Source organism: Streptomyces cyaneochromogenes (genome assembly GCF_003963535.1).
GTDB classification, from domain to species: Bacteria; Actinomycetota; Actinomycetes; order Streptomycetales; family Streptomycetaceae; genus Streptomyces; species Streptomyces shaanxiensis.
Map to the genome: position 1 here is coordinate 5,981,319 of NZ_CP034539.1, position 111,961 is coordinate 6,093,279.

Genomic DNA, 111,961 nt, shown 5'->3' on the forward strand with positions numbered 1-111,961 from the left:
CGGCCGAGACGGCCGGATCGTGCCGCCGGGGCGGTGAAGCGGACTGCAGTGAGGGCGCACCATGGAAACGCGAGGGAACACCATGGACTCCCTGGCGCGCCGTCCGCGAACTCCCCGGCGCATGCGAGTGAGGAAAGCGATGTCTCGACTCAGCCGCGCGAAGAAGCGGGAACAGAAGCGCGCCGCGGCCTCGGCGGCCCCCGTGGTCGCGCCGATCGACGTCCACGTCCCCGCCGCCGGTCCGGGCGCGGGCGGCGCGTCGATCGGCGGCGTACCCGTCACCGCGGCCCCCGGCGAGGAGGTCCAGCACGCGGTCCTGACCTACCTCCAGCGCATCGCCCTCGCCGCCGGTCACTCCGTGCACGCCACGATCCACGACGAGCGCATCGGCTACGTCGTCCCGCTGCGGGTGGACGCGGACGGCTCCAGCCAGTTCACGGCGGAGCCGGTACCGACGGCTCCGCAGACGCAACAGCCCTCGTCACCCGTTCAGCCCGAGTCACCCGTTCAGGCTGCGTCGCCGGTCCACTCCGCGTCACCCGTTCCGCCCGCGTCGCCGGTTCCGCCCACTGCGGGTGCGGCGCCGTACAGGGACAAGCCCACGCATGTCCTACGACCCCTGCAGGGCCCGCCCGAGGACGCCTCACCCACGTTCCGGCTGCGCCCCCTGCCCGGGCCCGTGCAGGACGCGGTGCCCGGCACGGTCGCACCGCCGCTGGGGGAGTTCGGCCCACCGCCACTGATGGACGCGAGGCCGCTGCCGACGGACGTACCGCGGACCGACGTGCCGCAAGGGGCCCCGGCCCCGGCCGACGTACCGCAAGGGAGCCCGGCGCAGGCCCACGCGTCGCAAGCCGGCATGCCGATCCCCGGCCTGCCCAGGGCCGATCAGGCGCCGGATGGCTTGGGCGAACCCGCAACCCACCCCACCCCCATCCCCACCCCCGACCCCATCCTGGTGTCGGACCCGGACCCGGACCCGGAATTCACCCCACCCCGAGGCTTCGACGCCGTAGCCGAAGCCGTTCTCGGGGACGGGCAGCCCGCCACCACCGCGGACGCCTCCCCCTTCGCCGAGCAGGTGGCCCGGATCAACGAGGCCGTGAGGGACGGGCGGACCACGGAGGCGGCGGAGCTCGCGGAGCGGGCCGTGGCGGAGGCGTCCGCGGTGCTGGGACTGGAGCATGCCGAGGTGCTGCGGATGCGTGAACTCGCCGCCTACATCGCCTATTTGACGGGCGACCCGGTGCAAGCCTTCCGTCTCTCCCTCGACGTGTCCCGGACCCACCACCGCGCCCGGGACGCGGAGGCGGCGTACGGCAGCCTGCACGGCGCGGCCACGGCCTGGCGGGCCGTACGGGACCCGGCGCTGGGGCTCGAACTGGGCCGGGACCTGCTCGCTCTGTGGACCGAGCTCACGGCCGAGGGCGGTCCGGCCGCCGACGACATCGAGGAGCTCGAATCGGCCCACGCACGCATGGACCGCCTCGCCGCTCGTGCCGCCAAGTCGACCGAACCGCCCAGGAGCTGAGTCAGGGGATCAGCACGTCACTCCGACAGCTCCCACACCGCGTACGCGACCGCGTCGCTGTTCCGGTTGAGGGCGGTGTCGTTGATGTTGGACGTCGTGTCGCAGGACGAGTGGTAGCAGCGGTCGAAGGACTGCCCCGACGTACCGCCCCACTTGGCCACCTGAGCCGCCGTCTTCGTGCGGCTCGCCCCGGTGAACAGCCCGCCCACCGGCACGCCCGCGCTCTTGAACGGCGCGTGGTCGGAGCGGCCGTCGCCCTCGGTCTCGATCTCGGTCGCGACGCCGAGGCCGGCGTAGTAGTCCTTGAAGGTCTTCTCGATCGCGGGGTCGTCGTCGTAGACGAAGTAGCCCGGGTTGGGCGAGCCGATCATGTCGAAGTTCAGATAGCCGCTGATCTTCGCGCGGTTGGTGGAGGAGAGGTTGTTGACGTAGTAGCGGGAGCCGACGAGCCCCAGCTCCTCCGCGCCCCACCAGGCGAACCGCAGGTGCTTGGTGGGCTGGTAGCCGGCCCGTGACACGGCGAGCGCGGTCTCCAGGACGGCCGCCGAGCCGGAGCCGTTGTCGTTGATGCCGGGGCCGGAGGAGACGCTGTCGAGGTGCGAACCGGCCATGACGACCTGGTTGGTGTCGCCGCCGGGCCAGTCGGCGATCAGGTTGTAGCCGGTACGGCCGGAGGACGTGAACTGCTGGATGGTGGTGGTGTACCCGGCGGCGTCCAGCTTGGCCTTCACGTAGTCGAGCGAGGCCTTGTAGCCGGGGCGGCCGTGCGCGCGGTTGCCGCCGTTGGCGGTGGCTATGGACTGCAGCTGGGTGAGATGGGCCTTCACGTTCGCCACGGGGATGTCCGGTGCGGCGGCGGCCTCGACATCGGTCTTGGACGCCGCGCCGGCTATGGACCCGCTGGTCAGCAGCGTGGCGGTCGCGACTGCGGCGGCCGCCGACGCGCGCCAGGAGACGGAGAGTTTCATGGTGGGGGGCTCCGAATTCCTTGGGAATCACAGGGATTCCTCAGTGAATGGGGTGCCTGGATGGTCAGGGGGAGTCTGACTCTCCGTCAAGAGCGCTATTCGGACTCGGAGTTCGAAATAGGGAAAACCCTGCGTCCCTGATTCCTCGTGTCCGTGAATCCCTGTGTCCCTTAGCCCCCGGTGCCCCTGAGCCCCCTGTCCCCGAGTCCTTGCGTGTCGCTCACTGCACGCAGAACTCGTTCCCCTCCGGATCCGCCATCACCACCCACTCCCCGGCCGGCTCCTTGACCCGCCGCAGCACACTCGCTCCCAGCGCCTCCAGCCGCTCGACCTCACCCTCGCGCTCCCCGGCCGCCGCGTGCAGATCGAGATGCAGCCGGTTCTTCACGCTCTTCGCCTCGGGCACCCGCTGGAACAGCAGCCGCCTCCCCAATCCGGTGCCGCTGTCCGGGTCGTACGGATCGTCCGGATGCCGTACGGCCACCAGGTCCCGGAAGGCGAGCCGGGCATGGAACTCGACGACGGCCTCCCGCGGCACCGCGCCGAGTTCCAGCAGCCGCTCGATGAGGGCGTTGTTGTCCTCGACCTCGTAGTGCAGGGCGGCGGCCCAGAAGTCGGCCTGGGACTGGGGGTTGGCGCAGTCGATGACGAGCTTCCAGTGGAGGGGGGTCGGAGTGGTTCGGGGTGCCTCTGTTGGCTGTGTCATGCGACCACTCATAGGGGGTGGGGGAGTGGGGCCGCAATGGGAATCGCCGGTCGGTGTGACTCTCGATGCCGGTCCAGGTGCTTCAGCCGCCGGCTCGGGCGTCCACCGCAGCGGACTTCGGCCGATCAACCCTCGGCACGCTGAGCTCGGCCACCCTGTTCCTGCGCGCGGAGCGCCACGCGTCCGCCGTCAGCAACGTCAACGCCAGCCACACCAGCGCGAACCCGGCCCACCTCTCGGGCGGCATCGCCTCATGGAAGTACAGGACACCGAGCAGGAACTGGAAGACCGGCGCCAGGTACTGCAACAGCCCCAGTGTCGACAGCGGCACCCGTATCGCGGCCGCGCCGAAGCAGACGAGGGGCAGGGCGGTGACGACACCCGTGGCCGCGAGCAGGGCCACATGCCCGGGCCCCTCCGACGTGAACGTCGACTCCCCTTGCGCGGTCAGCCACGCCAGATACGCCACGGCGGGCAGGAACTGGATCGCGGTCTCGGCGGCCAGCGACTCGACGCCGCCGAGGTTGACCTTCTTCTTCACCAGCCCGTACGTCGCGAAGGAGAAGGCGAGGACGAGAGAGATCCACGGCGGCCGTCCGTATCCGATGGTCAGCACGATCACGGCCGCGAAGCCGACGCCGACGGCCGCCCACTGCACCGGCCGCAGCCGTTCCTTCAGCAGCAGCACGCCCATCGCGATGGTGACGAGCGGATTGATGAAGTACCCGAGCGACGCCTCGACGACATGGCCCGTGTTCACGGACCAGATGTAGAGGCCCCAGTTGACGGTGATCACGGCCGCGGCCAGGGCGATGAGCGCCAGCCGCCGAGGCTGCCGTATCAGCTCACCCGCCCAGGCCCAGCGCCGTACGAAGACCAGGGCGGCCGCCACGAAGACGAGGGACCAGGCCATCCGGTGGGCGAGGATCTCGATCGCCCCGGCGGGCTTCAGCAGGGGCCAGAAGAGGGGGACGAGCCCCCACATCCCGTACGCCGCGAAGCCGTTCAGCAGTCCTACGCGCCGCTCTCCCTGCGACTTCCCCGTCACGGCCCCTCCTTCGCGCACTCACCCGACCGCGCGAATGCGACGGCCTGCACGAAGGTAACGCCGAAGGCCCCCGGGTGTCATGCCCGTATCGCCATACGGTCATGACACCCGGGGGTGCGGCCCTCAAGGCGCGCTCGGCGCACGTGTCGGGGCGCTGATCAGCCCTTGACCGCGGCCGCGATCGCGTCGGTGAAGGGCGTGGTCGGACGGCCGGCCAGGCGGGACAGGTCCCCGCTGTCGACGACCAGCTCGCCCTTCTCGATGGAGGCGTCCACACCGGCCAGGATCGCCGCGAGCGGCTCGGGCACCCCGGCGCCGGTCAGGATGGAGCCGAGGGCCTCGACGGTAACGGCGTTGTTGGCGATCTCCCTGCCGGTCTGCCGGCTCAGCTCGGCGGCGTACTCGGCGAAGCTCCAGGAGGTGTCGCCGCCCAGCTCGTAGGTCTTGTTCTCGTGACCCTCGCCGGTCAGTACGGCGACGGCGGCGGCCGCGTAGTCGGCGCGGGAGGCGGAGGAGACGCGGCCCTCGCCGGCGGCGTGGGTGACGGCGTCGTACTGCAGGACCGGGGCGAGGTTCTCGGTGTAGTTCTCGTGGTACCAGCTGTTGCGCAGCAGGGCGTACGGCAGGCCGGACTCCAGGAGCGCCTTCTCGGTGCCCCGGTGGTCGTCGGCGAGCGCGGCCGTCAGGCTGCCGGGGGCGCTGGTGTAGGCGAGCAGGGCCACGCCGGCGGCCTTGGCGGAGTTGATGACGATCTGGTGCTGGCCGACACGGCCCTTGTCGAACTCGTTGCCGGATATGAGCAGGACCTTGTCGCCTGCCGCGAACAGTCCGTCGAAGGTCTCGGGGGTGTTGTAGTCGGCGACGGCGATCTTCACGCCGCGCTCGGCGAAGTCGGCGGCCTTCTCGGGGGTGCGGACGACGGCGGTGACCTGGTCGGCCGGAACCTTCTCCAGCAGCTGCTCCACGACGTGGCGGCCCAGGTGTCCGGTGGCTCCGGTGACGACGATGCTCATGATCAGAACTCCTTGTGGGATGCGTTGGCACTAACCCTAGGAGGTGCGCTAACTGAAAGAAAGTACCCACTTTGAAGTAAGGTACTGGCATGGCCGTAAGTAACGTGGCAGACGCAACGACGAGCAAGTACGACCACGGCGAGGCGATGTGCCCCTACCGCCTGGTCCTGGAACACCTCACCAGTCGCTGGGGCGTCCTCGTGCTGATCGAGCTCCGTGAACGCTCCTACCGGTTCAGCGAACTGCGCCGGGCGATCGGCCTGGTCAGCGAGAAGATGCTGACCCAGACCCTGCAGACCCTGGAGCGCGACGGCCTGGTCCACCGCGACGCGAAGCCGGTGATCCCGCCGAGGGTCGACTACTCCCTGACCGACCTGGGCCGCGAGGCGGCGGAACAGGTGCGCGGGCTGGCGCTGTGGACCGAGGAGCGGATGGCGGAGGTGCAGAAGGCGCGGGAGGTGTACGACGCGCGAAAGAGCGGCTCTGAGCAGGGGTGACGCCGGGTTCCGGGGCCTGTCCGAAGGTATGTCGACGGCGCCTGGGGGCACACATATGTCAGGGCGTTGGTCGACATGCGAGACACGTCCTTCCATGCGCCCCCTCTCCGCCTCCCGTGGTGCCATGAGTCGCCGGGCACGCTGGGTGCGGAGTGCAACGCCCACCGCGCACCCGCCCACGACCCGCCCTTCGGTGCGCGGCCACCGGATCCAGGGGGACTACTTGACATGGCCACACAGATTCCGGCCGCGCGGGCCAGCAGGATCGGCTCTGCGATAGCGGCGGGACTCGGCCAGATGCGTGCCTTCTTCGCCCGTGGCACGCGCCGCCGGCGCCAGGAGGACATCCTGCTGGACCTGCTCCGGCAGCTCACGCTGATGACCGAGGAGATTCATCGGGCGAACCTGATTCAGCAGTACCGGATCACCGTGGACCAGATGGATCGAACGATCGACGACCCTTCACTGGCCGACGCTTCGAGCACGCTGACCGGACTCTCCGAGGTGAAGCGCCGCCAGCTGCTCTTCGCGAACCGCGAGTACGGCGCGCTCCTGCTCGCCCATCGCGTAGGCGGGCTCGACTGGGACGAACTCCTCGGGCACCTGCGCATTCTCTGCCGCAACGCCATCTTCGCCGAGTACTGGGACCGTACGGCCGACCACCGCCGGAGCATCCCGAAAACGTCGGTCGAAGCACGGGTCGGCGCGGCCGTCGACGTCATGATGGAGGAACTGGTCGACGATCCGGACGAGTGGTGGATCGTGGGACCGTCCACCGCCGACTGACCGGGCCGCCCCGCGGGGCGGCGCCCAGCCGTCAGGCGTTGGGAATGTCCCGCTTGGCGCGGATAAGGGTCTCGCGACTCACCACGACGATACGCTCGTAGTCGGCACACGCCGCGTCGGCAGGCAGGAGGGGCTCCAGCGTGGCTGTGGCCTCGGTGCCGATGACGGCAAAGCTGCCGTCGCTCAGCTCGAAGACATCCGGGCAGCTCTCCGAGGTATGGCTGCCCCTCATTTTGGGTGGATCCCCGATACGACGGACCACGGTGACAGCAGGGAATTCGAGGGGCACTCGGAGCCTCTTCTACAACCGGAGACAATAGGGAACGATCTTGTACTGGCCGGCCCGCTAATACCAGACTCCCGCGCCGACGAATTGCCTCTATTTGAAGGGCGCCGAAGATCTTCCATTGACCACGCATCTGTGCGCCCCCTTTCCGCCTCCCGCGCTGACTTGCGCAGTTGGCACGCTGGGAGACGGGGTGGCTCGGCATGGACGTACCGAATCACGAAGATCTGTTGCGGGACCTCGTGTACGCGTTCACCCAGGTCGGCGAGGCCATGACCGCCGTGGCGGAGCAACTGCGGGGGGCCAACAAGATCCGGGTCCAAGCCCTCTTTGCCGGGCAGTTGGACCGGGCGATCGACGATCCCGTGCTGGCTGCGGGTTTGAGCACCCTGAGTGATCTCTCCGAGGACAAGCGCCGTCAGATGCTTCTGGCCAACAAGCACTATGGATTGCTTCTGCTGTCCTACGAGGTCGGAGTGACCAACCGGAACGAACTGCTCGGGCACCTGAAAGTGCTCAGCAAGAGCGCCGTCTTCACGGAGTACTGGGCGCGGACGTCCGAGCACCGGGCGCTGCTGCCGTCGGAGTCGCTGGAGGCCAGGATCGGGCGGGCCGTCGACGCCATCATGGACGAGAGGCCAGACGACCTGGAGGAGTGGTGGGTCGTCGGACCCGGGTCGGCGACGGCGCCCGATTGACGAGGGCCCGGATGTCGCACCGCACCCGGGCCCCACAGCTTGGTCAGCCGCCCGTCAGCCGACGACCGTCCAGGTGTCCCCACCCGCCAGCAGCGCGGCCAGATCCCCCTTGCCGTTCTGCTCGATCGCCAGGTCCAGTTGGTCGGACATCTGCGTGTCGTACACCGGCCGCTCCACGGACCGGAAGACGCCGATCGGCGTGTGGTGCAGGGTGTCGGGGTCGGCCAGGCGGGACAGGGCGAAGGCCGTGGTGGGGGAGTCCGAGTGGGCGTCGTGGATCAGGATCTGCGACTCGTTCTCCGGGGTCACCGTGACGACCTTCAGGTCACCCGTCTGTGCGTCCCGCACGACACCGCGCGAGCCGTCCGCGCCGAAGCGGATCGGCTGCCCGTGTTCGAGGCGGATCACCGCCTCCTCCGCCTGCTGCCTGTCCTTGAGGACCTCGAAGGCGCCGTCGTTGAAGATGTTGCAGTTCTGGTAGATCTCGATCAGCGCCGTGCCCTTGTGGGCGGACGCCTCGCGCAGGACCTGGGTCAGGTGCTTGCGGTCGGAGTCCACCGTGCGCGCCACGAAGGACGCCTCCGCGCCGATCGCGAGGGACACCGGGTTGAAGGGCGCGTCCAGCGAGCCCATCGGCGTCGACTTGGTGATCTTGCCGACCTCGGAGGTGGGCGAGTACTGGCCCTTCGTCAGACCGTAGATCCGGTTGTTGAACAGCAGGATCTTGAGGTTGACGTTGCGGCGCAGGGCATGGATCAGGTGGTTGCCGCCGATCGACAGCGCGTCGCCGTCGCCCGTGACCACCCACACCGACAGGTCCCGGCGCGACGTGGCCAGGCCCGTCGCGATCGCGGGGGCGCGGCCGTGGATGGAATGCATACCGTACGTGTTCATGTAGTACGGGAAGCGGGACGAACAACCGATGCCGGAGACGAAGACGATGTTCTCCTTGGCCAGGCCCAGCTCCGGCATGAAGCCCTGGACCGCGGCCAGGATCGCGTAGTCACCGCAGCCGGGGCACCAGCGCACTTCCTGATCGGACTTGAAGTCCTTCATGGACTGGCGGGCCTCGGCCTTGGGGACGAGCGAGAGCGCCTCGATCGTGCCCGTGCCTTCCGCGGACGTCTCAGGCATCGATGGCCTCCTTGAGAGCCTTGGCAAGCTGTTCCGCCTTGAACGGCATGCCGTTGACCTGGTTGTACGAGTGGGCGTCCACCAGGTACTTCGCCCGGACCAGGGTGGCGAGCTGGCCGAGGTTCATCTCGGGGATCACCACCTTCTCGTAGCTCCCGAGTACCACGCCCAGGTTGCGCGGGAACGGGTTCAGATGACGCAGATGCGCCTGCGCGATCGACTCGCCGGCGTTGCGCAGCCGGCGGACGGCCGCGGTGATCGGGCCGTACGTCGACCCCCAGCCCAGCACCAGCGTCTTCGCCTCGTGCGGGTCGTCGACCTCGAGGTCGGGCACCTCGATACCGTCGATCTTGGCCTGCCGGGTGCGGACCATGAAGTCGTGGTTGGCCGGGGCGTACGAGATGTTGCCCGTGCCGTCCTCCTTCTCGATGCCGCCGATCCGGTGCTCCAGGCCCGGGGTGCCCGGGATCGCCCACGGCCGGGCGAGGGTCTGCGGGTCGCGCTTGTACGGCCAGAAGACCTCGGTGCCGTCCTCAAGGGTGTGGTTCGGCCCCTGCGCGAACTGCACGGTCAGATCCGGCAGCTGGTCCAGCTCCGGGATGCGCCAGGGCTCCGAGCCGTTGGCCAGGTAGCCGTCGGAGAGGAGCATCACCGGTGTGCGGTAGGTCAGCGCGATCCGCGCCGCCTCCAGGGCCGCGTCGAAGCAGTCGGCCGGGGTGCACGGGGCGATGATCGGCACCGGCGCCTCGCCGTTGCGGCCGAACATCGCCTGCAGCAGGTCCGCCTGCTCGGTCTTGGTCGGCAGACCGGTCGAGGGCCCGCCACGCTGGATGTCGATCACCAGCAGGGGCAGCTCCAGCGACACCGCGAGACCGATGGTCTCGGACTTCAGGGCCACGCCCGGACCCGAGGTCGTGGTCACCGCGAGCGAGCCGCCGAAGGCCGCGCCCAGCGCCGCGCCGATGCCGGCGATCTCGTCCTCGGCCTGGAAGGTCCGTACGCCGAAGTTCTTGTGCTTGCTGAGCTCGTGCAGGATGTCCGAGGCCGGAGTGATCGGGTACGAGCCCAGGAACAGCGGCAGGTCCGCCTGCTGGGACGCGGCGACCAGTCCGTAGGACAGGGCGAGGTTTCCGGAGATGTTCCGGTAGGTGCCGACCGGGAAGGCCGTGGTGGCCGGGGCGATCTCGTAGGAGACGGCGAAGTCCTCGGTCGTCTCGCCGAAGTTCCAGCCCGCGCGGAAGGCGGCGATGTTGGCGGCCGCGATGTCGGGCTTCTTGGCGAACTTCGACTTCAGGAATCTCTCGGTGCCCTCGGTGGGGCGGTGGTACATCCAGCTCAGCAGGCCCAGCGCGAACATGTTCTTGCTGCGCTCGGCCTCCTTGCGCGTGAGGTCGAACTCCTTCAGCGCCTCGACGGTCAACGTCGTCAGCGGCACCGGATGGAGGCTGTAGCCGTCGAGCGAACCGTCGTCCAGAGGGCTGCTGTCGTAGCCCACCTTCTGCATCGCCCGCTTGGTGAACTCGTCCGTGTTGACGATGATCTCCGCCCCGCGCGGCAGATCACCGATGTTGGCCTTCAGGGCCGCCGGGTTCATCGCGACCAGCACGTTCGGCGCGTCGCCCGGGGTCAGGATGTCGTGGTCGGCGAAGTGCAGCTGGAAGGAGGACACGCCCGGCAGCGTTCCGGCGGGGGCGCGAATCTCGGCAGGGAAGTTCGGCAGCGTCGACAGGTCGTTGCCGAACGACGCCGTTTCCGAGGTGAAGCGGTCGCCGGTGAGCTGCATACCGTCGCCCGAGTCCCCCGCGAAACGAATGATCACCCGGTCCAGCCGGCGGACGTCCTTCGCCCCTGCCGGTTTGCGCTGCTCTCCCACGACGGCTTCGTCGGCCTGCTCCGCTGGGCTACTGACCTGGCTGGTCACTGAACTGGACCTCCTTCGAGGCGGCTGTGTGGGCATGGCCTTCCCGCAAGCCTTCCCAGGATCAACCCTACGTCCGCAAAGGTCGCCCTCCCTGGGGCATTCGCATGACGGACATGGATTTGAGACGGTTCGCCACCCTGACTTGTCATGGTTTACACGCCCCCCGGCGCTTCTTCTGAAGACGCTCGTTGTTCTCGCTTCGGTTGCCGTGTTCCTGTCCGCTCGGCGGGTTTCGAGCCTGCTCCACGGGTGCCCTGCGAGCGGGCACCCATTTGACTGACACGGCGTCGGACCGTCAGGAGTTCAGGTAGGTGAGCACCGCGAGAACGCGGCGGTGATCCCCGTCGCTCGGGGACAGCCCGAGCTTGAGAAAGATGTTGCTGACGTGCTTCTCGACGGCCCCGTCGCTCACCACCAGCTGCCGGGCGATCGCGGAGTTGGTCCGCCCCTCGGCCATCAGCCCCAGGACCTCCCGCTCCCGCGGGGTGAGCCCCGCGAGCACGTCCTGCTTGCGGCTGCGCCCCAGCAGCTGGGCGACGACCTCCGGGTCCAGGGCCGTACCCCCCTTGGCCACCCGCACGACCGCGTCCACGAACTCACGAACCTCGGCGACCCGGTCCTTGAGCAGATAGCCCACGCCGCGGCTGGAACCCGCCAGCAGTTCCGTGGCGTACCGCTCCTCCACGTACTGCGACAGCACGAGCACCCCGAGTCCCGGGTGCGCCTTGCGCAGCTGCACCGCCGCCCGCACCCCTTCGTCGGTATGCGTCGGCGGCATCCGCACATCCGCGACCACCACGTCCGGCAGCTCTCCCTGCCCGTCCAGCTCCGTGATGGTCTTGATCAGCGCGTCGCCGTCTCCCACCCCCGCCACGACGTCGTGCCCACGGTCGGTCAACAGCCGGGTCAGCCCCTCCCTGAGCAGCACCGAGTCCTCGGCGATGACCACCCGCACCCTGTCCTCCACGATCCTCGGCCCCCCGAGCCTTGGCATTCGGCCGAGCGTCCCCCGGCCCTGTCGTCCCTCGCGACCTCAGTATCCCGCGATCGGCTCTTGCGCACCGGGCCTGTGGATAACCCGTCCGCCCCAGTTCGGATCGGGTGTGCGCGCAGGGGGCGTCTTGGGGGGCGCGTGACCGGGGAGTGAGAGGGCAGTGGGTTGCGGAGGGCGTGGCGATGGGCTGGATGTGGACGAGGTCCGCATCCAGGCCCTGGCTTTGCCGAGCTACACGCTCCCTGCGCTGAGCTACACGTTTCTTGCGTCGAGCCAACCGGTCCTCGCGCCGAATCAGCCGGCCCTTACCTCGAGCCAACCGATCCTCGCGCCGACCAGCCGGTCCCTGCCTCGAACCAACCGGCAGCCCCTACACAGTCCGCCACGGAAGCTCCGCAGTGATCCGGGTAGGCCCCCCGACCGGCGAATCCACCACCAATATCCCGTCCACCGCGTCCAGCCGCTCCGCCAGTCCGGCGAGTCCCGAGCCCCCGGAGACATCGGCGCCACCGACCCCGTTGTCCACGACCTGCAGCATCAGCCTGTTCTCCACCTGCCACACATCCACGGCCGCCCAGGTGGCCCGGGAGTGCTTGCTGATGTTCTGGAGCAGTTCCGACACCGTGAAGTACGCGATCCCCTCGATCGCCGGAACCGGCCGCTCCGCCAGGTCGACCTCCACCTCCACCGGCACCGTGCACCGCGAGGCCACCGCCGACAACGCGGCGTCCAGCCCCCGGTCCGTCAGCACCGCCGGATGGATCCCGCGGGCCAGGTCACGCAGTTCCTGCAGCGCCGTCTTGACCTCGCCGTGCGCCTCGTCGACCATCCGGGCCGCGGCCTGCGGGTCCTCCGTGAGCTTCTCCTTCGCGAGGCCCAGCTCCATGGCCAGGGCCACCAGACGGGCCTGCGCGCCGTCGTGCAGGTCGCGTTCGATGCGCCGCAGGTCGGCGGCGGCCGTATCGACCACGACACCGCGGTCGGACTCCAGCTCCACCACGCGCGTGGCCAGCCGCGTCGGCCCGAGCAGGCCGTGCACCAGCACGCGGTCGACCGTCGTCAGCGCCCGGACGATCCACGGAGTCGCCAAGGTGAACAGCAGGCCCACCAGCGCGGTCACCGCGATCTCGAAGGGGTTGTCGAGGTAGATGCTGTGCGTCTCGTCGCCGTACAGCTGAAGGCCGTCCTGGCCCGCCCACACCGGGAACACCCAGAACCACAGCGGATACGTCAGCAGCGCCCAGCCGTACGCCCAGACGTTCAGGGCGACGACGAAGGAGAACACCGCCCACGGGAAGTGCAGGACCGCGTACAGCAGGGTCCGCCATGACGTCCCGCTCTTCAGAACGGCGCCGATCCAAGCCATGAAGCCGTGCCGCCGCATCCGCAGCGGCTCCGGGTCGGCCACCTCCAGGTCCAGCAGCGCACGCGCGCGTGCCCGCTCCAGCGCACCGAAGGCACGGCAGCCCGCCAGGGCCGCCGCCAGCACCGGGATCCCCAGGAACGTCACCAGCAGGCCCGCGCCCAGCGACACCATCGTGACGGCGTACACGAACAGCACGATGCTGATCGGCAGGCTCAGCAGCACGTACCCGAACTCGCGCCAGCTGCGCGCCTCGAACGGCGCCCGCAGCCCGGCCGGCAGCCGGTGCCGTCGCTCGTCACCGTGCTCGGGGAGGCCGCGCTCGGGGAGACCGAGCCCGTGCCCGTAACCCTGTCCGTACTCCGTGGCCATCGGCGTCGTCCGTTCTCCTCGTCCCGTCAGCCCCGCCGGGGCTGTGCCGTCGTACCTCCACCCTGCTGGACCGCGGGTCCGCGGAACATGGAGGCCGTCGGCGTCTTGAACGGGGGGTTTTCCCTACCCCTGGCGCTGCCCCTGCCCAGAGATCCCTGGCGCTGCCCCCTGCCCAGGGACCCCCAGGCAGGCTGCCCCGGCCCAGCGATCTCCCGCCCGGGATCCCCGGGCCGCTACCCCTCCCCGGGGACGCGGTCCCGCCAGGGCAGCTCCGCCGTCACCGTCGTAGGACCGCCCTGCGGTGACTCGATGACGAAGAGGCCGTCCACGGCGTCCAGCCGGTCGGCGAGCCCGCGCATGCCCGTACCGCCGTCGAGGCGCGCGCCTCCGCGCCCGTCGTCCCACACCTGGATGAGCAGCCGGTCGTCCGACCGCCACACATCGACCGACGCCGACTTCGCCGCGCTGTGCTTGCTGACGTTCTGCAGCAGCTCGGAGACGGTGAAGTAGGCGATGCCCTCGATGGCCGCGGCCGGTCTGGACAGCAGATCGGCGGTCACCTTCACCGGCACCGTGCAGCGCGAGGCGACCGCCGACAGGGCGGCGTCCAGGCCGCGGTCGGTCAGGACGGCCGGGTGGATGCCGCGCGCCAGATCGCGCAGTTCCTGCAGCGCGAGCTTCACCTCGCCGTGCGCCTCCTCGACCATCGCGGCCGCGGAGTCGGGGTCCTCCAGGAGCTTCTCCTTGGCCAGGCCCAGCCCCATGGCGAGGTTGACGAGGCGGGCCTGGGCGCCGTCGTGCAGGTCGCGCTCGATACGGCGCAGATCCGCGGCCGCCGTGTCCACCACGACCCCCCGGTCCGACTCCAGTTCGGCGATACGGCGCTCCAGCTCGTCGGAGGGCGACAGCAGACCGCGCACCATCGCCCGGTCCGCGTTCGCCAGGCCCCGCGCGATGAACGGCAGCACCGGCCACAACACGAACAGCGAGGTCAGCGTGATGGTGAAGGTGAGGATGCCCCAGGGCAGCCGGATGAAGTCGTACAGGATCGTCCGCCAGCCGACCGGGTCCTTCAGCGCCAGCCACAGCTGCGGGAAGAAGCCGTTGCGGCCGCCGCGCAACGGCAGCGGACTCGGCTCGTCCACCCGCACCCCGAGAAGCCCACGCGCGCGTGCCCGCTCCAGCTTGCCCAACTGCCGCGCGCCCATCAGGCCGGCCGCGAGGAGCGGGAACCCGATCACCGTCAGAGTCATCAAGGCACCGGTGAACAGCACCGTCGCGACGTAGACGAAACCGAACACCGACACCGGAAGGTTCGCCAGGAGGTGCGCGATCTCCTTCCAGGTGGTGCGGTCGTAGGCGAAACGGGCGGGTGGCAGCGGTGGCTGGTCGCTGTCGGGCCGCGCGACGGCGTCCCGCGACGGGCTGAGGCGTTCGGTCATATGGGCTAGCGTGCCGCGCGGTGAGCCGCCGCGCCATGAGGCGGACCGCCGCGATCTCCGGGGGAAATCCCCACCTTCGCGACCCGACCGGACAGCCGGCCTGCGCCCGTCGCCGCATCTCGACGAGATCTCAACGCGTGACGGGCCGCTTACGGTGTCTTTAGCAGGGCCTAGACTCCCGTGCGTACAGATCGTCGAACAGTGATGTTCATCGGGAACAGCGGTCTCTTCGGAAACAGCAATGTCTCCGGGAACAGCGGTGTCTTCGGGAACAGGGTGTTCACGCGATCACATATCGCAGGACACTGGTCCCAGGGCCTGTTTCCTGGGGCATCGGTCACGAGGTCAGGGAGCGAGGGGCGGACGTGTCGGAACAGACCGTCGTCGTCGCGGCGGATGTGCACTACGTCGTCGTCTCGGCGGACTACTTCCAGTCCTACTCGGTCGTCGGACTGCTAGCCGTCATCGGCGTGCTGTTCGTCGCCGTCGCCTTCGGGGCGGGCCGACTGCTGCGCCCCGTGGTCCCGACGCCCGAGAAGCTCCTGACGTACGAGTGCGGCGTCGACCCCGTCGGCGAGGGCTGGGCCCACACCCAGGTCCGCTACTACGTGTACGCCTTCCTGTACGTGATCTTCGCCATCGACTCGATCTTCCTCTTCCCCTGGGCCACGGTCTTCGCCGACCCCGGCTACGGCGCGACCACGCTCGTCGAGATGTTCGTCTTCCTCGGCTTCCTGGCCGTGGGCCTGCTCTACGCATACAAGAAGGGCGTCCTGGCATGGACGTGACGCCAGAAGTGAACTCGCCGGAGCGCGCTGAAGTGAACTCGCCGGAGCCCGTTCTGCTCCCGGAGCCGCAGCGGCTGGGCGCGCTGGCGCGCCTCGCGCCCGAGCCGATGAAGGTGATCCTCAACTGGGGCCGCCGCTATTCGCTCTGGGTCTTCAACTTCGGCCTCGCCTGCTGCGCGATCGAGTTCATCGCCGCGTCGATGGCCCGCCACGACTTCATCCGCCTCGGCGTGATCCCCTTCGCCCCGGGCCCCCGGCAGGCCGACCTGATGGTCGTCTCCGGCACGGTGACGGACAAGATGGCCCCGGCCGTGAAGCGCCTGTACGAACAGATGCCCGAACCGAAGTACGTCATCTCCTTCGGCGCCTGCTCGAACTGCGGCGGCCCGTACTGGGACTCCTACTCCGTCACCAAGGGCGTCGACCAGATCATCCCGGTGGACGTGTACGTCCCCGGCTGCCCGCCGCGCCCCGAGGCGCTGCTCCAGGGAATCCTGAAGCTCCAGGAGAAGATCGCGCGGGAGTCGCTGGGGGAGCGGTACGCGCGCGGGGCCGGGCGTCCGTCGACGGCGGCTCTGCAGAGCGGGCTGGTGCGGGGGCCGGGGGCGCCGGGTGCCGGTGGCGCTGCCGGAGCCGGTGGCGCTGCCGAGGTAGCTGGTGCTGCCGACGCCGGTGGCGATGGCGGGGCTGATGGTGGCGGCACGGGGGAGGCGGCCCGATGACCACGATCGGCTGGCTGCCCGCCCCCGTCGAGGACCTCTTCGGCCCGGAGGCCACGGCCGAGGAGTCGTACGAGGTCCTGACGGTCGACGTACCCCCGACCTCCTGGATCGCGGCGTTGCAGACGGCCCGTGACGAGCTGGGCTGCACCTACTTCGACTGGCTGAGCGCGGTCGACGAACCGGGCACGGGCTTCCGCGTCGCGGCCCACGTCGCCGCCCTCTCTCCGGTACGGCGCCTGCTGCTCCGTACGACGGTCCCGCACGAGTCGCCGACGCTGCCCTCGGCCATCGGCGTCTATGCGGGCGCGGCCTGGCACGAACGCGAGACGCACGAGATGTTCGGCGTACTGTTCGCCGACCATCCCGCCCTGGACCACTTGCTCCTCCCGGAGAACTTCGAGGGCCACCCCCTCCGCAAGGACTTCGTGCTGGCGGCCCGCGTGGCCAAGGCCTGGCCCGGCGCCAAGGAACCCGGAGAGTCCGAGCACGGCGGCCCCAAGCGCCGCCAGATGCTGCCCCCCGGCGTCCCCGACCCGAACGAATGGGGCCCGCTGAAGGGCCAACTCCCCCCTGCCCCGGCCCGCCCTGCCAGGGGCGCGGGGCGAGCCGCGGGGGAGCGCCCGGCACGGGCCGCGGGGGAGCGGCCGGTGCGGCGTACCCGTACCTCGGCGGAGGGTTCGGCGAGCCAGGCGGGGGAGTCCGCGGCCGACGCGCCGACCGGGGCATCGGCCGGGGGTGCGGTGCGGCGTGCGCGTACGGCAGCCGAGGGTTCGGCGAGCCAGACCGCCGCTGCGGGTACCGAGCCCGCGACGGAGACGGGCGCGTCTCGGGCGGGTGCCGGTACGGAGCCGATCACGTCCGGTACGGAGCCGACCACGTCCCGCGCGGCGTCGACCGCGTCTGGTACGGCTGCCTCGCCGCGCCGGGCGCGCAGTGCCGGCGAGGGTTCGGCGAGCCGGCGGGCCGAGGCGCCGGCGTCCCCGCCGTCCCCGACGACCGGGGCAGCGCAGGAGGACGTAGCGGGGGATGGCCAGGGGACGGCCGCGCCCAGCCCCACCTCACCGACCACGCCCAGCGCCTCGCCGACCCGCCGGTCGCGCACCGCGAGCGAAGGCTCGGCCTCACAGCGCCCTGGAACGAGCAGCACGCCGACCGGTCCCCGCCGGTCACGCAGCGCCTCGGAGGGCTCGGCGAGCCAGCAGGCCGCATCCGATACAGCCGCGTCCGATACAGCCGCGTCCGATAGGGCGGCGTCCGCTACGACGGCATCCGAAGCGGCGCCGACAGATGCGGCCGACGAAGCCACCCCACCCGCGACTCCCCCGGTCACTCCGAAGCCCCCCACGGCCCCCCGCAGCCCGGACGCCCCGTGGCACCACGCCCGCCCGGCCTTCGACAAGCCGGAGCCCGAGCGAGGGGCCGAGAGCGAGCCCGAGCCCGAGCCGGACACCGAGGCTGAGCCGGAGCCCCACGCCGAGGCTGAGCCGGAGCCGCAAGCCGAGGGCAAGCCTGAGCCGGACACCGAGGGCGAGTCGGTGCCGGAGACAAGCGCGAAGCCCTCCGCCGACCCCACCGCCGACCGCACTGCCCCCACCAACCCCACCGACTCCACCGACCCCGCAGGAGGCCCGCAGTGAACGACGCGCTCGACGTCACCCTGCGACTCCTGATCGTCTTCGTCGTCTTCCTCACCTTCCCCTTGATCATCGGCCAGACCGAGCACAAGGTGATGGCCCATATGCAGGGCCGCCTCGGCCCTATGTACGCCGGCGGCTTCCACGGCTGGGCCCAGCTCGTCGCCGACGGCGTGAAGTTCGCGCAGAAGGAGGACGTCGTCCCGGCGGGCGCGGACCGCCGTATCTTCCAGCTCGCCCCCGCAGTCGCCCTCCTCCCTTATCTGCTCGTCCTCCTCGCCATCCCGATCGGCCCCGGCGAGGGCGCGGTCGGCGAGGTCATCGACGCGGGCATCTTCTTCGTCCTGGCGGTCATGGGCGTAGGCGTCCTCGGCTCACTCATGGCCGGCTGGGCCTCCGCCAACAAGTTCTCCCTCCTCGGCGGCCTGCGCACCGCCGCCCAGCTGCTCGCCTACGAACTTCCGATGCTGCTGACCGCCGCGTCCGTGGCGATGGCGGCCGGCACCGTCTCCCTCCCCGGCATCGTCGACGCCTTCGAGTGGTGGTGGCTGCCCTGGCAGATCGTCGGCGCGATCGTCTTCTTCGTCGCCGGACTGGCCGAGCTGCAACGCCCGCCCTTCGACATGCCCGTCGCCGACTCGGAGATCATCTTCGGTGCCTACACCGAGTACACCGGCCTCCGTTTCGCGCTCTTCCTCCTCGCCGAGTACGCCGGAATCGTCGTCCTGTGCGGCCTGACCACCGTCCTCTTCCTGGGCGGCTGGCACGGCCCGTGGGGTGCCGAAGGCCTCGGCTGGGTCTGGACGCTGCTGAAGACGGCCGTCCTCGCCTTCATCGTGATCTGGCTCCGCGTCACCTACCCCCGCCTGCGCGAGGACCAGCTCCAGAAGCTCTCCTGGACCCTTCTCGTCCCTCTCTCCCTCGCTCAGATCGCTCTCACCGGCGTCGTAAAGGTGGTGATCCAGTAACCATGGCCCCCATTCCTGGCAGTGGCCTGGCCAAGGGCCTGGCCGTCACCCTCCGCACGATGACGAGGAAGTCCGTCACCGCGCAGTACCCGGACACCCAGCCCGACCTCCCGCCCCGCACCCGCGGCGTGATCGGCCTGTTCGAGGAGAACTGCACGGTCTGCATGCTGTGCGCTCGCGAGTGCCCGGACTGGTGCATCTACATCGACTCCCACAAGGAGACGGTCCCGGCGGCGACCCCGGGCGGTCGCGAACGCAGCCGCAACGTCCTCGACCGCTTCGCCATCGACTTCTCCCTGTGCATGTACTGCGGTATCTGCATTGAGGTCTGTCCTTTCGACGCCCTGTTCTGGTCCCCGGAGTTCGAATACGCCGAGACCGACATCCGCGAACTCACCCACGAACGCGACAAGCTCCGCGAGTGGATGTGGACCGTCCCGGCCCCGCCCGCCCTGGACCCCGGCGCGGAGGAGCCCAAGGAAATCGCCGCCGCCCACAAGACCGCCGAGAAGCTGGCGGCCGCGCAGGCCGCACAGGCCGAGCCGGTGGAACCAGTGGACCCGACGAAGCCGACCGACCCCGCGGATCCGCAGGGAGGGCAGTCGTGACCCTCGCCGCAGCCGCCGCGACAGCGCACGCCACGACCACCAGCGCAGCCGAAGCACACGGCTTCCTCTCGCCGACCGGCGTCGAGATCGCCTTCCTGCTCGTCGGCCTGGTCACCTTCGGCGCCGCCCTGGTCACCGTCACCACCCGGCAACTGGTGCACGCCGCCCTGTGGCTGGTGGTCACCCTCGGCGGGCTCGCCATCGAGTACCTCCTGCTCACCGCCGAGTTCATCGCCTGGGTGCAGGTCCTCATCTACGTGGGTTCCGTCGTCGTCCTCCTTCTCTTCGGTCTGATGCTCACCAAGGCCCCCATCGGCCGCTCCCCGGACGCCGACTCCGGCAACCGCTGGGCCGCCCTCACCGTGGCCGTCGCCGCCGCGGCCACTTTGATCTGGGTGGTCGTCGACGCCTTCCGCACGACCTGGATCGATCTCGACGGCCCCGCCGCCGGCTCCACCAAGGCCACCGGCGAGAGCCTCTTCCAGAACTGGGTCCTCCCCTTCGAAGGCCTCTCCGTCCTTCTCCTCGCCGCCCTGGTCGGCGCGATCGTCCTGTCCCGCCAGGCAAAGGCGACCGCCACCGAGCCCGGCGCCCCGAGCGAGAGGGAGCCGCGCTGATGCACCTCGCCTATCCCGCCGTACTCTCCGCCCTCCTCTTCTGCACCGGCCTGTACGGCGTCCTCGCCCGCCGCAACGCGATCCTGGTCCTGATGTCGGTCGAGCTGATGCTCAACGCCGTCAACCTCAACCTGGTCGCCTTCGACGTCTGGCTCAGCAGGACCGCCGAGGAGACCCTGCACTCCGGCCAGGCCCTGACCCTGTTCACCATCACCATCGCCGCCGCCGAGATCGGCATCGGCCTGGCGATCGTCCTCGCCGTCTACCGCAACCGCGGCACCTCGGACATCGACAGGCTCCGCGACACCGCCGAGAGCCACGACGCCGACGGCCCCGACCGCGACGCCTCCACGGCCCCGCCGGCCGAGAAGGCTGAGGCCACCGCGTGACCACGACCACCCTCGCCGTACTCGTCCCCCTCCTTCCCTTCCTGGGTGCCGCGGCCGGCCTGCTCCTGGGCCGCACGGCCCCCGGCTTCGTCCGCCCGCTCGCGATCCTGCCGACGCTCGCGTCCCTCGTGCTCGCCGCGGTGGTCGCCCTGCGCCAGGGCGGCGACCAGCCGATCAACGCCGCCACCGAGCTCACGCCCACCGGCTCGGTCCCGATCGAACTCGCGCTGTACATCGATGGCTTCGCCGCCCTCGTCGCCGTCCTGGTCGGCGTCGTCGCGACCTGTGTGCAGATCTACTCGACGGGCTACCTCCGCGAGGACCCGCGCTACCCCTCGTACGCCGCGCTCGTCTCCCTCTTCACCTCCGCGATGCTGCTCGTCGTCTACTCCGGCGATCTGATGGTGCTGCTGGTCGGCTGGGAGATCATGGGCATCTGCTCGTACTTCCTGGTCGGCCACTACTGGGAGACCCCGGAGGCCCGCGCCGCCTCCATCAAGGCCTTCCTGGTCACCAAGCTCGGTGACGTCCCCTTCCTCATCGGTCTGTTCGCGCTGGCCACCGACGCCGGGTCCTTCCGCATCACGAAGGTCCTCGGCACCGTCGCGAGCGGTGGACTCGACCACCCGACCCTGATCGCCCTGCTGCTTCTCGCGGGCGTGGCGGGCAAGTCGGCGCAGTTCCCGCTGCACACCTGGCTCCCCGACGCGATGGCGGGCCCGACGCCCGTCTCCGCGCTGATCCACGCCGCGACGATGGTCGCCGCCGGTGTCTACTTCGTCGCCCGTCTCCTCCCGGTCTTCGAGGCCTCCCAGGCCGCGATGATCGTCCTGGCCGTCATGGCCGCGGTGACGATGATCGGCTCGGGTCTCGCCGCGCTCGCCCAGGACGACATCAAGCGCGTCCTCGCCTACTCGACGATCGGCCAGCTCGGCTACATGACCGGCGCCCTCGCCGTCGCCGACCGCGGTGCCGCCGTCTTCCACCTCCTCTCCCACGGCGCCTTCAAGGCGCTGCTGTTCCTCGCGGCCGGCGTGATCATCCACGCCGCCGGCACCAACTCGCTGGCCGCGATGTCCCGCATGAAGGACCTGCGCGCCCGCGTCCCCGACGCCTACTGGACGATGACCGTGGCGCTCCTCGCGCTCGCCGCGATCCCGCCGTTCAGCGGCTTCTTCTCCAAGGAGTCCGTCCTCGGCGCCGCCGAGCACGTCGCCACCGGTCACGCCGAGCGCGTCCCGGGCGCCGCTGGCTGGGTCGTCCTCGGCGCCGGCCTGCTCACGGCCCTGCTCACCGCCGCCTACGCGATGCGCCTGTGGCTGCTCGCCTTCCGCGGCCGGGGCGCAGAGGCCCCCGACCACGGCAGGCAGCCGCTGACGATGACCGTGGTGCTGTGGGTACTCGCCGCCCCGTCGCTCGCCGTCGGCGCGCTCGCCTACCGCGTGCTCCCCGACTGGTTCGACGGCCGCGACCTCGCCCCGACCCTCACCACCTCCGTCCTCGGCACGGGAGTGGCCCTGGTCGGCGGCATCGTCACCTACGCTGCCTGGCGCCACACCGCGGCCGTGGCGGCGCGCGTTCCGCTGGGTGCGGTCGCGGCCCACCCCGAGGGCGACGCCGCCCAGGTCGAGGCAGAGGCCATCGCCAGCCACGCGCCCGTGTACGGGGGAGTGGCCTACGCACCCGACCCGGCGGACCCGGGCCGACTGCTGCTCGGCCCGCTGCACCGCCATGCCGCCGTCGGCTTCCACCTCGACGCCGTGTACCGGGCGTTGTTCGTCCGGCCGGTCCAGGGCGGCGCGAGTCTCGTCCGGTTCCTCGACCGCGAGGTCGTCGACACCTACGTACGCGGCGCGGGCGCCCTACCCCGCTGGCTCGGCATCGCCGTACGGCGCGCCCAGACCGGCAATGTGCAGACCTATGTGAGCGCGCTGCTCGCCGGCACCGTCGTCCTCGCGGTCGCCGCCGTCCTCGTCGCCACGGGAGCGTGAGCAGGCGTGATCGATATCAACGAGTCCGTGATGCAGTTCCTTCTGGCGTTCGTCGTCGTCGGCCCGCTTCTCGGCGCGGCCGCCGCTCTCCTGCCCGCCCCGCCCGGGCTGAAGGGGAAGTCACCCGGGCAGGCCGTGCTCCGGCACGGCGTCACCGTCACCGGCGTGGTCCTCATCGCCGCGATCGTCCTCGCGCTGGGCTTCGACCACGACCACCCGTCGAAGATGCAGGCCAGCACGGACATCAGCTGGATCCCCGCACTCGACGTGCGCATCCACCTCGGCATCGACGGCATCTCCCTCCCCCTTCTGGTCCTGACCGCGCTGCTGACCTTCCTCTGCGCGCTCTACTCGTACTTCAAGATGCCTGCGGGCCCGACCCCGAAGGCCTTCGTCGCACTGCTGCTCGTCCTGGAGTCCGGCACCCTCGCCACCTTCGCCGTCCTCGACCTGCTGCTCTTCTTCCTCGCCTTCGAGCTGGTCCTGATCCCGATGTACTTCCTCATCGCCCGCTGGGGCGGCGAGGGCCGGGCCGCGGCAGCCTGGAAGTTCATCCTCTTCACACTGCTCGGTTCCGTGGTCATGCTGCTCGGCCTGCTCCTGATCGGAATCGAGGCGGGCACATTCGACATGGTGGCACTCGCCACTGACAACGGCCGGTCGCTGACCACATCCGTGCAGGTCATCGCCGTTTTGTCGATCGGGATCGGGCTCGCGGTCAAGACGCCGATGTGGCCGCTGCACAGCTGGCTGCCCGACGCCCACACCGCCGCGCCGACCGTCGGCTCGGTCCTGCTGGCCGGCGTGCTCTTGAAGATGGGTACGTACGGTTTCGTTCGAATTCTGCTGCCGATCACCCCCGACGGATTCGCCGACTTCGCGCCGTACCTCGCAGCGTTCGCCGTCGTCGGGATCATCTACGGATCCCTGGCCTGCCTCGCCCTCGCCAAGCGGGGCGCGAAGGGCGACCTCAAGCGCCTCATCGCCTACTCCTCCGTCGGCCACATGGGCTTCGTCCTGCTCGGCATCGCCACGATGACCCCGACCGGCGTCAACGGCGCCCTGTTCGCCAACATCGCCCACGGCCTCATCACCGGCCTGCTCTTCTTCCTGGTCGGCGCGCTGAAGGACCGTACGGGCACGACCGACCTCGACGCGCTGGCGGAGCAGACCGGCGCCGCGCTGTACGGCAAGGCCCCGCGCTTCGGCGGCCTGCTCGCCTTCGCGGCGGTCGCCTCCCTCGGGCTGCCGGGCCTCGCCGGGTTCTGGGGCGAGATGCTCGCGCTGTTCGGCGCGTTCGAGCCAGCCGCCGAGCTCAGCCGCCCGGCCTTCCTCACCTTCATGGCGATCGGCGCCTTCGGCACCCTGCTCACGGCCGCGTACCTGCTCGTCGTGGTCCGCCGCGTCTGCATGGGCGCCGTGCCGCAGGACGCCCCGAAGCTCGCCGACGTCCAGACGTACGAGTACGCGGCCTGGACGCCGCTCGTCGCCCTCACCGTCGTCGCCGGACTCTGGCCGAAATCGCTCCTCGGCCTGACCGACCCGGCCGTGCAGCAGCTTCTCGCAGGAGGCACCCGATGAGCTCCCTGGCCCAGCCCCTGGCCGAGTCGCTGGTCCAGTCCGTCGACTGGCTCGCCATCGCACCGCCCACCCTCGCGGCGGTCGTCGCACTCGTGGTCCTCGTCGCCGACCTGTTCGTCGCGGAGACCAGGAAGGCCCTGCTCGGCTGGACCTCCGTGGCCGGCCTGGCCGCCTCCGCACTCCTGCTGCTGCCCCTCCTTGACGGCGACCGCTCCACCTTCTGCCTCATCGGCGACCCCGGCGTCTGCAGCTACACGGCCGACCGCTTCACGCTCGTCATCCAGTTCCTGGTCCTCGGCGGCGCTCTCCTCGCGGCCCTCCTGTCGGTCACCGCCCTCAAGGACGCGAACAAGGGGCTCCCCGAAGGGGAGTTCTGGTTCCTGCTGCTCTCCTCCGCCGCCGGAGCCGCCCTGCTGCCCGCCTCCCGGGACCTGGCGACCCTCATCGTCGCCCTGGAAGTCGCCTCTCTCCCCGCCTTCGCCCTGGTCGGCCTCCGCCACGGTGACCGCAAGTCCTCCGAGGCGGCCCTGAAGTTCTTCCTGTCCTCGGTCACCGCGACCGCGGTCAGCCTCATGGGCATCAGCTTCGTGTACGCCTCCACGGGCACCCTCTACCTCACCCAGATCGCCGAGCGGATCCAGAACGTCGACGGACAGCTCCAGGTCCTCACCCAGACCGGCGTCGTCCTCACCCTGGTCGGCTTCGCCTTCAAGACGGCCGCCGTGCCCTTCCACTTCTGGGTACCGGACACCTACGTAGGAGCGCCCCTGCCGGTCGCCGCCTACCTGTCGGTCGTCGGCAAGGCGGTCGGCTTCACCGGCCTGATCCTCGTCACGGTCGTCGCCCTCCCGTCCTACGCCGACGTCTGGGGCCCCGCCCTCGCCGCGCTCGCCGCCCTCACCATGACCGTCGGCAACGTCGCCGCCCTGCGGCAGCAGGCCACGCGCGCGTACAGCGCGGTACGCCTGCTCGCCTGGTCCTCCGTCGGCCAGGCCGGCTACCTCCTGGTGCCGATCGCCGCGGCCGCGTACTCCGACGACGCCGAGCGGTCCATCGGCTCCACCGTCGCCTACGCCCTGATGTACGCCGCCGTGAACCTGGGCGCCTTCGCGGTGGCCGCACTCGTCGGCCGTACGAAGCCCCTCAACCGCGTCAGCGACTATCGCGGCCTGTACGCGCGCAATCCGCTGTCCGCCCTGATCCTGGCCTTCTTCCTGCTCTGCCTCGCAGGACTCCCGCCGGGCATCATCGGCCTGTTCGCCAAGGTCACCGTCTTCTCCGCCGCCGTCGACGCGGGCCTCGGCTGGCTCGCCGTGATCATGGCCGTCAACGTCGTGATCGCGCTGTACTACTACCTCCAGTGGACGGCCCTGCTGTTCCGCGCCCCCGAGGGCGAGCCCGTCAAGCACCTCGTCCCCGCTCCCGTGACGGCCACGATGGCCCTCACCGGCGTCGTCGCCGTCGCCCTGTCCGGAGCGCCTCAGCTGATCCTGCGCTTCACCGACACCGGGCTCTTCTGAGCCAGAGCGCATCCCGCACGCGCTCGGCACGCCCACGCCCCCGCGCGCGTGCCGGCGCCCTCACCCGGACGGCCCACGCCCGCCGCCGTCCGCACCAGGGAACCCGTGGCCCTCGCCTGGCGTTGACCAGTACGGAAGGGTCCACTGGACGTGACACCACGGCACCAGTGGCATCGCAGAACGACCAGCAAAGGGTTCCCCTGCCGCACCACTTGGAGGGCGTACCGTGCACCGCCGGCACAACGGGCTCAGGACCGCAGTCCTCCTCGGGGGACTGTCCGCAATCATCATCCTCATCGGCAGCTTCTTCGGCCGTATGGGGCTCGTCATCGCGGTCCTGATCGCGCTGGGCACGAACGCGTATGCGTACTGGAACAGCGACAAGCTGGCGCTACGCGCGATGCGTGCCCGCCCGGTCAGCGAGTTCGAGGCCCCGAGGCTCTACCGCATGGTCCGTGAGCTCTCCACCCAGGCCCGCCAGCCCATGCCCCGCCTCTACATCTCCCCGACGGAGGCGCCCAACGCGTTCGCGACGGGCCGCAACCCGCGCAATGCCGCCGTGTGCTGTACCGAAGGCATCCTGCGCATACTCGACGAGCGCGAGCTGCGCGGCGTCATCGGCCACGAACTGAGCCATGTCTACAACCGTGACATCCTGATCTCATCGGTCGCCGGCGCCCTCGCCTCGGTGATCATGTTCCTGGTCAACTTCGCCTGGCTGATCCCGATCGGCCGCTCCGACGACGACGACGGCCCCGGCCTTCTCGGCATGTTGCTGATCATGATCCTGGGTCCGCTCGCCGCCACGCTCATCCAGCTGGCCATCAGCCGCTCCAGGGAGTACGAGGCCGACGTGTCCGGTGCCCAGCTCACCGGCGACCCACTCGCCCTCGCCAGCGCCCTGCGCAAACTCGAACTCGGCACCAAGCAGCTCCCGCTGCCCCCCGAGCCCCGCATCGAGACCGCCAGCCACATGATGATCGCGAACCCCTTCCGTCCGGGGCAGGGGTTCTCCAAGATGTTCTCAACCCACCCGCCGATGGCGGACCGAATCGCCCGGCTCGAAAAGATGGCAGGCCCCCCACAGTGAAGACCATCCTCAACGTCATCTGGCTCGTCCTGAGCGGCTTCTGGCTGTTCCTCGGCTACATGCTCGCGGGCCTCCTGCTCTGCATCACCATCATCGGCATCCCGTTCGGCATCGCGGCCTTCCGTATCGGCGTCTACGCCCTGTGGCCCTTCGGGTACACCACGATCGAGCGCCGCGACGCCGGAGCGCCGTCCTGCATAGGCAACGTCCTGTGGCTGGTCCTCGCGGGCTGGTGGCTGGCCATCGGCCACATCGTCACCGGCCTCGCGCTGTGCATCACGATCATCGGCATCCCGTTCGGCATCGCCAACTTCAAGCTGATTCCGGTGTCGCTGTTCCCGCTGGGCCGCGAAATCGTGTCGACGGACCAGCCGTTCTCGTCGCGCTGGTAGATCCGCGGGACCGGAGCCTTGACCACCGGGTTTTCCACAATCCGGTGGTTGTCCACAGGCCCGGCCGATTGTCAGTGGCGGCTTGCATCATGAACGCATGACCGAGAACGAGCAGTTGCTGACGAGGGTGGCGGACAAGGCCCGCAACACCCGCCCGTGGGGCTGGCCTTCACTTCCCGAGCCCGTGGACGCGGCCACCCTGGCCAGTGCCGAGGCCGCCCTCGGCTTCCGCCTCCCTCCACTGCTCGCCGACCTCTACCTGCGTATAGGAGACGGCGGATTCGGCCCGGAGTACGGCCTCTTGCCCCTGCTCGACAGCCCTCCGGCCGGCGAGCCCGCCGCCGTCACGCAGTACCTCGCCAACCGCGAGAGTGCCCGCAAGGATCCCGACTGGCCCTGGCCCGAAGGCATCCTGCCGATATCCCACTGGGGCTGCGCGATGTACGCATGCGTGGACTGCCGAAGCCCTGAGGCCACCGTCCTGCTCTTCGAGCCGAACGCCGCCGACGCCCACGAGGCCTGGTACGTGGACGCCCCGAGCCTCACGGACTGGCTGCGCGCCTGGCTCGACGGCACCGGCTGGTACGAGGAGATGAACGAGGAACTGGAGATGGCCCCTTGGGCCGACTTCCACATACGGACGGCGGCGCCTGGGGCGCCCTGAGGATTCACGAACCGGCGGTTGCCGACCGACCTGCCTGCGCTGAGCGGACGGCTCGTTGCCGAAGGCTGATTGCACCACTGCTCTGCGGGCGGCGTCCGGTGCGCCTGCCGCCCTGACGCCCCGCCTCTCTGCAGTCACCTCGCCATACCGCCCTGCCACGTCTCGGCCCTGCCACACGGCCATACCCGGAGCCCCCGCAATCAGCGGCCATCAGCTGTTACAGGCGACCCACGCCGACGACCCGTGCCCGCGCCCCACGCCTGCGACCCGCATGGGCGGCCCCCTACGCCGCCCTACCGCCCCGGCCCACCCGACCGCTCCACCACCCACCGCCGCACCCCGTACGCGACCACGCCCACCGCCAGCACCCCCGCACCGGCAACGACCGACAGCCCCGGAAGGGAGAACGCCAACACCACGCACCCGAGCAGCCCCAGCGCAGGCACGACCCGCGCGGTCGGCTTCGGGTCGAGAGTCCAGGCCGACGCGTTGGCCACCGCGTAGTAGGCCAGCACACCGAAGGAGGAGAACCCGATCGCGCCCCGTACGTCCACCGTGGCGGCCAGGACCGCGACCACCGCGCCGACGGCCAGCTCCGCCCGGTGCGGCACCTGGAAGCGCGGATGCACGGCCGCCAGGGCGCCGGGCAGATGCCGGTCACGGGCCATGGCCAGCGTCGTCCGCGAGACGCCCAGGATCAGGGCGAGCAGCGAGCCCAACGCGGCGACGGCCGCGCCCACCCGCACCACGGGCGCCAGCCCCGGCACCCCGGCCGCCCGGACCGCGTCGGCCAGCGGCGCGCTCGCGTCCCCGAGACCCGCCGAACCCAGCACGGAAAGGACAGCCACCGCCACACACGCGTACACCACCAGCGCGATGCCCAGGGCCAGTGGAATCGCCCGGGGGATGATGCGTGCGGGGTCCCGCACCTCCTCACCGAGGGTCGCGATCCGCGCGTACCCGGCGAACGCGAAGAACAGCAGCCCCGCCGCCTGCAGTACGCCGCCCACGCCGCCCGACGCCCCGATGTCCAAGCGGCCGGCATCGGACTCCCCTGACCCCAGACACACGACCACCACACAGGTCAGGACAGCCAGGACCACCGCGACGATCGCCCGCGTCAGCCAGGCGGACTTCTGCACACCGCCGTAGTTCACCGCGGTCAGCGCCACCACGGCCGCGACCGCCACCGCGTGCGCCTGCCCGGGCCAGACATACGCGCCCACGGTGAGCGCCATCGCCGCACAGGAGGCCGTTTTGCCGACGATGAAGGACCAGCCCGCGAGGTATCCCCAGAACTCCCCGAGCCGCTCGCGGCCGTACACATAGGTGCCGCCCGAGGCCGGATACAGGGCGGCCAGCCGAGCCGAGGACGTGGCGTTGCAGTAGGCGACCACGGCCGCGACCGCGAGCCCGAGCAGCAGCCCGGATCCGGCCGCGCGAGCGGCGGGCGCCAGTGCGGCGAAGATTCCGGCCCCGACCATGGAGCCGAGCCCGATGACCACGGCGTCCCCGACCCCCAGGGTGCGTCGTAGCTCGGAAGCTGAACTGGAGCCCGTCATGGCCGCACCCTACTGATCAGTGCAACCGAGGAGTGCCGCGATGACGTCCTCTTCATCAACAGAGCACGAACAGGCGCGCCACGAGCCGGACTCAGCGCTGAGCGGCGCGCAGCGCACACGTACATCGCGCCACGCACAACCTGTCCGCACGGAAGTCACACAGGTCGGACAGTGAAAGCACAGCGCGGAAGGGCAGGTTCAGGTCATGACCATCATCAGCTGGATCATCCTGGGGCTGTTGGCCGGGGCCATCGCGAAGTTCCTGCTGCCGGGCCGCGACCCGGGCGGCTTCATAGGCACGACGATCATCGGCGTCGCGGGCGCGTTCATCGGTGGCTGGATCTCGGCCCGCTGGCTCGACCATCCGATCACCAAGGACTTCTACGACGGCACCACCTGGGCCGCCGCGATCGGCGGCTCACTCGTGCTCCTGATCGCCTACCGCATCCTGTTCGGCCATTCGCGCAGCTGAGCGAGCAGCACACCCCCCGAACCGCGGCCAGCAGGCGAGAAGGGTGGGCACCGTCGGTGCCCACCCTTCCTCGTGTCGTGCTTCCGCGACCGTGAGTCAGTGGCTCACCGGTAGTTCACGAACTGCAGCGCGAAGTCGAAGTCCTTGCCCTTCAGCAGGGCGATCACGGCCTGCAGGTCGTCACGGCTCTTCGAGCTGACCCGCAGCTCGTCGCCCTGGACCTGGGCCTTGATGCCCTTCGGGCCCTCGTCGCGAATGATCTTCGCCACCTTCTTTGCGTTCTCCTGGGAGATGCCCTCCTCGATCGACGCGAAGATCTTGTACTCCTTGCCCGAGAGCTGGGGCTCGCCCGCGTCCAGGGCCTTCAACGAGATCCCGCGCTTGATCAGCTTGGACTGGAAGACGTCGAGGACAGCGTTCACCCGGTCCTCGGAGTTCGCCTCCATGAGGATCTTGTCACCGGACCACGAGATCGAGGCACCCACGCCCTTGAAGTCGTAGCGCTGGGAGATCTCCTTGGCGGCCTGGTTGAGGGCGTTGTCGACCTCCTGCCGCTCGACCTTCGAGACGATGTCGAAACTGGAGTCGGCCATGTCCTGTGGCTCCTTGTATCGGGGTGCGTGTGGGGTGCGTATCGGCGGGCGTGGGGTGGCCGCCGAGCCCGGGGAAGGCCCGGGCCGCATCCGGACCAGCCTAGCCACCCCAGGTCCTGCGGGAGGCGATCAATCGGGTGGCGAAGCACCCCTCCGCATCGGGTATTGTTTACGTCGTTGCCAGGGAGCACCGCCGAAAAGCGGTTCGACAGGCAGCAAACCCGGCGGTGTGCCCGAGCGGCCAAAGGGAGCAGACTGTAAATCTGCCGGCTCAGCCTTCCCAGGTTCGAATCCTGGCGCCGCCACGCTGAGAGAAACCCCCTCCGATCTGCGGAAACGCAGATCGGAGGGGGTTTCCGCGTTCGAGAGGCCCATTCCAGAGCCGGCCACGGCCGGGGCACACTGGCCCCATGAGCACGCGTCGCAGAAGCTGCCCCGAGTGCCGGCGGGAGATCGCCGTCGTCGCCGGTCGGTTCGCACGGCACGATCCGCCCGGCGCGCGGGAGAACGGGGAGCTCGTGTCGTGCCCCGGATCACGGCGGCAGGCACAACTCGGGGCCGCTCAGCCCGCCCTGGACGGGTACGTCGTGCCCGAGTTCCCCGGGCAGCTTCCGCTGTTCTGAGTGGTCGAAAGCCGACCGAGCCCACCTCGGGCCGGCGCCCTCAGCCCGCGCGTCTCGGTTCCCGGCCCGGTGCCCTCGGCCCGGCAACCACAGCCCCCGCGCCTCGGCTCCGCGCAGCAGCCCTCTCCGAGACCCGCAGCCCTTCACCTCAGCCCTCTCCGAGACCCGCAGCCCCTGACCGCAGCCCTCTCCACGACCCGACAGCCCCTCTCAGGCGCCCGCACCCTAGGTGCCCGCCCGCACATCCATCCGCGTCACCAGCCCGCTCCCGTCGAACCGGTACACATGCTCGACCGTCCCCTCCGCCCACCGCTCGCCCGAAGCGTCGCGCGTGCCGGGCCGTACGGTCGCCACGACCGCCTCGCCGTCCGTGTCCCGGCGCAGACCCTCCAGCCGTACGAGGGGATGACCGGCGGCGAACTGCCGCGCCCAGTACGCGCGTACCGCCTCGCGGCCGTGCAGCCGGACTCCGTCCAGGACGTTCGGCCAGTCCACGTCGGGCGCGAGGCACCGTTGCACGAAGGCTTCCCGTTCGTCCGTCGAGAAGACCTCGTACATGCGCCGCAACAGCGCTTCCTGCGCGGCGGGCACCCCCTCGGCGCCCAACTTCAATTTCCCGCCACCGACTTCACCGCCACCGACACCGGAGCCGAGCCGCTGATCAGTTCGAGCGTCAGGCCGGCCGTCGCCGGGGTGTCGAGCAACTCCGCGATTACGGCGGCCACGTCGTCGCGCGGGACGGGGCCGCGACCGGTGTGAACCTCCAGGCGTACCTGGCCGGTTCCGGCGTCGTTCGTCAGCATTCCGGGGCGCAGGATCGTCCAGTCCAGGGCGTCCAGGCCGCGGACGTACTCGTCGGCGGCGCCCTTCGCGCGCAGGTAGACGTCGAAGATCTCGCTGCCCTCGTGCTCGGGGTCCGCGCCCATCGACGACACGACCACGAAGCGCCGTACGCCCGCCCGGACCGCCGCGTCCGCGAAGAGGACCGCGGCCCCCTTGTCCACCGTGTCCTTGCGGGCCGAGCCGCTGCCGGGGCCCGCGCCGGCCGCGAAGACCGCCGCGTCGGCGCCGCGCAATCGTTCCGCGACCTCCTCGACCGAGGCCGACTCCAGGTCCAGCAGGACGGGTTCGGCGCCGGCCGCCCGCAGATCGTCGCTCTGTTCGGCCTTGCGGATGATCCCCGCGACCTCGTCCCCGCGCGCGGCGAGCAGCTTCTCCAGCCGCAGCGCGATCTGACCATGACCACCAGCGATGACAATGCGCATGCTTCCGACCGTACGCCCGGACGGCCGCATCCGCCGCACGACTTCAGCCAGGTCTCATGCGTCCAGGTGCATGGTCCCCGTCGAAGGGCGCACAGCTGCGTCCGCTGGGCGCACGCCTGTATGCGGGCGCTGGGCGCACAAACCCCGACGCCACCCCGCCCGGGACACCCGCACACCCCTCAGGACAGCTCTCCCCGCCCCTGCCGAGGCAACCCCAACTCCGCAGCCACAGCCGAGTTGCAGTACTCCCGCACCGCGCTCGTCCGCGCCACCACGCGCCCCCGATGCACCACGATGCGGCTGTACGCGAGCGACAGCGCCCCCGCCAGCCGGTCCCCGCGCACCGCCAGCAACTCGGCCGGGAATCCCGCCTCCACCCGCACCTCCGGCAGCCCCAACACCGCACGCGCCGACGCGCTCACGGCGTCGTAGGAGTCCTCGGGGCGCAGCCCGTGGCGGGAGGAGAGCAGGTAGGCGGCCTCCAGTGGGTCACCGCGCCCCACCGGGTTCGATACGTCCCTCAGAGCGCCGCTCCCGGCCGCGACCCGTACGCCGGCGGAGCGCAGCAGCCGAACGGGCGCCGTGGCCCGGCGTTCCACGCCCCCGCAGCCGCCCTGCGGCAGACACACCACCGTCACCCCGGCCGCAGCGAGCTGGTCGGCGGCACGGGATGCCACCTGAGCGGGCAGGCGCCCCAGGGCGCCGCACGGCCCGAGCGTCACGCCGGGGCGCAGCCCGCCGGCCATCGCGGCGAGGCGGGCCAGGCGGGCCGGGTCGGTGGCATCGGTGTGCAGGTCGACGGGGCAGCCCTGCTCCGAGGCGACCTCCAGGACCGCCTCCACGTAACCCGTCGGATCCGGGTCCAGGTCGGGACAGCCGCCGACCACCGAGGCACCCATCTTCACCGCGTCCCGCAGCATCGCGAGCCCGTCGGCGCCGGCCACGCCCGTCAGCAGCCGTGGCATCGCCACCGTCGTCAACTCGGTGAGCCCGCGCAGCGATCGCCGTGCCTGCAGTACGGCGGCCAGTGCGCCCAGACCCTGGACGTCGCCCACGCGCACGTGTGCCCGCAGCGCGGTCGCCCCGTGCCCGAGCTGGAGCAGGGCGGCCTCGGTGGCCCGGCGCTGCACGTCATGGGAGTCGTACGAGACCGGCCCGCCCGCGTCGGCGGAGAGAGCGGTGTCGCCGTGGGCGTGCGGTTCGGCCGGGGCCGGCAGAAGCAGATAGCCGCTGAGGTCCACCCGCGCGCCGCACGCGCGCGTGCCGTCCCCCGCCAGGCTCCCGGCCGTGCCGACCGCCTCGATGCGTCCGCCGACCAGCCGTACGTCCACGGTCCGGCCGTCGGTGAGCCGCGCCCCGCAGAGCAGGAGTGCGGCCGGGTCGGCCGGTCCGGACGAGCCCGACGAGGACGACGAGTGGGGTGGCTGGGGCTGGCTGTCGGGCATCGCGTTCCAGAGGCTCGGGGCTGCGTGCCGGGGCTGCGGCGGCCGGCGCCGGGGAACTGCGCCGGACCACGCAAGATCACGCAGAGTGAGACGAGCCTAGGGTGGCGATCCGGCCCTGGCGCGCAGGAGCGCAATAGTCGTACCGGTGTGGCCCGTCGCGGAGGAGCCCTCCTCGCGGTGCCGCAGTGGCCTGCGAGGCGTCTGTGCGGTCAGCTGATCAGCCGCAGAGAGGGGCCGGGAAACGGATTTGGGTGAACGGCAGCCGAGCGTGTAATGTCTTCATCGCTCGCCCCAATAGCTCAGTCGGCAGAGCGTCTCCATGGTAAGGAGAAGGTCTACGGTTCGATTCCGTATTGGGGCTCTGGTGTGAAGAGATCCCGTCGCGAGACGGGGTCCGATCACATCACAGCGGTGTAGCTCAGTCGGTAGAGCAAGCGGCTCATAATCGCTGTGTCACCGGTTCAAGTCCGGTCACCGCTACTGACAGTAGCCGATTGCGGGGTCGGTCCTTCGATCGGCTACTCTTTCTTGCGTTAAATCAATCTATCCGTTCGTCAAGGAGCACTCACGTGGCTGCCACCGACGTCCGCCCGAAGATCACGCTGGCCTGCGTGGAGTGCAAGGAGCGGAACTACATCACCAAGAAGAACCGGCGTAACAACCCGGACCGTCTTGAGATGAAGAAGCACTGCCCGCGTTGCAACGCGCACACCGCGCACCGCGAGACGCGATAAATCAGGCTCGTACGCGAGGCCGCCCCCCGATGACGGGGGCGGCCTCGCGTCGTTTCAGGCCCGGTTACCGGTCGGTTCCGGCCGACCGCGGGCCACTCAGAGCAGACATCAGGCAGACAGCAGGAGGTGCCGAGCCATGGCGCTCGACCAGTCCTTCGTGGGGCGGAGCTACCCGCCCACCGACCCTTACGAGGTGGGCCGGGAGAAGATCCGGGAGTTCGCGCAGGCGGTGGGGGACACCAACCCGGCGTACACGGACCCGGAGGCCGCCAAGGCGCTCGGCCACTCCGATGTGATCGCCCCGCCAACCTTCGTGTTCGCGATCACCTTCAAGGCCGCGGGACAGGTCACCACCGACCCCCAGCTGGGCCTGGACTACAGCCGAGTGGTGCACGGCGACCAGAAGTTCGCCTACACCCGCCCGGTGCGCGCCGGCGACCGGCTGACGGTCACCTCGACCATCGAGGCCATCAAGTCCATGGCGGGCAATGAGATCCTGGACATCCGCGGCGAGGTCCACGACGAGGCGGGGGAGCACGTTGTGACCGCCTGGACGAAGCTCGTCGCCCGTGGGGCGGACGCCGCCGAAGGGGAGGCCTGAGACCGATGACGGCGAAGATCGCGTACGGCGACATCGAGGTCGGCACCGAACTGCCCGCCCAGACCTTCCCCGTGACCCGCGCCACGCTCGTCCAGTACGCGGGCGCCTCCGGTGACTTCAATCCGATCCACTGGAACGAGAAGTTCGCCAAGGAGGTCGGGCTGCCGGACGTCATCGCGCACGGCATGTTCACCATGGCCGAGGCGATCCGTGTGGTCACGGACTGGACCGGCGACCCGGCCGCGGTCGTCGAGTACGGCGTCCGCTTCACCAAGCCCGTCGTCGTGCCGAACGACGACGAGGGCGCCACGATCGAGGTGAGCGGCAAGGTCGCGGCCAAGCTCGACGACAACCGGGTCCGCGTGGACCTGACCGTGAAGAGCGCCGGGCAGAAGGTGCTCGGGATGTCGCGGGCGGTCGTACGACTGGCGTGACCGGCACACGCGCGTGCCGCGAGGTAAGGGGCGTCCTCCATGGTGGGGCGCCCCTTACATGTTCCTGCTGCTCACATTCCCCCTGCCGGCCCTTGCCTAGTTAGTGATTGAGTACTAACTTAGTCCACATGGCCAGGATGAGCGCAGAAGAGAGGCGCGAGAGCGTCATCCGCGCGGCGACGACCGAGTTCGCCCGTGGCGGCTACTACGGCACATCGACCGAGGCGATCGCCAAGCGGGTCGGCGTCTCGCAGCCGTATCTCTTCCGGCTCTTCCCGGGCAAGAAGGCGATCTTTCTCGCGGCTGCCGAGCGCTGCGCGGAGGACACCATCCGGATGTTCGCGGAGGCCTCCGAGGGGCTGGAGGGCGAAGAGGCCCTGCATGCCATGGGCGACGCGTACCGGAAGGTCGTCTCTGAGCAGCCCGAGCGGCTGATGATGCAGATGCAGATGTACGTCGCCGTGGCGGCTGCCGAGCAGCAGGGTGATCACGAGTTCGGTGAGACGGTGCGCGCCGGCTGGACGCGGCTGTGGGACTCCGTTCACCTGTCACTGGGGGCGGACGTCGACGAGACGACGAGCTTCATGGCGTACGGCATGCTGATCAACTGCCTGGTGGCCATGGGCTTCCCGCCCGAGCACCGGGTCTGGGCGGGCATGAACTCGTCGGAGCGGACTGAAGAGCGGTCGTAGGGGTGGGGGAGACGGGTTCGCCCTGCCCTTTCATGACCACGAAAGTTAGTGATCGATAACTACTCAAAATTTCCGGAACGCATCACCCCTGGGGGAGCGATGTCACACCAGACCGAACAGAACGCGCGGACCGAACGCCGCGGCGGGGCCGGCTGGGCCCTCGTCATCACCAGCGTCGCCGGGTTCATGGCGGCACTCGACAACCTCGTCGTCACCACCGCACTGCCCTCCATCCGCGAGGACCTGGGCGGTGCGCTGCACGACCTGGAGTGGACGGTGAGTGCGTACACACTCACCTTCGCCGTCCTGCTGATGATCGGCGCGGCGCTCGGTGACCGCTTCGGCCGCCGCCGGCTCTTCCTCGTCGGCATCACGATCTTCACCGCCGCGTCCGCCGCCGCGGCCCTGGCGCCCGGCATCGACTCCCTCATCGCCGCCCGCGCGGTCCAGGGCGCCGGCGCCGCGATCATGATGCCGCTGACGCTGACCCTGCTGACGGCGGCGGTGCCGGCGGCCAAGCGCGGGATGGCGTACGGCATCTGGGGTGCCGTCAACGGGCTCGCGATCGCGTCCGGGCCGCTCATCGGCGGCAGTCTCACCGAGCACATCTCCTGGCAGTGGATCTTCTGGCTGAACGTTCCGCTCGGCCTCGCCCTGCTGCCGCTCGCGCGTCTGCGCCTCGCCGAGTCGTACGGCACCGGCGCCCCGCTCGACTTCCCGGGCACCCTGCTCGCCAGCGGCGGCCTGTTCGGGATCGTGTACGGCCTGGTGCGCGGGCCCGCCGACGGCTGGACCGGCCCTCTGGTCCTGACCGGCCTGTTCGCCGGAGGCGCGCTGCTCGTCGGGTTCGTCCTCTACAGCATCCGAGCCAAGAACCCGATGCTGCCGATGCGGCTGTTCCGCTCCCGGGCGTTCTCCGGGATCAACGCCGCGAGCACGCTGATGTTCCTCGGCATGTTCGGGTCGATCTTCCTGCTCAGCCAGTACATGCAGGGCGTGCTCGGCTACTCGCCCACCGAGGCGGGGCTGCGGATGCTGCCGTGGACCGGCATGCCGATGCTCGTCGCGCCGATCGCCGGGATCCTCGCCGACCGCATCGGCGGCCGGCCCGTCGTCGCCACCGGCCTGTTCCTCCAGGCCGCCGGCCTCGCCTACATGGCGTCCGTGGTCACCGTCGACGTCTCCTACGCCGCCCAGCTGCCGGGTCTGATCATCAGCGGTGTCGGCATGGCCCTGTTCTTCGCCCCGGCCGCCCATCTGGTCATGTCCAGCGTCCGCGCCTCGGAGCAGGGCATCGCCTCCGGCGCCAACAACGCCCTGCGTGAGGTCGGCGGCGCGCTCGGTATCGCCGTCATGGCGTCGATCTTCTCCGCGCAGGGCGGCTACGAGACCGGCCAGACCTTCGTCGACGGCCTGCGGCCCGCCCTGGTCACCGGCGCGGCGGTGGTGGCACTCGCCGGGGTCGCCGCCCTGCTGATCCCGCGCCGACGGCACGACAGCCAGGCCGCGCGGGCGACCGAGCAGCTGCCTGAGCCCGTGCTGGAAACGGCCTCCCACTGACCACCCCGACCCGTGAGGAGCAGTCATGCCCACTCTTCCCTGGACCGTGCCGAATCCTGCGCCGCAGGGCGCCGAGGTGCACGTCTTCGCCTCCCGCTTCGAGACCCGCAGCCTCTGGGGAGCGCTCCGCTTCCTCATCCGCACGCCGGGTGTGTGGCGGCAGGTGAGCCGGGCGCCCGGAGCGTACGGGGCCTCCCTGAAGGCCGAGCCGTTCAAGCGGACCTTCTGGACGCTGTCCGCCTGGGAGTCGCCCGCGGCCCTCAAGGACTTCGCCCGCTCGGGCACCCACGCCCCCACCTCGCAGGGTCTGTCCGCGCAGATGCGGGACGCGAAGTTCGCCACCTGGCAGGTGTCGAGTGACGACCTCCCGCTCGACTGGGCGGAGGCGTTCCGTCGGCTGACCTGAGCGGCACGCGCGCGTGGTGCGCGCCTCAGCCCCGGCACTCCGCATGGGTGCCGGGGCTGTCGGTGCCGTCTCGTAGTCTTGAGCGCGTGCAGGAACTCCACGACGCGCCCCTCGCCCCGTTCACCACCTTCCGGCTGGGCGGCCCCGCCACCCGCCTGGTCACCGCCACCACCGACGCCGAGGTGATCGACGTCGTGCGCGAGGCGGACGCCAGTGGGACCCCCCTGCTGCTCATCGGCGGCGGATCGAACCTGGTCATCGGCGACAAGGGCTTCGAGGGCACCGCCCTCGTCATCGCCACGAAGGGCTTCGAGCTGGACGGCACCACGCTCGAACTGGCCGCCGGCGAGGTGTGGACCGACGCCGTCGCCCGCACCGTCGAGGCCGGGCTCGCCGGGATCGAGTGCCTCGCCGGAATCCCCGGCTCCGCAGGCGCGACGCCCATCCAGAACGTCGGCGCCTACGGCCAGGAGGTCTCCTCCACGATCACCGAGGTGATCGCGTACGACCGCGAGTCGGGCCGGACCGTCGTCATCCCGAACGCCGACTGCGCCTTCTCCTACCGCCACAGCCGCTTCAAGGCCGACCCCGAGCGCTACGTCGTCCTGCGCGTCCGCTTCCGGCTGGAGGACGCCGACGGCCTGTCCGCCCCCATCAAGTACGCCGAGACGGCCCGCGCCCTCGGAGTCGAAGCCGGCGACCGCGTGCCCCTGGCCGCCGCTCGCGAGACCGTGCTGAAGCTGCGTAGCGGGAAAGGCATGGTCCTCGACCCCGAGGACCACGACACCTGGTCGGCCGGATCCTTCTTCACCAACCCGATCCTCACCGACGACCAGTTCAGCGCGTTCCACGCGCGCGTGCGCGAACACCTCGGCGACGGTGTGGAGCCGCCCGCCTACCCGGCGGGGGAGGGCCACACCAAGACCTCCGCGGCCTGGCTCATCGACAAGGCGGGCTTCACCAAGGGGTACGGCACCGGCCCCGCCCGCATCTCCACCAAGCACACCCTCGCCCTCACCAACCGTGGCGAGGCGTCCACCGAGGACCTCCTCGCGCTCGCCCGCGAGGTCGTCGCAGGCGTCCGCGAGACCTTCGGCATCACGCTGGTGAACGAGCCGGTGACGGTCGGCGTCAGCCTGTAGCGCGGAGCTCGGCAGGGCGCTCAGCAGGTCAGGGCGCTCAGTAGGCCACACCCACGCCCTGCTTAACCGTGGCCCGGTCGCCGAGCGCGGCCAGCATGGCGTGCGCCACGTCGGCGCGCCCCAGGAAGCGTCCCGCGCGCGGGAAGCCGCCCAGCACCTTCCGGTACGTCCCGGTGAGCGGCCTGTCCTGGAGGCGCGGCGGCCGTACGACCGTCCAGTCCGTGGCGCTGCGCGCCAGCTCGGCCTCCATCTCCCGCAAGTCGGTGTAGATGTCCTTCAGCACGGCCGAAACGATGCCGCGCACGGTGCGGTCGAGGAAACCGTCGCCCTCCGGTGCGGGACCGACCGGCGCCGCGCTCACCACGACCAGCCGCCGCACATCCTCGGACTCCACGGCGCCGAGCACCGTACGCGTCAGCCGCGCCGCGATCCCGGCGTCCTTGCGGCTGCGCGCCCCGAGCCCCGACAGCACGGCGTCCCGCCCGGCGACGGCGGGGCGCAGGGCCCGCGCGTCCGTCAGGTCAGCGCGGAACACCTCCAGCCGCTCGCCGGTCACGGTGAACCGCGCCGGATCCCGCACCACTGCCGTGACCTGGTGCCCCGCGTCCAGCGCCTGCCGGACGATCTCCTGACCGGTGCCTCCGGTGGCACCGAAGACGGTGAGTTTCATGAGGTCTCCCGTATCTCCCGTTGCAGGGAAGGAAGGTGGGTGAGTATTCACTCACCCCTCGTCTCCTCTAGAGTGAGTAAGTACTCACCCACCCGTCAAGGGCGATTGGACGTTCCATGGAAAACCGGCCCACCCGCGTTCGACTCCTCGACGCCGCGCACGAGCTGATGCGCACGGTCGGGCTGGCGCGGACCACGACGAAGGAGATCGCACGGGCGGCCGGGTGCTCCGAGGCGGCGCTGTACAAGCACTTCGACAGCAAGGAGGAGCTCTTCATCGAGGTGCTCACCGAGCGACTGCCACCGCTGCGCCCGCTGCTCAGCGGCCTCGCCGCCGAGCCGGGCCGGCACTCCCTGGAGGAGAACCTCACCGAGATCGCCCGCCAGGCGGCGTTGTTCTACGAGCAGAGCTTCCCGATCGCCGCGTCGCTGTACGCGCAGACCGAGCTCAAGCGGCGGCACGACGACGCCGTACGGCAGATGGGCGCGGGCCCGCACGTGCCGATCCAGGAGCTCGACACGTATCTGAGGGCCGAGCAGGAACTGGGCCGGGTCGGCACGGACGCGGACACGTTCGCGGCGGCGTCGCTGCTGATGGGTGCCTGCGCGCAGCGGGCGTTCGCCTATGACGCGACGAAGGAGGCCGTACGGCCGCCGGTGGACGAGTTCGCCGCCCGGCTGGCCCGCACGCTGCTGGCCGGTATCGCCGACTGATGCCGGCCGCCGACTAGGCGAGCCAGTCGTCCACCCCCGCCAGCAGCTTCGCCTTCATCTCCTCCGGCGCCGCCGACCCCCGCACCGACTGCCGGGCCAGTTCCGCCAGCTCCTCGTCCGTGAAGGCGTGGTGCCGGCGCGCGATGTCGTACTGGGCGGCGAGGCGCGAGCCGAAGAGCAGAGGGTCGTCGGCGCCGAGGGCCATCGGGACGCCCGCCTCGAAGAGCGTCCGCAGCGGGACGTCCTCGGGCTTCTCGTAGACGCCGAGGGCGACGTTCGACGCGGGACACACCTCGCAGGTCACGCCCCTGTCCGCGAGCCGCTTCAGCAGCCGCGGGTCCTCCGCCGCCCGCACCCCGTGGCCGATCCGGTTCGCGTCCAGGTCGTCCAGGCAGTCCCGGACCGAGGACGGGCCGGTCAGCTCGCCGCCGTGCGGTGCCGACAGCAGGCCGCCCTCGCTGGCGATGTGGAAGGCGCGGTCGAAGTCCCGCGCCATGCCCCGGCGTTCGTCGTTCGACAGCCCGAAGCCCACCACGCCCCGGTCGGCGTACCGCACCGCCAGCCGCGCCAGCGTGCGGGCGTCCAGGGGGTGCTTCATCCGGTTGGCGGCGACCAGGACGCGCATCCCGAGCCCCGTGTCCCGCGACGCCGTCTCCACCGCGTCCAGGATGATCTCCAGCGCCGGGATCAGACCGCCGAGCCGGGGCGCGTACGACGTCGGGTCGACCTGGATCTCCAGCCAGCCCGAGCCGTCCTTGATGTCCTCCTCCGCGGCCTCCCTGACCAGCCGCTGGATGTCCTCCGGCTGCCGCAGGCACGAGCGTGCCGAGTCGTACAGGCGCTGGAAGCGGAACCAGCCCCGCTCGTCCGTCGCCCGCAGCTTCGGCGGCTCCCCGCTGGTCAGCGCGTCGGTCAGCGCCTCGGGCAGGCGCACGCCGTACTTGTCGGCCAGTTCCAGCAGGGTCGCCGGCCGCATCGAGCCGGTGAAGTGCAGGTGCAGATGGGCTTTCGGCAGCTCAGAGACATCACGTACACGCTCCATTCCAGGATCCTGCCGTACGTCTGAGCCGTCCCGGTAGCGGTTTCCCCTTTAGTGGTCTTGCTCGCACAAACAAATGGGGCCGCCCCCGAGAATCCGGAGGCGGCCCATGGCAGAAGACGGACGTCAGTCCCTGGCCTCCGCCAGCAGCTTCTGGATCCGGCTCACGCCCTCGACGAGGTCCTCGTCGCCGAGCGCATACGACAGCCGCAGGTAGCCCGGCGTACCGAACGCCTCACCCGGGACGACCGCGACCTCGGCCTCCTCCAGGATCAACGCGGCCAGCTCGACGCTGTCCTGCGGGCGCTTGCCGCGGATCTCCTTGCCGATCAGCGCCTTCACCGACGGGTACGCGTAGAAGGCGCCCTCGGGCTCCGGGCAGACCACGCCGTCGATCTCGTTGAGCATCCGCACGATCGTCTTGCGACGGCGGTCGAAGGCCTCACGCATCTTCGCGACGGCGTCCAGGTCGCCGGAGACGGCGGCGAGGGCGGCCACCTGGGCCACGTTGGACACGTTCGAGGTGGCGTGCGACTGGAGGTTGGTCGCGGCCTTGACGACGTCCTTCGGGCCGATGATCCAGCCGACCCGCCAGCCCGTCATGGCGTACGTCTTGGCGACACCGTTGACCACGATGCACTTGTCGCGCAGCTCGGGGAGGATCGCGGGCAGCGAGGTGAACGTCGCGTCGCCGTAGACGAGGTGCTCGTAGATCTCGTCCGTCATGACCCACAGGCCGTGCTCGACGGCCCAGCGGCCGATCGCCTCGGCGTCCTCGGCGCTGTAGACCGCGCCGGTCGGGTTGGACGGGGAGACGAACAGGACGACCTTCGTCTTCTCGGTGCGGGCGGCTTCCAGCTGCTCGACCGAGACGCGGTAGCCGGTCGTCTCGTCGGCGACGACCTCGACCGGGACACCGCCGGCGAGACGGATCGACTCGGGGTACGTCGTCCAGTACGGCGCCGGGACGATGACCTCGTCGCCCGGGTCGAGGATCGCGGCGAAGGCTTCGTAGATGGCCTGCTTGCCGCCGTTGGTGACCAGGATCTGCGAGACCTCGGGCTCGTAGCCGGAGTCGCGCAGCGTCTTCGCGGCGATCGCGGCCTTCAGCTCGGGCAGGCCGCCGGCCGGGGTGTAGCGGTGGTACTTCGGGTTCTTGCACGCCTCGATGGCGGCCTCGACGATGTAGTCCGGGGTCGGGAAGTCGGGCTCACCGGCGCCGAAGCCGATCACCGGACGCCCGGCGGCCTTGAGGGCCTTGGCCTTCGCGTCCACGGCGAGGGTGGCGGACTCGGAGATCGCGCCGACTCGGGCGGAGACCCGGCGCTCGGTGGGTGGGGTTGCAGCGCTCATGGGACCCATCGTTTCAGACCGGAAACGCGGGCGGCACGCGGGTTTCACAGACTGAACATCGGCTGAACATCTGTCCGGATCGGCCCCTCGGCCAGGGCGATCTTGCGGTGGCGGACGGCCGAACTCCGGGCGATCTCCCGTCGTTCAAGTCCTCATCGGCCACTTTCTGTTCGACGAGGCGCCCGGGACCACGTACACTCTCACCTCGTTGGCCTTCAGCAGTCCGCGGTCGCAGGGTGCACAACGAGCACCCGGTCGGATGCGGTACGTTGGGGGACACCACAAAGGGTCGTAGCTCAATTGGTAGAGCACCGGTCTCCAAAACCGGCGGTTGGGGGTTCAAGTCCCTCCGGCCCTGCTACACACACCTTCGCCAGGATGTGTGCGCATGTACGTACAGCAATGCACCGCCGTGCGGCTCAGACCGGGCGCGGCACGGCCACGACCCGGAATCAGGTGAGGACGAGTGACGGACGCCGTGGGCTCCATCGACATGCCTGATGCCCAGGATGAGGCGCCGGAGTCCAAGAAGACCCGCAAGGGCGGCAAGCGCGGCAAGAAGGGCCCGCTGAAGCGACTCGCGCTCTTCTACCGCCAGATCGTCGCGGAACTCCGCAAGGTCGTCTGGCCTACGCGTAACCAGCTGACGACGTACACCACTGTGGTGATCATCTTCGTCGTCATCATGATCGGCCTGGTGACCGTGATTGACTATGGGCTCGACAACGCCGCCAAGTACGTCTTTGGCTGAGCCAAGAGCGAAGGGCGCCGTGGTTACCGGCGCCCCTTTCGCATGTTCCACCCCTATGTATCCAGGAAGAAGCAGCCACCGTGTCTGACCAGAACCTGAACGACGCCGTCGAGCCGCTCGGGCAGGAAGCCGAGTCCGTGGAAGACGAGCTCGACATCGTCGAGGGCGCGGACGAGGACCTGGACGAGGTCGAGGCTGCCGACGCCGAGGCGGGCGAGCCGGCCGAGGAGGCCGCGCTGCACGTGGAGGACGAGGAAGAGGCCGAGGCCGAGGAAGAGGCCGAGCCCGTCGACCCCATCGCCGCCCTGCGTGAGGAACTCCGCACGCTGCCCGGCGAGTGGTACGTCATCCACACCTATGCCGGTTACGAGAACCGCGTGAAGACCAACCTGGAGCAGCGCGCCGTCTCGCTGAACGTCGAGGACTACATCTTCCAGGCCGAGGTGCCGCAGGAAGAGGTCGTCCAGATCAAGAACGGCGACCGCAAGACGATCAAGCAGAACAAGCTCCCGGGTTACGTCCTGGTCCGTATGGACCTGACGAACGAGTCCTGGGGTGTCGTCCGCAACACCCCCGGCGTCACCGGCTTCGTGGGCAACGCCTACGACCCGTACCCGCTGACCCTGGACGAGATCGTCAAGATGCTCGCCCCGGAGGCCGAGGAGAAGGCCGCCCGCGAGGCCGCCGAGGCCGAGGGCAAGCCCGCTCCGCAGCGCAAGGTCGAGGTCCAGGTGCTGGACTTCGAGGTCGGCGACTCGGTCACCGTCACCGACGGCCCGTTCGCCACGCTGCAGGCCACCATCAACGAGATCAACGCCGACTCGAAGAAGGTCAAGGGTCTCGTGGAGATCTTCGGCCGCGAGACGCCGGTCGAGCTGTCCTTCGACCAGATCCAGAAGAACTGAGCCACTTGGCCGACATACGCGACGAGGACGCCCCGCCGGTGGATTCCGGTCCGGGGCGTCTTCGCCGTTTCCGCCTGCCCATGGTGTTCCTGCTGCTGGCAGCGGTGTTCGCGACCGGCCCGGCCTACCTCGGCGCGACCCAGTGGCAGCGGGTGGCGCAGGTTCAGGACGGTGTCCCCGCGGTCGGCACCTTCCATGCCGAGGGGTCCAACTGCTGGGGTCAGCGCTGCTGGGTCGAATTCGAGGCCGACGGCAAGCGGGTCGAGGCCGATCTGCCCGCCCTCACCCGTGTCAGCAAGCGCAAGGTCTCGCGGGACGGCAAGCCGATCACCGTCAGATACCTGGCCTCGGATCCCACGGTGGCGGCGGAGGAGGACGGCTTCGGCTACGTGGGCGCCGTCACCGCCATGTCCGCCCTGCCCGCCGTGATCCTGCTGATCTTCGGTGCCGGCACCCTCGCGGCCGTATTGCGCGGGCGGCCGCCCTTCTCGCCGTGGTCCTCCTGAGCTGCCGATTTCATGTCCCGCCGCCACAGCAGCTATCGTGGTGCGGTATGCCATCTGCCCGGTGATTCATCCGAATGACGCAGGTGGTACTCAACCTCTCAGTAAGGACCCGGAGAGAGCATGCCTCCCAAGAAGAAGAAGGTCACGGGGCTCATCAAGCTCCAGATCCAGGCCGGTGCGGCCAACCCGGCTCCGCCGGTCGGCCCGGCGCTGGGTCAGCACGGCGTCAACATCATGGAGTTCTGCAAGGCCTACAACGCCGCGACCGAGTCGCAGCGCGGTTGGGTCATCCCGGTGGAGATCACGGTCTACGAGGACCGCTCCTTCACCTTCATCACCAAGACCCCGCCGGCCGCGAAGATGATCCTCAAGGCCGCTGGTGTCGAGAAGGGCTCTGGCGAGCCGCACAAGACCAAGGTCGCCAAGATCACTGAGGCGCAGGTCCGCGAGATCGCCACCACCAAGATGCCCGACCTCAACGCCAATGACCTGGACGCCGCGTCCAAGATCATCGCCGGCACCGCCCGTTCCATGGGCATCACGGTCGAGGGCTGACCTCAACCCCCCAAGCAGAAGTCAGTGGCAGGGCCTGCTCGGCCCGGACCACAACTCCTAAGAAAACCCAGGAGCAGTAGTGAGCAAGCGCAGCAAGACTCTCCGCGCTGCGGACGCGAAGATCGACCGGGAGAAGCTCTACGCCCCGCTCGAGGCCGTCCGTCTCGCCAAGGAGACGTCCACGACCAAGTTCGACGGCACCGTCGAGGTCGCCTTCCGTCTGGGTGTCGACCCGCGTAAGGCCGACCAGATGGTCCGTGGCACCGTGAACCTTCCGCACGGCACCGGTAAGACCGCCCGGGTCCTGGTCTTCGCGACCGGTGACCGTGCTGCGGCCGCGGAAGCCGCGGGCGCCGACATCGTCGGCTCCGACGAACTGATCGACGAGGTCTCGAAGGGCCGTCTGGACTTCGACGCCGTCGTCGCCACCCCGGACCTCATGGGCAAGGTCGGCCGCCTCGGCCGCGTGCTCGGTCCGCGTGGTCTGATGCCGAACCCGAAGACCGGCACCGTCACCCCCGACGTGGCCAAGGCCGTCACCGACATCAAGGGCGGCAAGATCGAGTTCCGCGTCGACAAGCACTCGAACCTGCACTTCATCATCGGCAAGGTGTCCTTCGACGACACCAAGCTGGTGGAGAACTACGGCGCCGCGCTGGAGGAGATCCTTCGTCTGAAGCCGTCCGCCGCCAAGGGTCGTTACATCAAGAAGGCCGCGATCAGCACCACGATCGGCCCCGGCGTTCCGGTCGACCCGAACCGCACCCGCAACCTCCTCGTCGAGGAGGACCCGGCCGCGGTCTGAGCCAACGGCTCACCAGGCTCGAAGCGGGCCCCGCACCCTTCCCGGGTGCGGGGCCCGTCCCCTTGTCCGGCCGCGTTCTGTCAGTGCCCTGGGTTAACTTGCATCAACGGGGTTCGCACAGGGGGGACGAATGACGAGCACGAGGGCGCGCCGGTCGGCGTTCCGGTTCGCGCTGCTGACCGCGCTGACGGCCCTGGCCGCCGCCTGCACCTCCTCCGGCCGCCCCGACGCAGAGAACCGCGCCACCCCCTCCCAGGCCGTCATGGCAGCCCTGCGCACGGTGGAGCGGTCCACCGGCGAGGCCGAGTCCGCCCGGGTGCGGTCGACGACCACCATGGGCGCGGAGCTGTCCATGAAGTGCGACGGCACCCTCGCCTGGCGCGACGGCCTCACAGGCACCCTGACGATCACGTACACCGGCGGCACGACGGCCGAGACGATGCGCCGGCTGGGCACCACATCGATGGAGGCCCGCTATCTCCCCGACGCCTACTACGCCCGCATGGGCGAGAGGTTCGCGGAGAAGGCCGACGGCAAGCACTGGATCAAGTACGCCTACGACGACCTGGAGAGCCTCGCCGGCAGCTCCGGAGCGGCCCTCGCGGACCAGATGCGCGGCACCGCGCCGCACACGTCGGTGAAGCTGCTGCTGTCCTCCACGGACGTACGCAAGGTCGGCGAGGAGACGGTGAGGGGCGAGCGCACCGCGCACTACTCCGGCACCGTGTCCGCAAAGGGCGCCGGCTCGCAGACCGTCGACATATGGGTCGACGACCGCGATCTCCTGGTCAAGAAGGTCGAGAAGGGCCACACGGCCACGGGAGGGAAGCTCACCCAGACCGCGTTCTACAGCGACTACGGCGTGAGGACCACGGCCGAGAAGCCTCCGGCGGGGGACACGGTGGACCTCAAGGACCTGCTGGAGAAGAAGGGCGGCTGAGCACCGTAAGGGCCGATTTGCTTGACGGCGATGGCGTCCCGTACTCTCCTACAGAAGCCCAAGACCGCTGGTCGTTGCCGTGCACTCGCGAGAGAGCGCGGTGGCCGAAGGATCCGCTGAAATGCGGGCGACCCGCGCAGGTGACAGTGGAAGAACTCCCGGAGTGCGTGCGACAAGCATGTACGGCCGGTCGAGTCCGCCCCGTGCGCCTGCGCCGGGGCGTTTCGTTTTCCCCAGTCCTCCTTCGGGTCCGCGCGGTCCGAATCACCCGGAAGGAGGCCGAGGCTCATGGCGAGGCCCGACAAGGCTGCCGCGGTTGCCGAGTTGACGGAGCAGTTCCGCAACTCCAGCGCCGCTGTGCTGACCGAGTACCGCGGTCTCACCGTGGCGCAGCTCAAGACACTGCGCCGGTCGCTCGGTGAGAACGCCCAGTACGCCGTGGTGAAGAACACGCTGACCAAGATTGCGGCCAACGAGGCCGGGATCTCGACGCTCGACGACCTGTTCAACGGTCCGACGGCTGTCGCCTTCGTCACCGGTGACCCGGTGGAGTCGGCGAAGGGTCTCCGTGACTTCGCCAAGGACAACCCGAATCTCGTCATCAAGGGCGGTGTCCTTGACGGCAAGGCGCTCAGCGCCGACGAGATCAAGAAGCTTGCGGACCTCGAGTCCCGCGAGGTTCTGCTCGCCAAGCTGGCGGGCGCCCTGAAGGGCAAGCAGACGCAGGCTGCTCAGGTCTTCCAGGCGCTCCCGTCGAAGCTCGTCCGCACCGTGGACGCGCTTCGTGCCAAGCAGGACGAGCAGGGCGGTGCCGAGTAATTCGGCTCGCACGATGACCACCGCCGCCTGAGGCGGGGGTCGCAGCGGGCCAACGTACGCCCGCCAAACATGTACATCCGGCACCAGCCGAATTAGTGGAAGGAAAGCCATCGTGGCTCTCACCCAGGACGAACTGCTCGCCGAGTTCGAGGGCATGACCCTCATCCAGCTCTCCGAGTTCGTGAAGGCGTTCGAGGAGAAGTTCGACGTCACCGCCGCCGCCGCGGTCGCCGTTGCCGGCCCGGCCGGCCCGGCCGCCCCGGCCGAGGCTGCCGAGGAGAAGGACGAGTTCGACGTCATCCTCACCGGTGCCGGCGACAAGAAGATCCAGGTCATCAAGGTCGTGCGTGAGCTCACCTCCCTCGGCCTGAAGGAGGCCAAGGACCTGGTCGACGGTGCGCCGAAGCCGGTTCTGGAGAAGGTCAACAAGGAGGCCGCGGACAAGGCCAAGGAGTCCCTCGAGGGCGCCGGCGCCTCCGTCGAGGTCAAGTAAGACCTTCCCGGTCTTGCGGGTCGAGTTCGACCTTCGCGCATGCTGAAAACAGCCCGTCCAGGGCTGTAACGCAGTCGCACCGAAGAGCGATCATCCATTCGGGTGGTCGCTCTTCGGCGTTCCTGGGGGCGCGGCCATGGTTGCCTTGCGCCCGCTTCGGTGGGGGGTATGGTGATCTTCGTCGTGTCCCTGGGCGCCCCCGCGTTCGGGCATGGGGGCCTTGACGAACCGCACGCAGCGCGCAATTCTCAGGACGCGTCGCCACAAGGATCCGAATCCGAGGCATGGATCGGCGACGAAGAGGGCAGTATCAACGTGCATTGAGGGCAAGCATGCCGAGGGCGTTGAGAACAACGAGGGTCGCGAAAAACCCGCACTGGACATCAGTGTGCCAAGTGGCTACACTGACCCTTTGCGCTGCCTGTTAGCTGTCCCCTGCCCGTCACCAGGGGCATGCCCTCGCTTGAGCACCGATGACCGGACCGTACTTGACCTGGCCATTCTTTGGTCGGAGATGGAAACGCCTGTCTCTGTGCCCCGGTGAGGGGCCGGTACGCGCGTAGTGAGTCCGAGCCCTCGGAAGGACCCCCTCTTGGCCGCCTCGCGCACTGCCTCGACCGCGAATACGAACAACGGCGCCAGCACCGCCCCGCTGCGCATCTCCTTTGCAAAGATCAAGGAGCCCCTCGAGGTTCCCAACCTGCTCGCGCTGCAGACCGAGAGCTTTGACTGGCTGCTCGGCAACACCGCCTGGCAGAGTCGGGTCGAGGCGGCTCTGGAGTCCGGTCAGGATGTCCCCACCAAGTCCGGTCTGGAGGAGATCTTCGAGGAGATCTCCCCGATCGAGGACTTCTCCGGGTCGATGTCGCTGACGTTCCGCGACCACCGCTTCGAGCCGCCGAAGAACAGCATCGACGAGTGCAAGGAGCGCGACTTCACGTACGCCGCTCCGCTCTTCGTGACGGCTGAGTTCACCAACAACGAGACCGGCGAGATCAAGTCCCAGACGGTCTTCATGGGCGACTTCCCGCTCATGACGAACAAGGGCACGTTCGTCATCAACGGCACCGAGCGTGTCGTGGTGTCGCAGCTGGTCCGTTCGCCCGGTGTCTACTTCGACTCCAGCATCGACAAGACGTCCGACAAGGACATCTTCTCGGCCAAGATCATCCCGTCCCGGGGTGCCTGGCTGGAGATGGAGATCGACAAGCGCGACATGGTCGGTGTGCGCATCGACCGCAAGCGCAAGCAGTCCGTGACCGTTCTGCTCAAGGCTCTCGGTTGGACGACCGAGCAGATCCTGGAGGAGTTCGGCGAGTACGAGTCCATGCGCGCCACCCTGGAGAAGGACCACACCCAGGGCCAGGACGACGCGCTGCTCGACATCTACCGCAAGCTGCGTCCGGGCGAGCCCCCCACGCGTGAGGCCGCGCAGACGCTTCTGGAGAACCTGTACTTCAACCCGAAGCGCTACGACCTCGCCAAGGTCGGCCGCTACAAGGTCAACAAGAAGCTGGGTGCGGACGCTCCGCTGGACGCGGGCATCCTGACCGTCGAGGACGTCATCTCGACGATCAAGTACCTGGTGAAGCTGCACGCCGGTGAGACCGAGACGGCCGCGGACAACGGCCAGACGATCGTCGTCGAGACCGACGACATCGACCACTTCGGCAACCGTCGTCTGCGCAGCGTCGGCGAGCTCATCCAGAACCAGGTCCGTACGGGTCTGGCGCGTATGGAGCGTGTCGTCCGCGAGCGCATGACGACCCAGGACGTCGAGGCGATCACGCCGCAGACCCTGATCAACATCCGGCCGGTCGTCGCCTCCATCAAGGAGTTCTTCGGCACCAGCCAGCTGTCGCAGTTCATGGACCAGAACAACCCGCTGTCGGGTCTCACCCACAAGCGCCGCCTGTCGGCTCTTGGCCCGGGTGGTCTCTCCCGTGAGCGGGCCGGCTTCGAGGTCCGTGACGTGCACCCGTCGCACTACGGCCGTATGTGTCCGATCGAGACGCCCGAAGGCCCGAACATCGGTCTGATCGGCTCGCTGGCCTCCTACGGCCGGGTCAACGCGTTCGGCTTCGTCGAGACGCCGTACCGCAAGGTCGTCGACGGCCAGGTCACCGACGAGGTGGACTACCTGACCGCCGACGAGGAGGACCGCTTCGTCATCGCGCAGGCCAACGCCACGCTCAACGACGACCTGCGGTTCGCCGAGGCCCGCGTCCTGGTTCGCCGCCGTGGCGGCGAGGTCGACTACGTCGGCGGCGAGGACGTCGACTACATGGACGTCTCGCCGCGCCAGATGGTGTCGGTCGCGACCGCCATGATCCCGTTCCTCGAGCACGACGACGCCAACCGTGCCCTCATGGGCGCGAACATGATGCGCCAGGCCGTTCCGCTCATCAAGGCGGAGGCCCCGCTCGTCGGCACCGGCATGGAGTACCGCTCCGCAGTCGACGCCGGCGACGTCGTCAAGGCCGAGAAGGCCGGTGTGGTCCAGGAGGTCTCCGCGGACTACATCACCACCGCCAACGACGACGGCACGTACATCACGTACCGCCTGGCCAAGTTCGCCCGTTCCAACCAGGGCACCTCGGTCAACCAGAAGGTCATCGTCCTCGAGGGCGACCGCATCATCGAGGGCCAGGTCCTCGCCGACGGTCCGGCCACCGAGAACGGTGAGATGGCGCTGGGCAAGAACCTGCTCGTGGCGTTCATGCCGTGGGAGGGTCACAACTACGAGGACGCGATCATCCTGTCGCAGCGCCTCGTGCAGGACGACGTCCTCTCCTCGATCCACATCGAGGAGCACGAGGTCGACGCCCGTGACACCAAGCTCGGCCCCGAGGAGATCACCCGGGACATCCCGAACGTCTCCGAGGAGGTCCTCGCCGACCTCGACGAGCGCGGCATCATCCGCATCGGTGCCGAGGTCATCGCCGGTGACATCCTCGTCGGCAAGGTGACCCCGAAGGGTGAGACCGAGCTGACGCCGGAGGAGCGCCTGCTGCGCGCGATCTTCGGTGAGAAGGCCCGTGAGGTCCGTGACACCTCGCTGAAGGTGCCGCACGGCGAGACCGGCAAGGTCATCGGCGTCCGCGTCTTCGACCGCGAGGAGGGCGACGAGCTTCCCCCCGGTGTCAACCAGCTGGTGCGCGTGTACGTCGCGCAGAAGCGCAAGATCACCGACGGTGACAAGCTCGCCGGCCGTCACGGCAACAAGGGTGTCATCTCGAAGATCCTGCCCATCGAGGACATGCCGTTCCTCGAGGACGGAACTCCGGTCGACATCATCCTCAACCCGCTGGGTGTGCCGTCCCGAATGAACCCGGGACAGGTCCTGGAGATCCACCTCGGCTGGCTCGCCAGCCGCGGCTGGGACGTCTCCGGCCTCGCGGAGGAGTGGGCGCAGCGCCTCCAGGCGATCGGCGCCGACCAGGTCGACCCGGGCACGAACGTCGCGACCCCCGTCTTCGACGGTGCGCGCGAGGACGAGCTCGCGGGTCTGCTGCAGCACACCATCCCGAACCGGGACGGCGAGCGCATGGTGCTCCCGACCGGTAAGGCGCGGCTGTTCGACGGCCGTAGCGGTGAGCCGTTCCCGGACCCGATCTCGGTCGGCTACATGTACATCCTGAAGCTGCACCACCTGGTCGACGACAAGCTGCACGCCCGCTCGACCGGTCCGTACAGCATGATCACCCAGCAGCCGCTGGGTGGTAAGGCCCAGTTCGGTGGCCAGCGCTTCGGTGAGATGGAGGTGTGGGCGCTGGAGGCTTACGGCGCCGCGTACGCCCTCCAGGAGCTGCTGACCATCAAGTCCGACGACGTCACCGGCCGCGTGAAGGTCTACGAGGCCATCGTCAAGGGCGAGAACATCCCCGAGCCCGGCATCCCCGAGTCCTTCAAGGTGCTCATCAAGGAGATGCAGTCGCTCTGCCTGAACGTGGAGGTGCTGTCCAGCGACGGTATGTCCATCGAGATGCGTGACACCGACGAGGACGTCTTCCGCGCAGCGGAGGAGCTCGGCATCGACCTGTCCCGGCGCGAGCCGAGCAGCGTCGAAGAGGTCTGACGGGAGTCCGGCGGGGCCCTTACCCACAGGGCCCCGCCGACCCCCAGGCCCCCGTTTCAGACCCCAAGACTTACAACCCTGAGAGGGATTGACGCATAGTGCTCGACGTCAACTTCTTCGATGAGCTCCGGATCGGTCTGGCCACCGCTGACGACATCCGTCAGTGGAGCCACGGCGAGGTCAAGAAGCCCGAGACCATCAACTACCGCACCCTCAAGCCCGAAAAGGACGGACTCTTCTGCGAGAAGATCTTCGGTCCGACCCGGGACTGGGAGTGCTACTGCGGCAAGTACAAGCGTGTCCGCTTCAAGGGCATCATCTGTGAGCGCTGCGGCGTCGAGGTGACTCGCGCCAAGGTGCGTCGTGAGCGGATGGGCCACATCGAGCTGGCCGCGCCTGTCACGCACATCTGGTACTTCAAGGGTGTCCCCTCGCGCCTCGGCTACCTGCTGGACCTGGCGCCGAAGGACCTCGAGAAGGTCATCTACTTCGCGGCGTACATGATCACGTTCGTCGACGAGGAGCGCCGTACCCGCGACCTGCCCTCCCTGGAGGCGCACGTCTCGGTCGAGCGGCAGCAGATCGAGAACCGCCGGGACGCCGACCTGGAGGCCCGCGCCAAGAAGCTCGAGACCGACCTGGCCGAGCTGGAGGCCGAGGGCGCCAAGGCCGACGTGCGCCGCAAGGTGCGCGAGGGCGCCGAGCGTGAGATGAAGCAGCTGCGTGACCGTGCGCAGCGCGAGATCGACCGTCTCGACGAGGTGTGGACCCGGTTCAAGAACCTCAAGGTCCAGGACCTCGAGGGCGACGAGCTCCTCTACCGCGAGCTGCGGGACCGCTTCGGCACGTACTTCGACGGTTCGATGGGTGCCGCGGCGCTGCAGAAGCGCCTGGAGTCCTTCGACCTCGACGAGGAGGCCGAGAAGCTCCGCGAGATCATCCGCACCGGCAAGGGCCAGAAGAAGACCCGTGCGCTGAAGCGGCTGAAGGTCGTGTCTGCCTTCCTGCAGACCTCCAACAGCCCCAAGGGCATGGTCCTCGACTGCGTCCCGGTCATCCCGCCGGACCTTCGCCCGATGGTGCAGCTGGACGGTGGCCGCTTCGCGACCTCCGACCTGAACGACCTGTACCGCCGTGTGATCAACCGCAACAACCGTCTGAAGAGGCTCCTCGACCTCGGCGCGCCCGAGATCATCGTCAACAACGAGAAGCGCATGCTTCAGGAGGCTGTTGACGCCCTCTTCGACAACGGTCGTCGTGGTCGCCCGGTCACCGGTCCGGGTAACCGCCCGCTGAAGTCCCTCAGCGACATGCTGAAGGGTAAGCAGGGTCGATTCCGTCAGAACCTGCTCGGTAAGCGTGTGGACTACTCCGCGCGTTCCGTGATCGTCGTCGGTCCGCAGCTGAAGCTGCACCAGTGCGGTCTGCCCAAGGCGATGGCGCTGGAGCTCTTCAAGCCGTTCGTGATGAAGCGCCTGGTCGACCTGAACCACGCGCAGAACATCAAGAGCGCCAAGCGCATGGTGGAGCGCGGCCGTACGGTCGTGTACGACGTCCTCGAAGAGGTCATCGCCGAGCACCCGGTTCTGCTGAACCGTGCTCCCACCCTGCACCGCCTCGGCATCCAGGCCTTCGAGCCGCAGCTGGTCGAGGGCAAGGCCATCCAGATCCACCCGCTCGTCTGCACCGCGTTCAACGCGGACTTCGACGGTGACCAGATGGCCGTGCACCTGCCGCTGTCCGCGGAGGCGCAGGCCGAGGCCCGCATCCTGATGCTGTCCTCGAACAACATCCTCAAGCCCGCCGACGGCCGTCCGGTGACGATGCCGACCCAGGACATGGTCCTCGGTCTGTTCTTCCTCACCACGGACAGCGAGATGCGGGACGTGAAGGGCGTGGACCGCTCCTTCTCCTCCGTGGCCGAGGCGATCATGGCCTTCGACGCGGGCGAGCTCTCGCTCCAGTCGAAGATCGACATCCGCTTCCCGGTCGGCACCATCCCGCCGCGTGGCTGGACCCCGCCGGCGCAGGAGGAGGGCGAGCCGGAGTGGCAGCAGGGTGACTCGTTCCGTCTGCGGACGACCCTGGGCCGTGCGCTCTTCAACGAGCTGCTGCCCGAGGACTACCCGTTCGTCGACTACGAGGTCGGCAAGAAGCAGCTCTCCGAGATCGTCAACGACCTCGCCGAGCGCTACCCGAAGGTCATCGTGGCGGCGACGCTCGACAACCTGAAGGCGTCCGGCTTCTACTGGGCCACCCGTTCCGGCGTCACCGTCGCCATCTCCGACGTCGTCGTTCCCGAGGCGAAGAAGGAGATCGTCCGCGGTTACGAGGCGCAGGACGAGAAGGTCCAGAAGCAGTACGAGCGCGGTCTGATCACCAAGGACGAGCGTACGCAGGAGCTCATCGCGATCTGGACCAAGGCGACCAACGAGGTCGCCGAGGCGATGAACGAGAACTTCCCGAAGACCAACCCGATCTTCATGATGGTGAACTCGGGTGCACGAGGCAACATGATGCAGATGCGTCAGATTGCCGGTATGCGTGGTCTGGTGTCGAACGCGAAGAACGAGACCATCCCGCGTCCGATCAAGGCCTCGTTCCGTGAGGGTCTGTCCGTGCTGGAGTACTTCATCTCCACGCACGGTGCCCGTAAGGGTCTGGCGGACACCGCCCTGCGTACCGCCGACTCGGGTTACCTGACCCGTCGTCTGGTGGACGTGTCGCAGGACGTCATCATCCGCGAGGAGGACTGCGGCACCGAGCGCGGTCTGAAGCTGAAGATCGCCTACCGCGGTGCCGACGGCGTGCTGCGCAAGGCCGAGGACGTCGAGACCAGCGTCTACGCCCGCATGCTCGCCGAGGACGTCGTCATCGACGGCAAGGTGATCGCGCCGGCCAACGTGGACCTGGGCGACGTGCTCATCGACCAGCTGGTGCACCACGGTGTCGAGGAGGTCAAGACCCGCTCGATCCTGACCTGCGAGTCCCACGTCGGCACCTGCGCCATGTGCTACGGCCGTTCGCTGGCCACCGGCAAGCTGGTCGACATCGGTGAGGCGGTCGGCATCATCGCCGCCCAGTCCATCGGTGAGCCCGGTACCCAGCTGACGATGCGTACCTTCCACACCGGTGGTGTGGCCGGTGACGACATCACCCAGGGTCTGCCGCGTGTCGTCGAGCTCTTCGAGGCCCGTACCCCGAAGGGTGTCGCCCCGATCTCCGAGGCCACCGGCCGCGTGCGGATCGAGGAGACCGAGAAGACCAAGAAGATCGTCGTCACCCCGGACGACGGCAGCGACGAGACGGCGTACCCGATCTCGAAGCGTGCCCGACTCCTGGTCAGCGAGGGCGAGCACGTCGAGGTGGGCCAGAAGCTCACCGTGGGTGCCACCAACCCGCACGACGTGCTGCGCATCCTGGGCCAGCGTGCCGTCCAGGTCCACCTGGTCGGCGAGGTCCAGAAGGTCTACAACTCGCAGGGTGTGTCGATCCACGACAAGCACATCGAGATCATCATCCGGCAGATGCTCCGCCGAGTGACGATCATCGAGTCCGGCGACGCCGAGCTGCTGCCCGGCGAGCTGGTCGAGCGCTCGAAGTTCGAGACCGAGAACCGTCGTGTGGTCCAGGAGGGCGGTCACCCGGCCTCCGGTCGTCCGCAGCTCATGGGTATCACCAAGGCCTCGCTGGCGACCGAGTCGTGGCTCTCCGCGGCGTCCTTCCAGGAGACGACCAGGGTCCTCACGGACGCGGCGATCAACGCCAAGTCCGACTCCCTGATCGGCCTCAAGGAGAACGTCATCATCGGTAAGCTCATCCCTGCCGGTACGGGTCTGTCCCGCTACCGCAACATCCGGGTCGAGCCGACCGAGGAGGCGAAGGCCGCGATGTACTCGGCCGTCGGTTACGACGACATCGACTACTCGCCGTTCGGGACGGGGTCGGGTCAGGCTGTGCCGCTGGAGGACTACGACTACGGGCCGTACAACCAGTAGTCCAGTAACTCCGGTACGGAGTACGACTGTTGACGGGCGGCCACCCTTCGAGGGTGGTCGCCCGTCGGCGTGTTCGCTCACTATGCTCAGTCCCGGTTTGAGCGCCTTCTTCACGCTCGCCTACGGGAGCTATGCCATCGCCCCTTACGCGGACGAGGCACGTCCCTGGCTCGCGCTCGGCGCTACTGCCCTGCTGGCCTTTGGGACGCATCTCTGGTTCCGCTCAGCGAGTACGCCGGTCCTGGGATTCTCCATCACCTTGCCCCTGTCTGCGGGAACTCCGGCAGGCACGAAACGCCTTGGGGTAGCCGCCTTCGGTGCGGCGGTGCCGCTGTCGGTGTGGGCCGCCGGTGCGCCCGCAGCTGCCATGGGGGCTGACCTGCTGTCGAGTGACCGTACGGCTGTGTTCATGTCGGCCTTGCTCATGTCAGTGTTCGGCGGGGGGGATGCTGGCACGGGCTGCCACGGTTCCCGTGCGTCGGGAAATTGAGGCGCTGGAGGACAGCTCCGCCCGCGAGGCCGCCCGGGAGTTCATGAGCGGCGGTCCGGCCATCGGACTTCTGGAACGCGGACTGCTGTTTGCCTTTCTCGCGGCAGGGCAGCCGGAGGCAGCCGCCCTCGTGCTCGCGGCGAAGTCGTTGGCCCGCGTACCGACGGCGGACCACGGCAAGCACGCGTCCAAGTACTTCGCTCGGCTATTGGGCTGCCTGTCCTCTAGTAGACGCGGAGACTCCTTGGAACTGAGCGAGCATCCACTATTGCGTGAACTGTCCTCTCTCAATCTGCCGTCGACGGACTACGTGGTGGCGGGCAGCGGCCCACTGCTCGCGCATGGTCTACGGAGAGAAATCAGTGACCTCGACATCGTGGCCAGGGGCGAAGCGTGGCGCATCGCTCTGAAGGCGGCCGACCCCGTGGCGGCGCCGTCGGGCCACGGCCGCATGGTGTTGCTCTTCGAAGGGGGCATCGAGGTCTTCGACCGCTGGCTGCCGGGCTCGCGTGAGCCCGACGAGATGATCGAAGGCGCCGAGTGGGTGCAAGGATTTCCCTTCTGTCCGCTACGCGAGGTGCTGGCCTGGAAGAAGAGGCTCGGGCGGCAAAAGGATCAAGAAGACGTGAAGCTGATCCGCAACCATCTGCGGCACCCGGGTGTATGAGCCGGCACCCTGCAAAAGAGCATGGTGTGCATCAGGGCGGCCAGCCGCTCGGTTTCGCCTCGCCACCGACGATGTCACCGAGGTCGCGCGGGACGGGACGGGTTCGTAACCATTGGCTGCGAGGGTCGGGACCTTGGTCTAACCGTTCAGGAAGAGCAGCGCATGGCGGACGGCTCGCCCTGCGGGAACGGCACCCTGTCGTCGAAGCCGTCGTCGTCCCACACGCGTGAACCTGAAGGGGACGCGGAGGAAACCGGCGACAATCGGCCGCCGTGGCCGATGTGCTGCGAGGCGCTCACATCGGTCGCCGGTCGCCGGTCGCTGGTCGCCGGTCTTCCGGGTGGGCCCCTTGAGCGTCTCGGGGGGCGACTCCGGCCCCTGCTCGGGCCACACTCGGGGCCCGCCCGGGGGCACAAGCGGGGCAGACTCCGGGGCCGACTCGGGGATATTTCCGGGTGAGACCCCGATGCCACAAATCCTGGTTCGGCGGATGATGGAGGACATGGAGGGACTCCGACCAGTACGGGGGAGGTGCTCCATGACGTATCCGTCGTGGCAGCCCGGGCAGCCGTGGCAGGGAAAGGGTGCGCCGCATCCGTGGCAGGGGGGCGCCGCCCCGCAGCCATGGCCGGGCGGTGGTGCTCCGGCGCCGGTGCCCTGGGGTGGGCAGGGCGGTTCGCACATGCTTGCCTCGCATGCCGATCGTGAGCGGGCCGTGGATGTGCTGCGGGCGGGGTTCGGGGAGGGGCGGCTGGAGCAGCCCGAGTTCGAGAGGCGGGTCGCCCGGGCGTACGCGGCCCGTACGGTGGGTGAGCTGGCCCTGCTCGTCGCCGACCTGCCGCTCGGTCCCGTGCCGCAGCCGGCGCCCGTCACGCCCGTGCCGCGGACCTTCCTGCCGGTGTCGCGCCCGCGGACCAACGCGAAGGCGGTCGGCTCCGCCGTCTGCGGCGTGCTGTGTCTCGTGAGCTTCGGGCTGACCGGGATCCCGGCCGTGGTCCTTGGGCACGCGGCGCGTTCCGAGATACGCAGCACCGGGGAGGGCGGTGACGCGCTCGCGCTCACCGGGCTCGTGCTCGGGTGGCTGTCCACCGCGGGCTGGGCGGTGTTGCTGACGCTGATGATCGTGGCAACCGCCGTGTCCGCCTAGCCTCGTGGGGCGGGCGGTTCGAGGGGTGGCCGGAAGGGTGCGCGGATCGGGGTCTGACGTGGCCGGATCGGTGATTCGAAGATCAAACACGTTGTGTGGTCTTGACATCGGCCGTATGCCGATGCGGGCGGGGTCCATTTGTTTTGACCGCAGCGAATGAGGTAGGTACGCTCAGACCTTGTGCCTGGGGTGTGCCCTGGCTCTCGTGCGTGCCTTCAACCGCATAACGAGCTGTGAGCGGCCACCGTAATCTGTGCTCTTTTCGCCTCGCGGCGGAAGTCCGCCGGATTCGACACACCCGACCGCGTGGGTCGGCGACGTTCCAGGTTAGCTTCACCATTCGGCACACAGAAACCGGAGAAGTAGTGCCTACGATCCAGCAGCTGGTCCGTAAGGGCCGGCAGGACAAGGTCGAGAAGAACAAGACGCCCGCACTCGAGGGTTCCCCTCAGCGTCGTGGCGTCTGCACGCGTGTGTTCACGACCACCCCGAAGAAGCCGAACTCGGCCCTGCGTAAGGTCGCGCGTGTGCGTCTGACCAGCGGGATCGAGGTCACCGCTTACATTCCGGGTGAGGGACACAACCTGCAGGAGCACTCCATCGTGCTCGTGCGCGGCGGCCGTGTGAAGGACCTGCCGGGTGTTCGCTACAAGATCATCCGTGGTTCGCTTGACACCCAGGGTGTCAAGAACCGCAAGCAGGCCCGCAGCCGCTACGGCGCCAAGAAGGAGAAGTAAGAATGCCTCGTAAGGGCCCCGCCCCGAAGCGCCCGGTCATCATCGACCCGGTCTACGGTTCTCCTCTTGTCACGTCGCTCATCAACAAGGTGCTGCTGAACGGCAAGCGCTCCACCGCCGAGCGCATCGTCTACGGCGCCATGGAGGGCCTGCGCGAGAAGACCGGCAACGACCCGGTCATCACGCTGAAGCGCGCTCTCGAGAACATCAAGCCGACCCTCGAGGTCAAGTCCCGCCGTGTCGGTGGCGCCACCTACCAGGTCCCGGTCGAGGTCAAGCCCGGCCGTGCCAACACCCTGGCGCTGCGCTGGCTCGTGGGCTACTCCCGCGCCCGTCGCGAGAAGACCATGACCGAGCGTCTGCTCAACGAGCTCCTCGACGCCAGCAACGGCCTCGGTGCCGCTGTGAAGAAGCGTGAGGACACGCACAAGATGGCCGAGTCCAACAAGGCCTTCGCGCACTACCGCTGGTAGTCGCAGACCCCATCGAGACCGAGAGAAGACTGAAGCCTTATGGCTACCACTTCGCTTGACCTGGCCAGGGTCCGCAACATCGGGATCATGGCCCACATCGACGCGGGCAAGACGACCACCACCGAGCGGATCCTGTTCTACACCGGCGTTTCGTACAAGATCGGTGAAGTCCACGACGGCGCTGCCACCATGGACTGGATGGAGCAGGAGCAGGAGCGTGGCATCACGATCACGTCTGCTGCGACCACCTGTCACTGGCCGCTCGAGGACAACGACTACACCATCAACATCATCGACACCCCCGGGCACGTCGACTTCACCGTCGAGGTGGAGCGCTCCCTGCGCGTGCTCGACGGTGCCGTGACGGTGTTCGACGGTGTCGCCGGTGTCGAGCCGCAGTCCGAGACGGTGTGGCGTCAGGCCGACCGTTACGGCGTGCCGCGCATCTGCTTCGTCAACAAGCTGGACCGTACCGGCGCCGAGTTCCACCGCTGCGTGGACATGATCTCGGACCGCCTGGGCGCCCAGCCGCTCGTCATGCAGCTTCCGATCGGCGCCGAGGCCGACTTCAAGGGCGTCGTGGACCTGGTCCGCATGAAGGCGCTCGTGTGGTCCGCCGAGGCCGCCAAGGGCGAGATGTACGACGTCGTCGACATCCCGGCCACGCACACCGAGGCTGCCGAGGAGTGGCGCGGCAAGCTGCTCGAGGCCGTCGCGGAGAACGACGAAGAGATCATGGAGCTGTACCTGGAGGGCGAGGAGCCCTCCGAGGAGCAGCTGTACGCCGCGATCCGTCGCATCACCATCGCGTCCGGCAAGTCCAGCGACACCACGGTCACCCCGGTGTTCTGTGGCACCGCGTTCAAGAACAAGGGCGTCCAGCCCCTGCTCGACGCGGTCGTGCGCTACCTCCCCACCCCGCTTGACGTCGAGGCCATCGAGGGCCACGCCGTCAACGACCCGGAGGAGGTCGTCAAGCGCAAGCCGTCCGACGACGAGCCGCTGTCCGCGCTGGCGTTCAAGATCATGAGCGACCCGCACCTCGGCAAGCTCACCTTCGTCCGGGTCTACTCGGGCCGCCTGGAGTCCGGCACCGCGGTGCTGAACTCCGTCAAGGGCAAGAAGGAGCGCATCGGCAAGATCTACCGCATGCACGCGAACAAGCGTGAGGAGATCGACTCGGTGGGCGCCGGCGACATCGTCGCCGTCATGGGCCTGAAGCAGACCACCACGGGTGAGACGCTCGCCGACGACAAGCAGCCGGTGATCCTGGAGTCCATGGACTTCCCGGCGCCGGTCATCCAGGTCGCCATCGAGCCCAAGTCCAAGGGTGACCAGGAGAAGCTGGGTGTCGCCATCCAGCGTCTCGCGGAGGAGGACCCCTCCTTCCAGGTCCACTCGGACGAGGAGACCGGCCAGACCATCATCGGTGGTATGGGCGAGCTGCACCTCGAGGTGCTGGTCGACCGTATGCGCCGTGAGTTCAAGGTCGAGGCCAACGTCGGCAAGCCGCAGGTCGCCTACCGCGAGACGATCCGCAAGGCCGTCGAGCGCGTCGACTACACGCACAAGAAGCAGACTGGTGGAACCGGCCAGTTCGCCAAGGTGCAGATCGCGATCGAGCCGATCGAGGGCGGCGACGCCTCGTACGAGTTCGTGAACAAGGTGACCGGTGGTCGTATCCCGAAGGAGTACATCCCTTCGGTCGACGCCGGTGCGCAGGAGGCCATGCAGTTCGGCATCCTCGCCGGGTACGAGATGACGGGCGTCCGCGTCACGCTTCTCGACGGTGCCTACCACGAGGTCGACTCCTCCGAGCTCGCGTTCAAGATCGCCGGCTCGCAGGCCTTCAAGGAGGCCGCGCGCAAGGCCAGCCCCGTGCTGCTCGAGCCGATGATGGCCGTCGAGGTCACCACGCCCGAGGACTACATGGGTGAGGTCATCGGCGACATCAACTCCCGCCGTGGCCAGATCCAGGCCATGGAGGAGCGGGCCGGTGCCCGCGTCGTGAAGGGCCTCGTGCCCCTCTCGGAGATGTTCGGTTACGTCGGCGACCTGCGCAGCAAGACGTCCGGCCGGGCCAGCTACTCCATGCAGTTCGACTCCTACGCCGAGGTTCCGCGGAACGTCGCCGAGGAGATCATCGCGAAGGCCAAGGGCGAGTAACACACCGCGTTCAACGCGCTGCGTTCACACGCTTTAGGCTTGACTCCGGAGCCTGCAGGGGCATTCACCCGCATTCGTGGGGGAATGCCCTCGGGCCCGGGCTTTCCAGCAAAGATCACCTGGCGCCGATGAAGCAAGGCGTTCAGAACCACTCCACAGGAGGACCCCGTGGCGAAGGCGAAGTTCGAGCGGACTAAGCCCCACGTCAACATCGGCACCATCGGTCACATCGACCACGGTAAGACGACCCTCACGGCCGCCATTACCAAGGTGCTGCACGACGCGTACCCGGACCTGAACGAGGCCTCGGCCTTCGACCAGATCGACAAGGCTCCTGAGGAGCGCCAGCGCGGTATCACCATCTCCATCGCGCACGTCGAGTACCAGACCGAGACGCGTCACTACGCCCACGTCGACTGCCCCGGTCACGCGGACTACATCAAGAACATGATCACGGGTGCGGCGCAGATGGACGGCGCCATCCTCGTTGTCGCCGCCACCGACGGCCCGATGCCGCAGACCAAGGAGCACGTGCTCCTGGCCCGCCAGGTCGGCGTTCCGTACATCGTCGTCGCCCTGAACAAGGCCGACATGGTGGACGACGAGGAGATCCTGGAGCTCGTCGAGCTCGAGGTCCGTGAGCTTCTCTCCGAGTACGAGTTCCCGGGCGACGACCTGCCGGTCGTCAAGGTCTCGGCGCTCAAGGCCCTCGAGGGCGACAAGGAGTGGGGCAACACCGTCCTCGAGCTCATGAAGGCCGTGGACGAGAACATCCCGCAGCCCGAGCGTGACGTCGACAAGCCGTTCCTGATGCCGATCGAGGACGTCTTCACGATCACCGGTCGCGGTACGGTCGTCACCGGCCGTATCGAGCGTGGTGTCCTCAAGGTCAACGAGACCGTCGACATCGTGGGCATCAAGCAGGAGAAGACCACCACCACGGTCACCGGCATCGAGATGTTCCGCAAGCTGCTCGACGAGGGCCAGGCCGGTGAGAACGTCGGTCTGCTCCTCCGTGGCATCAAGCGCGAGGACGTCGAGCGCGGCCAGGTCATCATCAAGCCCGGTTCGGTCACGCCGCACACCGAGTTCGAGGCCCAGGCCTACATCCTGTCCAAGGACGAGGGTGGCCGCCACACGCCGTTCTTCAACAACTACCGTCCGCAGTTCTACTTCCGTACGACGGACGTGACCGGCGTTGTGACCCTCCCCGAGGGCACCGAGATGGTCATGCCGGGTGACAACACCGAGATGAAGGTGGAGCTCATCCAGCCCGTCGCCATGGAAGAGGGCCTGAAGTTCGCCATCCGTGAGGGTGGCCGGACGGTCGGCGCCGGCCAGGTCACCAAGATCAACAAGTAAGCTTGTTGGTTTGACCTGGTAGCTCCAGCGCGAGCTCCTGAAGGGGCCCGTACGACTTCGGTCGTGCGGGCCCTTTCGCGCGTGGGGCCCGGGAAGCCCCCACGCGCTGCCTGTCAGGTCGGTCCTGCACTACCGGCCTGAGTCGGTGTCAGGTGTTGGTGGTGGCGCCGTTGTCGCCGTTGTAGGGGGAGTCGATGACGCAGAAGTCGACGTGGCTGAGGTCGTAGTAGGTCTGCCCCTGGTTCATCGGGTTGATCGGAGCGTGGAGGACTTCGTCCGAGCCGATGCCCTCGGGCCGGTAGTCGTAGAAGTTGGCGTTCGGTCCGCCCTTGACGATGACGCCGATGGTGGCGAACTCGCCGTTGATTCTGAAGTTGAAGGTCGGCCCGGCTGCCGTGGGCACGAGCGTGATGGTGACCGACCCATTGAGCGGCGACGGGAAGTTGTGTGTCCCCGCAGTCACCGGCTCGACCTTGAACGGATCGAAGGAGCAGTTGAAGTCGCCGAAGCCCAGTTGCTCCAGGTCTTCGAAGGTCGGGTTGCCGCCGGGCACCTGTTCGGCGGTGATTTCGATCGGCTGCACTCCCGACGCGCTGGGAGCGCCCGCCTGGGCCGACGCGGGGCTGCTGGCGACGCCGACGGCCAGTGTTGCGGCGAGGCCGGCGCCGCCGACCCGCATGCCCCATCTCGACTTTCGAGACTGCGTAGCTACTCGCATAACGAGCAGTCCTCCTTGTTCTTCTGGGTACCAGGCCTCCGGTACCGGATCTCGCCCGCGCGGACTCTCGCCCCTTTTGTTGGCGATTCGAGTCCTGGCTTCCATCCGCCGTCGGGCAGTCTGATCTTTTGCATAATCAGACTGCGGACAGTCGCCGAAGAGCCTTCTGCCTAGGCCATCCGAGTCCCAGAGCACCGGAAAGGCGGAGTGCGCCCGTGAGCACTCCGCTCGACCGGTCAGCCGCATCTGGGTACAAAGCGTGTAAGTAGGACATACCTAAAAAGAGTTGATATAGGCTCACATGCGGCGCGTGAGCTGCTCCCATCTCTCCGAAGCGGCCGCGCCTTCGTCGTTGTCGGGTGCCGGGGCCACAGGGAGAACCATGCGGCAGTTCACCAGCGCGGTGTCGGGACGGGCCGTCCCTCTCGCACCGCAAAGGACGACTTCGCGCACAGGGCAGAGGGACGGGTGGTACGTACCGGTCGCGGTCGTGGCCGACTCGGCCGCGGTGGCAGTGCCGACGATGGCGGTGTTGTCCGCGATCGGGGAGGCCCATGCCGTGCACCGGGCCGCGGTGATCACCGTTGTCTGGGTGCTCGTTCGCCTCGCCGCCAGGCGCTACGCCCCCTGGACCTGGGACGAAGGTGTCCCCGTCGGGTCGGTCCTGCGGGACTGGCTGGTGCTGCTCGGCGCCCTGACCGCGCTGCGTGCCGTGTCGGGGATCGGGAGCCCGCCCGCGGCGGAGTTCGTCGCGCTGTGCCCGTCGTTGCTCGTGACCGTGGTCTGCCGCAAGGCGGTCCACCGGCGTCTGATGGCCGTACGACGACGTGCCCGGGCGCTCCGCCGGGTCCTGGTCGTCGGTGAGGCCGCGACGGTGGATGCCGTGGTCGGACAACTCGCCGAGCGCACCGAGCACGGGTACGTGGTGGTCGGGGTCTGTGTGGTGGGCGAGGGCGACGTCCCGTCCGGTGTGCCGGTGTTCACGCGGCTTCGGGCCGACGAGCCGACCGCCTTCGACGAGGATGCCGGGCTCGTGGCGGAAGCGGCCGAGGCGCTCGGGGCCGACCTGGTCTTCGCCGCCGCGGGCAGATACATGTCCGGTCACCGGCTCCGGCGGCTGTCCTGGGCCCTGCACGACCGTGGCTGCCCGCTCATGGTTCTGCCGGGCATCGTCGAGGTGGTCCGGCGCAGGGTCCGGCTCACCTCGGCGGCCGGGCTCACGCTGCTGGACATCTCGCCGCCGACGCGGCGCGGCCTGCCGATGATCCTGAAGGCCGTGACGGACCAGGTGGGCGCGCTCGTCCTGCTCGTCGCGCTGGCTCCGGTGTTCGGCCTTCTGGCGCTCGCGGTCCGCGTGGGTTCGGCCGGGCCCGTGATCTTCCGTCAGACACGTGTCGGCCGGAATGGCGAGCAGTTTCCCATGTGGAAGTTCCGGACCATGGTCGTGGGTGCCGACCGGATGAAAGGGGACCTGGCGACCGCGAACGAACACGACGGCCATATGTTCAAGCTGCGCCGGGATCCACGCATTACGCCGATCGGCCGCTTTCTGCGTCGCTATTCCCTGGACGAGCTTCCCCAGTTGGTCAATGTCCTGCTCGGCCATATGTCACTGGTGGGCCCCCGCCCGCCACTGCCCGAGGAAGTCGCCCGATACGACCGGGTGGAGATGCGCCGGCTGAGCGTCAAACCCGGCCTCACGGGACTGTGGCAGGTGAGCGGACGGTCCGATCTCTCCTGGCACGAGACGGTCTCGCTGGATCTGCAGTACGTGGACAACTGGTCATGGGGCTGGGACATGTCGGTCATGGCCCGCACGGTCCGTGCCGTACTGGACGGACGCGGAGCCTACTGACCCGTCGGCGACTCCATGCGGCCTAGTTTGCCGACAACACGCTTATATAAGCCCGTAGATATAAGCATTTCATGGAAACTCTCCTATAGATAAATATTTGTTCTCGCCGGGAGAGGTCGCCCGATGGCAGACACCGCAGCACCGCCCGCAGTGGAACGCTCCCTGCGGGGTTTCGTGGGAGCCGGCTACGACAAGGGGCGCCCCCTGCTCGTTCAGGCGGCCTGGTTCGCCGTACTCAATCTGGTCTTCGTCCAATGGTGGTTCCCGGCCAGATGGCGGCCGGCCCTGCTGCGCGCGTTCGGAGCGCGGATCGGCCACCGTGTACTGATCCGTCATCGTGTGCGCGTCCATTGGCCGTGGCGGCTCGAGATCGCCGACGACGTCTGGATCGGCGAGGGCGCCTGGCTGCTGAACCTGGAGCAGATCACGATCGGCAGCAACGTCTGCGTGTCCCAGGGCGCACTGCTGTGCACCGGGAGCCACCAACGCCGCCACCGCACCTTCGAGTTCGACAACGGGCCCATCCGGCTGGAGCCCGGTGCCTGGGTCGCGGCGCGGGCCGTCGTGCTGCGTGGTGTCACCGTCGGCCGTGGCGCGGTGGTGGGTGCCTCCGCGGTCGCCCACCGCGACGTCGGTCCCGGTGCGGTCGTCACGACCGGAGTCGCGGCATGAGACTCCTCCACGTGGTGACCCTCGTCAGCGACGACGGAGCGTACGGCGGCCCGACGAGCGTGGCGACGGGGCAGCTGGAGGAGTGCGCGGCGCGCGGCCACGAGGTCACGCTGCTGTCCCTGTGGCGCGGCAGATCCCCGGCACCGGAACGCGTCGGCTCGGTTCCGCTGCGTACGCGCCCGGCGCGCTCCCTGCTCCCGGGGCGGTTCACCGGCCTCATGCACCCCCTGCTCGTCAGGGACTTGTGGCGGGCCATGGGCAGCGCCGACGTGGTGCACATCCACGCGGGGCGCGACCTCGTCTCCCTGGCCGCGCTCGCGGTGGCCGCGCTGCGGCGCAAGAACTTCCTGGCGCAGACGCACGGCATGGTGGAGCCGCGGCGCAGGGCCGTTGTCAGGCTCTTCGACCGCCTGTACGTCCCTCTCCTGCGCCGGGCACGCGGCTGCCTGGTGCTCACCGAGCGGGAACGGCGTGCCGTGGCGGAGGTCATCGGCCCGGACGGTCCGCCCCTGCTGAAGCTGCCCAACGGGGTCCGCCCGGAGCGCGCCGACGGGGCGACGTCCTCCCGGCGCGCCCCCGAGGTGCTCTTCCTCGCCCGGCTGCACCCGCGCAAGCGCCCCGACGCATTCGTCGAGATGGCCGCGCTCGTCCACCGGAAGATGCCCGACGCACGGTTCAGTCTGTACGGGGCGGACGAGGGCGCGCTGCCGAGGGTCCGGCACCTCATCGCCGCACACGGACTCCAGGGGGTCGTCACCTACGGCGGCGCGCTGCAGCACTCCGATGCCGTACGGGCCTACGCGCGGGCGGCCGTGTACGTGCTGCCGAGCACCGACGAGCCGTTCGGGATGACCCTGATCGAAGCCATGTCCGCGGGCACCCCCGTGCTGTGCACCCAGAGCTGTGGCATCGCGGAGGAACTGGCGAGCCGGGGGGCGGCGGTCGTCACCGACGGCAGTCCGCGCGCCATGGCCGACGCGGTGTGCGACCTGCTGGCGGACGAGCACAAACGCGCCGCACTCGTGAAAGCGGGGCACCGTGCCGTCGAAGAGGTCTTCTCGATCCATACGGTGGCGGACAGGCTCGAAGGGATCTACCGGAATACCTGCTCTCCCAACAGCTCTCCGATCGGCTCGTCAATCAGCTCTTCAATCACCTGAACGGCTTCCCGTGTACGCGAAGGGGTTCACCACCGCCTCGGATACGTTGACGGCCATGGGAAGCGGGCAGACTGCATTGCGTATTCGTCAGCAGATGAAGCAGGTCATCAAGCACCAGGCGGTCGTTGCGAACAGAGTTCTCTCGCGTGCGGGAATTCTTGTGACTCCGCGTCACTACTATTCCTCCGCTCCGGATCTGCGCGGTCTCGCGGCCAGCCGTGAATTGTGGCGGGCTCCTTCCCGGCTCCCCGGTCTACGTATCGATCTCGACGAACAGATCGCGTGGCTCGAGGAAGCCTGCAAGCCGTTTCTCGACGAGTACCGGGGAGGCGCGGTCTTCGAGGGGGCGGGTCGGCTCGGGCCCGGCTACGGCTATGTCGAAGCGCAGGCCCTGCACGGCATCCTGCGCTCACTGGGCCCGCGCCGGTACCTCGAAGTCGGCAGCGGTGTCTCCACGCACATCGCGGTGGAGGCGCTCGCCCGCAACGGCCGGGACGGCCGGCCGGGAACGGTGACGTGCGTCGAACCGTATCCGCGCGCCTGGCTGACCTCCGACCCGCGCGTACACCTGCGGCGCACGCCGGTCCAGGCCGTGGACCTGGAGTTGTTCACCTCCCTCACGGCGGGCGATGTCCTGTTCGTCGACTCGTCGCACGTGGTCAAAGCCGGTTCGGATGTGAACTTCCTTGTCCTCGAGGTCTTCCCGCGCCTCGCGCCGGGCGTCGTCGTCCATGTGCACGACATCTACCTGCCGTACGACTACCAGTGCGACCTGCTGGACAGCGTGTTGCACTGGGCGGAGACCTCGCTCGTCCGGGCGTTCCTGACGCACAACGACCACGCGAGGATCCTCGCCTGTATGTCCCACCTCCACTACGAGCGGCCGGACGGGCTGCGTGTGGTGTTTCCGGACTATCGGCCGGCGCCCCATCGCGACGGTCTCCTCGCCGGGGACGGACACTTCCCGTCCTCGCTGTGGTTCGAAGTCTGCTGACGAGCCGCCTCCGCCTGCGCTGACAAGCCTCCAGACGGGCGTATCAGGCGACTTGGCATCCAGGTGCGCGTGGCATATCGGACGGATGTGGGCAAATCTGCCTAATCTACCGGTTGTGTCCCGCCGGCGCCGAGTTCGGCGGGGGCGTGAGCGGTCGCGCGCACCGGATCCCGGTTTCTGGAGGAGCTGCCATGAACATGCAGGTGGACGTCGTTGTTGCCGGAGGCGGCGGATTCATCGGCGGTCACCTCGCGGCAGACCTGCTGTCCAAGGGGCTGACGGTGCGGTGCGTCGACATCAAGCCGTACGACGAGTGGCAGCAACTGCACCACGCCGCGGAGAACGTCGTCGCCGACCTGTCGCTCCTGGCGAACGCCCGCGCGGCCGTACGGAACGCCGGCCAGGTGTACATGCTGGCCGCCGACATGGGCGGCATGGGTTTCATCGAGAACAACAAGGCCGCCTGCATGATGTCGGTGCTGACCAGCACCCACATGCTCCAGGCCGCGCACGAGGCCGGCGTGGAGCGCTACTTCTACTCCTCATCCGCCTGTGTCTACGCCGCGGGCAAGCAGACGGACCCCGGTGTCACCGCGCTGAAGGAGGCGGACGCCTATCCGGCGCAGCCCGAGGACGGCTACGGCTGGGAGAAGCTCTTCTCCGAGCGCATGTGCCGCCACTTCGAGGAGGACTTCGGGTCCACCTGCCGCATCGCCCGCTACCACAACGTGTACGGCCCCGAGGGCACCTGGACCGGAGGGCGCGAGAAGGCCCCGGCGGCCGTGTGCCGCAAGGTCGCCGAGGCGGTCATCTCCGGTGACCACAGGATCGAGATCTGGGGCGACGGCCAGCAGACGCGTTCCTTCATGTACATCGACGACTGTCTGCACGGCACCCAGATGATCATGAATGGGCCCAGCAGCGTCCCGGTCAACCTCGGCTCCTCCGAGCTGGTCTCCGTCAACCAACTGGTCGACATCGTCGAGGAGATCGCGGGCGTGCGCTGCGAGCGCGAGTACCGCCTGGACGCGCCGCAGGGAGTACGCGGCCGTAACTCCGACAACACGCTGATCCGGGAGCTCTACGGCTGGGAGCCGTCGATCGCACTGGCCGAGGGCCTGGAGAAGACCTACGGCTGGATCTACGACCAGGTGAAGCTCGCTCGCTCCTGATCCGCGACCGGCCGGAGGGCAGCCGATGAGGATCCTCGTCCACGACTACAGCGGCCACCCGTTCCAGGCCCAGCTCAGCCGTGAACTCGCGCACCGCGGCCACCAGGTCGTCCATTCGACGTGCGTGGCCTACATCTCCGGGAAGGGCAACCTGGCCGAGGAGCCGGCCGACGGACTGCGCTTCCTCACCATCGGCGACGACACCGTGCTGCAGAAGGACGCCTACGTCAACCGCCTCTTCCAGGAAACCTGGCTGGGCTTCGAGCTGGCCCGCCAGGTGCGGCGCGAGAAGCCGGACGTGGCGATGCTCGGGAACCTGCCGATCCCCACCCTGGTCGTGGCCGCGGCGGTGCTGAGGGCGCTGCGCATCCCGTGGGTGCTGTGGCATCAGGACGTCACCGCGATCGCGCTCAGGAGCTTCGCCGCCGCAGGCGTCTCCAAGCTGATGGGTGTCGCCGCCCGGGTCTTCGAGCAGGGCGAGAAGTGGTCGGCGCGACGCGCCTCGGCGATCGTGGTGATCGCCGACTCCTTCGTGCGGGTCCACCGGAAATGGGGTACCGCCGACAAGGTCACCGTCATCCCCAACTGGGCGCCGCTGGACGAGATCTGCCCCGTGGCCCGCGCCAACGCGTGGTCGGACGAGCACGGGCTCACCGGGGTCAGGACCCTGCTGTACTCGGGCACCCTCGGTCTCAAGCACAACCCCGCCCTGCTCGTGAAGTTGGCCGACCGGTTGCGGGCGCAGGGCGAACAGGTCCGGCTCGTCGTCATCAACGAGGGCCCGGCCGTCCCGGTCATCAAGGAGGGCGCCGCCGCGGCCGGCATCGACGTGACCCTGTTGCCCTTCCAGCCCTATGAGCGGCTGCCCGAGGTACTGGGCACGGGCGACGTGCTCGTCGTGCTCCTGGCGCCGGACGCCGGGGAGTTCTCGGTCCCCTCCAAGACACTGTCCTATCTGTGCGCCGGGCGCCCCGTGCTGGGCCTGATGCCGGCGGACAACCTGGCGGCGAACCTGCTCCGGGAGGCCGGCTCGGCGGTTTTCCCGCCGGAGGAGTCCTCGCTGGACAGCGCGGCCACATGGGTCCGCGAGATCCTCACCGACCCGGTGCACGCCGAGTCGCTGGGCAAGGAGAGCCGCACGCTGGCCGAGCGGGAGTTCGCCCTCGACGGCTGCGCCTCGCGATTCGAGGAGATTCTGCGGGCGGTGAGTGGTGCTGGTGCCTGATTGAGAGACGTGCCGGCGTCGCTGCGCGAGGTCATTCCGACATCGCTCCGTCCGAACACCCCCACCGGCTCGCCCGGTACATCAGGTGTGTGGGCTGCGAAGCCATCGACTCGGGTCCATTCCATTTGCTCACTCGATGAGGGGTGCAATGCGGGGCAGTCAAGAACGCGGCCTGGCCGCCGTATGCTGCTGGGCCGTCGTACTCATCGCCCTGCTGCCGGGGATGATCCTGCTGTCCGCCCACCCGCGGTTCGGGGCGGCACTCGCGGTGCAGTGCGTCGTCCTGGCACATTCCGGCGCGGCGCTCGCCCGGGTGCTCACCGCCACGTCGGTGCGGCTCATGGCACTCGGCTTCTGGCTGTTCACCTACGTGTGGCTCGGCCTCGCGCCCTTCGCCATGCTCGCCACCGACACCTACCCCCTCTCCTTCCGGACGGGCGAAGCCACGGCGTTCGCCGCCTCCGCCCTGATCGAACTCGGACTCATCGCCTACAGCGGCGGGGTGGCACTCGCCGCCGGACGCGGCAGCACCAGGCCGGTCGTCCTCGAACCGCTGCTGTCCCGCAGGCTCACCCCGGTACCCGTGCTCCTGCTGTGCGGCCTCGCGCTCGTGTTCGCGGTCGCGCTGATTCCCCAGCAGGGCGGGTGGGCCGCCTTCTTCACGAGCAGACAGGCCGTACGACAGACGGGCGCCGCCTCGGAGACGGCGCGGGCGATGAGCATCTGGGCGGTCGCCGTCCCCGCCTTCTGGGGACTGCTGGGCCTGCTGCACCTGCCCCTGCTGAAAAGGGGGGACCGGTGGTTGCGCAAGGTCCGCTGGATGCTCCTGCCGCTCATGCTCGCGCTGAACGTCGTCGTCAACAACCCCATCAGCAGGCCGCGCTTCTGGGCCGGAACCGTTCTTCTGACCCTGCTGTTCTCCTGGCGCCGGTTCGACAGCCCGCGGGTCTTCCGCGTCACCGCCGCCGCGCTCGCGGCCGTGGTGCTGCTCGTCTTCCCGTACAGCGACTACTTCCGTTACGACCAACGCGAAACCGTCCACGTGGTGCCCCTGTCCGAACAGCTCACCACGGGCATGGACTACGACTCCTATCAGCAGATGCAGACAGGCGTCGACTACGTGGCGGAGAACGGCTTCTCACCGTCGTCCGCGCTCGGTGTGCCCCTGTTCATGGTCCCGCGCTCCGCGTGGCCCGACAAACCGCAGGCCACCGGTGCCGAATTCGCCGACTACGCGGGATACGACTTCAAGAACCTTTCGGCACCGCTGTGGATCGAGGGCTTCCTGTGGGCGGGCGCGCCGTGTGTGGTCCTCGTCTTCCTGCTGCTGGGCGTGGCCTCACGCCGCATGGACGACATCCGGGAACGGCTGCGGGACAGCCGGTCCACGTTGGCGGTACTGCTGGTCCCGGCCTTCGCCTTCTACCAGCTCATCCTGCTGCGCGGCAGCCTCATCGCCATCGTGGGCCCACTGGTTCTGGTCCTGGTCGTCCCTCTGTTGATCACTACCCGCTCCGCCCGGTCGTCCCGGGTCCCTTCACCGGCGCTGCCGCCCCCCACCCCGGGCCATGCGCCGATTCCTGGAAAAGGAGGTATCCGTGACCACTCCCACCAGCCCGGATGACCGTTACGCCGAACCGGACCAGCTTCGCGACCAGGTGCGTCAACTGCTGAGATACCGCGCGGTCATCGCCCTGGGCATCGTCTTGGGGCTGCTCGGCGGACTATCGCTGGTGCTGTTCGGCGCAGGGACCTACACGGCGACGGCCGAGGTGCGTATCCGTTCGACCGCCGACCCGATCAACGCCTTCGGTGTGACCATCGACAACCAGGTGACCATGGGCACGGAGCGGCGGATCGCGCTCAGCAACACCGTCGTGGCCCGTGCGGCAAAGGCGCTCGGGGAACCGTCCCGTGCCGACGCGTTGCCGGCGGACCTGCGGGTCGCGAGCCCGCCGGACTCCCAGGTCCTCAGGTTCGAGTACACAGCGGGCTCCGCGAAGCGGGCGGCCCGGGTGACCAACGCGTTCGCCGCCGCCTACCTCGCCGATCGCGAGGCCAGGATCCATGCCATGGTCAAGCGGCTGACCGGTGGGCTGGAGCAGCAGATCGCCGTGCTGGCGAAGCGGAAGACCCCCAAGGGCGACGGGGCCGCGGCCGCCGGTCTGCGGGACCAGACCAGCGCACTGCACAAGCGGATCTCGGACATCAGAACCTACGACACCACCGCGGGCGAGGTGGTGCGCGGGGCCGAACCGCCGGACCGGCCCTCGGGCCCGGGCCCCGCCGCGCTCATCGGTTTCGGCCTGGTGGGTGGCCTGGTCCTCGGTACCTTTCTCGCCTGGCTGTGCGCCGCACTCGAACCGCGGGCACGCTCGATCGGCGATGTCCGAGGAGCCCTCGGCGCTCCGGTACTGGGCCTCCTCCCGCCGTCCGACCCGGACGGCGAACTGGTGCAGGTCGGCCGGGTCGGCGGCAGCCTCGCGGAGGCCTACCGGGCTCTCGCCTTCCGGCTCCGGCACGACGAGAACCTCACGGCCAAGGGAACTCTCCTGGTCGTGGCACCGAAGCAGGACCGGGCCGCCGAGGCCGCCGCGGTGAACCTCGCCGCCGCGTTCGCCGAGGCCGGTGAGGACGTGCTGCTGGTGGATGCGACGGCCGACAGTCCGGGTCTCTCGGCACGTCTGCAGACGGTGGCCGACGGTCCCGATGCCGGCGCCGGGACGGCCGGTCCCGAGGGCCGGGTCGTCGTCGACGCGGGCACGGCCGGGCGATTCACGCTCTTCCCGGACCGGAGCGCCGGCACCACGACCGACGAGGCCCTGGCGCCCTCCGCGGTGACGCGCGCGCTGCCGGACACCGACTCCGGAAGGTCGGCCGTCGTCGTCACTCGGCCCCTGCTCGAGCACACCGACGGGCTGGCGGTCGCCCAGCGTGTGGACGGTGTCCTCGTGGTCGGCGGCCTGGACCGCACCAGGCGCGACGACCTCAAGCAGGTGCGTGACCTGATCAGCTGCTCGGGCGGACACATCGTGGGCGCGGTGCTCGACACCGGCACACGGCGGAGCCGACTGCGCCGCGCCCTGGACGCCGTCCAAGCCCGTCGGCCGGCAGAGCTGCTGCGCCGGTTCACGGCATCGGCCGCGCCCGCCGCCGGGGCGGGGGACCGGCCCGCACCGCCGCGTCAGGCCGACGGCGGGCCGCAGAAGGAGAAGCTCGCCCCGTCGCGGCAGGACGCCTCCGCGCAGGACGACACGCTCACCGCCTCGCGATGAGCACCGCCGGAACGGTTGCTCCCGCCACCGTAGGGACGGCAGCCCGGTGCGGCGTCGCCGCCACCGCGCGAGGCGGGTGGTGGGGCTTCCTCGGTGCGGTGGTCAACGCCACCTTCGGGTACGTCCTGGTCGCCCTGGTCACGCGTGCCCTCGGCGCGCACGGATCGGGGGCCGTGTTCACGGGCGTCGCGGTCTTCACCATCCTCAGCAACACCTGCAAGCTCGGTGCCGACACGGGGCTGGTGCGCTTCGTGTCCCGCGACGTGGCCACCGGCGGCGGCCACCAGGTGAGTGCCCTGGTGCGCAGCGCCGTCGTACCGGGAGCCGCGGCGAGCACGGCGGCCGCGGCGCTGCTGTTCCTGTCGCCGTCGACCGCCACTTCGCTGCTGCCGAATCTCGCGCCGGAGGACGCGGTCACCCTGGTCCGGCTCTTCGCGCTGTTCCTCCCCCTGGCCACGGTGTCCCTGATCCTGCTCGGCGCCACCCAGGGCTACGGCACGGTGGTGCCGTTCGTGGGCGTCGAGCAGGTCGGCAAACCGGTCCTGCGCGTGCTGATCGCCGTGCCGGTCGCGTTCCTGACCCCGAGCGTGCTGAGCCTGGCATCCGCCTGGCTCATCCCCTCCATGGCCGGCGCCTTCGCCACCTGGTTCGCGCTGCGCCGGTGCCACCGCACGCACCGCAGAACTCCGGCCGGACCCGAAGTGGCCGCTGCCCGGCGGGGATTCTGGGCGTTCGCGGCACCCCGGGCGATCTCCTCGGTGTTCGACATCAGCGCCGTATGGGTGGGCGTCGTCCTGCTGTCGTCCCTGGCCACGAGTGAAGAGGCGGGCATCTACACGGCCGTCGGCCGCGTCATCGTCGCGGCGACCCTGCTCCAGCTCGCCATCCGGCTGGCCGTAGCTCCGGAGATCAGCCGCCTGCTCGCCGTGGACGAGATCGCACAGGCCTGCCACCTCCATCGCGTCTCGACGCGCTGGATCGTGCTGTTCTCCTGGCCGCTGCTCGTGCTCCTCACGAGCTTCCCCAAGACGGTGCTCTCGTTGTTCGGACCGGAGTTCGAACAGGGGGCGGTTGCCCTGGTGGTGCTCTGCGCGGCCTCGGCGATCAACGTCGGCGTGGGCAACGCGCAGACGGTGCTGCTCATGGCGGGCCGAAGCTCATGGCATCTCGTGGTCACCGGCGCCGCGTTCGCGGTGCAGTTGGCCGTGGGCATCCTCACCGTGCCCCGGTGGGGGGTCCTGGGAGCCGCCCTGTCCTGGGGAGCGGCGATCGTCGTGGAGAACCTCGTCTCCGCCGCCCTGGTGCGACGCCATCCGGGCTTCACGATCGTCGACCGCGGGTACCTCACGGCCGCCGTCGCCGGTCTCTGCCTCACGGGGGCTCTCGTGCTTCCCGTCAGGCTGCTGGCGGGCGACACGGCGGTCGGACTCGCCGCCGGAATCGCCCTGGGATTGTGCGCTTTCAGTATAAGTTTGTCCCGTTTTCGAGCCGCGTTGGGGCTGAGTGAACTGGTCGGCGTACTCCGTGAGCGCGCCTCGTAAAACCGCCGGAAACCGAATTCCCCGCAATTCCACCCTCCCGCCCTGCAATTCGCCCTCTCAACCCGCAATTCCGGCCTCCACCCGGTAATTCCACCCTCCGTATCCCTCATCTCCGGGACAGCTCATGCACCTCAGAAATCGCAGGACGAGGATCGGCACCGCGGCTTCCACGGCGGTCTTCCTCGCGGCCACGTCGCTCCTGTCCGCCGGTGCCGCGGCAGCCGACGGCGAGAAGACCATGACCGCCGATCCCTTGCAGACCTGGCAGACGGACGGCATCGTCTGGTCGCTCGAGTACGTACGTGGTGTCGTGTACGTCGGCGGCAGCTTCGGCAAGGTCCGCCCCCCTGGCGCGAAGCCCGGCGAGAAGGAGGTCACTCGCACCAACTTCGCCGCGTTCGACGCCGCCACCGGCGCGCTGCTGCCCTGCGCCCACTCGTTCACGGGAGGCGAGAACACCGTACGGGCGCTGAAGGCGTCGCGAGACGGCAAGGTGCTCTACGTCGGCGGCTCGTTCGGCAAGGTCGACGAGACCGGCGTGGGCAGCACGGCCGCGCTCAACACGGCCGACTGCTCGCTGCGCAAGGAGTTCCGTCCGATCGCCTCGGCGACCGTGCGGGCCATCGAGACCACGGACTCCGCGGTCTACCTGGGTGGAGACTTCACGCTGGTCAACAACCAGACCAGGAACAGCATCGCCGCGGTCCGGCCCGACGGCTCGCTCCTGCCGTTCAAGGCGGACATCGACCTGCCGGTCCGGGCCCTCGTGGCCGCACCCGAGCACGGGAAGATCCTGGTCGGCGGCGACTTCGTAGAGGTGAACGAGAACCTGATCCACGCGCTGGTCGCCCTGCACCCCTCGACCGGCGCGACGGTGTCCGAATTCCCGCTGTGGCTGCCGGCCAGATCGGTGGTGAAGGCACTGACCCGCGACGAGAACAACTTCTACGTGGCGGCGGAGGGCAGGGGGACCGGCGTCTTCGACGGCCGAATCGCCGGACGTCTGTCCGACAACGCGCTGCTGTGGAAGGACAACTGCCGGGGCGCCACCCAGGCCGTCGCCGTGCACAAGGGCGTCGTCTACAGCGGATCCCACGCCCACAACTGCGACCACACCCCCGGGGGCTTTCCCGAGCACGAGGGCGGAAACCGGCAGCACCTGCTGGCCCAGTCGGCCCGGGACATGCGCATCCAGCACTGGTTCCCCGACACCAACGGAGGAACCGGTGAGGGGCAGGGTCCCCGGGTGCTGGAAGTGGCCGGCGAGATCCTCTGGGCCGGTGGGGAATTCACCACCGTCAACGAAAAGCCGCAGCAGAGCCTGACCCGATTCGCGGCCGCCCCCGACACCGGAGCCCCCGAAGCGGCTCCCACGCTCACGGTCAAGGAGAACAAGGCCGGCAAGGTCACGCTCGGGTGGCGCACCGCCTGGGACCGGGACGACGCGGAGCTGACGTACCGGATCTACCGGGACGGCGTCCTCGTGGCCTCGCCGAAGCAGCGTTCCGTCTGGTGGAACCGCCCCGACATGACGTACACGGACACCGTCGCACCCGGCTCTCGCCACACCTACCGGATCGCCGTCACCGACGGCAGGAACACCTCGCCCAGGTCGGAACGGCTCAGCGTGACCGCTGCCGCCGGGGGGCAGTGATGGGGGAACGTCTCGGTTACGCGCCGGGCGTCTTCGACCTCTTCCACGTGGGCCATCTCAACATCCTGCGCCGGGCCCGGGAGCACTGCGACCGGCTCGTCGCGGGTGTCTGCTGCGACGATCTGGTCGTGCACCTGAAAGGCAGGCCGCCCGTCGTACCGCTCTCCGAGCGAATGGAGATCGTCCGCAGCATTCGCTACGTCGACGAGATCTATGTGGCGACGGTCAGCGACAAGATCGAGATTTGGAAGGAAGTCGGTTTCGACGTCATCTTCAAGGGTGACGACTGGCTCGGAACCGAGGTCTGGAAATCCCTCGAGACGGAATTCGCGAAGGTCGGTGTGGACGTCCTCTACTTCCCCTACACCGCCCACACCTCGAGCACTCTTCTGCGCCGCGCCCTCAACCTCCTGACCTTGGCGAACCGCACCGGTCCGCCTTCAGGCCAGTTCCCGGAACCACTTCACAAGAAAGGCGCCAGCGAACAGGAGGTGGGCTACGAGCAGGGCGCAGTAGACCCCGAGAAAGAGGTCCTGATCCGCCAGGAATAGGAAGCTGACACAGACCATGCCGTAGTCGACGGGAAGAAGGACCACGGCACGCAGCGTCGAGGGCGGCGCCGGCGCGGCCGCTCTTCCCGTCTGCCGCTTCAGCTTCTCGGTCAGGATCCCGCCGAAGAGGATGACGACGGCCGCCAGCTGGAAGGCCATGGGCACGACGAGGAAGGCGTCGCGGGGCAGGTCGAAGAAGCGGTAGAACGACACCAGCACGGCCATGTGAATGCCCATGATCTTGACGGTGTCGACCACGTGGTCCAGCCACTCGCCCCGGGCGCTCTCCGTGCTCCGGCTGCGTGCCAGCTGTCCGTCCGCCGCATCGAGGGCGAAGCCCGTCACCAGTGCCGCGAACACCATGACCGCCAGAACCGGCGAGGGCGGCAACAGCGCCACGGCCGCCAACGCCGGGAAGGTGAAGCAGGCGCCGAGGACGGTCACCTGGTTCGGGGTGATCTCGCTGCGGTATGCCATCGCCGCCAGCATGCGGCCGGCCGGTCGATTGACGAACCGGGTGTAGAGGGAGACCCCCTTGGAGGACTTCTGGGCTGCCGACAGGTGCCTGTACACGTCGAAGATTTCCGACATTCCGTCCTCTTTATTGCAGAGCGTAGAATATCGGTGATTGTCGCATGCGGGGATGCCCGTGCTGATCATTGAGGGCTTCCGTGCGGTCGACCGAAGAGGGGGGACGGGGCGGGTGGGCGAGGGCGCGCTGAGGGCCCGCGTTTGACCTGCGTCACTCCCGGGGTATCCTCTCCGGCTCGATTGGCCAGCCCCCTGCCCCGTATGGCAGACTAGCGGGGTTGCTCGGTCGAGTGTTGATGCTGCGCGCCTCCCGCCGGGAGGACTGGAAGCGAGTCCCACAGTACTCGTCGCCCTAACTGCCGTAAGGCAGCGCTGGGGCGGACGTACGGGAATCTTCCGGGAAGTGTCAGCGCAGCACCGGCCAGGCACCCGGTGGGCCTTCCGCCCCCGGCTTGCGGTTCCGGAAGGGCCGTGCTCCCAGGCAAGGGATGTTCGAACAAGGGGCATCTGTGTCAGCGGGAGCGCGACACGCCCGACCGCGTGGGTCGGAGGAGAGCAAGGGAACACCGGGTTCCGGAGCGTAAGAGAGACAGGACTACGGAGTAGCCATGGCGGGACAGAAGATCCGCATCCGGCTCAAGGCCTACGACCACGAGGTCATCGACTCCTCGGCGAAGAAGATCGTCGAGACGGTGACCCGCACTGGTGCGTCGGTCGCGGGCCCGGTGCCGCTGCCCACTGAGAAGAACGTGTACTGCGTCATCAAGTCGCCGCACAAGTACAAGGACTCGCGCGAGCACTTCGAGATGCGCACGCACAAGCGCCTGATCGACATCCTCGACCCGACGCCCAAGACCGTTGACTCTCTGATGCGACTCGACCTCCCGGCCGGTGTCGACATCGAGATCAAGCTCTGAGGGTCGGTGATCTGAGAATGGCTAAGCAGATCAAGGGCATCCTGGGCGAGAAGCTCGGCATGACGCAGGTGTGGGACGAGAACAACCGCGTTGTTCCGGTCACCGTCGTCAAGGCCGGCCCCAACGTCGTCACCCAGGTCCGTACGAACGACGCCGACGGCTACGAGTCCGTCCAGATCGCGTTCGGCGAGATCGACCCGCGCAAGGTGAACAAGCCCCTCAAGGGCCACTTCGCCAAGGCCGACGTCACTCCCCGCCGCCACCTCGTCGAGATCCGTACCGCTGACGCCAGCGAGTACACCCTCGGCCAGGAGATCACCGCCGAGGTGTTCGAGGCCGGCATCAAGGTCGACGTGACCGGCAAGAGCAAGGGCAAGGGCTTCGCCGGTGTCATGAAGCGTCACAACTTCAAGGGCCTCGGCGCCGGTCACGGCACCCAGCGCAAGCACCGCTCTCCCGGTTCCATCGGTGGCTGTGCCACCCCGGGCCGTGTGTTCAAGGGCCTCCGCATGGCGGGTCGCATGGGCAACGAGCGGGTCACCACCCAGAACCTGACCGTCCACGCCGTTGACGCGGAGAAGGGTCTGCTGCTCATCAAGGGCGCGGTTCCCGGTCCGAACGGCGGCCTCGTCCTGGTCCGCACCGCGGCCAAGGGGGCCTGAGGTAACCGATGAGCACTGTTGACATCCTTTCGCCGGCGGGCGACAAGGCCGGTTCCGTCGAGCTCCCCGCGGAGATCTTCGACGTAGAGAAGATCAGCGTTCCGCTGCTTCACCAGGTCGTCGTCGCGCAGCTGGCCGCGGCCCGTCAGGGCACGCACAAGACCAAGACGCGTGGCGAGGTCCGTGGTGGTGGCAAGAAGCCTTACCGCCAGAAGGGCACCGGTCGCGCCCGTCAGGGCTCGACCCGCGCGCCGCAGTTCGCCGGTGGTGGCGTCGTGCACGGTCCCGTGCCGCGCGACTACTCGCAGCGGACCCCGAAGAAGATGAAGGCCGCGGCCCTGCGCCACGCCCTCACCGACCGGGCCCGCAACAACCGCATCCACGTCGTCTCCGGCGTCATCGAGGGCGAGACCCCGTCCACGAAGGCCGCCAAGTCGCTGTTCGGCAAGATCTCGGAGCGCAAGAACCTGCTCCTGGTCGTCGAGCGCGCCGACGAGGCCGCGTGGCTGTCCGCCCGCAACCTGCCCCAGGTCCACATCCTGGAGCCGGGCCAGCTGAACACGTACGACGTTCTCGTCTCGGACGACGTGGTCTTCACCCAGGCCGCGTTCGAGTCCTTCGTGTCTGGCCCCAAGGCCGCTGACACCGAAGGGAGCGAGGCCTGATGGCTACGCGTCACCCGAGCATTGCCTCCAAGGCTGCGAAGGCCGCCAAGGCCGCGCGCGTCGCCAAGGCGCGTCGCCACGCCGCAGAGGGCAAGAACACCGTCGTCACCCCGGCCAGCAAGGCGTACACGGACCCCCGTGACGTGCTGCTGAAGCCGGTCGTGTCGGAGAAGAGCTACGCGCTCCTGGACGAGAACAAGTACACGTTCATCGTCGACCCGAACGCCAACAAGACCCAGATCAAGCAGGCCGTCCAGGCGGTCTTCTCGGTCAAGGTCACCGGGGTCAACACGATCAACCGCCAGGGCAAGCGCAAGCGGACCCGTACCGGCTTCGGCCAGCGTGCGGCGACCAAGCGCGCGATCGTGACCCTCGCCGAGGGCGACCGTATCGACATCTTCGGCGGTCCGACCGCCTAAGGGCGGTCCGGATCGTCCGATATCGGACGAGGACTGAGAAATGGGAATCCGCAAGTACAAGCCGACTACGCCGGGCCGTCGTGGTTCCAGCGTCGCCGACTTCGTCGAGGTCACGCGGTCCACGCCGGAGAAGTCGCTGGTCCGCCCCCTGCACAGCAAGGGCGGCCGTAACAACGCCGGTCGTGTGACCGTTCGCCACCAGGGTGGCGGACACAAGCGCGCCTACCGAGTGATCGACTTCCGTCGTCACGACAAGGACGGCGTGCCGGCGAAGGTCGCGCACATCGAGTACGACCCCAACCGCACCGCGCGCATCGCGCTGCTGCACTACGCCGACGGCGAGAAGCGCTACATCCTCGCCCCGCGCAACCTGCAGCAGGGTGACCGCGTCGAGAACGGTCCCGGGGCCGACATCAAGCCGGGCAACAACCTGGCGCTGCGCAACATCCCGGTCGGTACCACGATCCACGCGATCGAGCTCCGTCCCGGTGGCGGCGCCAAGTTCGCCCGCTCCGCCGGTGCCTCCGTGCAGCTGCTCGCGAAGGAGGGCCAGATGGCCCACCTGCGCATGCCCTCCGGTGAGATCCGCCTGGTCGACGTGCGCTGCCGCGCCACCGTCGGCGAGGTCGGCAACGCCGAGCAGAGCAACATCAACTGGGGTAAGGCCGGCCGCAAGCGCTGGCTGGGCGTCCGCCCGACCGTTCGCGGTGTGGCGATGAACCCGGTTGACCACCCCCACGGTGGTGGTGAGGGCAAGACCTCCGGTGGTCGCCACCCGGTCAGCCCCTGGGGTCAGAAGGAGGGTCGTACTCGTTCGCCGAAGAAGGCTTCGAACAAGTACATCGTCCGCCGCCGCAAGACGAACAAGAAGCGCTAGGAGCGGGTTTAGATGCCGCGCAGTCTCAAGAAGGGGCCCTTCGTCGACGAGCACCTCGCCAAGAAGGTGGATGCTCAGAACGAAGCCGGCACCAAGAACGTCATCAAGACCTGGTCCCGTCGCTCCATGATCGTGCCGGCCATGCTCGGCCACACGCTCGCGGTGCACAACGGCAAGACCCACATCCCGGTGTTCGTCACCGAGTCGATGGTCGGCCACAAGCTCGGCGAGTTCTCGCCGACGCGCACCTTCCGGGGCCACGTCAAGGACGACCGGAAGTCGAAGCGCCGCTAGTAGCGGATCGCATTCAGACACGTAAGTAACTGAGAGGGACAACCATGGAAGCCAGGGCCCAGGCGCGGTACATCCGCGTTACGCCCATGAAGGCCCGCCGCGTGGTGGACCTTATCCGTGGCATGGATGCCACGGAGGCTCAGGCTGTTCTGCGATTCGCTCCGCAGGCAGCCTCCGTGCCGGTCGGCAAGGTGCTCGACAGCGCCATTGCCAACGCCGCGCACAACTACGACCACACGGACGCCTCCTCGCTGGTCATCAGCGAGGCGTACGTCGACGAGGGCCCGACCCTGAAGCGGTTCCGTCCGCGTGCCCAGGGCCGTGCCTACCGGATCCGCAAGCGGACCAGCCACATCACCGTGGTCGTCAGCAGCAAGGAAGGAACCCGGTAATGGGCCAGAAGGTAAACCCGCATGGGTTCCGGCTCGGTGTCACGACCGACTTCAAGTCGCGTTGGTACGCCGACAAGCTGTACAAGGACTACGTCAAGGAAGACGTCGCCATCCGTCGGATGATGACGTCCGGCATGGAGCGCGCCGGTATCTCGAAGGTTGAGATCGAGCGCACCCGTGACCGTGTCCGCGTGGACATCCACACCGCGCGTCCGGGCATCGTCATCGGCCGCCGTGGCGCCGAGGCCGACCGCATCCGCGGTGACCTCGAGAAGCTCACGGGCAAGCAGGTCCAGCTGAACATCCTCGAGGTCAAGAACCCCGAGACCGACGCTCAGCTGGTTGCCCAGGCCGTTGCCGAGCAGCTCTCCTCCCGCGTCTCCTTCCGTCGGGCCATGCGCAAGAGCATGCAGTCCGCCATGAAGGCCGGCGCCAAGGGCATCAAGATCCAGTGCGGCGGCCGCCTCGGTGGCGCCGAGATGTCCCGCTCGGAGTTCTACCGCGAGGGCCGCGTGCCCCTGCACACGCTCCGCGCGAACGTGGACTACGGCTTCTTCGAGGCCAAGACGACCTTCGGCCGCATCGGTGTGAAGGTCTGGATCTACAAGGGCGATGTCAAGAACATCGCCGAGGTCCGCGCCGAGAACGCTGCGGCCCGTGCGGGTAACCGCCCGGCCCGTGGTGGTGCCGACCGCCCGGCCCGTGGTGGCCGTGGTGGCGAGCGGCGCGGTCGCAAGCCGCAGCAGGCTGCCGGCGCCGAGGCCCCCAAGGCCGAGGCTCCCGCGTCCGCTCCGGCTGAGAGCACCGGAACGGAGGCCTGACCGACATGCTGATCCCCCGTAGGGTCAAGCACCGCAAGCAGCACCACCCGAAGCGCCGTGGTCAGGCCAAGGGCGGTACGACGGTTGCGTTCGGCGAGTACGGCATCCAGGCCCTCACGCCGGCGTACGTGACCAACCGCCAGATCGAGGCGGCCCGTATCGCGATGACCCGCCACATCAAGCGTGGCGGCAAGGTCTGGATCAACATCTACCCGGACCGCCCGCTGACGAAGAAGCCTGCCGAGACCCGCATGGGTTCCGGTAAGGGTTCGCCGGAGTGGTGGATCGCGAACGTTCACCCGGGTCGGGTGATGTTCGAGCTGTCCTACCCGAACGAGAAGATTGCGCGTGAAGCTCTGACTCGTGCGGCCCACAAGCTGCCGATGAAGTGCCGGATCGTCAAGCGCGAGGCAGGTGAAGCGTGATGTCGGCCGGTACCAAGGCGTCCGAGCTGCGCGAGCTGGGCAACGAGGAGCTTCTGGCGAAGCTCCGCGAGGCCAAGGAAGAGCTGTTCAACCTCCGCTTCCAGGCGGCGACGGGTCAGCTCGAGAACCACGGTCGGCTCAAGGCCGTCCGTAAGGACATCGCGCGGATCTACACCCTGATGCGTGAGCGCGAGCTGGGCATCGAGACGGTGGAGAGCGCCTGATGAGTGAGAGCAACGTGACTGAGCAGACTGCAGAGGCCCGCGGCTTCCGCAAGACCCGTGAGGGTCTCGTCGTCAGCGACAAGATGGACAAGACCGTCGTCGTCGCTGTCGAGGACCGCGTCAAGCACGCGCTGTACGGCAAGGTCATCCGCCGTACCAACAAGCTCAAGGCGCACGACGAGCAGAACGCCGCGGGTGTCGGCGACCGTGTCCTCCTCGCGGAGACCCGGCCGCTGTCCGCGACGAAGCGCTGGCGCGTCGTCGAGATCCTCGAGAAGGCCAAGTAATTTCCTGCGGGGCCAATCCCGCAGGTCAGTTCCGCCAGGCTCGGCAGGGGCGCTCGTACTGAGGCCCCTGCCGGGAACCGGCAGACAAACAGGAGATAGACGTGATCCAGCAGGAGTCGCGACTGCGTGTCGCCGACAACACTGGTGCGAAGGAGATCCTTTGCATCCGTGTGCTCGGTGGCTCCGGTCGCCGCTACGCGGGCATCGGTGACGTCATCGTCGCCACCGTCAAGGACGCGATCCCCGGTGGCAACGTGAAGAAGGGTGACGTCGTCAAGGCGGTCATCGTTCGCACCGTCAAGGAGCGCCGCCGTCCGGACGGCTCGTACATCCGCTTCGACGAGAACGCCGCCGTCATTCTGAAGAACGACGGCGACCCTCGCGGCACCCGCATCTTCGGCCCGGTCGGCCGTGAGCTGCGCGAGAAGAAGTTCATGAAGATCATCTCGCTCGCGCCGGAGGTGCTGTAAGCATGAAGATCAAGAAGGGCGACCTGGTCCAGGTCATCACCGGCAAGGACAAGGGCAAGCAGGGCAAGGTCATTGCCGCTTACCCGCGCGACGAGCGCGTCCTGGTCGAGGGTGTCAACCGGGTCAAGAAGCACACCAAGGCCGGCCCGACCGCTCGCGGTTCCCAGGCCGGCGGCATCGTCACGACCGAGGCGCCGATCCACGTCTCCAACGTCCAGCTGGTCGTTGAGAAGGACGGCAACAAGGTCGTCACGCGTGTCGGTTACCGCTTCGACGACGAAGGCAACAAGATCCGCGTTGCCAAGCGGACGGGTGAGGACATCTGATGGCTACCACCACCACTCCGCGTCTGAAGACGAAGTACCGCGAGGAGATCGCGGGCAAGCTGCGTGACGAGTTCAGCTACGAGAACGTCATGCAGATCCCCGGCCTCGTCAAGATCGTGGTCAACATGGGTGTGGGCGACGCCGCCCGCGACTCCAAGCTGATCGAGGGCGCCATCCGCGACCTCACCACGATCACCGGTCAGAAGCCGGCCGTCACCAAGGCCCGCAAGTCCATCGCGCAGTTCAAGCTGCGTGAGGGCCAGCCGATCGGTGCCCACGTCACGCTCCGTGGCGACCGCATGTGGGAGTTCCTGGACCGCACCCTGTCGCTCGCGCTGCCGCGCATCCGCGACTTCCGTGGTCTGTCCCCCAAGCAGTTCGACGGCCGTGGCAACTACACCTTCGGTCTCACCGAGCAGGTCATGTTCCACGAGATCGACCAGGACAAGATCGACCGCACCCGGGGTATGGACATCACCGTGGTGACCACGGCGACCAACGACGCTGAGGGCCGCGCGCTCCTTCGTCACCTCGGCTTCCCCTTCAAGGAGGCGTGAGCGAGATGGCGAAGAAGGCTCTGATCGCGAAGGCTGCTCGCAAGCCCAAGTTCGGCGTGCGTGGCTACACGCGCTGCCAGCGTTGTGGCCGTCCCCACTCCGTGTACCGCAAGTTCGGCCTGTGCCGCGTGTGCCTTCGTGAGATGGCTCACCGTGGCGAGCTGCCGGGCGTGACCAAGAGCTCCTGGTAATCCCCTTATTTAGGGATTCCAGAGGCTCTCGGTAAGCACTGGGCGTGTCAGGTGCCCTCCTCTCCATGGCTTAGGCTTGGAGGGTTGGGCGCCTGACGGTCGCCCGTACGACTTACTACGCCGTAGGTCCACCGCGCCGCACCCGTCCCGTCTCGGATCGGGGAGAGGGATGGCGCACCAGGAAACCCCGGCGAGAGAGGCCGAAGGCCAATTCATGACCATGACTGATCCGATCGCAGACATGCTTACGCGTCTGCGGAACGCGAACTCGGCATACCACGACTCCGTGACGATGCCGGCATCGAAGATCAAGTCGCACATCGCGGAGATCCTCCAGCAGGAGGGCTTCATCACGGGCTGGAAGGTCGAGGACGCCGAGGTCGGCAAGAACCTCGTCCTGGAGCTGAAGTTTGGCCCCAACCGTGAGCGCTCCATCGCGGGCATCAAGCGGATCTCCAAGCCCGGTCTCCGGGTGTACGCGAAGTCCACCAACCTGCCGAAGGTGCTCGGCGGCCTCGGCGTGGCGATCATCTCCACGTCCCACGGGCTCCTCACCGACAAGCAGGCCGGCAAGAAGGGCGTGGGTGGGGAAGTCCTCGCCTACGTCTGGTAGCGGAAGGGAACGGAGGAAACAGCTATGTCGCGTATTGGCAAGCTCCCCATCACGGTTCCCGCCGGCGTGGACGTCACCATCGACGGCCGTACGGTCTCGGTCAAGGGCCCCAAGGGCACGCTGACCCACACCGTTGCCGCGCCGATCGACATCGCCAAGGGTGAGGACGGCGTCCTGAACGTCACCCGCCCCAACGACGAGCGTCAGAACAAGGCCCTGCACGGCCTGTCCCGCACGCTGGTGGCGAACATGATCACCGGCGTGACCCAGGGTTACGTGAAGAAGCTCGAGATCAGCGGTGTCGGTTACCGCGTGACGGCCAAGGGTTCGAACCTGGAGTTCGCTCTGGGCTACAGCCACCCGATCACCGTCGAGGCCCCCGAGGGCATCACCTTCAAGGTGGAGGCCCCCACCCGGTTCTCGGTCGAGGGCATCGACAAGCAGAAGGTCGGCGAGGTTGCGGCCAACATCCGCAAGCTGCGCAAGCCCGACCCGTACAAGGCCAAGGGCGTCAAGTACGAGGGCGAAGTCATCCGCCGCAAGGTCGGAAAGGCGGGTAAGTAAGCCATGGCATACGGACAGAAGATCCTCAAGGGCGACGCCTACAAGCGCGCCGCGATCAAGCGCCGTCACATCCGGATCCGCAAGCGGATCAACGGTACGGCGGAGCGTCCGCGTCTGGTCGTGACCCGTTCCAACCGCCACATCGTGGCCCAGGTGATCGACGACCTCAAGGGTCACACCCTTGCGTCGGCGTCCACCCTGGACACCTCGATCCGCGGTGGCGAGGGCGACAAGTCCGCGCAGGCCAAGCAGGTCGGCGCCCTGGTCGCCGAGCGTGCCAAGGCCGCGGGCGTCGAGGCTGTCGTATTCGACCGTGGTGGCAACCAGTACGCCGGGCGCATCGCCGCCCTGGCGGACGCCGCCCGCGAAGCCGGGCTCAAGTTCTGAGCCGCTTCCGTAGCTAGCGGAAAAAGAGAGAGGTAATTCCAATGGCTGGACCCCAGCGCCGCGGTGGCGGTGCCGGTGGCGGCGAGCGGCGGGACCGGAAGGGCCGTGACGGCGGCGCAGCTGCCGCCGAGAAGACCGCTTACGTTGAGCGCGTTGTCGCGATCAACCGTGTCGCCAAGGTTGTGAAGGGTGGTCGTCGCTTCAGCTTCACCGCGCTGGTCGTGGTGGGCGACGGTGACGGCACCGTGGGTGTCGGTTACGGCAAGGCCAAGGAGGTGCCGGCCGCCATCGCCAAGGGTGTTGAGGAGGCCAAGAAGCACTTCTTCAAGGTCCCCCGTATCCAGGGCACCATCCCGCACCCGATCCAGGGTGAGAAGGCTGCCGGCGTCGTGCTGCTCAAGCCCGCGTCGCCCGGTACCGGTGTTATCGCCGGTGGTCCGGTGCGTGCCGTGCTCGAGTGCGCCGGTATCCACGACATCCTGTCGAAGTCGCTCGGCTCCGACAACGCGATCAACATCGTGCACGCGACCGTGGAGGCCCTCAAGGGCCTGCAGCGTCCCGAGGAGGTCGCGGCCCGCCGTGGTCTGCCGCTCGAGGACGTCGCCCCCGCGGCTCTTCTCCGTGCGCGTGCCGGGGCGGGTGCGTAATCATGGCGCAGCTCAAGATTACGCAGGTCAAGTCCTACATCGGCAGCAAGCAGAACCACCGTGACACCCTGCGCTCCCTTGGTCTCAAGGGCATCAACACGCAGGTCGTCAAGGAGGACCGCCCCGAGTTCCGCGGCATGGTGCACACCGTCCGCCACCTCGTGACGGTCGAGGAGGTCGACTGATCATGGCGGAGCAGAACCCGCTCAAGATCCACAACCTCCGTCCCGCCCCGGGCGCCAAGACCGCCAAGACCCGTGTCGGTCGTGGTGAGGCGTCGAAGGGTAAGACGGCCGGTCGTGGTACCAAGGGTACGAAGGCTCGTTACCAGGTTCCGGAGCGCTTCGAGGGTGGCCAGATGCCCCTCCACATGCGTCTTCCGAAGCTGAAGGGCTTCAAGAACCCGTTCAAGACCGAGTTCCAGGTCGTGAACCTCGACAAGCTGGCCGCGCTGTACCCCGAGGGTGGCGAGGTCACCGTCGAGGGTCTCGTGGCCAAGGGTGCCGTTCGCAAGAACAGCCTCGTCAAGGTCCTCGGCCAGGGCGAGATCTCCGTGGCGCTGCAGGTGACGGTCGACGCCGTCTCCGGCTCCGCCAAGGAGAAGATCACCGCCGCCGGCGGCACCGTCACCGAGCTCGTCTGAACACATCAGGCGTCTCGATGACTTGAGCGATCCCGACCGGGGATACCCCACAAATGGGGTATCCCCGGTTGGTCGTTCCAAGGGGGGCAGTCTCGCCGGTATGGTGGCCTGCACTGCCCACTTTTACGGAGTGCTTCTTATGGGGCACTCTGAGCGGCAGTTGACCGTTAGCTAAGTCGTTCCTATTAGTCGAACCTCAAGACCGTCACCCTTGACGCAGTAGCGCGGGGGTCGCAGGAGGCACCGTGCTCACCGCGTTCGCCCGGGCGTTCAAGACGCCCGACCTGCGCAAGAAGCTGCTCTTCACGCTCGGCATCATCGTGATCTACCGGATCGGTACACACATCCCGATCCCCGGCGTCGACTACAGGGCCGTCCAGATCTGCATCGATCAGGCGAACGCCAACCAGGGCCTCTTCGGTCTGGTCAACATGTTCAGTGGCGGCGCTCTGCTTCAGATCACGATCTTCGCGCTCGGCATCATGCCGTACATCACGGCGAGCATCATCCTTCAGTTGCTGACCGTGGTGATCCCGCGCCTGGAAGCCCTCAAGAAGGAGGGTCAGGCCGGTACCGCGAAGATCACCCAGTACACCCGGTACCTGACCGTGGCGCTCGCCATCCTTCAGGGCACCGGCCTGGTGGCCACCGCCCGCAGCGGCGCGCTCTTCCAGAACTGCCAGGTCGCCAGCCAGATCGTGCCGGACCGCTCGATCTTCACCACCGTCGTGATGGTCATCACCATGACCGCCGGTACGGCCACCGTCATGTGGCTCGGTGAGCTCATCACCGACCGCGGCATCGGCAACGGCATGTCGATCCTGATGTTCATCTCGATCGCCGCGACCTTCCCGTCGGCCCTGTGGTCCATCAAGCAGCAGGGTGACCTGGCGGGCGGCTGGATCGAGTTCGGCACCGTCATCGCCGTCGGTCTGTTCATGGTCGGCCTGGTGGTCTTCGTCGAGCAGGCTCAGCGCCGTATTCCGGTCCAGTACGCGAAGCGCATGATCGGCCGCCGGTCCTATGGCGGCACGTCGACGTACATTCCGCTGAAGGTCAACCAGGCGGGCATCATCCCTGTGATCTTTGCCTCGTCGCTGCTCTACATCCCGGCACTGATCGCGCAGTTCGCCGGTGGAAACTCCGGCTGGAAGACCTGGATCGAGGCGAATCTCGCGCAGACGGACGCGCCGCTGCACATCGTCCTCTACTTCTTCCTGATCATCTTCTTCGCTTTCTTCTACGTGGCTATCTCGTTCAACCCCGAGGAAGTCGCGGACAACATGAAGAAGTATGGTGGCTTCATCCCGGGCATCCGGGCTGGCCGACCGACCGCTGAGTACCTTTCCTATGTGCTCAACCGGATCACTTGGCCGGGCTCGCTGTACTTGGGTCTGATCGCTCTCGTGCCGACGATGGCGTTGGCTGGTTTCGGGGCAAACCAGAACTTCCCGTTCGGCGGGACCAGCATCCTGATCATCGTGGGTGTCGGTCTCGAGACCGTGAAGCAGATCGAGAGCCAGCTCCAGCAGCGCAATTACGAAGGGTTCCTCCGCTGATGCGTATCGTCCTCGTCGGGCCGCCGGGTGCCGGTAAGGGAACGCAGGCCGCGTTCCTCGCCAAGAACCTGTCGATCCCGCACATCTCCACGGGCGACCTGTTCCGCGCCAACATCAGCCAGCAGACGGAGCTCGGGAAGCTCGCGAAGTCCTACATGGACGCGGGCAACCTGGTGCCGGACGAGGTCACCATCGGGATGGCCAAGGACCGCATGGAGAAGCCGGACGCCGAGGGTGGCTTCCTGCTGGACGGGTTTCCGCGCAATGTGTCCCAGGCCGAGGCGCTCGACGAGATGCTCCAGTCCGAGAACATGAAGCTGGACGCGGTGCTGGATCTCGAGGTCCCCGAGGAAGAGGTCGTCAAGCGGATCGCCGGGCGGCGCATTTGCCGCAAGGACTCCAGCCACGTCTTCCACGTCACGTACAGCCGGCCGAAGCAGGAGGGTGTCTGCGACGTCTGCGGCGGCGAGCTGTACCAGCGGGACGACGACTCCGAGGAGACCGTCCGCACGCGGCTGGAGGTCTACCACACGCAGACCGAGCCGATCATCGACTACTACAAGGCGCAGGGGCTGGTCGTCACCATCTCCGCGCTCGGCAAGGTCGAGGAGGTCACGGCGCGCGCCATGGAGGCGCTCAAGCGTGACGAGGACGGCAAGTAGGAGCTTTCTCAGCTCGTACGTAGCTCAGGCCGCGGTTCCCTGTGAGGGGGCCGCGGCTGCTGCGTGGGGTGGGGCGTGCCGGCTCCGCCCTTATGGTTGAAGCAGTCCCCTCTATCCAGCCCAAGAAAGGCCCCCGTCCCCATGGTGCAGATCAAGAGCCCCGAGCAGATCGCCAAGATGCGTGAGGCGGGGCTGGTCGTCGCCGCCATTCACGCGGCCACGCGCGAGGCCGCTGTGCCGGGGGCCAGCACCAAGGATCTGGACGAGGTCGCGCGGAAGGTGCTCGCCGAGCACGGGGCCAAGTCGAACTTCCTCGGCTACGGCGGGTTCCCGGCGACCATCTGCACCTCGGTGAACGACGTCGTGGTGCACGGCATCCCGTCCGAGGACGTCGTCCTCAAGGACGGCGACATCATCTCCATCGACTGCGGCGCGATCATCGACGGCTGGCACGGCGACGCCGCGTACACCGCCTTCGTGGGCTCCGGGCACGCTCCGGAGCTGATCGAGCTCTCCCGGGTGACCGAGGAGTCGATGTGGGCGGGCATCGCGGCGATGAAGCAGGGGAATCGCCTGGTCGACATCTCCCGCGCGATCGAGACGTACATCCGCCGGCAGCCGAAGCCCGGCGGTGGCAAGTACGGGATCATCGAGGACTACGGCGGCCACGGCATCGGCACCGAGATGCACATGGATCCGCATCTGCTGAACTACGTCGAGAAGCGGCGGGGGAAGGGGCCGAAGCTGGTTCCGGGCTTCTGCCTGGCGATCGAGCCGATGGTGTCCCTGGGTACCCCGAAGACGGAGGTCCTGTCGGACGACTGGACCGTGATCACGACGGACGGTACGTGGTCGTCGCACTGGGAGCACTCCGTCGCGCTGACCGCGGAGGGGCCGCTCGTGCTCACGGCTCCTGACGCGGGTAAGGCGAAGCTGGCGGAGTACGGGATCACTGCGGCGCCGGATCCGTTGGGCTGAGGCCCGCGCCCCTGCGCGGCGCTTAACGATCTGCCTGCTGGGGCAGACTTCCCCGATTCGTCTTTCCGGGGGCGCTGACGTAGACTGACTCGTCGGCTCTCGTGCACCCGCATGCCTGCATGCGCCCGTAAGGGACGCAAGGGAGTCGATCAAGGTAGTCGATTCCGAAGGGCGAAGCGTGGCCAAGAAGCAAGGTGCCATCGAGATCGAGGGCACTGTCGTCGAGTCTCTGCCGAACGCCATGTTCAAGGTCGAGCTCCAGAACGGCCACCAGGTCCTGGCACACATCAGCGGCAAGATGCGCATGCACTACATCCGCATCCTCCCTGACGACCGGGTCGTGGTGGAGTTGTCTCCGTACGACCTGACGCGTGGCCGGATCGTCTACCGGTACAAGTAGATCTTGCCCGCGCCCCGGGCCTCCCGGGGTGATGGCACTGACCCGGAGAACCTCACCCAATGAAGGTCAAGCCGAGCGTCAAGAAGATCTGCGACAAGTGCAGGGTGATCCGCCGTCACGGTCGGGTCATGGTCATTTGCGAGAACCCGCGCCACAAGCAGCGCCAGGGCTGACCGCACGACCGCCTTTCTGCATTCGCAGTACTTCGCGCGACGCGAGCTGAATATGTTCATACGCAGAACCCAGGCGCTTCGGTGTCTGACACCCCCGGTTCGGAGGCCGGGGACCCAGTTCGTACCTGGTACGGCGGCTGGGAGTCGGTTCTGCGGAAGACCTCCGAAGATCACCAGGAGCCATTGAATGGCACGCGTTTCCGGTGTTGACATCCCGCGCGACAAGCGCGTGGAGGTCGCCCTCACCTACGTGTTCGGCATCGGCCGGACCCTTTCGCAGAAGACGCTGGCCGAGACCGGCGTCGACCCGAACACCCGCGTTCGCGACCTCTCCGAGGAGCAGCTCGTCGCGATCCGCGAGTACGTGGACAACAACATCCGCACCGAGGGTGACCTCCGTCGCGAGATCCAGGCCGACATCCGCCGCAAGGTCGAGATCGGCTGCTACCAGGGTCTGCGCCACCGCCGTGGCCTGCCCGTCCGCGGTCAGCGCACCAGCACCAACGCCCGCACCCGCAAGGGCCCGCGTCGCGCCATCGCCGGCAAGAAGAAGCCGGGCAAGAAGTAGTCCACAGCGGACTTCGCCGTCCAGCGGTCTTCGCTGTAGGACCGACCACCTCCCGTAGGAGTACAGATGCCCCCCAAGGGTCGTCAGGGCGCTGCCAAGAAGGTGCGCCGCAAGGAAAAGAAGAACGTCGCTCACGGCCACGCGCACATCAAGAGCACGTTCAACAACACGATCGTCTCCATCACGGACCCGTCCGGCAACGTGATCTCCTGGGCCTCCGCCGGCCACGTCGGCTTCAAGGGCTCCCGGAAGTCCACGCCGTTCGCCGCGCAGATGGCCGCCGAGTCGGCTGCCCGCCGCGCCCAGGAGCACGGCATGCGCAAGGTCGACGTGTTCGTGAAGGGTCCGGGTTCGGGTCGTGAGACCGCGATCCGCTCCCTGCAGGCCACGGGCCTCGAGGTCGGCTCCATCCAGGACGTCACCCCGACCCCGCACAACGGCTGCCGTCCGCCGAAGCGTCGTCGCGTCTGACGTACGGCTGCTTCGCGCAGGCTTGGTTTCGGGCGGTACGGCTCTTCGGGGGCGTATCGCCCGTACCCTTGCAGTACCCGTCCCTTTTGCCGGGGGCGGTTCCGTCGGACGTCAAATAGCGGGCGTCCACGAAAGAAGGATCTGATCCACACATGCTGATCGCTCAGCGTCCCTCGTTGACCGAAGAGGTCGTCGACGAGTTCCGCTCCCGGTTCGTGATCGAGCCGCTGGAGCCGGGCTTCGGTTACACCCTCGGCAACTCCCTCCGCCGCACCCTCCTGTCGTCGATCCCCGGCGCTGCTGTCACCAGCATCCGCATCGACGGTGTCCTGCACGAGTTCACCACCGTGCCGGGCGTCAAGGAGGACGTCACCGACCTGATCCTCAACATCAAGCAGCTGGTCGTCTCCTCGGAGCACGACGAGCCGGTCGTGATGTACCTGCGCAAGCAGGGCCCGGGTCTGGTCACCGCCGCCGACATCGCGCCGCCGGCCGGTGTCGAGGTGCACAACCCCGACCTCGTCCTCGCCACGCTCAACGGCAAGGGCAAGCTGGAGATGGAGCTCACGGTCGAGCGTGGCCGTGGTTACGTCTCCGCCGTGCAGAACAAGCAGGTGGGCCAGGAGATCGGTCGTATCCCGGTCGACTCCATCTACTCGCCGGTTCTGAAGGTCACGTACAAGGTCGAGGCCACGCGTGTCGAGCAGCGCACCGACTTCGACAAGCTGATCGTCGACGTCGAGACCAAGCAGGCGATGCGTCCGCGTGACGCCATGGCCTCTGCCGGTAAGACGCTGGTCGAGCTGTTCGGGCTGGCCCGTGAGCTCAACATCGACGCCGAGGGCATCGACATGGGCCCGTCCCCCACGGACGCCGCCCTTGCCGCTGATCTGGCGCTGCCGATCGAGGAGCTGGAGCTCACCGTTCGGTCGTACAACTGCCTCAAGCGTGAGGGCATCCACTCGGTGGGTGAGCTCGTGGCGCGTTCCGAGGCCGACCTCCTCGACATTCGCAACTTCGGTGCGAAGTCCATCGACGAGGTCAAGGCGAAGCTGGCGGGTATGGGCCTGGCGCTCAAGGACTCCCCGCCCGGATTCGACCCGACCGCTGCGGCGGACGCGTTCGGCGCGGACGACGACGCGGACGCGGGCTTCGTGGAGACCGAGCAGTACTAAGCGCTCCGCGGGGAGGCCGTACTGCGTCTGCGGGCCGGTTGTGGCTGGTCGCGCAGTTCCCCGCGCCCCTTCCAGGCCCCTTCGGGGGCCTGGATCTCCGACGGGCGACCGCCCGCTCGGATACTGACCCCGGTACCTGACACGGCCGGGGCAGACACCTAGGAGAAACACCATGCCGAAGCCCGCCAAGGGTGCCCGTCTGGGCGGCAGCGCCGCGCACGAGAAGCTGCTCCTCGCGAACCTCGCGAAGTCGCTGTTCGAGCACGGCCGTATCACCACCACCGAGGCGAAGGCCCGCCGTCTGCGGCCGTACGCCGAGCGTCTGATCACCAAGGCGAAGAAGGGTGACCTTCACAACCGCCGTCAGGTGCTCCAGGTCATCACGGACAAGGGCGTCGTCCACACGCTCTTCACCGAGATCGGCCCGCGGTACGAGAACCGTCCGGGTGGCTACACCCGTATCACCAAGGTCGGCAACCGCCGTGGCGACAACGCGCCCATGGCCGTGATCGAGCTGGTCGAGGCGCTGACCGTCGCGCAGCAGGCGACCGGTGAGGCCGAGGCCGCGACGAAGCGTGCCGCCAAGGACGCCGAGGCGCCGGCCGTTGAGGCGACCGAGGTCGACGTCACGAAGGCCGACGAGGCCGAGGAGTCCAAGGACGCGTAAGCGTCTGCGGGGTCCTGAGTATTCGGCGACTGCGGCTTGATCGTGGTTGCTCGCGCAGTTCCCCGCGTCCCTTACGGGGCGCTCAGCGGGCCCGTTCCCTTTCGAGGGGCGGGCCCGCTTTCGTGTACCTGAGAGGATCTCTACGTGAGTGATGAAGCAGCACCCGGTTACGTCCGCATCCGCCTTGACCTGTCCTACGACGGCAGCGACTTCCACGGGTGGGCCAAGCAGGCCGGTGGGAAGCGGACCGTGCAGGGGGAGATCGAGGACGCGCTGCGGACCGTCACGCGGTCGGGGGGTACGACGTACGAACTGACCGTGGCGGGCCGTACCGATGCCGGTGTGCACGCGCGGGGGCAGGTGGCGCATGTCGATCTGCCGGAGGCGGTCTGGCGGGAGCACCACGAGAAGTTGCTCAAGCGGCTCGCCGGGCGGTTGCCCAAGGACGTGCGGGTGTGGGCGCTCAGGGAGGCGCCCAGTGGGTTCAACGCGCGGTTCTCGGCCGTCTGGCGGCGGTATGCCTACCGCGTCACCGACAACCCGGGCGGTGTCGATCCGCTGTTGCGCAATCACGTCCTCTGGCACGACTGGCCCCTCGACGTCGACGCCATGAACGAGGCGGCGCGGGCGCTGCTCGGGGAGCACGACTTCGCCGCTTACTGCAAGAAGCGGGAGGGCGCCACCACCATCCGTACGCTGCAGCAACTGAGCCTGGTGCGGGGGGACGACGGGATCATCACCGCCACCGTTCGGGCCGACGCCTTCTGCCACAACATGGTGCGGTCGCTCATCGGGGCGCTGCTGTTCGTGGGGGACGGGCACCGGCCCGCCGACTGGCCGGGCAAGGTGCTGGCCGCCGGTGTGAGGGACTCCGCCGTGCATGTCGTACGGCCCCACGGGCTGACTCTCGAACAGGTCGGGTATCCCGCCGACGAGTTGCTCGCCGCCCGGAGCAGGGAGGCGCGTAACAGGCGGTCCCTGCCCGGGACGTCCGGATGCGAAACCTGTTAGTTACCTGACATTTGAGGTCAGATAGTGCTCATGTCGGGACTTACCCGGCGTAAGTCTGCTTGATGCCCCTTACGGCCTTCTTACCTCTCGTATAGCCTTTCGTCGCTCGGGCGACAGTTCGAGCTGCTCGGCCATTGTTCGAGAAATCGACATGGGGACGGCCGAGTAGAGGGTGGGGGTATCGGGCCTTATCCAGGCCCGGGGGTGGATTTTTCATGAGTTCAGTTGGTCCTGCGCGGACCGGGGGGCGCCGCGCCGTGCGCCAGAACGGCGGCGGCGGACGTCGGAAGGCGGGACGGGGTGACGGTGCTCCGCTGGGGCTGCTGCCGTTGCCGCCGACGGACAAGGAGAAGTACAGCTACGCCAGACGGCATCTGTGGATCCTGACGGTCAGTTCGCTGGTCAGCTTCTGCTGCCTGGTGGTGAGCCAGTTCAAGCTGGCCCAGTCGACGCCGGTGCTGTGGATCTACACGCCGCTGCTGGTCTTCACGGTGCTCTACTACCTGGTGTCGCTGCGGGTGAACGGCTTCACCCGGGACTTCGACATCGCGCACCACAAGCGGCTGGTGCACAACTGGCGGCCCGAGGTGTACCCGACGGTCGATGTCTTCCTGCCGGTGTGCGGCGAGCCCATCGAGGTGCTGCACAACACCTGGCGGCATGTGCGGGAGATGGCCGACCGGTATCCGGGTGTGTGCGTGCCCTTTGTGCTCGACGACGGGGCCAGTCCTGAACTCGCCGCCATGGCCCGGGACTTCGGGTTCCGCTACGGCACCCGGGAGAACCGCGGCTGGTTCAAGAAGGCCGGCAACCTGCACTTCGGGTTCGGGCAGTCGGACGGGCAGTACATCCTGATCCTGGACGCCGACTTCACCCCGCGCTCCGACCTGCTCCAGGAGCTGCTGCCGTACATGGAGGCGGACCCGCGCATCGGGATCGTCCAGTCGCCGCAGTACTTCCGGGTGCTGGACTCGCAGAACTGGATCGAGCGCGGCGCGGGCGCGGTGCAGGAGCTGTTCTACCGGTCCGTCCAGGTGTCGAGGCAGGGCAGCGACGGCGCGATCTGCGTCGGCAGCTGTGCGGTGTACCGGCGGGCGGCCCTGGAGACCAACGGCGGTACGACGCTGATCGAGCACTCCGAGGACGTGCACACCGGGTTCGACCTGCGGGGCCTCGGCTGGGATCTGCGGTACGTGCCGGTCGCCGTGTCGACGGGGGTGTGCCCGGACAGTGCCGGCGCCTTCTTCAACCAGCAGTACCGCTGGTGCTCGGGCTCGATGAGCCTGCTCGGCAGCCGGAAGTTCTGGCAGGCGAAGATCAGGCTCTCCAGCCGCCTGTGCTACATGTCCGGCTTCTTCTACTACATCCACACGGCGCTGTTCACCTTCGCCGCCCCGGTCATCCCGATCGTGCTGCTGATCATGATGCCGGAGAAGCTCATGGTCGAGCACCTGGCCCTGGTGCTGCCCAGCATCATCTACACCACGATCATCTTCCCGATGTGGCACAAGGCGCCCTACCGCCTGGAGGCCTGGGCGGCCCGCATGATGTACGGCTGGGCCCACGTCTTCGCCATCTGGGACATCCTCCGCAAGAACCGCATGGGCTGGCAGCCCACCGGCTCCTCCGGCGCCAAGAAGAACAAGACCCGGCGCTTCTGGATCGGCATGTGGGTCTGGAGCGGCGGCACCGCGCTGATCTGGGTGCTGGGAGCGGTCTACCGGTCGTTCACCATGGACGCCCCGGACTTCGCCCTGATCCTGTCCTCCGGGCTCTTCTACGCCCTCGTCGTGGCCCGGGTCCTGGTGCAGCCCCGCGAGAAGGCGGTGGCTGCCTGATGAGGTCGTTCACCCGTGTCCGTACGGCTGTGGCGGCCTGTGCCCTCAGCGGTGTGCTCGCCCTCAGCGGCTGCTCGGTCCTCGGCGAGGAGTCGGGCGGCTCCGCCTCGGCCGGTGCCGGGGAGGCCGGGGCCGGCGTCGACGACGCGGCGAGCCCCGAGGCCGACGTGCCCTACGACGTCGTACCACTGCTGAAGCCGGACAAGAAATACTTCGGAGCCGCCGTCGAGGGCGCGCCGAACTCCACGAAGGGCCTCGACACGTACGCGGAGATGGTCGGCAAGCAGCCGAACCTCATCGAGTACTACGCCGCCTGGGGCGACGGCTTCGACGCCACCGGCGTGCGCAACGCCTGGCGTGAGGGCGCCATGACGCTGATGTCGTGGGAGCCCTTCGACACGCCGGTCGCCGACATCGCGGCCGGCAAGTCGGACACGTACATCGAGGAGTACGCGACGGCGGTCCGCAAGCTCAACCTGCCGGTCGTGATCTCCTTCGCCGACGAGTTCAACGGGCACTGGGAGAAGTGGGGCACGAAGAACGTGACCCCCGAGGACTACGTGGCCGCCTGGCGGCACATCCACGAGACCTTCATCGACGTCGGCGCCTCGAACGTCATCTGGGCCTGGTCGCCCAACATCGTCAACCCGGTCAAGAGCGTGAAGCTCGAGCCGTACTACCCGGGCGACGCCTACGTCGACTGGGTCGGCCTGATCGGCTACTGGACGATCGAGGAGGACGGCGCCTTCGACAGCGTCTTCGGGGCGACCCGGGACCAGGTCCGCACCTTCACCAAGAAGCCGATGATCCTGCTGGAGACCGCCGCGATGGCGGGTGAGCGGCGGCGTGCCGACATCCGCAACCTGTTCGCGGGCGTCACGGCGGACGACGACATGCTCGGTTTCGTCTGGTTCAACCACAAAAAGCGTGCCGACTGGCGACTGGAGGCGAGCCCGCTGGCGCTGAAGGAGTTCAAGCGCCTGGCCGCCGACGACAGCTTCGGCTTCGACGTACGGAAGCCGTGATGACCTCCCGACACGATCACTACACGCCTCAGCCCTACGATCCGTACGCCGACGACGACTTCACCTGGTTCAACTCCGACGGGCAGTCCGCCGCCGTCCCGCAGGGGCAGCAGGGGCAGCAGGGGCAGCAGGGGCAGCAGGGGTACGGGTACGACGAGCAGTACCACGCCTATCAGCAGCAGCACGAGCAGTACGCGGACGCCGTTCCGCAGCAGCCGGTGGGGCAGCACGAGGACCAGCCGACGTACGCGCTGCGTACGGTGCGGTACCAGCAGGTGCCGGACGAGCCGGAGTACCACATTCCGCAGACGCCGGACGCCGGGTGGGACGACCGGCCGAGTCGGCGCCGTGCCTGGGTCAGCCGCGGTGTCCTGGTGGTCCTCATGGCGATCCAGGCCGTGCTGTCGCTGCGGCTGTCCAACACGGCGTTCCAGGACGAGGCCCTGTACCTGGCGGCGGGGCACAACATCATCGACCACTGGACGAACAGCACCCCGCTGCACAGCGGTTACGAGTCGTACTTCTCCGGGTCGCCGATGCTGTACCCGGTCGCCGCCGCCCTCGTCGACGGGTACTTCGGGCTCTCCGGGGCCCGGCTGCTGAGCCTGCTGTGCATGCTGGGCGCGACCGGGCTGCTGTACTCGTTCACCCGGCGCATGTTCAACGAGCGGGTCGCGCTCGTGGCCGCCGCCATGTTCGCGGTGACGCAGCCGACGATCGTGCTCGGCTGGTTCGCCACCTACGACGCCCCGGCGATCTTCCTGCTGGCGCTGTCCGCGTGGATCGTCGTGCGCACCAACCGGGCGCCCGCGATCGCGGTGCTGCTCGCTGCGCCGGTGATGGTGCTGGCGGTCGCGGTGAAGTACGCGTCCGCGCTGTACGTCCCCACGCTCGTCGTGCTCGCCGCGCTGACCGCGTGGCACCACAAGGGCTGGCGCTGCCTGCTGCGGGCGTTCCTGCTGGGTCTCGGCACCGCCGCGCTGGTCGGGGTGGGCCTGATGTACACGGATGTGCTCGCCGGTGTGCAGCAGACGACCACCAACCGAGCGCACGGCACCGACAGCGCGGCGTCGCTGCTGCAGAAGTCCGCGGAGTGGGGCGGCCTGATGTTCGCCACCGCCGTCGCGGGCGCGGCCGCCTACGCGCTGCGCGGCCGGATGAACGAGTCCCCGCGCTCCTACGGCCTCAACGGCCCCGGTTGGCGCTGGCGAGTCCTGTTGGGCCTGGTGCTGACCGGCACCGCGGTGCTGGCGCCCGCATACCAGATCCACCTCAGCACCGCGGTCTCGCTCTACAAGCACCTCGACTTCGGTCTGCTCTTCGCCGCCCCGATGGCCGGCGTCGGCGTGATCCGGCTGGTCGGCAAACACTTCCGCTATCCGCAGCTGGGCATCCTGATCTGGGTCGCGGCCCTTTGCCTCGGCGTCTCGCAGTCCGAGTGGCGGTTCGGCCTGTGGCCCGACTCCACGCCGCTCGTCAAGGCGATCGAGCCGTACATGAAGCCCGAGGCGCGCTATCTCGGCGCGACCTACGAAGTGCCCGTCTACTACCTGCGCGACAAGACGAACCACTCGCAGTGGACTTCGACGTACGGCATCGGCTACTCGGACGAGAAGGGCAAGATCCACCACGGCCGGGAGGGGTACCGCCTGGCCATCGAGGCCGGCTACTTCGACCTCGTCGTGCTGGACGGCGTCGCGACGCCGGATCTCGACAAGTACCTCGAGCAGCAGGTGACCAAGAGCGGGCACTACCGCATGGTCGGCACGATCTCCTTCGAGCTCAGCGGGGGCGGCACCGGCTCGTACAAGATCTGGACGAAGACGTCCTGAGCCTCGCGCGCCCCTTCTCCACCCCCGTATCACGAAAGGCCGTACCCATGCGGCTCACCGTCATCGGCACCGGCTACCTCGGTGCCACCCACGCCGCCTGCATGGCGGAGCTCGGCCACGAGGTCCTCGGGGTCGACGTCGACCCGGACAAGGTCGCCGCGCTGCAGGCCGGCCGGGTGCCGTTCCACGAGCCCGGGCTGCCGGAGCTGATCGCCAGGCACACGGCGAGCGGGCGGCTGAGGTTCACGACCGACTACGCGGAGGCCGGGGCCTTCGGTGACGTGCACTTCGTGTGTGTCGGGACGCCCCAGCTCAAGGGCTCCGAGGGCGCGGATCTGACGTATGTCGACTCCGCCTTCGCGGCCGTCGCCGAGCACGCCGCTCCCGGTGCGCTGGTGGTCGGCAAGTCGACCGTGCCGGTGGGGACGGCAGGGCGGCTCGCGCGGGCGCACGGCCGGGTCGAGGTCGCCTGGAACCCGGAGTTCCTGCGGGAGGGCTTCGCGGTCGAGGACACGCTGCGGCCGGACCGGCTGGTGTTCGGGGTGCGGTCGGAGCGTGCTGAAACGATCCTGCGGGAGGTGTACGCCTCCGTCCTCGCCGCCGGGACCCCGCTCGTCGCCGCCGACTTCCCGACCGCCGAGCTGGTCAAGACGGCCGCCAACGCCTTCCTCGCCACCAAGATCTCCTTCATCAACGCGATGGCGGAGCTCTGCGAGGCCGCGGGCGGCGACGTCGGCGTGCTCGCCGAGGCGATCGGACACGACGACCGGATCGGCCGTAAGTTCCTGCGGGCCGGCGTCGGCTTCGGCGGGGGCTGTCTGCCCAAGGACATCCGTGCCTTCGCGCACCGCGCCGACGAGCTGGGGGTGTCCCTGGCGTTCCTGCGCGAGGTGGACGCGATCAACATGCGGCGCCGCGACAAGGTGGTCGAGCTGGCGCGGGAGCTGTGCGGGGGATCGGTGCTGGGGGCCCGGATCGCCGTACTCGGCGCCGCCTTCAAGCCGGACTCCGACGACATCCGTGACTCGCCGGCGCTCAACGTCGCCGCGCGGCTGCGTCTCGACGGTGCCGACGTCACGGTCTACGACCCCGAGGCGATGGACAACGCCCGCAAGGCGTTCCCGCTGCTCGGGTACGCGCTGTCGGCCGAGGAGGCGCTGGGGGGCGCCGATCTCGTGCTGCATCTGACCGAGTGGCCGCAGTTCCGGGAGATCGACCCGGAGCGGGCCCGGTCGCTGGTTTCCCGTCCGCGGATCGTGGACGGGCGGGGGGTGCTCGACGCGGACCGCTGGACCGCGGCGGGCTGGCGGTTTTGGGCGCTGGGCAGGCCCGCGCCCGTTGGGGAGGGGCCCCGGTAGGGGCTCCTAGGGGAGGGAAAGAGAAAGCCATGACGGAACTCGACGCCCACGACAGGCACACCGGCGTGCCCGTCACCGTGGTGATGCCGACGTACAACGAGGCCGCGAACCTGTCGCGGATGGCCGAGCTGGTGCTGGGCCTGCCGATCGACGGGCTGCACCTGAAGATCGTCGACGACTCCAGCCCGGACGGCACCGGGCGGCTCGCCGAGGAACTGGCCGAGAAGTACAACGCCGACCAGCCCGCCGGGCGGCGCCGGATGAGCGTGCTGCACCGCACCGAGAAGGACGGGCTGGGGCGGGCGTACGTCGCGGGCATGAGCGCCGCGCTGCGGGAGGGTGCCGCGTACGTCGTGCAGATGGACGCCGACGGCAGCCACCCGGCGGAGGCGGTGCCGCGGATGCTGGGGACCGCGGTGGCCTCCGGGGTGGGGCTGGTCGTCGGCAGCCGGTACGTCGAGGGGGGCTCGCTCGACGAGGACTGGGGCATGCACCGCGTCCTGCTCTCCCGGTTCGCCAACCGCTACGCCCGCACCGTGCTCGGCACGAAGATCCGGGACATCACGGCCGGCTTCAACCTGTGGTCGGCGGCGACCCTGCGGGACATCGACCTGGCCACCCTGGACAGCGCCGGCTACAGCTTCCAGGTCGAGCTGAAGTACAAGGCCGTGCGGGCCGGGCACAGCGCCGTGGAGATCCCGATCCGCTTCGAGGAGCGGACGGAGGGCGTGTCGAAGATGACGCTCAGGACCCAGCTGGAGTCGGCGGTGGTGCCCATCCGGCTGCGTCTCAAGCACCGATGAGGGTGGGGGAGTACGGATGAGCCGCGGCGGTGGTCGACTGCAGGTCGACCACCGCCGCGGCTCACCTGTTACGCGTGCTGCCGGTCGGTCCTACTCGTTGGCCGCCGCCGACGCCTGGGCCTCGCCCCGCCTGCGGATCTGGTTGAACGTGTAGTCCTTCAGGTTGTTGCTGGTCCGGTAGACCTCCGTGTCCTTGTTCGTCACGTCCTTGCCGCTGGTGAAGCCGGTGATGGTGAAGTAGGCGTAACGGCCGTAGGAGTTGGCGGTCATGAGGCAGACGGTGGAGTTGCAGAAGCCCTTGACGCCCTGGCCGGAGAGCGACCTGATGAAGTCCTTCTGGGGGTTCACCTTGCTCGCGGCCTTGGTGGCCTGCGCCTCGGTGTCGAAGACGGCCACGCCGACCGTCACCGCGGTGCCGCCGTCGAGGTAGGAGGCGCGCAGGAGACGGGTGCAGTCGTTGTCCGTGAGGATCTTCGGAAGCCCGCCCTTGGCCGCCGCGGAGCAGCTCTTCGTGTCGTCCGTCGGGCCCTTCTTGTAGACCGCCCCGCCTGCGGGCAGCTGCGTGCCCGGGAAGAGGATCTGCGCGCCGAGCGGGGCGGTGTCCTTGCTCTTGACGGAGATGAAGTCCTTCGGGTCCAGCGGCGGCGGGGCACTCGTCGGAGCGAACGACGGTGCCCGCGAGGTGGAGCCCGGCAGGGCCGCCCCGGACTGTCCCGAAGTCGGGCTGTTGTCGTCGGAGTTGCTGTTCGCCGACACCACGGCGACGGCGACCGCGGTACCGACCGCGACGGTCGCCAGCGCGCCGCCGCCGATGAACAGCAGCCGGCGGCGCTTGTTGCGCGACTCGGAGGCCTCGGCGAGCGCGGCCCAGTCCGGGGTTTCGTCGGCGCCGCTGTTCCACGGCTGCTGGGAGTGCGGTTTCCAGGGATCCCACTGGGACTGGGGTCCCCCCTGCTGCCCATAGCTCATGGGGCGCATCTTAGACGGGTCGCGGGTGTGCCGCTCCGCCCCAAGAGGCCCGTAGGCCCCTAGCGTTCAGTCGATGAGCGAGCACAAAAGCGACATCTCCGGGTGGTTGGTACGACGGGCGACGTGGCATCTGTGGGTGGTGCTCGGGGCCGTGCTGGCGGCACCTGTGGTGCGTACGGCCCGTGTGACCTCGGACGGAGGGATGGACAACGCCATCGTCGTGCGGGCGGCCCGGGTCTGGCTGGCCGGGGGCTCGCCGTATGACGACTCCCACTTCCTCTATTTGCCGAGTGCGGTGCTGGCGGCGGCTCCGCAGGCGCTGGTTCCGCGGGGTGTGCTGGACGTGCTGGTGCCGGTGGCGGTGACCGGGTGTCTCGTGGGCGGCTGGGTGTGCGCCCTGCGGCTGCATGGTGTCCCCCTGCGCAGTCGCTTCGCGGCGCTCGGTCTGATCGGGCTCGCGGTCGGGTTCGCGCCGTTCGCCCACCTCGTGCTGCTGGGGAACTGGACGGCTACGGCCGTCCTCGCGCTGCCGTTGGGGCTGTTGCTGGCGGGGCGGGGGCGGTGGGTGGCCGCGGGGGCGGTGATCGGGGCGGCGCTCGCGTTGAAGCCGTTGTTGGCGCCGGTGGGGCTGCTGTTCGTGTTCGCGCGGCGGTGGCGGGGGCTGGCGGTGCTGGTCGGGGTGCCGGTGGTGGCGTCGGCGTCGGCGGCACTGCTGCTGCCGGACCCCGTGGGGTTCTTCACTCGCACGCTGCCGTTCCTGGTGCGGGGCGGCGACGGGTTCGTGCGGATGTATGAGGCCTCGCCGGTCGCGGTGCTGCCGAGGGTGGGGGTGCCGGAGGTGGCGGCCGCGGGGGTTGCGTTGGTGGCGGCGGGGGTGGGTGTGGGGTGCGCGTATCGGCGGTGGCGGGGTGGGGGTGCGGGGGCGGGGCGCCCGGCGGAGACGGCGGCGATGCTGATGCTCTCGGCGTTCCTGGTGTCCCGGCCGTCGTACGACCACTATCTGCTGGTCGTCGTGCCGGTGCTGGTGGCGGGGGTGCCGGGGGAGGGGGCGGCGGTGGCGCGGGGGGCGTGGTTCTGGTTGGCGATGGTGCCGCAGGTTCCGGGGGTGAGCTGGCCCTATCTGGAGGCGGTACAGCGGCGGGCCTTCCTGGACGCGGTGACGTTGTGTGCTCTGGCAGCGACCGTGGCTGTGCGATGTGTCCGGTTCGGTGGGGTTTTCTCGCCCCCGCCGCCCCTACCCGTCCCTTCCTCCAGGGGCGCGGCCCCGTCGACCCCGTCAGGGGCTCCGCCCCTGAACCCCGCCGGCGGCTCCGCCCCCTGCCCCCCGGCCTCGCCCACCCGCCACCCGACTCGGTCGGCCAAGGGGCTGGACTCGGGGGCGTCGGGGACGGGCGGGGTGGGGGAGTGATGGGAGGTGTCGGCTCGGAGGGAGAGGGCGCGGGGGCCTGGTGATGACGCCGGTCCGGGCGGTCTCAGCCCGTCCGGTGATTGAGGACGAGGCCGCTTCCGGGCCTGGGCGTCTACGCTGGGGCGAGACAGCAGGGGTACCCGCAGGCAACCCGTTTTGACCCGGCCGTGGCGCCGCAGGTATCCTGCATGTTCGTTGTGTATTGGCTTGCTCATTCTCACGGGACGGGCCCTTACACCGGTCCACCGGGCCGATGACCAGCGACCCCACGTACGCGGTATGCGTCGCCGCAGTGCGGTCCAGGCTGTCGTGATCGTTTCGGTGACCTTGTCAGGACCATTCACTCGAAGCGAAGGCTACGAACCGTGCGTACGTACAGCCCCAAGCCCGGCGATGTGACGCGCCAGTGGCACGTCATTGACGCTCAGGACGTCGTCCTGGGCCGTCTCGCCAGCACCGCCGCCTCCATCCTGCGGGGCAAGCACAAGCCGATCTACGCCCCCCACGTCGACACCGGTGACTTCGTCATCATCATCAACGCCGACAAGGTGCACCTGTCCGGCAACAAGCGGACCCAGAAGATGGCGTACCGCCACTCCGGCTACCCGGGTGGTCTGCGCTCCGTCCGTTACGACGAGCTCCTCGACAAGAACCCCGAGAAGGCCATCGAGAAGGCCGTCAAGGGCATGCTCCCCAAGAACACGCTGGGCCGTCAGATGCTCTCGAAGCTGAAGGTCTACAAGGGTGACCAGCACCCGCACGGCGCGCAGCAGCCGCAGCCGTACGAGATCACCCAGGTCGCGCAGTAAGTCCGGCCACCCCCTAAGCCTGAAGAGAATCTGAGGAGAATCGTGGCCGAGACCACTGCCGAGCAGCCGCTCGAAGAGCTTGACATCGACAGCTACACCACCGAGTCCGAGGTTCCGGTGGAGGGTGAGTACACCTCCGAGTCCCTCGCCTCGCGCTTCGGTGAGCCCCAGCCCGCCGCCGGTCTGGGTCGTCGTAAGAACGCCATTGCCCGCGTCCGGATCGTTCCGGGCACCGGCAAGTGGAAGATCAACGGTCGCACCCTTGAGGACTACTTCCCCAACAAGGTGCACCAGCAGGAAGTCAACGAGCCGTTCAAGGTTCTCGAGCTCGAGGGCCGCTACGACGTCATCGCCCGCATCGCCGGTGGCGGTGTCTCCGGTCAGGCCGGTGCGCTCCGTCTCGGTGTCGCCCGCGCGCTGAACGAGGCCGACGTCGACAACAACCGCGGCGCCCTGAAGAAGGCCGGCTTCCTCCGCCGCGACGACCGTGCGGTCGAGCGCAAGAAGGCCGGTCTGAAGAAGGCCCGCAAGGCCCCGCAGTACAGCAAGCGCTAAGCGCGAGCTGCCTCTGCTGGTACTCCGGTACTCCGAACGCCCCGGCGGCACGCCACAGTGCCGCCGGGGCGTTCGTTTTATCCCTGGGCTCGGGCGTATAACGGCACAAGACGTTCAAAGGCTTGTGTGATCCGATGCCCAGGCATGGAATGCCTGGAAGCGGGAGCCCCCGGCGGCAGATCGCGCGCCGGCTCCGCTTCCGGAACTGATGTTTCCTCAGGAGGACAAGTGGGACGACTCTTCGGCACGGACGGCGTGCGCGGCGTCGCCAACGCGGATCTGACGGCCGAGATGGCGCTCGGTCTGTCCGTGGCGGCGGCTCACGTACTGGCCGAGGCGGGCACCTTCGAGGGCCACCGGCCGACGGCGGTGGTCGGGCGGGACCCGCGTGCGTCCGGGGAGTTCCTGGAGGCCGCCGTGGTCGCGGGCCTCGCGAGCGCCGGCGTGGACGTCCTGCGCGTCGGTGTGCTGCCGACGCCCGCGGTGGCGTTCCTCACCGGCTCGCTCGGCGCCGACCTCGGCGTCATGCTCTCCGCCAGCCACAACGCCATGCCCGACAACGGCATCAAGTTCTTCGCCCGCGGCGGCCACAAGCTCGCCGACGAGCTCGAGGACCGTATCGAGACCGTCTACGACGAGCACCGGCACGGTGAGCCGTGGGAGCGGCCGACGGGTGCTGCCGTCGGGCGGGTGCGGTCCTACGACCAGGGGTTCGAGGAGTACGTCGGTCACCTGCTCAGCGTCCTGCCCAACCGGCTGGACGGGGTGAAGATCGTCCTGGACGAGGCGCACGGTGCCGCGGCGGGCGTCTCGCCGGAGGCCTTCGCGCGGGCCGGGGCCGAGGTCGTCACCATCGGGGCCGAGCCGGACGGACTCAACATCAACGACGGCTGCGGGTCCACGCACATGGACAAGCTGAAGGCCGCCGTCGTCGAGCACGGGGCCGCGCTCGGTGTCGCGCACGACGGTGACGCCGACCGGTGCCTCGCCGTGGACCACACCGGCGAAGAGGTGGACGGCGACCAGATCCTGGCCGTACTCGCGCTGGCCATGCGGGAGCGGGGCGTGCTGCGGTCCGAGACCGTGGTGGCGACCGTGATGTCCAACCTCGGCTTCAAGCTGGCCATGGAGCGGGAGGGCATCGCGCTGGTGCAGACCGCGGTCGGGGACCGGTATGTGCTCGAGGAGATGAAGGAGCGCGGGTTCGCCCTGGGCGGCGAGCAGTCCGGGCACGTCATCGTCCTCGATCACGCCACGACCGGTGACGGTACGTTGACCGGGCTGCTGCTGGCGGCCCGTGTCGCGCAGACCGGTCGTACGCTCAAGGACCTCGCCTCGGTCATGGAGCGCCTGCCGCAGGTTCTGATCAATGTCCCGGACGTGGACAAGGGCCGGGTGAAGACCTCGGCCGACCTCGCCGCCGCTGTCGCCGAGGCGGAACGCGAACTGGGCTCGACGGGGCGGGTGTTGCTGCGGCCGTCGGGGACGGAACCGCTGGTGCGGGTGATGGTCGAGGCGGCCGACATCGATCAGGCCCGGTCCCTCGCGGGGCGCCTGGCCGACGCGGTGAAGTCCGCGCTGGGCTAGTCACCAACGGCCGTCACTCGACGTACGTAACAAAGGGTGCGTGTCTGATAACTGATTGTTTGACTTTGGTCGAGGGGGGCTCCGCCCGGCGCCGCCCGGGCGCCCTGCCTCGACGAAAGCGAGAGACACAGTATGAAGATCGTGAACACCACCCTGAAACGAGCGGTCGGTCCGGCCGTGGCCGCCGGTCTTCTCGTCACCGCGTTGGCCACCCCGGCCGCGGCCCAGACCCCCGGCTCCACCGTGTTCCGTCTCTTCGGCAGCGCCTACCTGAGCGCCCGTGCCGGCGTGGCGAACGAGGTGACGGCCACCGTCGACGGCGGCCGTCTGATCCTCACGGACACCAAGGGCCTCGCGGTGGGAGGGGGCTGCATCCGGCTGTCCCCCACCAGCGCCGACTGCGGCAGCGTCACCAGTACAGGCCGGCTCTCGGTCGGGCTGGGTGACGGGGACGACAGTTTCAAAGGGTCGACCATCTCGCTCCGCACCCTGGTCGATGCCGGCCTCGGCAAGGACAACGTAGCGACCGGCTCCGGCGGCGACACGGTCGGTGTGAGTGACGGCGTCGGCAACGACACGGTGGACTGTGGCGCCGGCTCCGACCTGGTGTTCCGCGATGCCGGTGACACCATCGTGAACTGCGAACAGCGGTACTAGCGGTCGCAGGTGCAGGAGCGGTACTAGACGCCGCTCGCCTTCGCCGTCCGCTCGCGCTGCCTGGCCCACAGCCACTTCTGGGCCAGTAGCGTGAGCGTACCCGCCAGCACGATGCCGAGCAGGTTGAGCAGGAGCTGTTCTGTGGAGCCCCAGGTCTGCTTGGTGTCGCCGTAGCTCAGGGCCACTGCCGCGTTGGCGGCGGCCGGGACCGTGGTCACGGAGATGGCCACGCCCACCAGGAGGCCGGACTTGGCGGATGTGAGGGAGAGGGTGCCGGCGATGCCGGCCAGGACCGCGACGATGAACGAGAACTCGTCGGGGGCGTAGACGAAGCCCGTGTTGGGGCGGTCGGCCGACAGGTCGGATTTGTGGAACAGGTCGAGCCAGTCCATGAACAGGCTGAAGCCGACCGTCACCGCCATGGCGATGGCGAAACCGGCGACGAGCGCGATCAGCGAGCGCAGGGCGAGCCGGGGAGCCCGCTGCACCAGGGCCGTGCTGAGCCCGGCCAGGGGGCCGAACTCCGGGCCGACGGCCATCGCGCCGACGATCAGGATCGCGTTGTCGAGCACGACACCGCAGGCCGCGATCATCGTGGCGAGCGTGATGAAGGCGACGTAGGTGACGGAGAGGGTCGACTCCTCGTGCGTGGCGTCCGCGAGGTGTTCCCACAGCACCGCGTCCGCGCCCTCGCCCGGGGCCTCCTCCTGGGCCTTGTCGGCCCGCTTCGAGAGGGACAGGTCGATGTTCTCGACGGCGATCGAGCCGGTCTCGTCCAGGTCCAACTGGCGTAGGGCGCCGATGAGTTCATCGCCCGCCTCGCGGGCCACGTCGCACAGGACGACGTCCCCGGAAGGGTTGCGGGCGGCGCCCGGCAGGACGACGAGGTGCGTGGCGCCGGTCGTCTTCTCGATCAGGCGGACCACGTCGTCCGTCCGGTGGGTGGGCGTGATCAGGCGCAGATGCAGCATGACGCCTTTCTAACAGGCCTGAGTTACGGCCCTACAGCTTGCGCAGGCTCAGCCGCTGCACCTTGTGGTCGGGGCCCTTGCGTACGACGAGGGTGGCTCGGCCGCGGGTGGGGGCGATGTTCTCCACCAGGTTGGGCTTGTTGATGGTGCGCCACATCGTGCGGGCGTAGTCGAGGGCCTCCTCCTCGGACACCTGGGTGTACTTGCGGAAGTACGAGGAGGGGTTCTGGAAGGCGGTCTCGCGCAGCCGCTTGAAGCGGTTGAGGTACCAGTGCTCGATGTCCTCGGTGCGGGCGTCGACGTACACGCTGAAGTCGAAGTAGTCGGCGAGGCCGACCCGGGTGCGGCCGTCCTTGCCGGGCAGGGCGGGCTGCAGGACGTTCAGGCCCTCGACGATCAGGATGTCGGGGCGGCGGACCGTGAGCTTCTTGTCCGGGACGATGTCGTAGATCAGGTGGGAGTAGACCGGGGCCGTGACCTCGTCCTTGCCCGCCTTGATGTCGGCCACGAAGCGGGTGAGCGCGCGGCGGTCGAACGACTCGGGGAAGCCCTTGCGCGACATCAGGCCCCTGGCCTCCAGCTCCTTGGTGGGCAGGAGGAAGCCGTCCGTGGTGACCAGCTCGACGCGCGGGTGCTCGGGCCAGCGGGAGAGCAGGGCCTGCAGGAGACGGGCGACCGTGGACTTTCCCACGGCAACGGACCCGGCGACTCCTATGACGAACGGGGTGCCGGACTGGGAGCCCTGTTCGCCGAGGAAGGTGTTCAGCGCGCCTCTGAGGCCGTCGGTGGCGCCGACGTAGAGGTTCAGGAGGCGGGAGAGCGGGAGGTAGATGTCGC

118 protein-coding genes, 4 tRNA genes and 1 pseudogene (1 of these 123 running past the window's edge) are annotated in these 111,961 nt (G+C 68.7%); 100 read left to right on the forward strand and 23 right to left on the reverse strand.

Annotated features, from left to right (window positions below; translation table 11 throughout):
• The first annotated feature begins 139 nt into the window (after positions 1–139).
• Positions 140–1,531 (forward strand): tetratricopeptide repeat protein, encoded by a 1,392-nt coding sequence (locus EJ357_RS27290; protein ID WP_126394205.1) that lies wholly within the window; start codon positions 140–142, stop codon positions 1,529–1,531.
• A 17-nt stretch (positions 1,532–1,548) separates the two neighbouring features.
• Here EJ357_RS27290 and EJ357_RS27295 read toward each other — a convergent pair whose 3' ends face one another.
• The 4 genes from EJ357_RS27295 to EJ357_RS27310 form a co-directional block, all read right to left on the reverse strand.
• Positions 1,549–2,499 (reverse strand): M28 family metallopeptidase, encoded by a 951-nt coding sequence (locus tag EJ357_RS27295; protein WP_126394206.1) that lies wholly within the window; start codon positions 2,497–2,499, stop codon positions 1,549–1,551.
• 220 nt (positions 2,500–2,719) lie between these two features.
• A complete protein-coding gene (locus EJ357_RS27300) occupies positions 2,720–3,205 on the reverse strand; it encodes a VOC family protein (protein ID WP_126394207.1) in 486 nt (161 codons plus the stop codon).
• 82 nt (positions 3,206–3,287) lie between these two features.
• Entirely contained in the window at positions 3,288–4,253 is a 966-nt protein-coding gene (gene rarD / locus EJ357_RS27305; RefSeq protein ID WP_126394208.1) for an EamA family transporter RarD, read from the reverse strand.
• A gap of 158 nt (positions 4,254–4,411) precedes the next feature.
• Positions 4,412–5,266, reverse strand: coding sequence for an SDR family oxidoreductase (locus tag EJ357_RS27310; protein WP_126394209.1), 855 nt, complete (start codon positions 5,264–5,266; stop codon positions 4,412–4,414).
• Positions 5,267–5,355: 89 nt separating this feature from the next.
• Here EJ357_RS27310 and EJ357_RS27315 point away from each other — a divergent pair, with 89 nt between their 5' ends.
• A complete protein-coding gene (locus EJ357_RS27315; protein WP_126394210.1) occupies positions 5,356–5,763 on the forward strand; it encodes a winged helix-turn-helix transcriptional regulator in 408 nt (135 codons plus the stop codon).
• Positions 5,764–5,991: 228 nt separating this feature from the next.
• A complete protein-coding gene (locus EJ357_RS27320) occupies positions 5,992–6,549 on the forward strand; it encodes a DUF6082 family protein (protein WP_126394211.1) in 558 nt (185 codons plus the stop codon).
• 31 nt (positions 6,550–6,580) lie between these two features.
• Here EJ357_RS27320 and EJ357_RS27325 read toward each other — a convergent pair whose 3' ends face one another.
• A complete protein-coding gene (locus tag EJ357_RS27325; protein WP_126394212.1) occupies positions 6,581–6,781 on the reverse strand; it encodes a hypothetical protein in 201 nt (66 codons plus the stop codon).
• Between the two features lie 257 nt (positions 6,782–7,038).
• Between EJ357_RS27325 and EJ357_RS27330 the strand changes: the two genes are divergently transcribed.
• A complete protein-coding gene (locus EJ357_RS27330) occupies positions 7,039–7,533 on the forward strand; it encodes a DUF6082 family protein (RefSeq protein ID WP_126394213.1) in 495 nt (164 codons plus the stop codon).
• A 54-nt stretch (positions 7,534–7,587) separates the two neighbouring features.
• On the opposite strand, the gene EJ357_RS27335 is transcribed toward EJ357_RS27330, so the two are convergent.
• The 5 genes from EJ357_RS27335 to EJ357_RS27355 form a co-directional block, all read right to left on the reverse strand.
• Entirely contained in the window at positions 7,588–8,667 is a 1,080-nt protein-coding gene (locus EJ357_RS27335) for a 2-oxoacid:ferredoxin oxidoreductase subunit beta (RefSeq protein ID WP_126394214.1), read from the reverse strand.
• A complete protein-coding gene (locus tag EJ357_RS27340; RefSeq protein ID WP_126394215.1) occupies positions 8,660–10,588 on the reverse strand; it encodes a 2-oxoacid:acceptor oxidoreductase subunit alpha in 1,929 nt (642 codons plus the stop codon). The genes EJ357_RS27335 and EJ357_RS27340 overlap by 8 nt, the downstream gene beginning before the upstream one ends.
• Before the next feature lie 295 nt (positions 10,589–10,883).
• Positions 10,884–11,582 carry a response regulator transcription factor gene (locus tag EJ357_RS27345; protein ID WP_323377641.1) on the reverse strand — a complete coding sequence of 233 codons (699 nt, stop codon included), beginning with the start codon at positions 11,580–11,582 and terminating at the stop codon, positions 10,884–10,886.
• Between the two features lie 370 nt (positions 11,583–11,952).
• Positions 11,953–13,317, reverse strand: a complete 1,365-nt coding sequence (locus tag EJ357_RS27350) for a sensor histidine kinase (protein WP_126394216.1) — start codon at positions 13,315–13,317, stop codon at positions 11,953–11,955.
• Between the two features lie 233 nt (positions 13,318–13,550).
• Positions 13,551–14,759 (reverse strand): sensor histidine kinase, encoded by a 1,209-nt coding sequence (locus EJ357_RS27355; RefSeq protein WP_126394217.1) that lies wholly within the window; start codon positions 14,757–14,759, stop codon positions 13,551–13,553.
• 365 nt (positions 14,760–15,124) lie between these two features.
• On the opposite strand from EJ357_RS27355, the gene EJ357_RS27360 reads away from it, so the two are divergent.
• The 13 genes from EJ357_RS27360 to EJ357_RS27420 all read left to right on the forward strand — a co-directional run bounded on the left by EJ357_RS27360 (position 15,125) and on the right by EJ357_RS27420 (position 27,723).
• The gene (locus EJ357_RS27360) at positions 15,125–15,547 is read left to right on the forward strand and encodes an NADH-quinone oxidoreductase subunit A (RefSeq protein ID WP_126394218.1); all 423 of its coding nucleotides are present in this window, start codon (positions 15,125–15,127) and stop codon (positions 15,545–15,547) included.
• Positions 15,538–16,269 (forward strand): NADH-quinone oxidoreductase subunit B, encoded by a 732-nt coding sequence (locus EJ357_RS27365; protein ID WP_126394219.1) that lies wholly within the window; start codon positions 15,538–15,540, stop codon positions 16,267–16,269. Before EJ357_RS27360 ends, EJ357_RS27365 begins: the two co-directional genes overlap by 10 nt.
• Positions 16,266–17,906 (forward strand): NADH-quinone oxidoreductase subunit C, encoded by a 1,641-nt coding sequence (locus tag EJ357_RS27370; protein ID WP_126394220.1) that lies wholly within the window; start codon positions 16,266–16,268, stop codon positions 17,904–17,906. The genes EJ357_RS27365 and EJ357_RS27370 overlap by 4 nt, the downstream gene beginning before the upstream one ends.
• Positions 17,903–18,871, forward strand: coding sequence for a complex I subunit 1/NuoH family protein (locus EJ357_RS27375; RefSeq protein ID WP_126394221.1), 969 nt, complete (start codon positions 17,903–17,905; stop codon positions 18,869–18,871). The genes EJ357_RS27370 and EJ357_RS27375 overlap by 4 nt, the downstream gene beginning before the upstream one ends.
• Positions 18,872–18,873: 2 nt before the next feature.
• A complete protein-coding gene (locus tag EJ357_RS27380) occupies positions 18,874–19,479 on the forward strand; it encodes a NuoI/complex I 23 kDa subunit family protein (protein ID WP_126394222.1) in 606 nt (201 codons plus the stop codon).
• A complete protein-coding gene (locus EJ357_RS27385) occupies positions 19,476–20,096 on the forward strand; it encodes an NADH-quinone oxidoreductase subunit J family protein (RefSeq protein ID WP_126394223.1) in 621 nt (206 codons plus the stop codon). The genes EJ357_RS27380 and EJ357_RS27385 overlap by 4 nt, the downstream gene beginning before the upstream one ends.
• Entirely contained in the window at positions 20,096–20,485 is a 390-nt protein-coding gene (gene nuoK, locus EJ357_RS27390; protein ID WP_126394224.1) for an NADH-quinone oxidoreductase subunit NuoK, read from the forward strand. Before EJ357_RS27385 ends, nuoK begins: the two co-directional genes overlap by 1 nt.
• On the forward strand, positions 20,482–22,476 hold the full coding sequence (locus tag EJ357_RS27395; RefSeq protein WP_126394225.1) for an NADH-quinone oxidoreductase subunit 5 family protein: 1,995 nt from the start codon (positions 20,482–20,484) through the stop codon (positions 22,474–22,476). The genes nuoK and EJ357_RS27395 overlap by 4 nt, the downstream gene beginning before the upstream one ends.
• 6 nt (positions 22,477–22,482) lie before the next feature.
• Positions 22,483–24,057, forward strand: a complete 1,575-nt coding sequence (locus EJ357_RS27400; RefSeq protein ID WP_126394226.1) for a complex I subunit 4 family protein — start codon at positions 22,483–22,485, stop codon at positions 24,055–24,057.
• Positions 24,054–25,577, forward strand: coding sequence for an NADH-quinone oxidoreductase subunit N (locus tag EJ357_RS27405; protein WP_126394227.1), 1,524 nt, complete (start codon positions 24,054–24,056; stop codon positions 25,575–25,577). The genes EJ357_RS27400 and EJ357_RS27405 overlap by 4 nt, the downstream gene beginning before the upstream one ends.
• Before the next feature lie 226 nt (positions 25,578–25,803).
• Complete coding sequence (gene htpX / locus EJ357_RS27410; protein ID WP_126394228.1) at positions 25,804–26,667, forward strand: zinc metalloprotease HtpX; 864 nt, start codon at positions 25,804–25,806, stop codon at positions 26,665–26,667.
• The gene (locus tag EJ357_RS27415; protein ID WP_126394229.1) at positions 26,664–27,059 is read left to right on the forward strand and encodes a YccF domain-containing protein; all 396 of its coding nucleotides are present in this window, start codon (positions 26,664–26,666) and stop codon (positions 27,057–27,059) included. Before htpX ends, EJ357_RS27415 begins: the two co-directional genes overlap by 4 nt.
• A gap of 97 nt (positions 27,060–27,156) precedes the next feature.
• Entirely contained in the window at positions 27,157–27,723 is a 567-nt protein-coding gene (locus EJ357_RS27420) for an SMI1/KNR4 family protein (RefSeq protein ID WP_126394230.1), read from the forward strand.
• 293 nt (positions 27,724–28,016) lie between these two features.
• Here the strand turns inward: EJ357_RS27420 and EJ357_RS27425 are convergent, their stop codons facing one another.
• Positions 28,017–29,285, reverse strand: coding sequence for an APC family permease (locus EJ357_RS27425; RefSeq protein ID WP_126394231.1), 1,269 nt, complete (start codon positions 29,283–29,285; stop codon positions 28,017–28,019).
• 205 nt (positions 29,286–29,490) lie between these two features.
• Between EJ357_RS27425 and EJ357_RS27430 the strand changes: the two genes are divergently transcribed.
• Positions 29,491–29,757 (forward strand): GlsB/YeaQ/YmgE family stress response membrane protein, encoded by a 267-nt coding sequence (locus EJ357_RS27430; protein ID WP_126394232.1) that lies wholly within the window; start codon positions 29,491–29,493, stop codon positions 29,755–29,757.
• A 104-nt stretch (positions 29,758–29,861) separates the two neighbouring features.
• On the opposite strand, the gene EJ357_RS27435 is transcribed toward EJ357_RS27430, so the two are convergent.
• Positions 29,862–30,350, reverse strand: a complete 489-nt coding sequence (locus EJ357_RS27435; protein ID WP_115906502.1) for a YajQ family cyclic di-GMP-binding protein — start codon at positions 30,348–30,350, stop codon at positions 29,862–29,864.
• A 223-nt stretch (positions 30,351–30,573) separates the two neighbouring features.
• Between EJ357_RS27435 and EJ357_RS27440 the strand changes: the two genes are divergently transcribed.
• Positions 30,574–30,655: transfer RNA gene (locus EJ357_RS27440), tRNA-Tyr, on the forward strand.
• A 105-nt stretch (positions 30,656–30,760) separates the two neighbouring features.
• Entirely contained in the window at positions 30,761–30,973 is a 213-nt protein-coding gene (locus tag EJ357_RS27445) for a hypothetical protein (protein ID WP_126394233.1), read from the forward strand.
• 225 nt (positions 30,974–31,198) lie between these two features.
• Here the strand turns inward: EJ357_RS27445 and EJ357_RS27450 are convergent, their stop codons facing one another.
• The 3 genes from EJ357_RS27450 to EJ357_RS27460 form a co-directional block, all read right to left on the reverse strand.
• Positions 31,199–31,579 (reverse strand): nuclear transport factor 2 family protein, encoded by a 381-nt coding sequence (locus EJ357_RS27450; RefSeq protein ID WP_228472621.1) that lies wholly within the window; start codon positions 31,577–31,579, stop codon positions 31,199–31,201.
• 2 nt (positions 31,580–31,581) lie between these two features.
• The gene (locus EJ357_RS27455; protein ID WP_126394234.1) at positions 31,582–32,238 is read right to left on the reverse strand and encodes an SDR family oxidoreductase; all 657 of its coding nucleotides are present in this window, start codon (positions 32,236–32,238) and stop codon (positions 31,582–31,584) included.
• Between the two features lie 179 nt (positions 32,239–32,417).
• Positions 32,418–33,683, reverse strand: coding sequence for an amidohydrolase family protein (locus EJ357_RS27460; protein ID WP_126394235.1), 1,266 nt, complete (start codon positions 33,681–33,683; stop codon positions 32,418–32,420).
• Positions 33,684–33,971: 288 nt separating this feature from the next.
• Between EJ357_RS27460 and EJ357_RS27465 the strand changes: the two genes are divergently transcribed.
• The 9 genes from EJ357_RS27465 to EJ357_RS27505 all read left to right on the forward strand — a co-directional run bounded on the left by EJ357_RS27465 (position 33,972) and on the right by EJ357_RS27505 (position 39,252).
• Positions 33,972–34,044 (forward strand) — tRNA-Thr (locus EJ357_RS27465).
• A 46-nt stretch (positions 34,045–34,090) separates the two neighbouring features.
• Positions 34,091–34,163, forward strand: a tRNA-Met gene (locus EJ357_RS27470).
• An 89-nt stretch (positions 34,164–34,252) separates the two neighbouring features.
• Positions 34,253–34,417: a 50S ribosomal protein L33 gene (gene rpmG / locus EJ357_RS27475; RefSeq protein ID WP_003948671.1), complete on the forward strand. Its 165-nt coding sequence runs from the start codon at positions 34,253–34,255 to the stop codon at positions 34,415–34,417.
• A gap of 136 nt (positions 34,418–34,553) precedes the next feature.
• Complete coding sequence (locus EJ357_RS27480) at positions 34,554–35,018, forward strand: MaoC family dehydratase N-terminal domain-containing protein (RefSeq protein ID WP_126394236.1); 465 nt, start codon at positions 34,554–34,556, stop codon at positions 35,016–35,018.
• A gap of 5 nt (positions 35,019–35,023) precedes the next feature.
• Positions 35,024–35,452, forward strand: a complete 429-nt coding sequence (locus EJ357_RS27485; protein ID WP_126394237.1) for a MaoC family dehydratase — start codon at positions 35,024–35,026, stop codon at positions 35,450–35,452.
• A gap of 128 nt (positions 35,453–35,580) precedes the next feature.
• Complete coding sequence (locus tag EJ357_RS27490; protein WP_175647542.1) at positions 35,581–36,144, forward strand: TetR/AcrR family transcriptional regulator; 564 nt, start codon at positions 35,581–35,583, stop codon at positions 36,142–36,144.
• Positions 36,145–36,243: 99 nt separating this feature from the next.
• Positions 36,244–37,704, forward strand: a complete 1,461-nt coding sequence (locus EJ357_RS27495; RefSeq protein ID WP_126394238.1) for an MFS transporter — start codon at positions 36,244–36,246, stop codon at positions 37,702–37,704.
• A gap of 25 nt (positions 37,705–37,729) precedes the next feature.
• On the forward strand, positions 37,730–38,110 hold the full coding sequence (locus EJ357_RS27500; RefSeq protein ID WP_126394239.1) for a DUF3291 domain-containing protein: 381 nt from the start codon (positions 37,730–37,732) through the stop codon (positions 38,108–38,110).
• A gap of 86 nt (positions 38,111–38,196) precedes the next feature.
• Positions 38,197–39,252, forward strand: a complete 1,056-nt coding sequence (locus tag EJ357_RS27505) for a UDP-N-acetylmuramate dehydrogenase (RefSeq protein ID WP_126394240.1) — start codon at positions 38,197–38,199, stop codon at positions 39,250–39,252.
• A gap of 37 nt (positions 39,253–39,289) precedes the next feature.
• Here the strand turns inward: EJ357_RS27505 and EJ357_RS27510 are convergent, their stop codons facing one another.
• Positions 39,290–39,922 (reverse strand): NAD(P)-dependent oxidoreductase, encoded by a 633-nt coding sequence (locus tag EJ357_RS27510; RefSeq protein WP_126394241.1) that lies wholly within the window; start codon positions 39,920–39,922, stop codon positions 39,290–39,292.
• A gap of 116 nt (positions 39,923–40,038) precedes the next feature.
• Here EJ357_RS27510 and EJ357_RS27515 point away from each other — a divergent pair, with 116 nt between their 5' ends.
• Positions 40,039–40,635, forward strand: a complete 597-nt coding sequence (locus EJ357_RS27515; protein ID WP_126394242.1) for a TetR/AcrR family transcriptional regulator — start codon at positions 40,039–40,041, stop codon at positions 40,633–40,635.
• Positions 40,636–40,648: 13 nt separating this feature from the next.
• On the opposite strand, the gene EJ357_RS27520 is transcribed toward EJ357_RS27515, so the two are convergent.
• Both EJ357_RS27520 and EJ357_RS27525 read right to left on the reverse strand, forming a co-directional pair.
• Positions 40,649–41,677: an adenosine deaminase gene (locus EJ357_RS27520; RefSeq protein WP_126394243.1), complete on the reverse strand. Its 1,029-nt coding sequence runs from the start codon at positions 41,675–41,677 to the stop codon at positions 40,649–40,651.
• Between the two features lie 123 nt (positions 41,678–41,800).
• Positions 41,801–43,027 (reverse strand): pyridoxal phosphate-dependent aminotransferase, encoded by a 1,227-nt coding sequence (locus EJ357_RS27525; RefSeq protein WP_126394244.1) that lies wholly within the window; start codon positions 43,025–43,027, stop codon positions 41,801–41,803.
• A 285-nt stretch (positions 43,028–43,312) separates the two neighbouring features.
• Here EJ357_RS27525 and EJ357_RS27530 point away from each other — a divergent pair.
• The 18 genes from EJ357_RS27530 (at position 43,313) to tuf (ending at position 63,919) form a co-directional block, all read left to right on the forward strand.
• Positions 43,313–43,385, forward strand: a tRNA-Trp gene (locus EJ357_RS27530).
• 108 nt (positions 43,386–43,493) lie between these two features.
• Positions 43,494–43,778, forward strand: a complete 285-nt coding sequence (gene secE / locus EJ357_RS27535; RefSeq protein ID WP_126394245.1) for a preprotein translocase subunit SecE — start codon at positions 43,494–43,496, stop codon at positions 43,776–43,778.
• Between the two features lie 80 nt (positions 43,779–43,858).
• Complete coding sequence (gene nusG, locus EJ357_RS27540) at positions 43,859–44,683, forward strand: transcription termination/antitermination protein NusG (protein WP_126394246.1); 825 nt, start codon at positions 43,859–43,861, stop codon at positions 44,681–44,683.
• 5 nt (positions 44,684–44,688) lie between these two features.
• A complete protein-coding gene (locus tag EJ357_RS27545; RefSeq protein ID WP_126394247.1) occupies positions 44,689–45,189 on the forward strand; it encodes a hypothetical protein in 501 nt (166 codons plus the stop codon).
• 120 nt (positions 45,190–45,309) lie between these two features.
• Positions 45,310–45,744, forward strand: a complete 435-nt coding sequence (gene rplK / locus EJ357_RS27550; protein ID WP_016645192.1) for a 50S ribosomal protein L11 — start codon at positions 45,310–45,312, stop codon at positions 45,742–45,744.
• 79 nt (positions 45,745–45,823) lie between these two features.
• Positions 45,824–46,549, forward strand: a complete 726-nt coding sequence (rplA, locus tag EJ357_RS27555; protein ID WP_126394248.1) for a 50S ribosomal protein L1 — start codon at positions 45,824–45,826, stop codon at positions 46,547–46,549.
• 130 nt (positions 46,550–46,679) lie between these two features.
• Entirely contained in the window at positions 46,680–47,489 is an 810-nt protein-coding gene (locus EJ357_RS27560; protein WP_126394249.1) for a LolA-like protein, read from the forward strand.
• Between the two features lie 288 nt (positions 47,490–47,777).
• On the forward strand, positions 47,778–48,308 hold the full coding sequence (gene rplJ / locus EJ357_RS27565; protein ID WP_055622549.1) for a 50S ribosomal protein L10: 531 nt from the start codon (positions 47,778–47,780) through the stop codon (positions 48,306–48,308).
• A 109-nt stretch (positions 48,309–48,417) separates the two neighbouring features.
• Positions 48,418–48,801, forward strand: a complete 384-nt coding sequence (gene rplL / locus EJ357_RS27570) for a 50S ribosomal protein L7/L12 (protein WP_126394250.1) — start codon at positions 48,418–48,420, stop codon at positions 48,799–48,801.
• Positions 48,802–48,969: 168 nt separating this feature from the next.
• Positions 48,970–49,125 carry a hypothetical protein gene (locus EJ357_RS48475; RefSeq protein WP_175647543.1) on the forward strand — a complete coding sequence of 52 codons (156 nt, stop codon included), beginning with the start codon at positions 48,970–48,972 and terminating at the stop codon, positions 49,123–49,125.
• 268 nt (positions 49,126–49,393) lie between these two features.
• Positions 49,394–52,879, forward strand: coding sequence for a DNA-directed RNA polymerase subunit beta (gene rpoB / locus EJ357_RS27580; RefSeq protein WP_126394251.1), 3,486 nt, complete (start codon positions 49,394–49,396; stop codon positions 52,877–52,879).
• Between the two features lie 98 nt (positions 52,880–52,977).
• Positions 52,978–56,877: a DNA-directed RNA polymerase subunit beta' gene (locus EJ357_RS27585; protein ID WP_126394252.1), complete on the forward strand. Its 3,900-nt coding sequence runs from the start codon at positions 52,978–52,980 to the stop codon at positions 56,875–56,877.
• A gap of 446 nt (positions 56,878–57,323) precedes the next feature.
• Positions 57,324–58,034 carry a hypothetical protein gene (locus EJ357_RS27590; RefSeq protein WP_126394253.1) on the forward strand — a complete coding sequence of 237 codons (711 nt, stop codon included), beginning with the start codon at positions 57,324–57,326 and terminating at the stop codon, positions 58,032–58,034.
• A gap of 538 nt (positions 58,035–58,572) precedes the next feature.
• Positions 58,573–59,181, forward strand: a complete 609-nt coding sequence (locus tag EJ357_RS27595; protein ID WP_126394254.1) for a DUF1707 and DUF4190 domain-containing protein — start codon at positions 58,573–58,575, stop codon at positions 59,179–59,181.
• 365 nt (positions 59,182–59,546) lie between these two features.
• Positions 59,547–59,918 (forward strand): 30S ribosomal protein S12, encoded by a 372-nt coding sequence (gene rpsL / locus EJ357_RS27600; RefSeq protein WP_003948652.1) that lies wholly within the window; start codon positions 59,547–59,549, stop codon positions 59,916–59,918.
• 2 nt (positions 59,919–59,920) lie between these two features.
• Positions 59,921–60,391 (forward strand): 30S ribosomal protein S7, encoded by a 471-nt coding sequence (gene rpsG / locus EJ357_RS27605; RefSeq protein WP_003998848.1) that lies wholly within the window; start codon positions 59,921–59,923, stop codon positions 60,389–60,391.
• Between the two features lie 39 nt (positions 60,392–60,430).
• Positions 60,431–62,557, forward strand: a complete 2,127-nt coding sequence (fusA, locus tag EJ357_RS27610) for an elongation factor G (protein WP_126394255.1) — start codon at positions 60,431–60,433, stop codon at positions 62,555–62,557.
• Between the two features lie 168 nt (positions 62,558–62,725).
• Positions 62,726–63,919 carry an elongation factor Tu gene (tuf, locus tag EJ357_RS27615; RefSeq protein ID WP_030046358.1) on the forward strand — a complete coding sequence of 398 codons (1,194 nt, stop codon included), beginning with the start codon at positions 62,726–62,728 and terminating at the stop codon, positions 63,917–63,919.
• A 148-nt stretch (positions 63,920–64,067) separates the two neighbouring features.
• Here the strand turns inward: tuf and EJ357_RS27620 are convergent, their stop codons facing one another.
• Positions 64,068–64,637: a hypothetical protein gene (locus tag EJ357_RS27620; protein WP_145978903.1), complete on the reverse strand. Its 570-nt coding sequence runs from the start codon at positions 64,635–64,637 to the stop codon at positions 64,068–64,070.
• 523 nt (positions 64,638–65,160) lie between these two features.
• Here EJ357_RS27620 and EJ357_RS27625 point away from each other — a divergent pair.
• From EJ357_RS27625 to EJ357_RS27675, 11 genes and pseudogenes are all read left to right on the forward strand, one after another.
• Positions 65,161–66,492 carry a sugar transferase gene (locus EJ357_RS27625; RefSeq protein ID WP_228473202.1) on the forward strand — a complete coding sequence of 444 codons (1,332 nt, stop codon included), beginning with the start codon at positions 65,161–65,163 and terminating at the stop codon, positions 66,490–66,492.
• Positions 66,493–66,615: 123 nt separating this feature from the next.
• Positions 66,616–67,164, forward strand: a complete 549-nt coding sequence (locus tag EJ357_RS27630) for an LbetaH domain-containing protein (RefSeq protein ID WP_126394258.1) — start codon at positions 66,616–66,618, stop codon at positions 67,162–67,164.
• A complete protein-coding gene (locus EJ357_RS27635) occupies positions 67,161–68,324 on the forward strand; it encodes a glycosyltransferase (RefSeq protein ID WP_126394259.1) in 1,164 nt (387 codons plus the stop codon). Before EJ357_RS27630 ends, EJ357_RS27635 begins: the two co-directional genes overlap by 4 nt.
• A gap of 10 nt (positions 68,325–68,334) precedes the next feature.
• On the forward strand, positions 68,335–69,318 hold the full coding sequence (locus EJ357_RS27640) for a class I SAM-dependent methyltransferase (RefSeq protein ID WP_126394260.1): 984 nt from the start codon (positions 68,335–68,337) through the stop codon (positions 69,316–69,318).
• A 191-nt stretch (positions 69,319–69,509) separates the two neighbouring features.
• Entirely contained in the window at positions 69,510–70,490 is a 981-nt protein-coding gene (locus EJ357_RS27645) for an NAD-dependent epimerase/dehydratase family protein (protein ID WP_126394261.1), read from the forward strand.
• Between the two features lie 25 nt (positions 70,491–70,515).
• Positions 70,516–71,715, forward strand: coding sequence for a glycosyltransferase family 4 protein (locus EJ357_RS27650; RefSeq protein WP_126394262.1), 1,200 nt, complete (start codon positions 70,516–70,518; stop codon positions 71,713–71,715).
• Positions 71,716–71,863: 148 nt separating this feature from the next.
• Complete coding sequence (locus EJ357_RS27655; protein ID WP_126394263.1) at positions 71,864–73,339, forward strand: hypothetical protein; 1,476 nt, start codon at positions 71,864–71,866, stop codon at positions 73,337–73,339.
• Positions 73,314–74,990 carry a hypothetical protein gene (locus EJ357_RS27660; RefSeq protein WP_175647544.1) on the forward strand — a complete coding sequence of 559 codons (1,677 nt, stop codon included), beginning with the start codon at positions 73,314–73,316 and terminating at the stop codon, positions 74,988–74,990. Before EJ357_RS27655 ends, EJ357_RS27660 begins: the two co-directional genes overlap by 26 nt.
• Positions 74,987–76,531 (forward strand): oligosaccharide flippase family protein, encoded by a 1,545-nt coding sequence (locus EJ357_RS27665; RefSeq protein WP_126394265.1) that lies wholly within the window; start codon positions 74,987–74,989, stop codon positions 76,529–76,531. Before EJ357_RS27660 ends, EJ357_RS27665 begins: the two co-directional genes overlap by 4 nt.
• 124 nt (positions 76,532–76,655) lie before the next feature.
• Positions 76,656–78,185 (forward strand): fibronectin type III domain-containing protein, encoded by a 1,530-nt coding sequence (locus EJ357_RS27670; RefSeq protein WP_126394266.1) that lies wholly within the window; start codon positions 76,656–76,658, stop codon positions 78,183–78,185.
• Positions 78,185–78,634: pseudogene (locus EJ357_RS27675) on the forward strand (adenylyltransferase/cytidyltransferase family protein); the annotation flags it as partial. The gene EJ357_RS27670 and the pseudogene EJ357_RS27675, both read left to right, overlap by 1 nt.
• Here the strand turns inward: EJ357_RS27675 and EJ357_RS27680 are convergent.
• Positions 78,626–79,327 carry a CDP-alcohol phosphatidyltransferase family protein gene (locus tag EJ357_RS27680; RefSeq protein WP_126394268.1) on the reverse strand — a complete coding sequence of 234 codons (702 nt, stop codon included), beginning with the start codon at positions 79,325–79,327 and terminating at the stop codon, positions 78,626–78,628. The pseudogene EJ357_RS27675 and the gene EJ357_RS27680 overlap by 9 nt on opposite strands.
• Before the next feature lie 548 nt (positions 79,328–79,875).
• On the opposite strand from EJ357_RS27680, the gene rpsJ reads away from it, so the two are divergent.
• From rpsJ to EJ357_RS27865, 36 genes are all read left to right on the forward strand, one after another.
• On the forward strand, positions 79,876–80,184 hold the full coding sequence (gene rpsJ, locus EJ357_RS27685) for a 30S ribosomal protein S10 (RefSeq protein ID WP_003948644.1): 309 nt from the start codon (positions 79,876–79,878) through the stop codon (positions 80,182–80,184).
• A 17-nt stretch (positions 80,185–80,201) separates the two neighbouring features.
• The gene (gene rplC / locus EJ357_RS27690; RefSeq protein WP_007384065.1) at positions 80,202–80,846 is read left to right on the forward strand and encodes a 50S ribosomal protein L3; all 645 of its coding nucleotides are present in this window, start codon (positions 80,202–80,204) and stop codon (positions 80,844–80,846) included.
• An 8-nt stretch (positions 80,847–80,854) separates the two neighbouring features.
• A complete protein-coding gene (gene rplD, locus EJ357_RS27695) occupies positions 80,855–81,511 on the forward strand; it encodes a 50S ribosomal protein L4 (RefSeq protein ID WP_126394269.1) in 657 nt (218 codons plus the stop codon).
• The gene (gene rplW / locus EJ357_RS27700) at positions 81,511–81,930 is read left to right on the forward strand and encodes a 50S ribosomal protein L23 (protein ID WP_093905265.1); all 420 of its coding nucleotides are present in this window, start codon (positions 81,511–81,513) and stop codon (positions 81,928–81,930) included. The genes rplD and rplW overlap by 1 nt, the downstream gene beginning before the upstream one ends.
• Before the next feature lie 40 nt (positions 81,931–81,970).
• Positions 81,971–82,807 (forward strand): 50S ribosomal protein L2, encoded by an 837-nt coding sequence (rplB, locus tag EJ357_RS27705; protein WP_059192905.1) that lies wholly within the window; start codon positions 81,971–81,973, stop codon positions 82,805–82,807.
• A gap of 12 nt (positions 82,808–82,819) precedes the next feature.
• The gene (gene rpsS / locus EJ357_RS27710) at positions 82,820–83,101 is read left to right on the forward strand and encodes a 30S ribosomal protein S19 (protein WP_093905264.1); all 282 of its coding nucleotides are present in this window, start codon (positions 82,820–82,822) and stop codon (positions 83,099–83,101) included.
• A 44-nt stretch (positions 83,102–83,145) separates the two neighbouring features.
• Positions 83,146–83,493, forward strand: a complete 348-nt coding sequence (rplV, locus tag EJ357_RS27715; RefSeq protein ID WP_004571827.1) for a 50S ribosomal protein L22 — start codon at positions 83,146–83,148, stop codon at positions 83,491–83,493.
• Positions 83,493–84,314, forward strand: coding sequence for a 30S ribosomal protein S3 (gene rpsC / locus EJ357_RS27720; protein ID WP_003998826.1), 822 nt, complete (start codon positions 83,493–83,495; stop codon positions 84,312–84,314). The genes rplV and rpsC overlap by 1 nt, the downstream gene beginning before the upstream one ends.
• Positions 84,315–84,319: 5 nt before the next feature.
• Complete coding sequence (rplP, locus tag EJ357_RS27725; RefSeq protein ID WP_004927269.1) at positions 84,320–84,739, forward strand: 50S ribosomal protein L16; 420 nt, start codon at positions 84,320–84,322, stop codon at positions 84,737–84,739.
• Complete coding sequence (gene rpmC / locus EJ357_RS27730; RefSeq protein ID WP_003974259.1) at positions 84,739–84,963, forward strand: 50S ribosomal protein L29; 225 nt, start codon at positions 84,739–84,741, stop codon at positions 84,961–84,963. The genes rplP and rpmC overlap by 1 nt, the downstream gene beginning before the upstream one ends.
• Complete coding sequence (gene rpsQ / locus EJ357_RS27735) at positions 84,963–85,250, forward strand: 30S ribosomal protein S17 (protein ID WP_007384073.1); 288 nt, start codon at positions 84,963–84,965, stop codon at positions 85,248–85,250. Before rpmC ends, rpsQ begins: the two co-directional genes overlap by 1 nt.
• A 101-nt stretch (positions 85,251–85,351) precedes the next feature.
• Complete coding sequence (gene rplN, locus EJ357_RS27740; RefSeq protein ID WP_003998823.1) at positions 85,352–85,720, forward strand: 50S ribosomal protein L14; 369 nt, start codon at positions 85,352–85,354, stop codon at positions 85,718–85,720.
• A 2-nt stretch (positions 85,721–85,722) separates the two neighbouring features.
• Positions 85,723–86,046: a 50S ribosomal protein L24 gene (rplX, locus tag EJ357_RS27745; RefSeq protein ID WP_053674523.1), complete on the forward strand. Its 324-nt coding sequence runs from the start codon at positions 85,723–85,725 to the stop codon at positions 86,044–86,046.
• Positions 86,046–86,603, forward strand: a complete 558-nt coding sequence (gene rplE / locus EJ357_RS27750; protein ID WP_126394270.1) for a 50S ribosomal protein L5 — start codon at positions 86,046–86,048, stop codon at positions 86,601–86,603. Before rplX ends, rplE begins: the two co-directional genes overlap by 1 nt.
• Before the next feature lie 5 nt (positions 86,604–86,608).
• Positions 86,609–86,794, forward strand: coding sequence for a type Z 30S ribosomal protein S14 (locus EJ357_RS27755; protein WP_003948630.1), 186 nt, complete (start codon positions 86,609–86,611; stop codon positions 86,792–86,794).
• A gap of 214 nt (positions 86,795–87,008) precedes the next feature.
• The gene (gene rpsH / locus EJ357_RS27765) at positions 87,009–87,407 is read left to right on the forward strand and encodes a 30S ribosomal protein S8 (RefSeq protein WP_007384075.1); all 399 of its coding nucleotides are present in this window, start codon (positions 87,009–87,011) and stop codon (positions 87,405–87,407) included.
• 24 nt (positions 87,408–87,431) lie between these two features.
• Positions 87,432–87,971, forward strand: coding sequence for a 50S ribosomal protein L6 (gene rplF, locus EJ357_RS27770; protein ID WP_030046383.1), 540 nt, complete (start codon positions 87,432–87,434; stop codon positions 87,969–87,971).
• Positions 87,972–87,974: 3 nt separating this feature from the next.
• Positions 87,975–88,358: a 50S ribosomal protein L18 gene (gene rplR, locus EJ357_RS27775; protein WP_071364959.1), complete on the forward strand. Its 384-nt coding sequence runs from the start codon at positions 87,975–87,977 to the stop codon at positions 88,356–88,358.
• 41 nt (positions 88,359–88,399) lie between these two features.
• On the forward strand, positions 88,400–89,005 hold the full coding sequence (rpsE, locus tag EJ357_RS27780; protein WP_015658456.1) for a 30S ribosomal protein S5: 606 nt from the start codon (positions 88,400–88,402) through the stop codon (positions 89,003–89,005).
• Between the two features lie 2 nt (positions 89,006–89,007).
• A complete protein-coding gene (rpmD, locus tag EJ357_RS27785) occupies positions 89,008–89,190 on the forward strand; it encodes a 50S ribosomal protein L30 (protein WP_003974250.1) in 183 nt (60 codons plus the stop codon).
• 2 nt (positions 89,191–89,192) lie between these two features.
• Positions 89,193–89,648: a 50S ribosomal protein L15 gene (gene rplO / locus EJ357_RS27790; protein WP_023547373.1), complete on the forward strand. Its 456-nt coding sequence runs from the start codon at positions 89,193–89,195 to the stop codon at positions 89,646–89,648.
• Positions 89,649–89,893: 245 nt separating this feature from the next.
• Positions 89,894–91,207, forward strand: coding sequence for a preprotein translocase subunit SecY (gene secY / locus EJ357_RS27795; protein ID WP_126394271.1), 1,314 nt, complete (start codon positions 89,894–89,896; stop codon positions 91,205–91,207).
• Positions 91,207–91,869, forward strand: coding sequence for an adenylate kinase (locus EJ357_RS27800; protein WP_126394272.1), 663 nt, complete (start codon positions 91,207–91,209; stop codon positions 91,867–91,869). Before secY ends, EJ357_RS27800 begins: the two co-directional genes overlap by 1 nt.
• A gap of 141 nt (positions 91,870–92,010) precedes the next feature.
• Positions 92,011–92,847 carry a type I methionyl aminopeptidase gene (gene map / locus EJ357_RS27805; protein ID WP_126394273.1) on the forward strand — a complete coding sequence of 279 codons (837 nt, stop codon included), beginning with the start codon at positions 92,011–92,013 and terminating at the stop codon, positions 92,845–92,847.
• Positions 92,848–93,025: 178 nt separating this feature from the next.
• Complete coding sequence (gene infA / locus EJ357_RS27810) at positions 93,026–93,247, forward strand: translation initiation factor IF-1 (protein ID WP_003948620.1); 222 nt, start codon at positions 93,026–93,028, stop codon at positions 93,245–93,247.
• A gap of 59 nt (positions 93,248–93,306) precedes the next feature.
• Entirely contained in the window at positions 93,307–93,420 is a 114-nt protein-coding gene (gene rpmJ / locus EJ357_RS27815) for a 50S ribosomal protein L36 (protein ID WP_003998809.1), read from the forward strand.
• Positions 93,421–93,607: 187 nt separating this feature from the next.
• On the forward strand, positions 93,608–93,988 hold the full coding sequence (rpsM, locus tag EJ357_RS27820; protein WP_126394274.1) for a 30S ribosomal protein S13: 381 nt from the start codon (positions 93,608–93,610) through the stop codon (positions 93,986–93,988).
• A gap of 66 nt (positions 93,989–94,054) precedes the next feature.
• Positions 94,055–94,459, forward strand: a complete 405-nt coding sequence (gene rpsK / locus EJ357_RS27825) for a 30S ribosomal protein S11 (RefSeq protein WP_003956432.1) — start codon at positions 94,055–94,057, stop codon at positions 94,457–94,459.
• 152 nt (positions 94,460–94,611) lie between these two features.
• The gene (locus tag EJ357_RS27830) at positions 94,612–95,634 is read left to right on the forward strand and encodes a DNA-directed RNA polymerase subunit alpha (protein ID WP_003966937.1); all 1,023 of its coding nucleotides are present in this window, start codon (positions 94,612–94,614) and stop codon (positions 95,632–95,634) included.
• 172 nt (positions 95,635–95,806) lie between these two features.
• Entirely contained in the window at positions 95,807–96,301 is a 495-nt protein-coding gene (rplQ, locus tag EJ357_RS27835) for a 50S ribosomal protein L17 (protein WP_126394275.1), read from the forward strand.
• A 144-nt stretch (positions 96,302–96,445) separates the two neighbouring features.
• The gene (truA, locus tag EJ357_RS27840) at positions 96,446–97,312 is read left to right on the forward strand and encodes a tRNA pseudouridine(38-40) synthase TruA (RefSeq protein WP_126394276.1); all 867 of its coding nucleotides are present in this window, start codon (positions 96,446–96,448) and stop codon (positions 97,310–97,312) included.
• Positions 97,313–97,731: 419 nt separating this feature from the next.
• A complete protein-coding gene (locus EJ357_RS27845; RefSeq protein WP_126400106.1) occupies positions 97,732–99,150 on the forward strand; it encodes a glycosyltransferase family 2 protein in 1,419 nt (472 codons plus the stop codon).
• Complete coding sequence (locus EJ357_RS27850; protein WP_126394277.1) at positions 99,150–100,175, forward strand: glycoside hydrolase family 26 protein; 1,026 nt, start codon at positions 99,150–99,152, stop codon at positions 100,173–100,175. The genes EJ357_RS27845 and EJ357_RS27850 overlap by 1 nt, the downstream gene beginning before the upstream one ends.
• Positions 100,175–102,007, forward strand: coding sequence for an ArnT family glycosyltransferase (locus EJ357_RS27855; RefSeq protein WP_126394278.1), 1,833 nt, complete (start codon positions 100,175–100,177; stop codon positions 102,005–102,007). The genes EJ357_RS27850 and EJ357_RS27855 overlap by 1 nt, the downstream gene beginning before the upstream one ends.
• Before the next feature lie 47 nt (positions 102,008–102,054).
• Positions 102,055–103,365, forward strand: coding sequence for a UDP-glucose dehydrogenase family protein (locus EJ357_RS27860; RefSeq protein ID WP_126394279.1), 1,311 nt, complete (start codon positions 102,055–102,057; stop codon positions 103,363–103,365).
• A gap of 29 nt (positions 103,366–103,394) precedes the next feature.
• On the forward strand, positions 103,395–104,168 hold the full coding sequence (locus EJ357_RS27865; protein ID WP_126394280.1) for a polyprenol monophosphomannose synthase: 774 nt from the start codon (positions 103,395–103,397) through the stop codon (positions 104,166–104,168).
• Between the two features lie 90 nt (positions 104,169–104,258).
• Here EJ357_RS27865 and EJ357_RS27870 read toward each other — a convergent pair whose 3' ends face one another.
• Complete coding sequence (locus tag EJ357_RS27870) at positions 104,259–105,146, reverse strand: hypothetical protein (RefSeq protein WP_126394281.1); 888 nt, start codon at positions 105,144–105,146, stop codon at positions 104,259–104,261.
• A 64-nt stretch (positions 105,147–105,210) separates the two neighbouring features.
• On the opposite strand from EJ357_RS27870, the gene EJ357_RS27875 reads away from it, so the two are divergent.
• The 5 genes from EJ357_RS27875 (at position 105,211) to EJ357_RS27895 (ending at position 110,153) form a co-directional block, all read left to right on the forward strand.
• A complete protein-coding gene (locus EJ357_RS27875; RefSeq protein WP_126394282.1) occupies positions 105,211–106,545 on the forward strand; it encodes a glycosyltransferase 87 family protein in 1,335 nt (444 codons plus the stop codon).
• A gap of 365 nt (positions 106,546–106,910) precedes the next feature.
• Complete coding sequence (gene rplM / locus EJ357_RS27880; RefSeq protein WP_030046395.1) at positions 106,911–107,354, forward strand: 50S ribosomal protein L13; 444 nt, start codon at positions 106,911–106,913, stop codon at positions 107,352–107,354.
• 42 nt (positions 107,355–107,396) lie between these two features.
• The gene (gene rpsI, locus EJ357_RS27885) at positions 107,397–107,909 is read left to right on the forward strand and encodes a 30S ribosomal protein S9 (RefSeq protein WP_067018959.1); all 513 of its coding nucleotides are present in this window, start codon (positions 107,397–107,399) and stop codon (positions 107,907–107,909) included.
• Positions 107,910–108,137: 228 nt separating this feature from the next.
• Positions 108,138–109,496, forward strand: a complete 1,359-nt coding sequence (gene glmM / locus EJ357_RS27890; RefSeq protein WP_126394283.1) for a phosphoglucosamine mutase — start codon at positions 108,138–108,140, stop codon at positions 109,494–109,496.
• A gap of 141 nt (positions 109,497–109,637) precedes the next feature.
• Positions 109,638–110,153: a hypothetical protein gene (locus EJ357_RS27895; RefSeq protein WP_126394284.1), complete on the forward strand. Its 516-nt coding sequence runs from the start codon at positions 109,638–109,640 to the stop codon at positions 110,151–110,153.
• A gap of 23 nt (positions 110,154–110,176) precedes the next feature.
• On the opposite strand, the gene EJ357_RS27900 is transcribed toward EJ357_RS27895, so the two are convergent.
• Positions 110,177–111,124 carry a DUF389 domain-containing protein gene (locus EJ357_RS27900; protein ID WP_126394285.1) on the reverse strand — a complete coding sequence of 316 codons (948 nt, stop codon included), beginning with the start codon at positions 111,122–111,124 and terminating at the stop codon, positions 110,177–110,179.
• A 31-nt stretch (positions 111,125–111,155) separates the two neighbouring features.
• Positions 111,156–111,961, reverse strand: the 3' portion of a protein-coding gene (gene coaA / locus EJ357_RS27905) for a type I pantothenate kinase (protein ID WP_126394286.1). Its footprint extends 184 nt past the window's final position; the window shows 806 of its 990 coding nt (coding positions 185–990); the start codon falls outside the window, past its right edge; it ends in the stop codon at positions 111,156–111,158.

Coding starts and splice junctions, on each gene's coding strand:
- rpsG (WP_003998848.1), top strand. CDS start 59,921: ATGCCTCGTAAGGGCCCCGCCCCGAAGCGCCCGGTCATCATCGACCCG.
- EJ357_RS27325 (WP_126394212.1), bottom strand. CDS start 6,781: ATGAGGGGCAGCCATACCTCGGAGAGCTGCCCGGATGTCTTCGAGCTG.
- EJ357_RS27855 (WP_126394278.1), top strand. CDS start 100,175: ATGACCTCCCGACACGATCACTACACGCCTCAGCCCTACGATCCGTAC.
- EJ357_RS27460 (WP_126394235.1), bottom strand. CDS start 33,683: ATGCCCGACAGCCAGCCCCAGCCACCCCACTCGTCGTCCTCGTCGGGC.
- EJ357_RS27865 (WP_126394280.1), top strand. CDS start 103,395: ATGACGGAACTCGACGCCCACGACAGGCACACCGGCGTGCCCGTCACC.
- rplJ (WP_055622549.1), top strand. CDS start 47,778: ATGGCGAGGCCCGACAAGGCTGCCGCGGTTGCCGAGTTGACGGAGCAG.
- rpsE (WP_015658456.1), top strand. CDS start 88,400: ATGGCTGGACCCCAGCGCCGCGGTGGCGGTGCCGGTGGCGGCGAGCGG.
- EJ357_RS27665 (WP_126394265.1), top strand. CDS start 74,987: ATGAGCACCGCCGGAACGGTTGCTCCCGCCACCGTAGGGACGGCAGCC.
- rpsC (WP_003998826.1), top strand. CDS start 83,493: ATGGGCCAGAAGGTAAACCCGCATGGGTTCCGGCTCGGTGTCACGACC.
- rplX (WP_053674523.1), top strand. CDS start 85,723: ATGAAGATCAAGAAGGGCGACCTGGTCCAGGTCATCACCGGCAAGGAC.
- rpmJ (WP_003998809.1), top strand. CDS start 93,307: ATGAAGGTCAAGCCGAGCGTCAAGAAGATCTGCGACAAGTGCAGGGTG.
- EJ357_RS27510 (WP_126394241.1), bottom strand. CDS start 39,922: ATGAAACTCACCGTCTTCGGTGCCACCGGAGGCACCGGTCAGGAGATC.
- rplD (WP_126394269.1), top strand. CDS start 80,855: ATGAGCACTGTTGACATCCTTTCGCCGGCGGGCGACAAGGCCGGTTCC.
- rplR (WP_071364959.1), top strand. CDS start 87,975: ATGGCATACGGACAGAAGATCCTCAAGGGCGACGCCTACAAGCGCGCC.
- EJ357_RS27315 (WP_126394210.1), top strand. CDS start 5,356: ATGGCCGTAAGTAACGTGGCAGACGCAACGACGAGCAAGTACGACCAC.
- EJ357_RS27420 (WP_126394230.1), top strand. CDS start 27,157: ATGACCGAGAACGAGCAGTTGCTGACGAGGGTGGCGGACAAGGCCCGC.
- rplQ (WP_126394275.1), top strand. CDS start 95,807: ATGCCGAAGCCCGCCAAGGGTGCCCGTCTGGGCGGCAGCGCCGCGCAC.
- EJ357_RS27345 (WP_323377641.1), bottom strand. CDS start 11,582: ATGCCAAGGCTCGGGGGGCCGAGGATCGTGGAGGACAGGGTGCGGGTG.
- rpsS (WP_093905264.1), top strand. CDS start 82,820: ATGCCGCGCAGTCTCAAGAAGGGGCCCTTCGTCGACGAGCACCTCGCC.
- rplF (WP_030046383.1), top strand. CDS start 87,432: ATGTCGCGTATTGGCAAGCTCCCCATCACGGTTCCCGCCGGCGTGGAC.
- EJ357_RS27330 (WP_126394213.1), top strand. CDS start 7,039: ATGGACGTACCGAATCACGAAGATCTGTTGCGGGACCTCGTGTACGCG.
- rplC (WP_007384065.1), top strand. CDS start 80,202: ATGGCTAAGCAGATCAAGGGCATCCTGGGCGAGAAGCTCGGCATGACG.
- EJ357_RS27455 (WP_126394234.1), bottom strand. CDS start 32,238: ATGCGCATTGTCATCGCTGGTGGTCATGGTCAGATCGCGCTGCGGCTG.
- EJ357_RS27900 (WP_126394285.1), bottom strand. CDS start 111,124: ATGCTGCATCTGCGCCTGATCACGCCCACCCACCGGACGGACGACGTG.
- EJ357_RS27680 (WP_126394268.1), bottom strand. CDS start 79,327: ATGTCGGAAATCTTCGACGTGTACAGGCACCTGTCGGCAGCCCAGAAG.
- EJ357_RS27830 (WP_003966937.1), top strand. CDS start 94,612: ATGCTGATCGCTCAGCGTCCCTCGTTGACCGAAGAGGTCGTCGACGAG.
- rplW (WP_093905265.1), top strand. CDS start 81,511: ATGGCTACGCGTCACCCGAGCATTGCCTCCAAGGCTGCGAAGGCCGCC.
- EJ357_RS27860 (WP_126394279.1), top strand. CDS start 102,055: ATGCGGCTCACCGTCATCGGCACCGGCTACCTCGGTGCCACCCACGCC.
- EJ357_RS27435 (WP_115906502.1), bottom strand. CDS start 30,350: ATGGCCGACTCCAGTTTCGACATCGTCTCGAAGGTCGAGCGGCAGGAG.
- fusA (WP_126394255.1), top strand. CDS start 60,431: ATGGCTACCACTTCGCTTGACCTGGCCAGGGTCCGCAACATCGGGATC.
- EJ357_RS27490 (WP_175647542.1), top strand. CDS start 35,581: ATGGCCAGGATGAGCGCAGAAGAGAGGCGCGAGAGCGTCATCCGCGCG.
- EJ357_RS27590 (WP_126394253.1), top strand. CDS start 57,324: ATGCTGGCACGGGCTGCCACGGTTCCCGTGCGTCGGGAAATTGAGGCG.
- EJ357_RS27620 (WP_145978903.1), bottom strand. CDS start 64,637: ATGCGAGTAGCTACGCAGTCTCGAAAGTCGAGATGGGGCATGCGGGTC.
- EJ357_RS27525 (WP_126394244.1), bottom strand. CDS start 43,027: ATGAGCGCTGCAACCCCACCCACCGAGCGCCGGGTCTCCGCCCGAGTC.
- rpsK (WP_003956432.1), top strand. CDS start 94,055: ATGCCCCCCAAGGGTCGTCAGGGCGCTGCCAAGAAGGTGCGCCGCAAG.
- rplK (WP_016645192.1), top strand. CDS start 45,310: ATGCCTCCCAAGAAGAAGAAGGTCACGGGGCTCATCAAGCTCCAGATC.
- EJ357_RS27380 (WP_126394222.1), top strand. CDS start 18,874: ATGGCCCCCATTCCTGGCAGTGGCCTGGCCAAGGGCCTGGCCGTCACC.
- rplB (WP_059192905.1), top strand. CDS start 81,971: ATGGGAATCCGCAAGTACAAGCCGACTACGCCGGGCCGTCGTGGTTCC.
- EJ357_RS27875 (WP_126394282.1), top strand. CDS start 105,211: ATGAGCGAGCACAAAAGCGACATCTCCGGGTGGTTGGTACGACGGGCG.
- EJ357_RS27335 (WP_126394214.1), bottom strand. CDS start 8,667: ATGCCTGAGACGTCCGCGGAAGGCACGGGCACGATCGAGGCGCTCTCG.
- rpmC (WP_003974259.1), top strand. CDS start 84,739: ATGTCGGCCGGTACCAAGGCGTCCGAGCTGCGCGAGCTGGGCAACGAG.
- EJ357_RS27405 (WP_126394227.1), top strand. CDS start 24,054: ATGAGCTCCCTGGCCCAGCCCCTGGCCGAGTCGCTGGTCCAGTCCGTC.
- rplP (WP_004927269.1), top strand. CDS start 84,320: ATGCTGATCCCCCGTAGGGTCAAGCACCGCAAGCAGCACCACCCGAAG.
- EJ357_RS27755 (WP_003948630.1), top strand. CDS start 86,609: ATGGCGAAGAAGGCTCTGATCGCGAAGGCTGCTCGCAAGCCCAAGTTC.
- EJ357_RS27310 (WP_126394209.1), bottom strand. CDS start 5,266: ATGAGCATCGTCGTCACCGGAGCCACCGGACACCTGGGCCGCCACGTC.
- rpsQ (WP_007384073.1), top strand. CDS start 84,963: ATGAGTGAGAGCAACGTGACTGAGCAGACTGCAGAGGCCCGCGGCTTC.
- EJ357_RS27320 (WP_126394211.1), top strand. CDS start 5,992: ATGGCCACACAGATTCCGGCCGCGCGGGCCAGCAGGATCGGCTCTGCG.
- EJ357_RS27515 (WP_126394242.1), top strand. CDS start 40,039: ATGGAAAACCGGCCCACCCGCGTTCGACTCCTCGACGCCGCGCACGAG.
- EJ357_RS27670 (WP_126394266.1), top strand. CDS start 76,656: ATGCACCTCAGAAATCGCAGGACGAGGATCGGCACCGCGGCTTCCACG.
- nuoK (WP_126394224.1), top strand. CDS start 20,096: ATGCACCTCGCCTATCCCGCCGTACTCTCCGCCCTCCTCTTCTGCACC.
- EJ357_RS27480 (WP_126394236.1), top strand. CDS start 34,554: ATGGCGCTCGACCAGTCCTTCGTGGGGCGGAGCTACCCGCCCACCGAC.
- EJ357_RS27425 (WP_126394231.1), bottom strand. CDS start 29,285: ATGACGGGCTCCAGTTCAGCTTCCGAGCTACGACGCACCCTGGGGGTC.
- EJ357_RS48475 (WP_175647543.1), top strand. CDS start 48,970: ATGGTGATCTTCGTCGTGTCCCTGGGCGCCCCCGCGTTCGGGCATGGG.
- EJ357_RS27365 (WP_126394219.1), top strand. CDS start 15,538: ATGGACGTGACGCCAGAAGTGAACTCGCCGGAGCGCGCTGAAGTGAAC.
- rplO (WP_023547373.1), top strand. CDS start 89,193: ATGGCGGAGCAGAACCCGCTCAAGATCCACAACCTCCGTCCCGCCCCG.
- rplV (WP_004571827.1), top strand. CDS start 83,146: ATGGAAGCCAGGGCCCAGGCGCGGTACATCCGCGTTACGCCCATGAAG.
- EJ357_RS27495 (WP_126394238.1), top strand. CDS start 36,244: ATGTCACACCAGACCGAACAGAACGCGCGGACCGAACGCCGCGGCGGG.
- rpsJ (WP_003948644.1), top strand. CDS start 79,876: ATGGCGGGACAGAAGATCCGCATCCGGCTCAAGGCCTACGACCACGAG.
- EJ357_RS27655 (WP_126394263.1), top strand. CDS start 71,864: ATGCGGGGCAGTCAAGAACGCGGCCTGGCCGCCGTATGCTGCTGGGCC.
- EJ357_RS27370 (WP_126394220.1), top strand. CDS start 16,266: ATGACCACGATCGGCTGGCTGCCCGCCCCCGTCGAGGACCTCTTCGGC.
- EJ357_RS27870 (WP_126394281.1), bottom strand. CDS start 105,146: ATGCGCCCCATGAGCTATGGGCAGCAGGGGGGACCCCAGTCCCAGTGG.
- rpmD (WP_003974250.1), top strand. CDS start 89,008: ATGGCGCAGCTCAAGATTACGCAGGTCAAGTCCTACATCGGCAGCAAG.
- rpsM (WP_126394274.1), top strand. CDS start 93,608: ATGGCACGCGTTTCCGGTGTTGACATCCCGCGCGACAAGCGCGTGGAG.
- EJ357_RS27800 (WP_126394272.1), top strand. CDS start 91,207: ATGCGTATCGTCCTCGTCGGGCCGCCGGGTGCCGGTAAGGGAACGCAG.
- EJ357_RS27625 (WP_228473202.1), top strand. CDS start 65,161: ATGGCGGTGTTGTCCGCGATCGGGGAGGCCCATGCCGTGCACCGGGCC.
- EJ357_RS27850 (WP_126394277.1), top strand. CDS start 99,150: ATGAGGTCGTTCACCCGTGTCCGTACGGCTGTGGCGGCCTGTGCCCTC.
- EJ357_RS27485 (WP_126394237.1), top strand. CDS start 35,024: ATGACGGCGAAGATCGCGTACGGCGACATCGAGGTCGGCACCGAACTG.
- EJ357_RS27355 (WP_126394217.1), bottom strand. CDS start 14,759: ATGACCGAACGCCTCAGCCCGTCGCGGGACGCCGTCGCGCGGCCCGAC.
- map (WP_126394273.1), top strand. CDS start 92,011: ATGGTGCAGATCAAGAGCCCCGAGCAGATCGCCAAGATGCGTGAGGCG.
- EJ357_RS27350 (WP_126394216.1), bottom strand. CDS start 13,317: ATGGCCACGGAGTACGGACAGGGTTACGGGCACGGGCTCGGTCTCCCC.
- rpsH (WP_007384075.1), top strand. CDS start 87,009: ATGACCATGACTGATCCGATCGCAGACATGCTTACGCGTCTGCGGAAC.
- EJ357_RS27445 (WP_126394233.1), top strand. CDS start 30,761: ATGAGCACGCGTCGCAGAAGCTGCCCCGAGTGCCGGCGGGAGATCGCC.
- rplE (WP_126394270.1), top strand. CDS start 86,046: ATGGCTACCACCACCACTCCGCGTCTGAAGACGAAGTACCGCGAGGAG.
- EJ357_RS27650 (WP_126394262.1), top strand. CDS start 70,516: ATGAGGATCCTCGTCCACGACTACAGCGGCCACCCGTTCCAGGCCCAG.
- EJ357_RS27595 (WP_126394254.1), top strand. CDS start 58,573: ATGACGTATCCGTCGTGGCAGCCCGGGCAGCCGTGGCAGGGAAAGGGT.
- EJ357_RS27500 (WP_126394239.1), top strand. CDS start 37,730: ATGCCCACTCTTCCCTGGACCGTGCCGAATCCTGCGCCGCAGGGCGCC.
- EJ357_RS27635 (WP_126394259.1), top strand. CDS start 67,161: ATGAGACTCCTCCACGTGGTGACCCTCGTCAGCGACGACGGAGCGTAC.
- EJ357_RS27295 (WP_126394206.1), bottom strand. CDS start 2,499: ATGAAACTCTCCGTCTCCTGGCGCGCGTCGGCGGCCGCCGCAGTCGCG.
- EJ357_RS27430 (WP_126394232.1), top strand. CDS start 29,491: ATGACCATCATCAGCTGGATCATCCTGGGGCTGTTGGCCGGGGCCATC.
- EJ357_RS27560 (WP_126394249.1), top strand. CDS start 46,680: ATGACGAGCACGAGGGCGCGCCGGTCGGCGTTCCGGTTCGCGCTGCTG.
- EJ357_RS27520 (WP_126394243.1), bottom strand. CDS start 41,677: ATGGAGCGTGTACGTGATGTCTCTGAGCTGCCGAAAGCCCATCTGCAC.
- EJ357_RS27300 (WP_126394207.1), bottom strand. CDS start 3,205: ATGACACAGCCAACAGAGGCACCCCGAACCACTCCGACCCCCCTCCAC.
- EJ357_RS27290 (WP_126394205.1), top strand. CDS start 140: ATGTCTCGACTCAGCCGCGCGAAGAAGCGGGAACAGAAGCGCGCCGCG.
- EJ357_RS27630 (WP_126394258.1), top strand. CDS start 66,616: ATGGCAGACACCGCAGCACCGCCCGCAGTGGAACGCTCCCTGCGGGGT.
- EJ357_RS27645 (WP_126394261.1), top strand. CDS start 69,510: ATGAACATGCAGGTGGACGTCGTTGTTGCCGGAGGCGGCGGATTCATC.